Origin of the sequence: Rhizobium sp. 'Codium 1' (assembly GCF_020889605.1) — a bacterium.
Taxonomy (GTDB): Bacteria; Pseudomonadota; Alphaproteobacteria; order Rhizobiales; family Rhizobiaceae; genus Allorhizobium; species Allorhizobium algae.
Genome location: NZ_JAJGPW010000002.1, coordinates 796,018 through 910,798, shown reverse-complemented (window position 1 = coordinate 910,798; position 114,781 = coordinate 796,018). Strand labels below are relative to the sequence as shown.

At 60.7% G+C, this 114,781-nt stretch carries 104 protein-coding genes (2 of these 104 running past the window's edge); 39 read left to right on the top strand and 65 right to left on the bottom strand.

Features of this window, described 5'->3' with window-relative positions:
* The 10 genes from LJE98_RS09440 to LJE98_RS09395 form a co-directional block, all read right to left on the bottom strand.
* On the bottom strand, positions 1-376 hold the start of the coding sequence (locus tag LJE98_RS09440) for an HpcH/HpaI aldolase/citrate lyase family protein (RefSeq protein WP_229574927.1). 470 nt of this gene lie to the left of the window's left edge; 376 of the gene's 846 nt are visible here — the first part of the coding sequence; it begins with the start codon at positions 374-376; the stop codon falls past the left edge of the window.
* Entirely contained in the window at positions 373-825 is a 453-nt protein-coding gene (locus LJE98_RS09435) for a MaoC family dehydratase (RefSeq protein WP_229574925.1), read from the bottom strand. The genes LJE98_RS09440 and LJE98_RS09435 overlap by 4 nt, the downstream gene beginning before the upstream one ends.
* A complete protein-coding gene (locus LJE98_RS09430) occupies positions 825-2,681 on the bottom strand; it encodes an acetyl/propionyl/methylcrotonyl-CoA carboxylase subunit alpha (RefSeq protein ID WP_229574923.1) in 1,857 nt (618 codons plus the stop codon). Before LJE98_RS09430 ends, LJE98_RS09435 begins: the two co-directional genes overlap by 1 nt.
* A gap of 7 nt (positions 2,682-2,688) precedes the next feature.
* On the bottom strand, positions 2,689-4,284 hold the full coding sequence (locus LJE98_RS09425) for a carboxyl transferase domain-containing protein (RefSeq protein ID WP_229574921.1): 1,596 nt from the start codon (positions 4,282-4,284) through the stop codon (positions 2,689-2,691).
* Positions 4,284-5,447 carry an isovaleryl-CoA dehydrogenase gene (locus tag LJE98_RS09420; RefSeq protein WP_229574919.1) on the bottom strand — a complete coding sequence of 388 codons (1,164 nt, stop codon included), beginning with the start codon at positions 5,445-5,447 and terminating at the stop codon, positions 4,284-4,286. The genes LJE98_RS09425 and LJE98_RS09420 overlap by 1 nt, the downstream gene beginning before the upstream one ends.
* Positions 5,448-5,492: 45 nt before the next feature.
* The gene (gene lpdA, locus LJE98_RS09415; protein ID WP_229574917.1) at positions 5,493-6,887 is read right to left on the bottom strand and encodes a dihydrolipoyl dehydrogenase; all 1,395 of its coding nucleotides are present in this window, start codon (positions 6,885-6,887) and stop codon (positions 5,493-5,495) included.
* 3 nt (positions 6,888-6,890) lie between these two features.
* On the bottom strand, positions 6,891-8,147 hold the full coding sequence (locus LJE98_RS09410) for a dihydrolipoamide acetyltransferase family protein (RefSeq protein WP_229574915.1): 1,257 nt from the start codon (positions 8,145-8,147) through the stop codon (positions 6,891-6,893).
* A 3-nt stretch (positions 8,148-8,150) separates the two neighbouring features.
* Entirely contained in the window at positions 8,151-9,164 is a 1,014-nt protein-coding gene (locus tag LJE98_RS09405) for an alpha-ketoacid dehydrogenase subunit beta (protein WP_229574913.1), read from the bottom strand.
* 1 nt (position 9,165) lies between these two features.
* Positions 9,166-10,398 (bottom strand): 3-methyl-2-oxobutanoate dehydrogenase (2-methylpropanoyl-transferring) subunit alpha, encoded by a 1,233-nt coding sequence (locus LJE98_RS09400; protein ID WP_229574911.1) that lies wholly within the window; start codon positions 10,396-10,398, stop codon positions 9,166-9,168.
* A 150-nt stretch (positions 10,399-10,548) separates the two neighbouring features.
* Positions 10,549-11,559, bottom strand: coding sequence for an AraC family transcriptional regulator (locus LJE98_RS09395; RefSeq protein WP_229574909.1), 1,011 nt, complete (start codon positions 11,557-11,559; stop codon positions 10,549-10,551).
* Between the two features lie 141 nt (positions 11,560-11,700).
* Between LJE98_RS09395 and LJE98_RS09390 the strand changes: the two genes are divergently transcribed.
* From LJE98_RS09390 to LJE98_RS09370, 5 genes are all read left to right on the top strand, one after another.
* Positions 11,701-12,468 (top strand): 3-hydroxyacyl-CoA dehydrogenase, encoded by a 768-nt coding sequence (locus LJE98_RS09390; RefSeq protein ID WP_229574907.1) that lies wholly within the window; start codon positions 11,701-11,703, stop codon positions 12,466-12,468.
* Between the two features lie 20 nt (positions 12,469-12,488).
* Complete coding sequence (locus tag LJE98_RS09385) at positions 12,489-13,676, top strand: acetyl-CoA C-acyltransferase (RefSeq protein WP_229574905.1); 1,188 nt, start codon at positions 12,489-12,491, stop codon at positions 13,674-13,676.
* A 15-nt stretch (positions 13,677-13,691) separates the two neighbouring features.
* Entirely contained in the window at positions 13,692-14,819 is a 1,128-nt protein-coding gene (locus tag LJE98_RS09380; RefSeq protein WP_229574904.1) for an acyl-CoA dehydrogenase family protein, read from the top strand.
* Positions 14,820-14,872: 53 nt separating this feature from the next.
* Positions 14,873-15,760 carry a 3-hydroxyisobutyrate dehydrogenase gene (gene mmsB / locus LJE98_RS09375; protein ID WP_229574902.1) on the top strand — a complete coding sequence of 296 codons (888 nt, stop codon included), beginning with the start codon at positions 14,873-14,875 and terminating at the stop codon, positions 15,758-15,760.
* Between the two features lie 493 nt (positions 15,761-16,253).
* Positions 16,254-16,931, top strand: coding sequence for a class I SAM-dependent methyltransferase (locus LJE98_RS09370; RefSeq protein WP_229574900.1), 678 nt, complete (start codon positions 16,254-16,256; stop codon positions 16,929-16,931).
* 240 nt (positions 16,932-17,171) lie between these two features.
* Here LJE98_RS09370 and LJE98_RS09365 read toward each other — a convergent pair whose 3' ends face one another.
* Complete coding sequence (locus tag LJE98_RS09365) at positions 17,172-18,065, bottom strand: LysR family transcriptional regulator (protein ID WP_229574899.1); 894 nt, start codon at positions 18,063-18,065, stop codon at positions 17,172-17,174.
* A gap of 120 nt (positions 18,066-18,185) precedes the next feature.
* On the opposite strand from LJE98_RS09365, the gene LJE98_RS09360 reads away from it, so the two are divergent.
* From LJE98_RS09360 to LJE98_RS09345, 4 genes are all read left to right on the top strand, one after another.
* Positions 18,186-18,797 carry a glutathione S-transferase family protein gene (locus LJE98_RS09360; RefSeq protein WP_229574968.1) on the top strand — a complete coding sequence of 204 codons (612 nt, stop codon included), beginning with the start codon at positions 18,186-18,188 and terminating at the stop codon, positions 18,795-18,797.
* A gap of 54 nt (positions 18,798-18,851) precedes the next feature.
* Positions 18,852-20,906, top strand: coding sequence for a pyridoxamine 5'-phosphate oxidase family protein (locus tag LJE98_RS09355; RefSeq protein WP_229574897.1), 2,055 nt, complete (start codon positions 18,852-18,854; stop codon positions 20,904-20,906).
* A gap of 202 nt (positions 20,907-21,108) precedes the next feature.
* Positions 21,109-22,227 carry an HPP family protein gene (locus LJE98_RS09350; protein ID WP_420710125.1) on the top strand — a complete coding sequence of 373 codons (1,119 nt, stop codon included), beginning with the start codon at positions 21,109-21,111 and terminating at the stop codon, positions 22,225-22,227.
* Between the two features lie 692 nt (positions 22,228-22,919).
* On the top strand, positions 22,920-27,395 hold the full coding sequence (locus LJE98_RS09345; RefSeq protein ID WP_229574894.1) for a PAS domain-containing protein: 4,476 nt from the start codon (positions 22,920-22,922) through the stop codon (positions 27,393-27,395).
* A 104-nt stretch (positions 27,396-27,499) separates the two neighbouring features.
* Here the strand turns inward: LJE98_RS09345 and LJE98_RS09340 are convergent, their stop codons facing one another.
* From LJE98_RS09340 to LJE98_RS09285, 12 genes are all read right to left on the bottom strand, one after another.
* Positions 27,500-28,786: a mechanosensitive ion channel family protein gene (locus tag LJE98_RS09340; RefSeq protein ID WP_229574893.1), complete on the bottom strand. Its 1,287-nt coding sequence runs from the start codon at positions 28,784-28,786 to the stop codon at positions 27,500-27,502.
* Between the two features lie 21 nt (positions 28,787-28,807).
* The gene (locus LJE98_RS09335; protein ID WP_229574892.1) at positions 28,808-29,362 is read right to left on the bottom strand and encodes a PqiC family protein; all 555 of its coding nucleotides are present in this window, start codon (positions 29,360-29,362) and stop codon (positions 28,808-28,810) included.
* 3 nt (positions 29,363-29,365) lie between these two features.
* A complete protein-coding gene (locus tag LJE98_RS09330; RefSeq protein WP_229574891.1) occupies positions 29,366-31,120 on the bottom strand; it encodes an intermembrane transport protein PqiB in 1,755 nt (584 codons plus the stop codon).
* On the bottom strand, positions 31,110-31,727 hold the full coding sequence (locus LJE98_RS09325) for a paraquat-inducible protein A (RefSeq protein ID WP_229574890.1): 618 nt from the start codon (positions 31,725-31,727) through the stop codon (positions 31,110-31,112). The genes LJE98_RS09330 and LJE98_RS09325 overlap by 11 nt, the downstream gene beginning before the upstream one ends.
* Positions 31,724-32,341 carry a paraquat-inducible protein A gene (locus tag LJE98_RS09320; protein WP_229574888.1) on the bottom strand — a complete coding sequence of 206 codons (618 nt, stop codon included), beginning with the start codon at positions 32,339-32,341 and terminating at the stop codon, positions 31,724-31,726. Before LJE98_RS09320 ends, LJE98_RS09325 begins: the two co-directional genes overlap by 4 nt.
* Before the next feature lie 608 nt (positions 32,342-32,949).
* Positions 32,950-33,483, bottom strand: a complete 534-nt coding sequence (locus LJE98_RS09315; protein WP_229574886.1) for a ricin-type beta-trefoil lectin domain protein — start codon at positions 33,481-33,483, stop codon at positions 32,950-32,952.
* Between the two features lie 48 nt (positions 33,484-33,531).
* Positions 33,532-34,173 carry a PEBP family protein gene (locus LJE98_RS09310; protein WP_229574885.1) on the bottom strand — a complete coding sequence of 214 codons (642 nt, stop codon included), beginning with the start codon at positions 34,171-34,173 and terminating at the stop codon, positions 33,532-33,534.
* 58 nt (positions 34,174-34,231) lie between these two features.
* Positions 34,232-35,425 (bottom strand): DUF1566 domain-containing protein, encoded by a 1,194-nt coding sequence (locus LJE98_RS09305; RefSeq protein ID WP_229574884.1) that lies wholly within the window; start codon positions 35,423-35,425, stop codon positions 34,232-34,234.
* A gap of 26 nt (positions 35,426-35,451) precedes the next feature.
* The gene (locus tag LJE98_RS09300) at positions 35,452-36,618 is read right to left on the bottom strand and encodes a YHYH protein (protein ID WP_229574883.1); all 1,167 of its coding nucleotides are present in this window, start codon (positions 36,616-36,618) and stop codon (positions 35,452-35,454) included.
* A gap of 173 nt (positions 36,619-36,791) precedes the next feature.
* Positions 36,792-37,472 carry a response regulator gene (locus LJE98_RS20230; protein ID WP_229574881.1) on the bottom strand — a complete coding sequence of 227 codons (681 nt, stop codon included), beginning with the start codon at positions 37,470-37,472 and terminating at the stop codon, positions 36,792-36,794.
* Positions 37,469-38,866 (bottom strand): ATP-binding protein, encoded by a 1,398-nt coding sequence (locus LJE98_RS09290; protein ID WP_229574880.1) that lies wholly within the window; start codon positions 38,864-38,866, stop codon positions 37,469-37,471. Before LJE98_RS09290 ends, LJE98_RS20230 begins: the two co-directional genes overlap by 4 nt.
* A 218-nt stretch (positions 38,867-39,084) precedes the next feature.
* Positions 39,085-39,750: a TetR/AcrR family transcriptional regulator gene (locus LJE98_RS09285; RefSeq protein WP_229574878.1), complete on the bottom strand. Its 666-nt coding sequence runs from the start codon at positions 39,748-39,750 to the stop codon at positions 39,085-39,087.
* Positions 39,751-39,885: 135 nt separating this feature from the next.
* Between LJE98_RS09285 and LJE98_RS09280 the strand changes: the two genes are divergently transcribed.
* A complete protein-coding gene (locus LJE98_RS09280; protein ID WP_229574877.1) occupies positions 39,886-40,449 on the top strand; it encodes a carboxymuconolactone decarboxylase family protein in 564 nt (187 codons plus the stop codon).
* 378 nt (positions 40,450-40,827) lie between these two features.
* Here the strand turns inward: LJE98_RS09280 and LJE98_RS09275 are convergent, their stop codons facing one another.
* Both LJE98_RS09275 and LJE98_RS09270 read right to left on the bottom strand, forming a co-directional pair.
* Positions 40,828-41,835: a YHYH protein gene (locus LJE98_RS09275; RefSeq protein WP_229574876.1), complete on the bottom strand. Its 1,008-nt coding sequence runs from the start codon at positions 41,833-41,835 to the stop codon at positions 40,828-40,830.
* A 76-nt stretch (positions 41,836-41,911) separates the two neighbouring features.
* Positions 41,912-42,553, bottom strand: a complete 642-nt coding sequence (locus LJE98_RS09270) for a PEBP family protein (protein ID WP_229574874.1) — start codon at positions 42,551-42,553, stop codon at positions 41,912-41,914.
* A gap of 511 nt (positions 42,554-43,064) precedes the next feature.
* Between LJE98_RS09270 and LJE98_RS09265 the strand changes: the two genes are divergently transcribed.
* Positions 43,065-45,047 (top strand): putative bifunctional diguanylate cyclase/phosphodiesterase, encoded by a 1,983-nt coding sequence (locus LJE98_RS09265; protein WP_229574873.1) that lies wholly within the window; start codon positions 43,065-43,067, stop codon positions 45,045-45,047.
* A gap of 109 nt (positions 45,048-45,156) precedes the next feature.
* On the opposite strand, the gene LJE98_RS09260 is transcribed toward LJE98_RS09265, so the two are convergent.
* From LJE98_RS09260 to LJE98_RS09230, 7 genes are all read right to left on the bottom strand, one after another.
* Positions 45,157-46,041 (bottom strand): LysR family transcriptional regulator, encoded by an 885-nt coding sequence (locus LJE98_RS09260; RefSeq protein ID WP_229574871.1) that lies wholly within the window; start codon positions 46,039-46,041, stop codon positions 45,157-45,159.
* A 148-nt stretch (positions 46,042-46,189) separates the two neighbouring features.
* The gene (locus tag LJE98_RS09255) at positions 46,190-46,798 is read right to left on the bottom strand and encodes a sulfite oxidase heme-binding subunit YedZ (protein WP_229574870.1); all 609 of its coding nucleotides are present in this window, start codon (positions 46,796-46,798) and stop codon (positions 46,190-46,192) included.
* A gap of 87 nt (positions 46,799-46,885) precedes the next feature.
* On the bottom strand, positions 46,886-47,731 hold the full coding sequence (locus LJE98_RS09250; RefSeq protein WP_229574869.1) for an NAD(P)H-binding protein: 846 nt from the start codon (positions 47,729-47,731) through the stop codon (positions 46,886-46,888).
* Positions 47,732-47,762: 31 nt separating this feature from the next.
* Positions 47,763-48,152, bottom strand: a complete 390-nt coding sequence (locus tag LJE98_RS09245) for a hypothetical protein (RefSeq protein ID WP_229574868.1) — start codon at positions 48,150-48,152, stop codon at positions 47,763-47,765.
* Between the two features lie 58 nt (positions 48,153-48,210).
* Positions 48,211-48,708: a nuclear transport factor 2 family protein gene (locus LJE98_RS09240; RefSeq protein WP_229574866.1), complete on the bottom strand. Its 498-nt coding sequence runs from the start codon at positions 48,706-48,708 to the stop codon at positions 48,211-48,213.
* A gap of 228 nt (positions 48,709-48,936) precedes the next feature.
* The gene (locus LJE98_RS09235) at positions 48,937-49,230 is read right to left on the bottom strand and encodes a DUF2218 domain-containing protein (RefSeq protein WP_229574865.1); all 294 of its coding nucleotides are present in this window, start codon (positions 49,228-49,230) and stop codon (positions 48,937-48,939) included.
* A gap of 176 nt (positions 49,231-49,406) precedes the next feature.
* Positions 49,407-50,438, bottom strand: coding sequence for a LacI family DNA-binding transcriptional regulator (locus tag LJE98_RS09230; protein ID WP_267498973.1), 1,032 nt, complete (start codon positions 50,436-50,438; stop codon positions 49,407-49,409).
* A gap of 82 nt (positions 50,439-50,520) precedes the next feature.
* Here LJE98_RS09230 and LJE98_RS09225 point away from each other — a divergent pair, with 82 nt between their 5' ends.
* From LJE98_RS09225 to LJE98_RS09215, 3 genes are read left to right on the top strand one after another with little or no spacing between them, the layout of a single operon-like run.
* Positions 50,521-51,012 (top strand): TRAP transporter small permease, encoded by a 492-nt coding sequence (locus tag LJE98_RS09225; protein ID WP_229574862.1) that lies wholly within the window; start codon positions 50,521-50,523, stop codon positions 51,010-51,012.
* A complete protein-coding gene (locus tag LJE98_RS09220) occupies positions 51,009-52,289 on the top strand; it encodes a TRAP transporter large permease subunit (RefSeq protein ID WP_229574861.1) in 1,281 nt (426 codons plus the stop codon). The genes LJE98_RS09225 and LJE98_RS09220 overlap by 4 nt, the downstream gene beginning before the upstream one ends.
* Positions 52,290-52,315: 26 nt before the next feature.
* Positions 52,316-53,290 carry a DctP family TRAP transporter solute-binding subunit gene (locus tag LJE98_RS09215; RefSeq protein WP_229574860.1) on the top strand — a complete coding sequence of 325 codons (975 nt, stop codon included), beginning with the start codon at positions 52,316-52,318 and terminating at the stop codon, positions 53,288-53,290.
* Positions 53,291-53,345: 55 nt separating this feature from the next.
* Here the strand turns inward: LJE98_RS09215 and LJE98_RS09210 are convergent, their stop codons facing one another.
* From LJE98_RS09210 to LJE98_RS09190, 5 genes are read right to left on the bottom strand one after another with little or no spacing between them, the layout of a single operon-like run.
* Positions 53,346-54,362: a LacI family DNA-binding transcriptional regulator gene (locus tag LJE98_RS09210; protein ID WP_229574859.1), complete on the bottom strand. Its 1,017-nt coding sequence runs from the start codon at positions 54,360-54,362 to the stop codon at positions 53,346-53,348.
* Between the two features lie 52 nt (positions 54,363-54,414).
* The gene (locus LJE98_RS09205) at positions 54,415-54,750 is read right to left on the bottom strand and encodes a hypothetical protein (RefSeq protein WP_229574858.1); all 336 of its coding nucleotides are present in this window, start codon (positions 54,748-54,750) and stop codon (positions 54,415-54,417) included.
* A complete protein-coding gene (locus tag LJE98_RS09200; protein ID WP_229574857.1) occupies positions 54,747-55,634 on the bottom strand; it encodes an NAD(P)-dependent oxidoreductase in 888 nt (295 codons plus the stop codon). Before LJE98_RS09200 ends, LJE98_RS09205 begins: the two co-directional genes overlap by 4 nt.
* On the bottom strand, positions 55,627-56,127 hold the full coding sequence (locus LJE98_RS09195) for a gluconokinase (RefSeq protein ID WP_229574855.1): 501 nt from the start codon (positions 56,125-56,127) through the stop codon (positions 55,627-55,629). The genes LJE98_RS09200 and LJE98_RS09195 overlap by 8 nt, the downstream gene beginning before the upstream one ends.
* The gene (locus tag LJE98_RS09190; protein WP_229574854.1) at positions 56,124-56,879 is read right to left on the bottom strand and encodes an SDR family oxidoreductase; all 756 of its coding nucleotides are present in this window, start codon (positions 56,877-56,879) and stop codon (positions 56,124-56,126) included. Before LJE98_RS09190 ends, LJE98_RS09195 begins: the two co-directional genes overlap by 4 nt.
* A 95-nt stretch (positions 56,880-56,974) precedes the next feature.
* Here LJE98_RS09190 and LJE98_RS09185 point away from each other — a divergent pair, with 95 nt between their 5' ends.
* From LJE98_RS09185 to LJE98_RS09175, 3 genes are read left to right on the top strand one after another with little or no spacing between them, the layout of a single operon-like run.
* Positions 56,975-57,922, top strand: coding sequence for a 2-hydroxyacid dehydrogenase (locus tag LJE98_RS09185; protein ID WP_229574853.1), 948 nt, complete (start codon positions 56,975-56,977; stop codon positions 57,920-57,922).
* Positions 57,922-58,956: an L-idonate 5-dehydrogenase gene (locus tag LJE98_RS09180; protein WP_229574852.1), complete on the top strand. Its 1,035-nt coding sequence runs from the start codon at positions 57,922-57,924 to the stop codon at positions 58,954-58,956. Before LJE98_RS09185 ends, LJE98_RS09180 begins: the two co-directional genes overlap by 1 nt.
* Before the next feature lie 31 nt (positions 58,957-58,987).
* A complete protein-coding gene (locus LJE98_RS09175) occupies positions 58,988-59,878 on the top strand; it encodes an SMP-30/gluconolactonase/LRE family protein (RefSeq protein WP_229574851.1) in 891 nt (296 codons plus the stop codon).
* A 14-nt stretch (positions 59,879-59,892) separates the two neighbouring features.
* Here the strand turns inward: LJE98_RS09175 and LJE98_RS09170 are convergent, their stop codons facing one another.
* A complete protein-coding gene (locus LJE98_RS09170; protein WP_229574850.1) occupies positions 59,893-60,888 on the bottom strand; it encodes a LacI family DNA-binding transcriptional regulator in 996 nt (331 codons plus the stop codon).
* Positions 60,889-61,035: 147 nt separating this feature from the next.
* On the opposite strand from LJE98_RS09170, the gene LJE98_RS09165 reads away from it, so the two are divergent.
* From LJE98_RS09165 to LJE98_RS09150, 4 genes are all read left to right on the top strand, one after another.
* On the top strand, positions 61,036-62,529 hold the full coding sequence (locus tag LJE98_RS09165; RefSeq protein ID WP_229574848.1) for a sugar ABC transporter ATP-binding protein: 1,494 nt from the start codon (positions 61,036-61,038) through the stop codon (positions 62,527-62,529).
* 8 nt (positions 62,530-62,537) lie between these two features.
* Positions 62,538-63,560, top strand: coding sequence for an ABC transporter permease (locus LJE98_RS09160; protein ID WP_229574847.1), 1,023 nt, complete (start codon positions 62,538-62,540; stop codon positions 63,558-63,560).
* Positions 63,561-63,588: 28 nt separating this feature from the next.
* Positions 63,589-64,677, top strand: a complete 1,089-nt coding sequence (locus LJE98_RS09155) for a substrate-binding domain-containing protein (protein ID WP_229574846.1) — start codon at positions 63,589-63,591, stop codon at positions 64,675-64,677.
* Positions 64,678-64,756: 79 nt separating this feature from the next.
* The gene (locus tag LJE98_RS09150) at positions 64,757-65,188 is read left to right on the top strand and encodes a GlcG/HbpS family heme-binding protein (RefSeq protein WP_229574845.1); all 432 of its coding nucleotides are present in this window, start codon (positions 64,757-64,759) and stop codon (positions 65,186-65,188) included.
* 115 nt (positions 65,189-65,303) lie between these two features.
* Here LJE98_RS09150 and LJE98_RS09145 read toward each other — a convergent pair whose 3' ends face one another.
* From LJE98_RS09145 to LJE98_RS09125, 5 genes are read right to left on the bottom strand one after another with little or no spacing between them, the layout of a single operon-like run.
* Positions 65,304-66,365 (bottom strand): DUF2218 domain-containing protein, encoded by a 1,062-nt coding sequence (locus LJE98_RS09145; protein ID WP_229574844.1) that lies wholly within the window; start codon positions 66,363-66,365, stop codon positions 65,304-65,306.
* On the bottom strand, positions 66,362-67,192 hold the full coding sequence (locus tag LJE98_RS09140; protein WP_229574843.1) for an ABC transporter ATP-binding protein: 831 nt from the start codon (positions 67,190-67,192) through the stop codon (positions 66,362-66,364). Before LJE98_RS09140 ends, LJE98_RS09145 begins: the two co-directional genes overlap by 4 nt.
* Positions 67,189-68,202, bottom strand: a complete 1,014-nt coding sequence (locus LJE98_RS09135; protein WP_229574967.1) for a FecCD family ABC transporter permease — start codon at positions 68,200-68,202, stop codon at positions 67,189-67,191. Before LJE98_RS09135 ends, LJE98_RS09140 begins: the two co-directional genes overlap by 4 nt.
* Before the next feature lie 32 nt (positions 68,203-68,234).
* Positions 68,235-69,278 carry a FecCD family ABC transporter permease gene (locus tag LJE98_RS09130; protein WP_420710116.1) on the bottom strand — a complete coding sequence of 348 codons (1,044 nt, stop codon included), beginning with the start codon at positions 69,276-69,278 and terminating at the stop codon, positions 68,235-68,237.
* Positions 69,275-70,270, bottom strand: coding sequence for an iron-siderophore ABC transporter substrate-binding protein (locus LJE98_RS09125; protein WP_229574842.1), 996 nt, complete (start codon positions 70,268-70,270; stop codon positions 69,275-69,277). The genes LJE98_RS09130 and LJE98_RS09125 overlap by 4 nt, the downstream gene beginning before the upstream one ends.
* A 316-nt stretch (positions 70,271-70,586) precedes the next feature.
* Here LJE98_RS09125 and LJE98_RS09120 point away from each other — a divergent pair, with 316 nt between their 5' ends.
* Positions 70,587-72,719: a TonB-dependent siderophore receptor gene (locus tag LJE98_RS09120; protein ID WP_229574841.1), complete on the top strand. Its 2,133-nt coding sequence runs from the start codon at positions 70,587-70,589 to the stop codon at positions 72,717-72,719.
* A 43-nt stretch (positions 72,720-72,762) separates the two neighbouring features.
* On the opposite strand, the gene LJE98_RS09115 is transcribed toward LJE98_RS09120, so the two are convergent.
* The 8 genes from LJE98_RS09115 to LJE98_RS09080 all read right to left on the bottom strand — a co-directional run bounded on the left by LJE98_RS09115 (position 72,763) and on the right by LJE98_RS09080 (position 81,018).
* Complete coding sequence (locus tag LJE98_RS09115) at positions 72,763-73,662, bottom strand: helix-turn-helix domain-containing protein (protein WP_420710115.1); 900 nt, start codon at positions 73,660-73,662, stop codon at positions 72,763-72,765.
* Between the two features lie 186 nt (positions 73,663-73,848).
* On the bottom strand, positions 73,849-75,231 hold the full coding sequence (locus LJE98_RS09110) for an FGGY-family carbohydrate kinase (RefSeq protein ID WP_420710124.1): 1,383 nt from the start codon (positions 75,229-75,231) through the stop codon (positions 73,849-73,851).
* The gene (gene rhaM, locus LJE98_RS09105) at positions 75,228-75,551 is read right to left on the bottom strand and encodes an L-rhamnose mutarotase (RefSeq protein WP_229574839.1); all 324 of its coding nucleotides are present in this window, start codon (positions 75,549-75,551) and stop codon (positions 75,228-75,230) included. The genes LJE98_RS09110 and rhaM overlap by 4 nt, the downstream gene beginning before the upstream one ends.
* A complete protein-coding gene (locus LJE98_RS09100; protein WP_229574838.1) occupies positions 75,548-76,564 on the bottom strand; it encodes an ABC transporter permease in 1,017 nt (338 codons plus the stop codon). The genes rhaM and LJE98_RS09100 overlap by 4 nt, the downstream gene beginning before the upstream one ends.
* Entirely contained in the window at positions 76,561-77,553 is a 993-nt protein-coding gene (locus LJE98_RS09095; RefSeq protein ID WP_229574836.1) for an ABC transporter permease, read from the bottom strand. Before LJE98_RS09095 ends, LJE98_RS09100 begins: the two co-directional genes overlap by 4 nt.
* Positions 77,554-77,562: 9 nt before the next feature.
* The gene (locus LJE98_RS09090; protein WP_229574835.1) at positions 77,563-79,098 is read right to left on the bottom strand and encodes a sugar ABC transporter ATP-binding protein; all 1,536 of its coding nucleotides are present in this window, start codon (positions 79,096-79,098) and stop codon (positions 77,563-77,565) included.
* A 59-nt stretch (positions 79,099-79,157) separates the two neighbouring features.
* Positions 79,158-80,153 carry a rhamnose ABC transporter substrate-binding protein gene (gene rhaS, locus LJE98_RS09085; RefSeq protein WP_229574834.1) on the bottom strand — a complete coding sequence of 332 codons (996 nt, stop codon included), beginning with the start codon at positions 80,151-80,153 and terminating at the stop codon, positions 79,158-79,160.
* Positions 80,154-80,205: 52 nt separating this feature from the next.
* Positions 80,206-81,018 carry a DeoR/GlpR family DNA-binding transcription regulator gene (locus LJE98_RS09080; RefSeq protein ID WP_229574832.1) on the bottom strand — a complete coding sequence of 271 codons (813 nt, stop codon included), beginning with the start codon at positions 81,016-81,018 and terminating at the stop codon, positions 80,206-80,208.
* A 203-nt stretch (positions 81,019-81,221) separates the two neighbouring features.
* On the opposite strand from LJE98_RS09080, the gene LJE98_RS09075 reads away from it, so the two are divergent.
* Both LJE98_RS09075 and rhaI read left to right on the top strand, forming a co-directional pair.
* A complete protein-coding gene (locus LJE98_RS09075) occupies positions 81,222-83,318 on the top strand; it encodes a bifunctional rhamnulose-1-phosphate aldolase/short-chain dehydrogenase (protein ID WP_229574830.1) in 2,097 nt (698 codons plus the stop codon).
* Positions 83,319-83,444: 126 nt separating this feature from the next.
* Positions 83,445-84,737 (top strand): L-rhamnose catabolism isomerase, encoded by a 1,293-nt coding sequence (gene rhaI, locus LJE98_RS09070; RefSeq protein WP_229574829.1) that lies wholly within the window; start codon positions 83,445-83,447, stop codon positions 84,735-84,737.
* A gap of 63 nt (positions 84,738-84,800) precedes the next feature.
* Here rhaI and LJE98_RS09065 read toward each other — a convergent pair whose 3' ends face one another.
* Positions 84,801-85,457, bottom strand: a complete 657-nt coding sequence (locus LJE98_RS09065) for a TetR family transcriptional regulator (RefSeq protein WP_229574828.1) — start codon at positions 85,455-85,457, stop codon at positions 84,801-84,803.
* Between the two features lie 185 nt (positions 85,458-85,642).
* Here LJE98_RS09065 and LJE98_RS09060 point away from each other — a divergent pair, with 185 nt between their 5' ends.
* Together LJE98_RS09060 and LJE98_RS09055 are read left to right on the top strand one after the other, a co-directional pair.
* A complete protein-coding gene (locus LJE98_RS09060; RefSeq protein WP_229574826.1) occupies positions 85,643-86,512 on the top strand; it encodes a shikimate dehydrogenase in 870 nt (289 codons plus the stop codon).
* Positions 86,509-88,398, top strand: coding sequence for a bifunctional sugar phosphate isomerase/epimerase/4-hydroxyphenylpyruvate dioxygenase family protein (locus LJE98_RS09055; protein ID WP_229574825.1), 1,890 nt, complete (start codon positions 86,509-86,511; stop codon positions 88,396-88,398). The genes LJE98_RS09060 and LJE98_RS09055 overlap by 4 nt, the downstream gene beginning before the upstream one ends.
* 68 nt (positions 88,399-88,466) lie before the next feature.
* On the opposite strand, the gene LJE98_RS09050 is transcribed toward LJE98_RS09055, so the two are convergent.
* Positions 88,467-89,171, bottom strand: coding sequence for a GntR family transcriptional regulator (locus tag LJE98_RS09050; protein WP_229574824.1), 705 nt, complete (start codon positions 89,169-89,171; stop codon positions 88,467-88,469).
* Positions 89,172-89,347: 176 nt separating this feature from the next.
* Between LJE98_RS09050 and dctP (LJE98_RS09045) the strand changes: the two genes are divergently transcribed.
* The 7 genes from dctP (LJE98_RS09045) (at position 89,348) to LJE98_RS09015 (ending at position 96,509) form a co-directional block, all read left to right on the top strand.
* On the top strand, positions 89,348-90,364 hold the full coding sequence (gene dctP / locus LJE98_RS09045) for a TRAP transporter substrate-binding protein DctP (RefSeq protein WP_229574822.1): 1,017 nt from the start codon (positions 89,348-89,350) through the stop codon (positions 90,362-90,364).
* 145 nt (positions 90,365-90,509) lie between these two features.
* The gene (locus LJE98_RS09040) at positions 90,510-91,007 is read left to right on the top strand and encodes a TRAP transporter small permease (RefSeq protein WP_229574821.1); all 498 of its coding nucleotides are present in this window, start codon (positions 90,510-90,512) and stop codon (positions 91,005-91,007) included.
* Positions 91,004-92,299, top strand: coding sequence for a TRAP transporter large permease (locus LJE98_RS09035; protein WP_229574820.1), 1,296 nt, complete (start codon positions 91,004-91,006; stop codon positions 92,297-92,299). The genes LJE98_RS09040 and LJE98_RS09035 overlap by 4 nt, the downstream gene beginning before the upstream one ends.
* Positions 92,300-92,331: 32 nt before the next feature.
* Positions 92,332-93,261 carry a dihydrodipicolinate synthase family protein gene (locus LJE98_RS09030; protein ID WP_229574819.1) on the top strand — a complete coding sequence of 310 codons (930 nt, stop codon included), beginning with the start codon at positions 92,332-92,334 and terminating at the stop codon, positions 93,259-93,261.
* A gap of 420 nt (positions 93,262-93,681) precedes the next feature.
* Positions 93,682-94,743 (top strand): aromatic ring-hydroxylating dioxygenase subunit alpha, encoded by a 1,062-nt coding sequence (locus tag LJE98_RS09025; RefSeq protein WP_229574818.1) that lies wholly within the window; start codon positions 93,682-93,684, stop codon positions 94,741-94,743.
* 4 nt (positions 94,744-94,747) lie between these two features.
* Positions 94,748-95,491 carry a GntR family transcriptional regulator gene (locus LJE98_RS09020; RefSeq protein WP_229574817.1) on the top strand — a complete coding sequence of 248 codons (744 nt, stop codon included), beginning with the start codon at positions 94,748-94,750 and terminating at the stop codon, positions 95,489-95,491.
* A gap of 34 nt (positions 95,492-95,525) precedes the next feature.
* The gene (locus LJE98_RS09015; RefSeq protein ID WP_229574816.1) at positions 95,526-96,509 is read left to right on the top strand and encodes a PDR/VanB family oxidoreductase; all 984 of its coding nucleotides are present in this window, start codon (positions 95,526-95,528) and stop codon (positions 96,507-96,509) included.
* Between the two features lie 21 nt (positions 96,510-96,530).
* On the opposite strand, the gene LJE98_RS09010 is transcribed toward LJE98_RS09015, so the two are convergent.
* Positions 96,531-97,547: a LacI family DNA-binding transcriptional regulator gene (locus tag LJE98_RS09010; RefSeq protein WP_229574815.1), complete on the bottom strand. Its 1,017-nt coding sequence runs from the start codon at positions 97,545-97,547 to the stop codon at positions 96,531-96,533.
* A 136-nt stretch (positions 97,548-97,683) separates the two neighbouring features.
* Here LJE98_RS09010 and LJE98_RS09005 point away from each other — a divergent pair, with 136 nt between their 5' ends.
* The 6 genes from LJE98_RS09005 (at position 97,684) to LJE98_RS08980 (ending at position 103,869) form a co-directional block, all read left to right on the top strand.
* On the top strand, positions 97,684-98,724 hold the full coding sequence (locus LJE98_RS09005) for a Gfo/Idh/MocA family protein (protein ID WP_229574814.1): 1,041 nt from the start codon (positions 97,684-97,686) through the stop codon (positions 98,722-98,724).
* Between the two features lie 4 nt (positions 98,725-98,728).
* The gene (locus LJE98_RS09000; protein WP_229574813.1) at positions 98,729-99,631 is read left to right on the top strand and encodes a sugar phosphate isomerase/epimerase family protein; all 903 of its coding nucleotides are present in this window, start codon (positions 98,729-98,731) and stop codon (positions 99,629-99,631) included.
* A gap of 62 nt (positions 99,632-99,693) precedes the next feature.
* Entirely contained in the window at positions 99,694-100,929 is a 1,236-nt protein-coding gene (locus tag LJE98_RS08995) for an ABC transporter substrate-binding protein (RefSeq protein WP_229574812.1), read from the top strand.
* 137 nt (positions 100,930-101,066) lie between these two features.
* Complete coding sequence (locus LJE98_RS08990; protein ID WP_229574811.1) at positions 101,067-101,969, top strand: carbohydrate ABC transporter permease; 903 nt, start codon at positions 101,067-101,069, stop codon at positions 101,967-101,969.
* A complete protein-coding gene (locus tag LJE98_RS08985; RefSeq protein ID WP_229574810.1) occupies positions 101,966-102,793 on the top strand; it encodes a carbohydrate ABC transporter permease in 828 nt (275 codons plus the stop codon). The genes LJE98_RS08990 and LJE98_RS08985 overlap by 4 nt, the downstream gene beginning before the upstream one ends.
* Positions 102,790-103,869, top strand: coding sequence for an ABC transporter ATP-binding protein (locus tag LJE98_RS08980; protein ID WP_229574809.1), 1,080 nt, complete (start codon positions 102,790-102,792; stop codon positions 103,867-103,869). The genes LJE98_RS08985 and LJE98_RS08980 overlap by 4 nt, the downstream gene beginning before the upstream one ends.
* 15 nt (positions 103,870-103,884) lie before the next feature.
* Here LJE98_RS08980 and glnT read toward each other — a convergent pair whose 3' ends face one another.
* The 11 genes from glnT to LJE98_RS08925 form a co-directional block, all read right to left on the bottom strand.
* A complete protein-coding gene (gene glnT, locus LJE98_RS08975) occupies positions 103,885-105,192 on the bottom strand; it encodes a type III glutamate--ammonia ligase (protein WP_229574808.1) in 1,308 nt (435 codons plus the stop codon).
* A gap of 89 nt (positions 105,193-105,281) precedes the next feature.
* Entirely contained in the window at positions 105,282-106,610 is a 1,329-nt protein-coding gene (locus LJE98_RS08970; protein ID WP_229574807.1) for an FMN-binding glutamate synthase family protein, read from the bottom strand.
* Positions 106,611-106,625: 15 nt separating this feature from the next.
* Entirely contained in the window at positions 106,626-107,312 is a 687-nt protein-coding gene (locus LJE98_RS08965) for a GXGXG domain-containing protein (RefSeq protein WP_229574806.1), read from the bottom strand.
* Positions 107,313-107,340: 28 nt separating this feature from the next.
* Positions 107,341-108,246 (bottom strand): class II glutamine amidotransferase, encoded by a 906-nt coding sequence (locus LJE98_RS08960; protein WP_229574805.1) that lies wholly within the window; start codon positions 108,244-108,246, stop codon positions 107,341-107,343.
* Between the two features lie 87 nt (positions 108,247-108,333).
* On the bottom strand, positions 108,334-108,993 hold the full coding sequence (locus LJE98_RS08955) for a helix-turn-helix domain-containing protein (RefSeq protein WP_229574804.1): 660 nt from the start codon (positions 108,991-108,993) through the stop codon (positions 108,334-108,336).
* An 88-nt stretch (positions 108,994-109,081) separates the two neighbouring features.
* A complete protein-coding gene (locus LJE98_RS08950) occupies positions 109,082-110,128 on the bottom strand; it encodes a YeiH family protein (RefSeq protein ID WP_229574803.1) in 1,047 nt (348 codons plus the stop codon).
* A gap of 95 nt (positions 110,129-110,223) precedes the next feature.
* The gene (gene dctP / locus LJE98_RS08945; RefSeq protein WP_229574802.1) at positions 110,224-111,279 is read right to left on the bottom strand and encodes a TRAP transporter substrate-binding protein DctP; all 1,056 of its coding nucleotides are present in this window, start codon (positions 111,277-111,279) and stop codon (positions 110,224-110,226) included.
* A gap of 24 nt (positions 111,280-111,303) precedes the next feature.
* Positions 111,304-112,593, bottom strand: coding sequence for a TRAP transporter large permease (locus LJE98_RS08940; protein WP_229574964.1), 1,290 nt, complete (start codon positions 112,591-112,593; stop codon positions 111,304-111,306).
* Positions 112,593-113,183, bottom strand: a complete 591-nt coding sequence (locus LJE98_RS08935; protein WP_229574801.1) for a TRAP transporter small permease — start codon at positions 113,181-113,183, stop codon at positions 112,593-112,595. The genes LJE98_RS08940 and LJE98_RS08935 overlap by 1 nt, the downstream gene beginning before the upstream one ends.
* Before the next feature lie 191 nt (positions 113,184-113,374).
* Positions 113,375-113,893 carry a flavin reductase family protein gene (locus LJE98_RS08930; RefSeq protein WP_229574800.1) on the bottom strand — a complete coding sequence of 173 codons (519 nt, stop codon included), beginning with the start codon at positions 113,891-113,893 and terminating at the stop codon, positions 113,375-113,377.
* A protein-coding gene (locus LJE98_RS08925; RefSeq protein ID WP_229574799.1) for an aldo/keto reductase crosses the window boundary here: on the bottom strand, positions 113,893-114,781 show its 3' portion. Its footprint extends 5 nt past the window's final position; only the last 889 of its 894 coding nucleotides appear in the window; its start codon lies off the right edge, out of view; its stop codon occupies positions 113,893-113,895. The genes LJE98_RS08930 and LJE98_RS08925 overlap by 1 nt, the downstream gene beginning before the upstream one ends.

The window sequence follows — 114,781 nt, the reverse complement described above, 5'->3', positions numbered from 1 at the left end:
CCAACTGGAAGATCGCGGCCGGGGTCTCCGTCGCAATCGGCAGGACCGGAATGCCGGGTGCTTTTGCGATGAGGGCTTCAACGCTTGATGCTCCCTCTGCCTTCGGCAGCACGAGCCCCTCCGGCTTGGCGTCAAGGATCGCGGAGAGATCGGCGTCCAGGAGGTCGCCCTGAAGCGGATTGACGCGGACGAAGAGCCGGATCTTACCTTTGGCCTTTCTCAGAAAATCGGCCGTCGCCACCCGTGCCGCAGGCTTGGCGTCAAGTGTCACGGAGTCCTCGAGGTCAAGGATCAGGGCATCGGCGCCGTAGCCGAGTGCCTTCTCCATTCGGTCGGGCCTGTCACCGGGAACAAAGAGCAGCGAGCGCAGCCTCATTGCGGTCTCCGTGAGACGAGTGCGGAGCGCAGGCACTGGCAGATCACTTCGTTGCGCTGGTTGAAGAGCTCATGCCTGAACGTGACGATGCCGGCGGTCGGGCGCGATCGACTTTCTCTAAGGTCGGCAATCTCGGTTTCGGCCCGCATCGTGTCGCCGATGAAGACGGGTTTCGGCATGACGAGCTTGTCATAGCCGAGGTTGGCGACCAGCGTGCCGAGCGTTGTATCACCCACGGACAGGCCGACCATCAGCGAAAAGGTGAAGGTGCCATTGACGAGGATCTGGCCGAATTCGCTCGCCTTCGCCGCTTCGACATCGAGATGCAGCGGTTGCGGATTATGGGTCATCAGCGTGAACAGCAGGTTGTCCGTTTCGGTCACCGTACGCCGGATCTCGTGAGAGATCCTGTCACCGACTGTCCAGTCGTCAAAATAGCGTCCGGCCATCATCCCTCTCCCTCGATCCTGACGAGCAGGCTGCCCTCGACCACCTGACTGCCCAGGCAGGCTTTCAATTCAGCCACGGTGCCGTCGAAAGGCGCATGCAGCACCTGCTCCATTTTCATGGCCTCGATGGCGATCAGTGGCTGACCGCGTTTGACCACGTCTCCCTCGGCAACGGAAACGGCGATAATGATGCCCGGCATCGGCGCGACGATGGCACCGTCGCCTGAGCCGGATCCGTGACCACTATGCCCCGCGCGCGGTGCCGCGAACTCCCAGGCCTCGCCATCATGGAAGAGGACGCCGTTTTCCGTTCGGACGGTCGCCTGTGCCGGATTGACCTCAACCAGATAGGGCCTCTTTCCCACGTCGACGGCAACCCGTCGGTCAATTTCGGCATTGAGACGAAATCCAGCCCGCATGGCCCAGACATCCGGCGAGCGCTTCTGCAAAAGGGCCGTCGCTGCGGCCTGCAAAACCGCTTCAGCCGGCTTTTCCGGTGGCACGAGGTCTTTGGCATGTCGCTCGATAAAGCCTGTGTCGACGGCGCCAGCGAGGAAGTCGGGATGAGCGAGCGCGCGCACGAGGAAACCGGCATTGCTATGCACCGGCCAGATCTCGACCTTCCTCACGCCGTCGCAAAGCTTATGGACCGTCTCTTGCCGGCTTGCGCCGTGGCTGATGAGTTTGGCCAGCATCGGATCGTAATGCGGGGTCACTTCATCTCCCTCTTCGACGCCGCTGTCGATCCTCAACGTGTCCGGCAGGCGCAGATGGTCGAGCCGGCCGATCGACGGCAGGAAACCGGTTGCGGGATTTTCCGCATAGAGCCGCGCTTCCATGGCCCAGCCGGTGATGGAAAGTTGATCCTGAGCCAATGGCAGAGGCTCGCCTGACGCAATGCGCAATTGCCACTCGACCAGATCCTGTCCGGTGATCGCCTCGGTCACGGGATGCTCGACCTGGAGACGTGTGTTCATTTCCATGAACCAGATGCGGTCCGCGCGCAGGCCCTCAGAGGCATCGGCGATGAACTCGATCGTGCCAGCGCCGATATAGTTCACCGCGCGTGCTGCCTTCACGGCGGCCTGGCAAACCGCATCCCGGGTCAAGGCATCCATGCCGGGCGCCGGTGCTTCTTCGATCACCTTCTGGTGACGGCGTTGCAGAGAGCAATCGCGCTCAAAGAGATGTACGACTTGGCCCTTTCTGTCGCCGAAAACCTGTACCTCGATATGACGCGGCGAGAGGATATATTTCTCGATCAGCACGCGGTCATCGCCGAAGGAAGACGCCGCCTCGCGCCGGCAACTGGCAAGTGCCGCCGCAAAATCCTCCGCCCGCTCGACGCGGCGCATGCCCTTGCCGCCACCGCCGGCCACCGCCTTGACCAGCACCGGATAACCGATGGCATCGGCCTCGCGTTGCAGACGTTCCGGGCTCTGGTCGTCACCAAGATAACCCGGTGTCACCGGCACGCCCGCCGCGATCATCCGTTGTTTTGCAGCATGTTTCAGGCCCATGGCCCTGATGGCAGCGGGCGGCGCCCCGACCCAGACGAGACCTTCGGCCATCACGGCTTCGGCAAACTCGGCATTTTCCGACAGGAAGCCATAACCGGGATGGATTGCCCCGGCTGCGCTCCTCCTCGCGGCTTCGAGGATGCGGTCCTGCCGCAGGTAGCTGTCGCGTGCCGGCGCCGGACCGATCGGCAGAGCCTCATCGGCCTCGCGCACGAAGGCCATGCCGGCATCCGCATCCGAATGGACGGCGATCGTCCGGATGCCAAGCCGTTTGGCCGTGCGAATGATCCGCCGGGCGATTTCACCGCGATTGGCAATCAAGAGACTTTCGATCATCTTCGCCTCACATCCGGAAGATGCCGAACTGCGCCCGGTCGGGGATCGGGGCGTTCAGCGTTGCGGAAAAGGCGAGGCCGAGCACGTCGCGGGTCTGGGCCGGGTCGATGATGCCGTCATCCCACATCCGCGCCGTGGCGTAATAGGGGTTGCCTTCGTCCTCGTATTTCTGACGGATCGGCGCCTTGAAGGACTCGGCTTCCTCCGGCGTCCATCCTTCGGCGTCGCGATGGACGGTCGCCAGCACGGAAGCGGCCTGCTCGCCCCCCATCACGGAAATCCGCGCATTCGGCCATGAGAACAGGAAGCGCGGCTGAAAGGCGCGGCCGCACATGCCGTAATTGCCGGCCCCGAAACTGCCGCCGATCAGCACGGTGACCTTCGGCACTTGCGCGCCTGCGACCGCTGTCACCAGCTTGGCGCCATGTTTGGCAATGCCTTCCGCTTCGTATTTTCCGCCGACCATGAAGCCGGAAATGTTCTGCAGGAAGAGCAACGGAATGCGTCTCTGGCAGGCGAGTTCGATGAAATGGGCGCCCTTCAGCGCACTTTCGGAAAACAGGACGCCATTGTTGGCAAGGATGGCAATCGGAATGCCCCAGAGATGCGCGAAACCGCAGACAAGGCTCGCACCAAAAAGCGGCTTGAACTCCTGCAGTTCGGAACCATCGACGAGACGGGCGATCACCTCGCGCACATCATAGGGTCTACGCAGGTCCTGGGGGACCACGCCGTAGAGATCGTCTGCGTCGAACAGGGGCGGGCGCGGATTGGCAAGCTCGATGTCCACCGTCTTCGGCCGGTTCAATGTCGCAACAATGTCGCGCACGATCAGCAGCGCGTGTTCGTCGTTGTCGGCGACATGGTCGACAAGGCCGGACTTGCGACCATGGATCTCCGCGCCACCCAGATCCTCGGCGGAGATCACTTCGCCGGTTGCGGCTTTGACCAAAGGTGGGCCGGCGAGAAAGATCGTGCCCTGGTTGCGGACGATCACGGTTTCATCGGACATGGCAGGCACATAGGCGCCGCCTGCCGTACAGCTTCCCATGACGCAGGCGATCTGCGGAATGCCGGCGGCAGACATCTGCGCCTGATTGTAGAAGATCCGACCGAAATGATCGCGGTCGGGAAAGACCTCGGCCTGGTGCGGCAGGTTGGCGCCGCCGGAATCCACGAGATAGATGCAGGGCAGGCGATTTTCCCAAGCGATTTCCTGTGCTCTCAGGTGCTTCTTTACCGTCATCGGGAAATAGGCGCCGCCTTTCACCGTCGGATCATGGGCGATGATCATGCATTCGCGACCGGAGACACGGCCGATGCCGGTGATCATGCCGGCGCCAGGCGCCTCGTCGCCATACATGCCGCCGGCAGCCAGTTGGCCGATCTCGAGGAAGGGAGAACCGGCGTCAAGGAGCCGCAGGACGCGATCCCGGGGCAGAAGCTTGCCGCGCGCAACATGACGCTGGCGATGGTTTTCCGCCCCGCCCAAGGCGGCGATTGCCACCTTCGACCGCAGTTCTTCGGCAAGCGCGGCGTTGCGTGCCGCATTGGCCTTGAAACTTTCGCTGCCAGGATCGAGCAGAGTGGAGTGAACGGGCATCAGCTCATGGCCTCCGCACCAATCACCTCCCGGCCGATCAGCATGCGGCGCACCTCGTTGGTGCCGGCGCCGATATCGAGGAGCTTTGCATCACGCCAGTAGCGCTCGACGGGCCAATCCTTCGTGTAACCTGCACCGCCCAGGGCCTGGATCGCCTGTTCGGCCACCTTCACCGCGTTCTCAGAGGCATAAAGGATTGCGCCGGCGGCATCCTGACGCGTCGTCTGGCCGGCATCGCAGGCGCGCGCCACCGCATAGACATAGGCACGGGCGGAATTGAGCGCCACGACCATGTCGGCGATCTTGGCCTGCATCAGCTGGAAGCTGCCGATGGGCTGACCAAATTGCCGTCGCTCCCTGACATAGGGCAGGACGACGTCGAGGCAGGCCTGCATGATGCCGAGCTGGATTCCGGACAGCACGACCCGCTCGTAGTCGAGGCCGGACATCAGCACCTTCACCCCGCCGTTCAGCGGACCCATGACGTTTTCGTCCGGAACGAAGCAGTCCTGGAAAACAAGTTCGGCCGTGGGCGATCCGCGCATGCCGAGTTTGTCGATCTTCTGGCCGATCGAGAAGCCGGGGAAATCCTTCTCGAGGAGGAAGGCCGTGATGCCTTTCGATCCCGCTTCAGGCTGGGTCTTTGCGTAGACTACGAGCGTTTGGGCATAAGGGGCATTGGTGATCCAGAACTTGGTGCCGTTCAGGCGGAAACCGCCCTCGACCCTGTCGGCGCGCAGCCGCATGGAAACGACGTCGGATCCGGCGCCTGCCTCGGACATGGCAAGGCTGCCGACATGGTCTCCGGAAATCAGTCCGGGCAGGTATTTCGCCTTCTGCTCTGTCGAGCCCCAGCGCGCGATCTGGTTGATGCACAGATTGGAGTGTGCGCCGTAGGACAGGCCGACCGAGGCTGAGGCGCGACTGATTTCCTCGCAGGCAACAACGTGTTCGAGATAGCCAAGCCCGAGACCGCCATCCTCTTCTGCAACAGTCATGCCATGCAGGCCGAGAGCGCCCATGGCTGGCCAGAGTTCACGCGGAAAGCGATCCTGCGCGTCGATTTCGGCAGAGATCGGCGCGATGCGTTCGCGCGCGAAACGCGCTGTCGTCTCGCGGATCGCCTCCGCCATTTCGCCAAGCCCGAAGTCCATTTCAGTCATGTGGCTTCCTCACCGAGATCGTGTCATGTGGCCGGCCCAAGTCGGTCAGATGTGCAGCGCGTGTCCCAAGGCCCTCAGAGAGGCTTCCTGCAGGGCCTCGCCGCGCGTCGGGTGTGCGTGGATGGTCGCGGCTATGTCCTCCAGCCGTGCCCCCATTTCGATGGCCATGGCGAAGGTCGAGGCAAGTTCGGAAACGCCTGCTCCAACTGCCTGCAGCCCCAGTACGGCGTGAGTGTCGGACCGCGCGACGACGCGCACAAAGCCATCTTCATCCTCCACCGTCATCGCCCGCCCATTCGCCGTGAAGGGGAACTGGCCGATCTTCACATCGAAGCCGTGTCTGCGGGCTTCCTCCGGCAAGAGGCCGGCGCTGACGATTTCCGGATCGGTGAAGCAGATGGCGGGGATGCAGCGCTTGTCCCAGGCGCGCTTGCGCCCGGCGACGATCTCGGCGACCATTTCGCCCTGCGCCATGGCACGATGCGCCAGCATCGGCTCGCCGGTGACGTCGCCGATCGCATAGACCCCGCGCATGGATGTGTGGCAGCGGTCGTCAACCTGCAGGAAAGCTCCGATACGGTCGAGGTCGAGTTCTTCCAGTCCTGAGCCTGTGGTGCGTGGTCGCCGTCCGACGGCCACGAGAATGCGATCGGCCTGCAGTTCGCGCCGTCCCTCGGCGGTCTCGACGACCAGCGCCTCGCCCGTGTCAGAAAGTCCAACGGCCCTTGCTTCGGTCAGCACCTTGATGCCGCGTTCGCCAAGCCTGCGCAGAACCGGTTTGACCAGATCGGCGTCGTACAGCGGCAGGATCTGCGATGTTGCCTCGACCACAGTGACGGCGGACCCCATCCGGGCGAAGGCGGTTCCGAGTTCGAGCCCGATATAGCCGCCGCCCACGACGACGAGCCGTTTGGGCAGGTCCGTCAACGACAGGGCCTCGGTGGAGGAAATCACTCGCCCGCCAAATGGCAGGGCTGCAAGCTCGACGGAATCGGAGCCTGTCGCAATCACCACGGTCTCGGCGCGGATGACCTGCTGGCCGGTTTCAGTTGCCACTTCCACGGTCTTGCCGTCACGAAAGCGGGCGCGGCCATGAACGATCTTAACCCGTGCCTTCTGCAGGAGGCCGGAGACACCGCCGGTCAATCGGCCGACAATCGCGTCTTTCCAGGCCATGGTTTTGGACAGATCGATCGAAGGTGCCTCGACGCGAATGCCAAGGGCATTTTCGCCTGCGGAAAGGGCGCGGGTCTTGTCGAAGGTCTCTGCCGCATGGATGAGTGCCTTGGAGGGAATGCAGCCGACCGTCAGGCAGGTGCCACCGGGGCGGCCCTCCTCGACGATGACGGTATCGATCCCGAGCTGGCCGGCCTTGATGGCGCAGACATAGCCGCCGGGACCAGCGCCGATGATGAGAAGCTTGCAGGAAATCTCTTTCATGACTCAGCCTTCGATAAAGATCAGTGCCGGGGTCTCCATCAGCACCCGCAGGCGCTGGACGAAGGTCGCCGCATTCCAGCCGTCAACGATGCGGTGGTCGAAGCTGGAGGACAGGTTCATCATCTTGCGCGGCACGAATTGCGCTCCATCCCATACGGGCCGTGTGGCGATCTTGTTGACGCCGACAATCGCCACTTCCGGATGGTTGATGACAGGCGTCGAGACGATGCCGCCAAGCGCCCCGAGTGATGAGATGGTAATGGTCGATCCGGTCAGTTCGTCTCGGGTCGCAGTGCCGGCGCGCGTGGCGTCCGCAAGCCGGTTCATCTCGCTCGCACAATCCCAAATGCCGCGCGCCTCGGCGTGTTTGACCACCGGGACCGCGAGACCGGCTGCGGTCTGGGTGGCAATGCCGATATGAACCGCACCGAAACGGGTGAGCATGCCGGCGTCGTCGTCAAAGGTGGCGTTGACATCAGGTTGCTCGACGACCGCCTTGACCATGGCGCGCATGAGGAAGGGTAGGAGTGTGAGCTTCGGCTGGTCGGTCCGACGTTCGGCATTCATCTTGGCGCGCAGTTCTTCAAGCGCTGTTACGTCCACTTCCTCCACATAGGTGATGTGGGGAATGCGGGAGGTGGAGACGACCATCTTCTCGGCGATCCGGCGCCGGAGGCCGGTCAGCTTGATTTCCTCCCGCGCGGTCTTCTTGGCGAGGCCGGAGACCGCAGGTGCTGGATCGGTGCCACGGGCTAGAAACTGTTCTACATCTTCGCGCAGGATGCGTCCCGCCGGGCCGGTTCCCCGCAGAAGGCGCAGATCAATGCCGTTCTCGCGGGCCAGCAACCGCACCGAGGGTGCCGCGAGCGGTTTGTCGAATTCCGGCGAAGGTTGCCGGGCGGGGGCTGGCGGCGGCGCGAATCCTTGCTGCGTACGGGGTTGTTCGTCGGTCTCGGTCTGCTGAGGCTCGGGCGTCGGCAGAACAGCCGCCTCCGGTGGTGGCGAAGACTCGCCGACACTATCCGTTGCGATCCGGATGAGGGGCGCCTTGACTGCGATTGTGTCTCCGACCTCGCCGCCGAGCCAGACCACCGTGCCGCTGACGGGGGTGGGGATTTCCACGGTCGCCTTGTCGGTCATGACAGCGGCAACCATCATGTCCTCGCGGACGGGATCGCCGATCTTCACCATCCATTCGACCAGTTCAGCTTCGGCCACGCCTTCGCCGACATCGGGCATCTTGATCGTGAACTCACCCATCGCTCAGGCCTCCATCACGTCAATGAGCGCGCGGCCGACCCTGGTGGGGCCGGGGAAATAGTCCCATTCCTGCGCATGCGGATAGGGCGTGTCCCAACCGGCGACGCGCATGACCGGGGCTTCCAGATGGTAGAAGCAGTGCTCCTGCACCAGTGCCGCGATTTCGCCGCCGAAACCGGATGTCAGCGTTGCCTCATGCACCACGACGCATCGGCCGGTCTTGGCGGCGGATTTTACGATTGTGTCGAGATCGAGCGGCATCAGGCTTCTGAGGTCGATCACCTCGGCATCCACGCCGGTGTCTTCGGCTGCGGCAAGCGCCACATGCACCATGGTCCCGTAGGTGATCACGGTGACGGCGGAACCCGCGCGGCGGACATCCGCCTTGCCGATAGGGATCGTGTAGTAGCCTTCCGGCACCTCGCCCAGTTCGTGGCGGGACCAGGGCGTCACCGGCCGGTCGTGATGGCCGTCGAAGGGGCCGTTATAGAGACGCTTGGGTTCGAGAAAAATGACCGGATCCGGATCGGCAATCGCAGCGGTCAGCAGACCCTTGGCGTCGTAGGGATTAGACGGGACAACGACTTTCAGACCGCAGACATGGGTGAACAGCGCTTCCGGGCTCTGGCTGTGGGTCTGTCCGCCGAAAATGCCGCCGCCGGTTGGCATGCGCACGACGATCGGGCAGGTGAAGTCTCCGTTCGACCGATAGCGGATGCGGGCCGCCTCCTGGGTCAACTGGTCATAGGCGGGATACATGTAATCGGCGAACTGGATCTCGACGCAGGGTTTCAGGCCATAAGCCGCCATGCCGATCGCGGCTCCGACAATGCCGGATTCGTTGATCGGCGTGTCGAAACAGCGGGTCTTTCCATATTTTGCCTGCAGCCCCTGGGTGCAGCGGAAGACGCCGCCGAAATAACCGACGTCCTCGCCGAACACGACAACGTCGTCGTCACGCTCCATGGATACGTCCATGGCGCTGCGGACCGCTTCGATCATCGTCATTCTGGCCATATCAGTATCCTGCCTGCTGTCGCTGGCGGCGTAGATGCGGCGGCATTTCGGCATAGACACCTTCGAAGATATCACGCACAGAAGGCTTACCGCCGGCATGCAGCGTGCCGTGTTCTTCCGCCTGGCGCTGGGCCGTGATCACCTCGTCCATGATCTCGGCTTCGGCTTGCACATGCCGTTCCTCCGACCAGGCGCCCCTGACGATCAGATGTTTCTTCAAGCGCAGCACCGGATCGCCGAGAGGCCAGGCTTCCGATTCCGTCTTGGGCCGGTAAGCGCCCGGATCATCAGAGGTTGAATGCGCGCCGACACGGTAGGTCACATATTCAACGAGGGTCGGCCCGAGATTGCGGCGTGCCCGCTCGGCGGCCCAGCATGCGACCGCATAGACCGCCAGATAGTCGTTTCCGTCGACCCTGAGCGCCGGAATGCCGAACCCGAGGCCTCGTGCGGCAAAGGTGCCCGAACCGCCGCGGGCAATGCCCTGAAAGGTGGAGATCGCCCACTGATTGTTGACGACGTTGAGGACCACGGGCGCCCGATAGGTCGAGGCGAAAACCAGAGCCGAATGAAAATCCGACTCGGCCGTCGAACCGTCGCCGATCCAGGCGGCCGCAATACGACTGTCATTCTTGATCGCCGATGCCATGGCCCAGCCGACGGCCTGGACATACTGGGTGGCGAGATTGCCGGAAATGGTGAAAAACCCATGTTCCTTGGAGGAATACATGATCGGCAATTGCCGCCCGCGCAGAGGGTCGGCCTCGTTCGAGAAGATCTGGTTCATCATCTCGACCATGGGATAGTCGTCGGCGATCAAGAGTCCGGCCTGCCGATAGGTCGGGAAGTTCATGTCGCCCCTCTGGAGGGCCTTGCGGAAGGCGCAACTGACGGCTTCCTCGCCGAGATGCTGCATGTAGAAGGAGGTCTTGCCCTGCCGCTGTGCCATCAGCATCCGGGCGTCGAAGGCGCGCAACGTCATCATTTGGCGCAGGCCGGTTCTCAGGTCGTCATCGTTCAGAAGGCCCGCCCAGGGGCCGACTGCCTCACCGTCGCGGTTCAAAACCCGGATGATCGAATAGGCCAGATCGCGGATATCCTCTGCGGCCGCATCGACCGGAGGCCTCGGCACTGATCCCGCCTTGGCGATCTTGACGTTGGAAAAATCGGGCTGCCCCCCCGGCCGAACAGCAGGTTCGGGGACATGCAGGCTCAGATGCGCAGGTTGCACCATCAGTCTCCTCCCGTGAAAACCTGCTCCTCTCCCCAGGAGCAGTTCAATCGACGTGAATGGTAAGCCTGTTACGTGTGGCAAGCCATGACAAAACTGCATCCAATTCTTTGGCCAGTTTTGCCATATTCTGCGTGAGGGCTCTGCCGTCCGTTAGGAGGCCTGAATGGATCTGGCGCTCTTGCGGAAAGCCTCTGGGCTCTCCCCCATCCATTTCTTGAAGGCGCGGTAAAAGGCACTCGGCTCCGAATACCCCAGACGGGCGGCAATCTCGCTGATGGTGTCTGGCGTGTTGATCAGCATGTCGCGGGCAAGGTCACGGCGAATGTCGTCCTTGATGCCGGCATAGCTTTGTCCTTCGTCATGCAGACGGTGGCGAAGCGTCGATGACGACATGCGCATGTCGCTGGCCAGATCACCGAAGCTGCCCCAGTCGGCAGGTCCCTTCTGGGTCAATCGACGCCGGACGGCCGCAGCCGTGCCGGCGTCATAGCGATAGCGGATCAAGATGTTGGCGGGCGCTCCCCGGAGGAATTGCCGCAAGGCCTGTTCGTTGCGCGCGATCGGCAAGGCTAGCAGGGAGGCATCGAATCCGAGGCGGCTCACCGGTTGCGAGAAGCGAATGGGAGCGCCGAAGAAAAGCCGGTGCTCCGCGCTCAGTTTCGGTTCGCTGCAGCGAAAATCCACAAGGCGGATTGGAATGCGCCTGCCCACCAGCCAGCAGGTCAGTCCATGCAGGATAATCCAGTAGCTGCGATAGGCGAAGGCGGAGCGGGGCTTTCCGGTCTCGCAAAGCTCGATCACTGCCGTGCCGTCATGCACGTCAAGCCGACCCGTCGGCTCGCCCAGCACGATGTTGAGGAAACGCAGTGCCCGGCGTAGAGCCCGATCGAGCGTCGGTGCGTGGAGCACGCAGTGGCACAGAAGCGTGAAGCTGCCGCGTGGCATCGGTCGTTCACCAAGGCCGAAACATTCGTCATTGAGTTCTTCGGCAATTGCGAGCCAGAGGCGCCCGAAGGTCTGCGTCGAGACCGGCTGGTCGACGACAGGCGGAAGACCGAGACGGGACAGAAGCGGCTCTGTGGGGCGGTCGGCGCGTCTGAGACTGTCGAGAGCCTCTTCGACGAACCCCGTCGAGATCATATGTCGTTCGGTTTCAGCCATGGTTTTCGTTCGACCTCAAGCGCATCAGTGGCAAAAGTGGCCTCGAGAATGGATCGATTTCGTCATCGGTTGCAACTGTGAAACGCAGTAGAGTTTACGGCATCGGCAGCTTCAGACGAAAACTGGAGGGGAGGAGGGTCGATGCGCATCGACAATGCCTGTTTCATCGTGACCGGCGGTTGCTCCGGGCTCGGCGCGGCGACTGTGCGCATGATCACCGAGGCCGGCGGGCGCGTCTTGATTGCCGATCGTGATCGCGAGCGTGGGCAATCTCTTGCACGGGAGCTCGGCGATCAGGTTGCCTTTCTTGAAACAGACGTGACGCGTGCCGACGATGGCGCCGCGGCAATCGAGGCCGCGACAATCACCTTCGGCAATCTGCGGGGATTGATCAATTGCGCAGGTGTGGCTCCGGCGGAGAAGGTTGTCGGGCGCGACGGCCCACACGGGCTGGAGAGCTTCGAGCGGACCATCGCGATCAATCTCGTCGGCACCTTCAACATGATCCGGCTTGCTGCTGCCGCCATCCAGACGAACGAACCCGATGCCGAGGGTGAACGTGGCGTCATCATCAATACCGCCTCCGTTGCCGCCTTTGACGGACAGATCGGTCAGGCCGCCTACGCTGCGTCCAAAGGCGGGATCGCCGCCATGACCCTGCCGATTGCCCGCGAATTCGCACGGTTCGGCATACGGGTGATGTCGATTGCGCCGGGTGTCTTCGAGACGCCGATGATGGCTGGGATGCCGGCGGAGGTGCGCGAGACGCTGGCCTCCAGTGTTCCATTTCCCCCGCGCCTTGGCAGACCTGCGGAGTTCGCAGCCCTTGTCCGGCACATCATTGAAAACACGATGCTCAACGGGGAGGTCATCCGCCTCGATGGAGCAATCCGCATGGGCGCGCGCTGATCGCTGCCGGAGGAGGAAAGATGGGAACCCAGGATCCAATCGTCATCGTCGGTTCTGCCCGAACCCCGATCGGGAGCTTCCAGGGCGAGTTGAAGGCGATGACCGCAGCCGCGCTGGGTGCTGCTGCCATACGGGCGGCGCTCGACCGCAGCGGACTTCAAGCCGAGGCCGTCGACGAGATCCTGTTTGGCTGTGTTCTGCCGGCGGGGCAGGGCCAAGCGCCCGCACGCCAGGCTGCGATCGGTGCCGGTCTGCCTTTCTCGACGGGTGCAACAACTGTGAACAAGATGTGCGGCTCCGGCATGAAGGCGGCCATGCTCGCCCATGACCTTATTGCCGCCGGAAGTGCATCAATTGCGGTGGCTGGCGGCATGGAGAGCATGACCAATGCGCCCTATCTGCTCGACCGTGCCCGCGCTGGCTATCGGCTCGGACATGGTCGTGTGCTGGATCACATGTTTCTCGACGGGCTTGAGGATGCCTATGACAAGGGCCGGCTGATGGGCACCTTCGCGGAAGATTGCGCGGAGGCCTATCAGTTTACCCGAGACGCGCAGGATGCTTATGCAATTGCATCGCTCACCCGCGCAACAAAGGCTATCGCCGATGGCACCTTCGACCACGAGGTCGTGCCGGTTGTCGTCAAAGCCGGCAAGGCGGAGCAGGTCGTCGGTCGCGACGAGCAGCCGGGCAAGGCAAAGCCAGAAAAGATCCCGACCTTGAAGCCCGCCTTCCGCGACGGCGGCACGGTGACGGCGGCCAATGCCAGCTCGATCTCCGACGGTGCCGCGGCGCTGGTCCTGATGCGACGCTCGGAAGCGGCGCGGCGCGGTCTAGCCCCGCTTGCCACAATCCTCGGACACGCCACGCATTCGCAGGCGCCCAGCCTCTTCGCCACGGCGCCGATCGGTGCCCTGCAGAAGCTCTCCGATCGCATAGGCCTGCCACTTTCAGAGGTCGACCTGTTCGAGATCAACGAAGCCTTCGCCGTCGTCGCCATGGCCGCGATGCGCGATCTCGATCTGCCGCATGACAAGGTCAATGTTCATGGCGGTGCCTGCGCACTCGGCCATCCGATCGGAGCATCCGGAGCGCGGATCCTGGTGACGTTGATTGCAGCACTTGAACGATACGATCTGAAACGCGGCATGGCAGCCTTGTGCATCGGCGGCGGCGAGGCAACGGCTATCGCCATCGAGCGGCCCTGATTGGAGGAAGACAGGATGGTTCTTTCGGAGCTTCAACAGCAGATCCTCGAGATGACGCGCAGCTTCGCCCGCGAGCGGCTTGCCCCAGGTGCCGCCGAACGCGACCGGGATCACCGCTTCCCACGCGAGGAACTGACCGAAATGGGTGAGCTTGGGCTGCTTGGCATGCTGGTTCCGGAAGCCTATGGCGGATCGGACACCGGTGTGCTCGCCTATGCGATTGCGGTCGAGGAAATAGCCGCAGGCGATGGCGCCTGCTCGACGATCATGAGCGTGCACAGTTCGGTGGGCTGCGTGCCGATCCTGAAATTCGGGACGGAAGAGCAGCGGCAGCGCTTCCTGCCGAAACTGGCCTCGGGCGAATGGATCGGCGGTTTCGCCCTGACGGAGCCACAGGCCGGATCGGATGCCTCGAACCTGAAAACCCGCGCCCGCCGCGACAGCGATCACTACATCATCGACGGCGCCAAGCAGTTCATCACATCGGGCAAGAACGGCCATGTCATTATCGTCTTTGCCGTAACCGATCCAAGCGCGGCTAAGAACGGGATTACGGCCTTCATCGTGCCGACGGATACACCGGGCTACGAGGTCCTGCGTGTCGAGGAGAAGCTCGGTCTCAACGCGTCAGACACCTGCCAGATTGTCTTCAATGGACTGAAAATTCCCGCCGAGAACAGGCTCGGCGAGGAGGGGGAAGGCTATCGCATCGCACTTTCCAACCTGGAAGGTGGACGCATCGGGATTGCGGCCCAGTCGGTCGGCATGGCGCAGGCGGCCTTCGAGGCGGCACGCGACTATGCCGGTGAGCGAAAGGCGTTTGGCAAAGCAATTGCCGAGCATCAGGCTGTCGCCTTTCGCCTGGCCGATATGGCGACACAGATCGAGGCCGCCCGGCAGCTCGTATGGCATGCAGCTTCGCTGCGCGAGGCCGGCATTGCCTGCATTTCTCAGGCTTCCATGGCAAAGCTCTTCGCTTCCGAGATGGTCGAGCGCGTGTGCTCGGATGCGATCCAGATCCATGGCGGCTATGGCTATATGCGAGATTATCCGGTTGAGCGGATCTACCGGGATGCCCGTATCTGCCAGATATACGAGGGCACGAGCGACGTGCAGCGCATGGTGATCGCCAGAAATCTGTAGGATGCCACATTGGCAGCGCTCGGGGACGGACGTGAAAACAGGGAGGAAACGCAATGCTTGAGACGATCGCCTTCATTGGTCTTGGCAATATGGGTGGGCCGATGGCTGCCAATCTCGTCAAGGCGGGATATCCGGTGCGCGGATTTGATCTTTCTGAAGCGGCGAAGCTCGCCGCGAGAGAAAGCGGCATCACGCTCTGCGATACGGCGGCACACACCCTGACCGGCGCCGCGATCGTCATCACCATGCTGCCTGCCGGTCATCATGTCCTGTCGGTCTGGAGCGAGCTCGTCGGGGTTGTCGATGAGGGGACACTGATGATCGACTGCTCGACGATCGATGTCGACAGCGCCCGGAAATGTCATGCGCTTGCGGCTGGGGCCGGCTGCCTGTCGCTCGATGCGCCGGTCTCCGGAGGAACGGCTGGGGCAAGTGCCGGCACGCTGACCTTCATGGCCGGCGGGGAGGCGGATGCTTTGAGCCGGGGGCGCCCGGTGCTGGAAGCCATGGGACGACGGGTCGTCCATTGCGGTTCGGCCGGAGCCGGCCAGGCTGCGAAAATCTGCAACAACATGATCCTCGGCATCACCATGGCGGGCGTCTGCGAGGCCTTCGTGCTGGGCGAGAAGCTCGGGCTTTCGCATCAGGCCCTGTTTGACGTCGCCTCGACATCATCTGGCCAATGCTGGGCGATCAGCACAAACTGCCCGGTTCCGGGACCGGTGCCGACTTCCCCGGCCAATCGAGACTATGCGCCCGGATTTGCAGCGGCCCTGATGCTGAAGGACATGCGCCTGTCGCAGGAGGCTGCCAACTCGACCGGTACGGTGACTGCCCTTGGTGCGCATGCGACCGAGCTATACGATCTCTTCGACCAACTTGGGCATGGAGGCGAAGATTTTTCGGCGATCATCAACTATGTGCGCAGCAAGTCTGCATAATCCCGGCGACTTTGCGGTTTGCAAAGAGCCTTACGCTGCATTCACGTTTTCAGTGGCTTACGTTTGATCAAACAGCCCGGTCGTTCGACCGACGGCAGTGCCCGACACCCTTGCGTTCTCATTCCGGCTTGCCCAACATTTGTGGCAGGCCCGTGAGCGACGCCATGCGGGAGCGGGACTAGTCTGCCCCCGTGTAGCTCGGCGTGATCGGCACAGCGCTTCCGCAAGTCTGCGACAAGGCTTTCACCTGCGACGGCCTCAATCGACCGAGCGTCACCTGCCCAAACCGCGGCCAGAAACCGCCGATGTCAGCGGCTCCTTCACCTGCGCCATGTGCAAGAGCACATGCTGCACGTCAGACAGTCTCGTATCCTTGTTCATTGCCCGCCCCGATCCATGCGGATCAGATGCCCTCCGAATTCATGTATCTTCATTTGATACAAGATGAGGGATCATGTTACGAAACTTCAACTGATACATAAGGATGTTGTTCATGAGCGGCGATCCCAATCCATTCCTCAAGCCGGCGGCCGTGAGCGACTATGTCCGCGAGACTCCGCTCAAGGTGCCAGGCTTCGCAGACCTGCACAAAATGGCGACGCTGCTTCTGGCCGAACATGCGTCGGGCGCCGCGGAAGTGCTGGTCGTGGGTGCCGGCGGCGGCCTGGAGATCAGGGCCATGGCAGAGTTGCGCCCGGACTGGCGATTTACCGGCGTCGATCCTTCGCCCGCCATGCTGGATATCGCCCGCCAAACCACCGCGCTTTGGGCCGAGCGAACGCATCTTCTTCATGGCACGGCGGTCGATGCACCTGCTGGTCCTTTCGACGGGGCGGTGTGCCTCCTGACGCTGCACTTCCTCGAATGGCGCGAGCGGCTGGAGACGCTCAGGGAAATCCAAAAACGTCTCAAACCGGGCGGCGTTTTCGTTGCTGCCCATCACACCGCGATCGATGAACAAGCGGATCTCTGGCTGGAGAGATCTGCGACCTTCGCCAGGGGCTTGAACTTGGCGCCCGGTCAAGCGGCAGCCTCGGCCAAGGCGATGGCCGAGCGGCTGTCGCTGCTTTCGCCACACCGGGAAGAGGCGTGTTTTCGCGAAGCGGGTTTCCAGCAGCCAAGCATGTTCTATGGCGCTTTTTCGTTTCGCGGCTGGGTGATGACGGCCTGATCATCCCTGAACCACCACGAGATGAGGGTCGCCGAGCCGTGATCGAAACCTGCAATTTCGCTTTCGAGCCGCCCGTAAAGGGGCAATATCGATCTGGTCGAAAAAGCAGCCCCTGTGCTGACGTGGTGAGCCTACAAAGCTTGGGACACCTCGTCGGTCTCCCAATTAGGCGCGAGAGCCTACTGTCAGCGGCCGTCAATCGTGGGAATATGCGGCACGGGCGCGCAGTATAGCCATGCGCTATTTCAACAATTCCCTCAGTCGGGGCGTTGCAAAGTCGAGGAATGTTCTGAGTTTCAGCGGCATCAGGCCTTCCGATAAGTGGAGGAGGTGAACCGATGAGGCCTTGGGTTCAAAATCCTCCAGCAATGGCACCAGCAAACCGGCATCGACGGCCCGTTTTGCCTGGTAGGCCATGACGCGGGTTATCCCGAGACCGGCCGCTGCAGCATCGACCGCCGCTTCTGCCGTGTTGACGGACAGGCGCGTCCGGATTGGCACTTCGATATGTTTTGCCCCGTCTCGGAACGTCCACAACCGTGTTGAAAGTACCCCTTTGAACGCAATGCAATCGTGGTCCTTGAGTTCGTCAGGGTTTGAAGGACGGGAGTGCCGCTTCAGATAGTCGGGATTGGCATAGGTCGTCGTGCGGATCGACCCCAGACGGATCGCAATCAGGCTGCTGTCCGGGAGCTCGCTGATGCGCAGCGCGATATCGATATGTTCGTCAGCTAGACTGATCGTTCGATCGCTCATCGTCAGGTGAATGTTGATCTCCGGAAAAGCCTTCAGGAAATCCGCGACGATTGGCAGCAAATGCAGGCGACCGAAGACAAGCGGCGCCGTCATGGTCAGGTCTCCCTTCAGCGCAACATATTCTCCGGATGCGCGCCGTTCCGCTTCTTCTACTCGCTCGAGAATTTCGCGCGTCGCAGCGACGTAGCTCTCCCCTGCCTCAGTGAGCAGGATCCGGCGGCTGGTGCGGGTCATCAGGCGAACGCCGAGATGCGCCTCCAGCTCGGCGATCTTGCGGCTGACCGTCGGTAGGGGCGTGTGCAATGCGCGCGACGCAGCGGAAAGGCTGCCATGTTCCACCACAGCCAGCAGAACCGCCATGGCATCAAGCCGATCCATAGTTGCCTTCCATAAAACGAGAGGTTGGTTTCAGAAATAACGCCCTACTACAAAAAATTGGATGTCGCTAGATTTCTCCCATCGCCGGATGATTGTGTCCGGATCTCAAGGGAGCCAGCGATGAAACTCTATCACTTTCCACTTTCGGGCCATGCGCACCGCGCTCGCCTCTTCCTTTCTCTGCTCAATGTGAAAGCTGAGATTATCGACCTTGATCTGGCGCACGGCGAGCACAAGACGCCGGAATTCCTGAAGCTTAACCCGTTCGGCCAGGTGCCGGTGCTGGAAGATGGCGATGTCGTTGTCAATGATTCCAATGCTATCCTTGTCTATGTCGCCAGGAAGCTTGGCCGCACAGATTGGCTGCCGGATGATCTGGCTTCTATCGCGAAGATCCAGAAGTGGCTTTCCGTGGCGGCCGGAGAAATTGCATATGGCCCGTGCGCGGCACGACTGATTACAGTCTTCGGCGCAGATTTCCGCGCCGATGAGGTGATTGCACGCGCTCAGCGGGTTCTTGCCCTCATCAATGCCGAACTTGAAAATCACCCCTTCATCATCGGCAACACGCCGACGATCGCAGATGTCGCGCTCTACAGCTATATCGCCGGCGCTCCGGAAGGCAATGTCGACCTGGCACCGCACCCGCATGTTCGCCATTGGTTGGCGCGGATCGAAGCCTTGCCCGGTTTCATCGCTCTGCCAAAAACGGCAGTCGGCCTCGCAGCCTGAGATAATCTCGCGGTCGCGGCTTTGGTCACGGCCGCCGTCTCACAGGACATTCAAATGTCTGCTGAAAAAGCCTTACCACCGTCACCATGGCATGCGGGCGAATTGCAGTTGCAACAGCACGCCGGTGTGATCGAGCAGATGGACCCAGTCGGGCGCAGGGTCTTGCGAACCTTCCTGATCGATCAGCACCGGGATTTCTATCCGCTGTTGCCGTTCATCGTCATCGGCTCTGTCGATGGCGATGGCAGGCCATGGGCTACGATCCGCAGCGGAAGGCCAGGCTTTCTGCATTCGCCCGACCCTCTCACACTGGACATCGAGGCCGCCAGCGATCCTGATGATCCCGCCGAAGCCGGGCTCATCGACGGGGAACCGATCGGTCTGGTGGGCGTCGATCTCATCACGCGCCGGCGCAATCGGTTGAACGGTACCGTTGTCCGCAGCGGCAATGACCGGTTTTCCGTTTCCGTCGGGCAGAGCTTTGGCAATTGTCCGCGCTACATCCAAAATCGGCAATTCAGCTTTGTGCGCGATCCGGCGACCCCGGCGCGCTCCGACGTGATGGTTTCAGATCGTCTGGGCGCAGATGAACGGGCTATCATCGAAGCTTCCGACACCTTTTTTGTTGCGTCTTATGTGGAGCGCAACGGGGAAGGACGGCAGGTGGATGTCTCCCATCGGGGTGGCAGACCCGGTTTCGTTCGCGTCGATGCCGATGGTGGCCTGACCGTGCCGGATTTCAATGGAAACCTGTTCTTCAACACGCTCGGCAATTTCGTCATCAATCCGCGCGCCGGACTTCTGTTTGTTGATCATGCGACGGGGGACATGCTGCAGATTGCCGGCACTGTCGAAATCATACTGGATTCACCCGAAATTGCCGCCTTCGAGGGCGCCGAACGTCTCTGGCGCGTGATGCCGGAGAAGGTCGTTCTGCGCAGAGATGCATTGCCGCTGCGATGGAGCCTTCTCGAAGACGGCATGTCACCGAGCAGCCTGATGACGGGAGGATGGAGGGAGGCAGCAAGGCGCCTCGAGATCGTGGCCAAGCCAAAGACATGGAGGCGCTTCCGCCTGCAGAGGGCGATCCAGGAAAGCTCAACCATCCGTTCGCTTCACCTTGCACCGGTCGATGAAGAGGCGCTCATTCCGCACCTTGCAGGCCAGCATTTGCCGATCAGGATCAAGGATGGGGAGGGCTCGCTCCGCCGCAGCTATACGATATCCAGCGGTCCGGCGGATGGCTTCTACAGACTGAGCGTGAAGCGTGAGGGGCGGGCATCCACGCTCCTGCACACACTGCAGGAAGGCGACGAGATCGAGGCACTCGCACCGGCCGGAGCATTCACCATCGACGCATTGGAACGCAACCGACCGGCCGTTCTCCTCGCGGCAGGCATCGGCATTACGCCGTTGCTGTCCATGCTGCGCCATATCGTCCAGACGGGCGACAGGACGCGCTATCGCCGGCCGGTCTGGCTGTTCCGGTCGTCGCGCATCTCTGCCGAAAGAGCGTTTGATCGCGAAATCGTCGAACTGGTCGCGCGCAGCGAAGGAACGGTTCGGGATATCAGGGTGCTCGGAGCGCCTGATGAAGACGACGAGGGCCTTTTTGATACAGCCGGTCGGATCGACATGACGCTGTTGAAGGCTCAACTGCCATCTGGCGACTATGATTTCTACATCTGCGGACCGGCATTCTTCATGCAGTCAATGTATGACGGATTGCGCCACCTGAACGTTGCTGACGACCATATTCATGCGGAGGCGTTCGGCCCTTCCGGCCTGAAGCGCGATCCCGGCATTTGCCTGTCCTCGCAGCCGCCTAGGCCCGCAGCTCAGGCGCCGACCCGCGTCGTCTTCACACGATCGCGAAAAGAGGCGCTCTGGAAGCCAGGCGGCGGATCCTTGCTGGACCTCGCCGAGCAGTGTGGCCTCACTCCGCATCATGGCTGCCGGGCCGGCAGTTGCGGCGATTGCCGAACCAGGATTGTCAAGGGCGACGTCAGTTATCGATCAGCGCCTGGCCATGCCGTAGCAGACGGCGAGGCACTTATCTGCTGTTCGGTCCCGGCACAAACGGAGGAGGATTTGGAGCTCGAATTGTGAGGGCTGGCCAGCCAGATCGCTGCTCGCGTTTGCCCGTTACGGATCGTCCGCTGAAAGAGTGCGACGGTGGCGTTTCGGTGTCCTCGGCTCCGGTCTTTGGCGCTCAGTACGACGGTTGATATTTTGATCATTTGCTGAAATTTTGTGCTCTCAATTCATCGGGGGCGCCATCTTGCAGTTCTTACGTTCACTTGGGCCGGCAGTGCCAGGCACTGCTCCGGTGGAGGCGTTTCGCGCAGGTTTCGGCGCTTTTATCGGTCTGGGGATCACTGGTCTTTGCTTGCTTTCCACCGGCGTTGATCTCGAATATGGCCTGTATCTTGTTGCTCCCCTGGGTGCGAGCGCTGTGCTCCTGTTTGCAGTTCCCAACAGTCCTCTCGCTCAGCCCTGGTCTGCGGTCGTCGGCAATACGGCGGCGGCTCTCGTCAGTGTCGCAGTCTCGCTGGTCATTCACGAACCAACCTTGAGGATTGCCCTCGCTGTTGCGCTGGCGATTGTCGTGACATTCATGTTGAGGGCGGTCCACCCTCCGGCGGGTGCCGTTGCGATGACGGCGGCAATGAGCCCGGACGCGGTGGAGCATCTCGGCTTCTGGTTTGCTCTTGCGCCGATTGCAACGGGGACTGCCAGTCTTGTCCTGATTGCCGTCGCCTATGCCAGACTGACGGGGCGTCGCTATCCGTTTCGTCAATTCGAACAACAGAACAGATATGGCACCGGTGATCGCGTTCCGGCCGAGCGGCTCGGGCTTTCCGAGACCGAGTTGAGCGATATCCTTCAGCGCTACCGGCAGTCATTCAATCTTGGCGTCGAGGACCTGGCACGCCTGATCGGCGCGGCCGAGCTCCAGGCAGCCGCACACCAGACCGGCGCTCCGACGGCGGGCGCGATCATGTCGACCAACTTGATAACGGTAAGAGCGGACACTGCGCTTGGCGAGGTTGCCGATCTCTTCAGGCGCCATCGTTTCACATCGCTTCCCGTGGTCGATGAAAAGCAGCGGTTTCTTGGTGTCATTTTCCAGATACATCTGATCAGTCGTGCAAGAGACGATGCGCTGCGCCTCGATCGGGGCCTGATGCCGGCTCTGCGTCGGCTGATCGATCCTGAAAGGGACAAGCCGGTCCTGGCAATCGACGTCATGAGCGTCACGGTGCCTCGCGCCATAGCCACGACACCACTGGGCGCATTGCTGCCGTTGATGGGGGATACGGATGTCGATGCGGTGCCGGTTCTGGAATACGGAAAGCTCATCGGGATCGTCACCAGAACCGACCTCATTGCAGCAATGGCGCGGGAAATTGCCAGAGCAGCAGATTGATCGCATCTGCAGTGTCTGGAGCAAGCCGACTGGTTTCCACGTCTCCGCGCAGATCTTGATTATTCAGCATGATCACCCCGAGCTGATCGCCTTGCTTCAACCGGTGCCGGCGGCGAAGCGTGGAAGGAGGACTTCGTTTTTTCCGAGTGCATGTGCCGCACGAGATCGTCGGCGAATTTCTTGGCGCCTGTCCAAAGCGCGCGCCATGAATTGCAGGCGTCATCCGGAAGGTGCTGCCGAAGAAGGCCCGTGAGCGGATAGATGCAGCCGTTGCGGCTGCACGGTAAAATCATCCGCTGGTGCATGTTTCTCGGCCGCCGCCGGGGTGTTGATCCCCGGCGGCGTCGCCATTCGTGAACCGTTTCGATGGTCGGTCGTCACGCCTGTCATATCCTGCCATCCGCCCGATCTATTGCGTCGCTTTACTCGTCGAGCGGAGATGCGCTGGGCACCTCTCAGCCAACTTGTCCGGTACCTTCCGGCCAGGATGATCCCGTGCCTGTCGGGTATTTCGTGCGCGATGCTCATGTGTCGGTTAATACAGGTTGCCTTGCCGCGCAGGAAATCGCGTGTGTGGGCCCAGCTCGACTCGGGGCCCCAAAAACCGGCAGCAGGCCAATCATGCACTATCGAAACATCGGAAATCGACCTAGATTAAGTAGGGGATTCAAAATTAGCCTAGGAAAATGAAGTTGACCAACATACCTCCCTCCCTCAACGAGGAGACGCGCCTACAGGCTCTGCACGACCTTGAGGTGCTGGATAGCGCGTCAGAACGGGAGTTTGATGCCCTGGTCAAGGCGGCCGGGCTGGTGTGCGGTACACCTGTCTCCCTGATCAGCTTGGTCGATCAAGACCGGCAGTGGTTCAAGGCCAATGTAGGTCTCCCGGGCGTCACGGAAACCTCTCGAGACCTGTCGTTCTGTGCGCATGCCATGCAGCAAAATGCGCTGATGGAAGTCGAGGACGCTACACAGGATACGAGATTTTCTGACAATCCGCTCGTTACCGGTGACCCCAAGATCCGATTTTATGCGGGTGTACCACTTGCGCTGACAAACGGACAAAGCGTCGGCGCATTATGCGTTATCGATCATAAGCCCCGGAAGCTGACGCAGCATCAGCGCGATGTGCTGAACCAACTCGGCTACACGGCAGCGCGGGCACTTGAAGCCCGTGTCGCTGTCAAGAACGAGAATTACCTGCGTCTCGTTGAGTCGAGAGCGGCGTCGATACTCCAGAGCAGCCCCGACGCGATCGTGGCGATCGGTCTGGACGGCTTGATACAGCATGCCAATGAGGCAGCGGAACTGCTGTTTGCGTGCTCTCGTGACAGTCTGATCGGCCAGCCTATTGCTCGATTTGTGCCCGCCGGGTTCGAGGATGGAGGGATGCTCGACGCGACGGCCTGGTTGCAGCGGGAGGCCGGGAAATTGGCGGAATGCACCGGCTTGCGTGCGGATGGGACCGCGTTTCCCGCTTCGATCGCAATCGGTCCAATTCTGTCGAAGCTTGGCGAAATCGTTGGCCTGACTGCGATCATTCGAGACATCGGCGATCTGGTGATGGCCCGGAAAAAGGCGTCCGACAACGAGGAACGCGTTCGGCGACTGTATGAGACTACTCCGGCGATGATGCATTCCATAGATGCCAGCGGGCGGTTGCTGAGTGTCAGTGATCGGTGGCTGGAGGTTCTGGGCTATCGCCGTGACGATGTGATCGGTCGTCTATCGTCGGAATTCCTGACCGCGCAGTCGCGCATCAAGGCGCGCACGGTACTTCCCGAGTTCTTTCGAACCGGCCATTGCGAACAAGTCGAATATCAAATGGTCAGCAGCCGGGGAGAGGTCATAGACGTGCTGGTGTCGGCGACCCTTGAACGAGACGTTGAAGGTCGGCCACTTCGTTCCATGGCGATCATTGAAGACGTTACCCTTCGCCTTCGGGCGGAGCGAAGCCTCGCCGATGAAAGGGAACGTCTCGCCAACATTATTGCAGGCACGCGGGCCGGAACCTGGGAATGGAATGTTCAGACAGGAGAAGCGCGCTTCAACGAACGGTGGGCCGAAATCATCGGTTACACGCTCGATGAGCTCCAGCCCGTGTCCATCGACACGTGGATGAAGCACGGCCATCCCGACGATCTCTTGTCCTCGGGCGAACACCTGCAAGAGCACTTCGATGGCAAATCGCCCGCTTACGAATTTGAAGCACGGCTACGCCACAAGGATGGACATTGGGTCTGGGTTCTTGACCGCGGAAAGGTGATCACCTGGACAGATGACGGTAAGCCGGAGTGGATGTTCGGCACGCATCAGGACATCACGCTTCGAAAAACCCAGGAAGATATGCTTCGCAAGAATCAGATTTTCCTCGACCGAACCGGCAAGGTGGCCGGAGTCGGTGGCTGGGAGGTCAATCTTCAAACCTGCGACATCGTCTGGTCCGACGAGACCTGCCGTATCCACGGTGTTGAGCCGGGATATGTGCCGACGATGGATGAGGCAATTGCCTTTTATGCCCCTGAGGCCAGGCCCCTGGTCCAGGAGGCGGTCAGCAAGAGCATGGCCACGGGCGAGGGCTGGGATCTTGAATTGCCATTTATCAAACTTGGCGGGGAGCGAATTTGGGTTCGCGCCGTGGGCTCGGTCGAATTCCAGGGAGACAAGCCGATCCGCATCAGCGGTGCCTTCCAGGATATCTCGGAAAGAGTTCACCAGCGTATGGCTTTGGAACGCCTCAACGAGCAAATGGCTGCCGCCACGGAGAACGGCCGTATCGGCATATGGGATGCCGATCTTGCAAGTGGGCGGACCTATTACTCCGATATGTGGTGCGAGTTGTTGGGTTACTCGCGTGAGGAGTTCGGGGATGCCATCGACAACTGGTTGGAACTGGTTCATCCCGATGATCGGGAAAGAGCAAAAACTGCCGATCGCGACCACATCGCGGGAAAGACAGCGTTTTTCGAGGAGGAATTCCGCATGCGCCGCAAGGATGGCGGCTGGGTGTGGATACTTGACCGTGGTAGGGTCGTTGCACGGGACGACGACGGTAATCCAGTCAGGATGATCGGAACTCACGTCGACATAACGCGGCGAAAGATGGAAGAAGAGGAGCGACGCCTTCTTGCCGATCGCATGGCAATCGCAACCGACAGCGGCGGCATCGGAATCTGGGACTACGACCTTGTCGGCGATACCGTCACGTGGGATCCATGGATGTACCGTCTGTTTGGTCTGCCGGAAAGGACGGGCGAGCGGGTTCCGGACCTATGGCGTCGTCACATCCACGAAGATGATTACGAGCGTATCGAAGGCGCTGTCTACAGAGCGATCAGAGACAAGTCGCCACTCAACGAAGAATACCGGATTATCCGGCCGGATCATTCGACCCACTATATCCGTATATCGGCAAAGATCATTGTCGACACATTGGGCAAGCCAATACGGTTGATCGGTGCTGCCTGGGATGTGACCAGTCAGCGAAAGCTGGCGATCGAGTTGTCGGAGCAACACGAGCTGATGCGCGTCACCCTCCATTCGATTGGTGATGCTGTCATAACGACTGACGCGCTCGGCATTGTGCAGTGGCTCAACCCCGTAGCTGAACGTATGACCGGCTGGTCGGCTGCCGAAGCAAAGGGGCAACCAAGCAGTCTCGTGTTCAATGTGATCAATGAAGAAACGCGGCAAAGAGCTCCGGATCCCATTACAGCTTGTCTGCGTACTTTCGGCATCGTCGGTCTCGACGAGAATACGGTTCTCGTCGCCCGTGATGGAAGGGAATTCGGCATTGAAGATTCTGCTGCTCCCATCAGAAGGGCAGAGGGGGATGTGCTGGGTGCCGTACTCGTCTTCCACGACGTCAGCGAACAGCGGCGTCTTTCGCGTGAGATGCGCTACAGAGCAAGCCACGACCCCCTCACCGGCCTGATCAACCGCTCGGAGTTTGACAGACGGCTACAGACCGTTTTTGAAAAATCGCATTCTGACGGGTCTTCCAATTCGCTGCTCTATATCGATTTGGATCAATTCAAGATCGTCAACGATTCATGCGGTCATGCCGTCGGTGACGACTTGTTGAAACAGGTCAGCAAGCTTCTGGCCGGCGCCATCCGGTCGGGCGACACGCTCGCTCGCCTGGGCGGTGACGAATTCGGCGTGATACTTGAATCGTGCTCGGTAGAAATGGCACAAAAAATCGCACAGTCGATGTGCGATCGGATGCGAGACTTCCGTTTTGTGCATGATGACAAAAGGTTTCGCGTCGGCACAAGCATCGGTCTTGTTCCAATCGACGGAACGATGCCTACTCTCGCCTCCATCCTGCAGGCCGCGGACAATACCTGTTATGCGGCCAAAGAGGCGGGGCGCAACCGTGTCCATGTCTGGATCGATACCGATCAGGCCATCGCGGCTCGATCCGGCGAGATGCGGTGGGCTTCGCGTATCGAGCGTGCGCTGGATGACAATCAATTCGTGCTGTTCGCACAGAATATCAGGCCCATTCAGGGCAAGCTCGCCGGCCGACATGTTGAGCTCTTGATACGCATGAAGGATGAAGATGGCAGCTTGATTTCGCCATCTGCCTTTCTGCCATCTGCAGAACGGTTCAATCTTGCGACACGCTTGGATCAATGGGTGCTCAAACATGCGATCGATTGGATCAGGAGCCTGCCGCCGGCAACGGAGCTGGAGACAATCAGCGTCAATCTATCGGGGCATTCCATTGGTGATCGTTCGTTTCATCGGCAGGCCATTGCCATTCTCAAGGATGCCGGCGAGTCCGTTTGCCAACGACTTTGCTTTGAAATAACCGAGACCGCCGCCGTCACGAATATGGCGGATGCGACGACGTTCATAGATCAGGTTCGGAGGAGGGGCGTTCGGGTCGCTCTTGATGATTTCGGTGCAGGAGCGTCATCGTTCGGCTATCTGAAGCGCTTCCCCGTCGATTATCTTAAAATCGATGGACAGTTCATTCGCGATATTACGGAAGATCCGCTTAATGATGCAACGGTTCGCTGCTTCGTTGAAGTCGCACGTGTTTTGGGTATCAAGACGGTGGCCGAGTATGTTGAAAGCGCCGAAATCCTCTCCAAGCTCGCCTCGATCGGTGTCGATTATGCCCAAGGCTTTCATATCCACAAGCCAGAGGCGATCTAGCGGAAGCTTTGAGCGCTTCTGGCGATGCTAATCACCTGCAATCCTGTCCTGTAATGGGATAGGCGGACCTTCTTGTTCCGTTTAAAAAGTGAATGCTGGCTCAGTCATTCGTGTCGCAGATGCACAACGCGCTGCGGGAACGGGATCTCGATGTTGTTCTGTTTCAGGATGTCCCAGATCGCAAACAGCACGTCGCTCTTGATATTGGCGACGCCCTCGGCAGGATCGCGGATCCAGAAGCGGAAGATGAAATCAAGCGAGGACTCGCCCATCGCGGAAAAATGCACGATGGGCGCCGGTTTGGCGAGGATGCGGCGATGCTTCACCAGTCCGGCTTCGATCAGCGACTTCACTTGATGCGGATCGGCATCATAACTCACGCCAAATGGCACCTCGATCCGCACATTCTGATCACTGTAGGACCAGTTCACGACCTCCTGACTGATCAATTGTTCGTTCGGGATCAGGTGTTCACGCCCGTCACGGGTGACCACGGACGTGTACCGGGTGTTCAACTGGTTGATCCAGCCGAACGTGTCGCCGAGCGAAATCACGTCTCCGGGCTTTATGGATTTGTCCATCAGCAGTGAAATTCCCGAGACAAAGTTCGAAACGCTTTTCTGCAAGCCAAATCCGATGCCGACACCGATAGCGCCCGAGAATACGGCGAAGGTCGTCAGATCGAGGCCAACGGCCCGCAATGCGATCATCACCGCAATGAAGAAGAAGACGATCCGCACCAGTTTGCCGATCAAAACCTTCATCGAGGGCGACAGTTCGGTCGATCGCCTCAGGGCCGTGTCCAGCAGATGGGCAGCAAATCCGACCGCCCAAAGAAGAAGGCCGAGCAGGATCACGGCCTTGATCAGTCGCAGCGCCGATAGGCGTGTGTCGCCAACCGAGATCGCCATGGTGTCGAGATAGACGGTCACGGCAGGCATCAACCGGAGGATCGACAATGCGGCAATGAACCAAAGCGAAACGGAAACGATCCGGAACACGAAGCGATTGCGGATAACACTTGCGAGGATATTGATCAGGATCCAGGCCGTCGCGAGTTTGGTAACGCTGCCCAGAAGAAGCGTGTTGCTGGTCCAGGTGATCTGGCGGAACGTTGTCCAGAACAACCAGACGACAACAAGGAAAATCAGTGGCGCGATACGCTCAACGATCTCCCGCTTGTAGGTCCTCAGCCAATGACCGTCGTCACCGTCCAGAAAAGCCTCGATACGGCGTGACACTGCCCGCGTGAAGGTGAACGAACAGATGACCGCAAAGACGATCGCAAGACCCTGGTACACGACCCAGGTTGCGGTCGCACGTGCAAAGAAGGCCCGCAACTGCTCGACCTGATCCGGAAACATGTCGATGTATGGCGCGAGAATCTCCATCTGGTCATCCTTCGCAAGAGTTCAGAGCGATTTCGCGATGGCGTCGGCGAGTTGCTGCCAGGCCTTGCCATGCGCATCGACGATGGCCGAGGGTGTCTGGGCCGCTGCCCGTGTCTCTATGTCGAACTGCCGGATTCGGTTGCGGCTCTCGGCGCGATCACGACGGATCGAGAATTGGCCTGAAAGTCGCATGATGCCGGATTTGTCGACATACATCTGCTCGACATCGACACGGACTTCGGCTTCGGGAACTCCACCGAGCGGCCAGGGATCAGAGGCGACATCCGCGCCGGTCATGTCGGCGAGGCTGCGCACCAGATGGAGGCGCATGGCACGCTCGGTGTCATCGGCCCAATCGGCCTTGGGGATCGCGACAATTGCGCCCGTCTGGTTCTGGACATAGATCCCGGTCTCTTTCGCATAGCTCGGCAGGTTGACGGTCATGACCGAGATCGTGCCTGCGCTGGTTTTGACCGTCTGTCCGGTTGAAACTGGTTCGATCAGAAAGCGGTCAGGCGCGGCTGCGCTGCATGCTGCGAGGGACAGTGCTAGAAAAGCTGATATGACAATACGCATGGGTTACCGTCCTCGAATGAGCGAGCTGGGATTGCGTTCGATGCTGCGGGCCAGCGAACGGAAAGATTCGGCCATTCTGGCAAAGTCACCCAAAACTCCGCGCAGATCGCCGTATAGCCGTGACTGATCGCCGTAGCCCGCAATCACCGCCTCAAGATTTCCGGCAGCCGTGTTGAGGCGCGCGGAGAGTGCAGGAAGGCTGGCGGCTGCGCTGTCGACAGATTTCAGCGCGCTGTCTGCGCTTTGCAGCGTGGCATTCAGATTGTCGATGGCGCCGCCGTTGCGGATCGCTTCAACAAGCGTGCGCATTTCGCCCAATGTCTTGTCGAGGGTGAGCGGGATGCGGTCCAGTCCTTCGGACTGCAGCAGTCCGTCTGCCGTGGTCGTCAGGCGTGACACGTTGCCCAGTGCATCCGTGGCCGCCGCCATCAATTCCTCTATCGGAAGACCTGAAAGCCGGGCAACCAAACCGTTGACGCCGGAATTTGGATCAACCTCTGCGGTTGGTGCCGTCGGCAGATACAGTCGTCCGTCTTCGCCCTGGGTGATCTCGGCGGTCGGCTGCTCCGGCAACCGTACCAGTTCCAGAATGACGGTTTGCCCGAACAGGCCTTCCTGTCCGACACGTGCGCGGAGACCGTTGGCAACCCGTGTCTTGAGCTGTGCAATGGCTTCATCTGCCGTTTGATCGCGCGAAAGGCCGAGCCGTGTTGGCGATAGCCGCAGATCGACACGCAGCCGAACCGGATTATCGCTGCCATCCTCGACCGCCACACCGACGAGATCGGCCACCTCGCCAGCCTTGATGCCACGAAAACGGACAAGCGTATCGAGGTTCAGGCCGTTGATGTCGCCGTCAAGGAGAACGGAAACATTGATGCTCGGCAGGACGTTGGCTTCGAACGCATTCTCGCGCGCGGCGGCTTCGGTCGGAAAGACGTCAAAGACATGGCCATCCGAAACCAGTTGGCCGCCGGTCACCGGCTCACCGAAGGTGACGCCACCCTCGATGAGCGCTGCCAAGCTATCGACCTTCAAAGCCAAGCCCTGAGCACCCAGATTGAGTGACAGACCCGAGGCATCCCAAAAGCGCGTGTTGCTTGTCAGGCGGGCGTCATACGGTTTGAAGATGAAGGCCTCCATGGTGACCGTGTTGCCGGTTTTGGACAGTTCTGGTTGACCGATCCGTCCGACCTCGAGGCCGCTGGTCAGAACAGGCGCACCCGCTGCCAATTGCCCGCCGGCCCGCGCGCGCAGGACGATCCGCGTGCCTTCTTCGCCGATGGAGGCGAGCGGTGGCACGGTCAGTGCTGTGAAGCGGTCCTTGAATTTGCCTTCCACGCCGTCCCAGTTCGCGGCGATATAGACGCCGGAAAGAAGTGTCCCAATCCCCGTCACACCGCGCGCGGTGACTTGCGGTTCCACAAGCCAGAATTGCGCGTCTTCATCGACGTAGCCGACGATATCCTTGTCCAGCCGAACCTTCACTTCGACCGCCGCCATGCCGTCGGAGAAGCCGATATCCTCGACCACGCCGACTTTCAGGTCGCGGATACGCACTTCCGTCGCGCCGGCACTGATGCCTGCACCCGACTGGAGGACAATGGTGATCAGCGGACCGCGTTGATTGTAGTTGTTCCATACGACATAGGCGGAGATGGCAATGGCCAGAACCGGCATCAGCCAGACGAGCGAAAACCTCCGCTTCCTGGTCTCCACCTTCGGTCGGGTGACTGTCGTGTTGTCCTCAGGCGTCATGTGGCGCTCCTTCATCGGTTGCGTCCCAGATCATCCTTGGATCGAAAGCTTGGGCCGAAAGCATGGTGAAAACCACGGAAAGCGCGAAGCAGGCCGCGGCAAAGCCGGGTTGAATGGACGCCAGCACATCGAACTGAACAAGGGCGACCAGAATGGCGACGACGAACACGTCGATCATGGACCAACGTCCGATGAATTCGACCGCCTCATGCAAGATGTGCAGGCGATGGGCGTTCTTTGGCCCAGGTCGTGACAGGAGTATGGCGAGGTAGGCGATGACAATGAACTTCCCGACCGGGATAACGACGCTCGCGACAAAGACGATGGCTGCAATGGCAATGGCACCGTGATGTACGAGATCGACCACGCCGCCGACGATCGTGCTCTCCTGCGATCGGAAGGCCTGGGTTGTCCGCAGCATCGGATAGAGATTGGCGGGAACATAGATGATCAGCCCCGCCACCAGCCAGGCCCAGACATGCTGCAGGCTTGCCGTATCGCGGCTGGCAAGGGGGCTGTCGCACCGCTTGCAAGATGATGCCTGCGGCTCCGCGAGCAGCCCGCAGGATCGGCAGGTGAGAAGGCCATGATCGCGCGCAGTCATCATGATGGTGGTGTCCCGACGGTTGTCCAGAGCGTGTTGCGGCACATGAACGCGTCTTGTGCCGCGTTCACGAGCACCAAAAGAACAAATGCCCAGAACGCCGCACCGGTGTCGACCGTTGCCATGCCGGCCAGCTTGACGAGTGCGACTGCCACTCCAACCATGAATATTTCCACCATTGCCCAGGGCTTCAGCTTGAAAGCAAGGCGCAGGGCAGGTCTGGCCAGCGGCGCATGTGCCACTCCGGCGAGGTTCGGGGCGAGCGCATAGATCAGCAGCCCGGATCGCATTGCCGGAATGATCACGATGAAGAACAGCACCGCAAACGACAACGGCACCATGATGCCTTCCGCAAATCCGAAGATGACATCAATCACGGAGGCTCGCGATTCAAACGGTCCGGCATTGAGCGTCAGAAAGGGTGCAAACAGCGCCAGCCCCATCAGCACAAGCGAGGTCAGCGCCAGCATGGTTACGCGCAAAACGGCATCCTTCCGACCGAGTGTCAGCCTGTAGCCGCAGCGGGCGCAGCGTGTGGGGACAGTCAGTTCCTGCGCCGAGAACCGATGCACGGTGTCACAGTTCGGGCAGCCGATGTGGTGTGGATCGTTGACCATGGTTCTGCTGGTGGGTCCTGCATCGCTGGGTGTTCGCATGATCCCGAAGCCAAGCGACAACGGATGAGATCGGTGCGGCATGACGGCTCTTCGGGGAGCAGGCACTGTCGCCCGTTGCGCATATGCTAAAAAACTTATGTCATAAAGAATTTTTTCTTCACTTTCCTTCTTCTGCAGACGTTGCTGTCATTCGAATAAGGTGGATGCCAATGCCGCCTAAGTGAAAAAAATTCATGTAAAACAATAAGATAGCGCAGGCCATGGGCCATGCACGAGGGCTGCGGCTCGCATGGAGGTGGCGCGATTGGTCTGAACAGCTTCTGGAAAATTTATTAAGTGGATTTTGGCTCGACCCTGGCGTCACCATCATCGGTGACACCGCGTATAGGCAGGCCGATCCGGGGACTGCCGGTGAGGCGTAAGTGTGGGCGGGGCCCTTGCCGCAGATCAGATAGCGGCCGCGCCAGCGCGGGTGCCGGATACGGTCCTATCGGCGTAGAGGTCGACCTCCCCGGATTTGGTCAACCGTCAGAGCCGCGCGGCGGACACGGGGGCCCGCCGCGCGTCCTGCTGGATTGAGACTTCAACCTGTCAACAGAACTCACCTGTCAATTCGCGCCTCGATTGCCCCAAGTCTGAGATGCTGCGTTGTCCGTGCTGCAGGCTTCCAGCGAAAGGGCTTTGATCTGATTGGTGTCGCTGCGGCCAGAGCGGGTATCTTCCCCAAGTGTCAGGCACATGTCCGTCGCAGAGGCGGGCACGATCGTCCCTTCGCCGGAGAAGACGAAGCTCTGCGCCTCGCTGCCGTCGCAACTTGCGAGCCCAACGGAACTGCCGGGCTCGGTCGCAGCCACGGTTGCGCAGACATCGAATTCCGGCATGTAGAGAACACCGTTTGCAAACTTTTCGGAATCAAAGCCTTGGTCGACGAAGATCTGTCCGGAGGGTGAGTAGCAGGTGTGACCTTGCAGACCGTTTGAGGGATCGGCATCCGCGCCCTGTCCGCCGGAAATATCTAGGCAATATCCGTTCTGCTTGTTGTCGAGCCTGTCAAGCAGATAGATCTCGACTGTCCCGGCATAGGCAATTCCGGTGGAGAGCAGGAGAGAAATGGCGGTCGCACTTATCAATCGATTTGTCATGCTGGAGGTTTCCCTGTGTTGGCGTGATATGGAAGTCTGATCGGGTGCCTATTCGATGGTTATGCGGCACAGGATCGTGTTGCTTTGCTCAAGGTCGGGTCCCCAGATGAATTGCGCGTCCTCAGACCAGTCGATCTCGTTGTAGCCGAGTTTGGGGTCGACCTGTTCGGATGTGTAAACGCTGGCCCGAGGCCAGTCCGAGGCATCGAATGCGGCCTGATCCCAGCTGTCGGGCTCATCGGATATGTCAAAGGCACAAACGCCCTCGCCGGCGACCGGGTCGCTTTCATTCTCGCAGGCCTTGTCCAGCGGGGCGGTGTGAATGACATGGCACTGCCAGTCGGCATTGGTGACTGCAACGATGCTGCCTGACGCATCCTTGATCTGCGCGATCACTCCTCCGTCACCCATCTGCTGCCGTCTGGTCCCAATATATTCCAGGCCGGTGTCGTTCTCGATGAAATCCTTTGCGACAAGCCCGATGGTGAAAGGTCGCTCGGCCTCGAAGGTAAAGCTTTCGGCATTGAAAGACCGTTCGGTTGTGATCGCCACGCTGTCTTCGGCAACCTGAGTGCCGTCGATGCGCACTTCGAACCAGTTATCGGCCCAGACATCGGCAGAGAAAGTCTCGGTGCTGGCGATCGATGGAGTGATGACAGCCAGAACAGAGCTGATGATAAAGCGCTTCATGTCGGTATCCTTTCAGCCTGCGAAACAGCGGGCCATCGAGTGGCCCGCAAGCTTTGGTTCAGCGCACACAGCGCACGAGATTGTCAGATCGGTTATAGTCGCAGGCGTTCACCGAGCAGGTTGTATCCTCGGTCGTCTCCTGACCAACAATCGTCTTGATCGAAGAGCGTTGCGCACCTGCGCCGTGCCAATCGCTATATTCGGTCTGATCGCCGGCTTTGCTCAGGGCCTTGCCGAAGGCGATGACGTTGGCGTAGTTCTTCCAATCGCCAAATGTGGTGCTCGTCCAGAAGTCCAGAGTCTCATTATCTTCGGTGATCGTGAACACGGAGGTGTCGATGGCCGGGAAGCTAGTGCGCTTGTAGTCGACGATGCTTTGCAAGGCCTTGGAGGTCGGCAGTCGCCAGTCGTCGTAGCCGCCCAGATCAAGCGCCTCACAATAGGCAAGTGCATCTTTCCATTCCCGGCGGGTGCCGTCGTCGGCCTTTTGCCACATCAGGCCCGTGGCCCTGTCGCTAACGGTGCCGTCGCCATTGTCTGAAAAGGCATTCATGCCGTAGACGTCTTCCTGGCCCGAGACGCAGCGCACGTAATTGCCGGGCGCTTTTCCGTCTTCCCCGGTCAATCCGCCGGTGGCTGCGGCGCCAGTATAAAAGTCCAGTCCCGTGCCGTAGGCCTTGATATGTCCATCGGCGAAATTGAAGCCGAACGCGGCTTGGTTGCGACCGTTCTGAACGGGCCCCTTCACGTAGAGGGTGCTGCTCCAGTATTGGCCAGCGAATGCCATATGCCCCTTGGGATAGGAAAAGTCGAAGTATTCGGTGTCAATGTAAGGCGTCGGTTCGCCCTGCTCAGGCTTCAGCAACTCGCCACGGTTATCGGCGAGCGAGTAGAGTTCCTTGATGGAGGGTACGCGCCAGTTGTCGCGTCCGCCCAGCTCGAGAGCGCTGCAGTAGCTCAGGGCCTCGCTATACTGAAGGCGGTCGTCTTGCGGCGTTTTTTCCCAGACAAGACCCGTATTGTTATCAAGAACGGTGCCGTCGCCTTGGGCCGTGTACGACGCTTCAACACGGGAATACTGCGCATCCTGGCCAAAAAGATCTTCACCCTTCGCGGGGCAGGCAACCTCGTCGCCCAGTAGGTCGAAGCACTTATCCTGCATTGTGTCGACCACCGGATAGGTGATGTCCTGAGCGTGAGCATTGACGGCCGACACGGCGAAAAATAGAGCGATGTGTGAGAGGCGTAGCATGTCCTGTCCTTCCAATTTCAGCGCTTTTATGGGCGGGGTGGCCGTGGCAGGGCGTTGCGCAAGGTGGCCTCATCTATCCCCAGAGCCGCCGCTGCGGCGGCAAGGTCGGCACGCGGGCCGCCTGCTTCATTCATTGCATGGAGAAGTGCCTCGGGCGTGACGCCCAGGGTTTTGGCGGCATCTTCAAAGCCCGGGGCCATTCCACCAGGTCCGCCATTCGGACGCGGGGGCTCGTTGCGTCTGTCTTCGCCTGCGCGCTGTGCGCCGATGCCGGCGGTTGCCGTTGTCGTGAAATTGTGTTCGGCCACGACACCCACCAGACAGGCAGGCAGGTTCGGGAAGTCCTTCGAAGAATGGTAATGATAGGTTTTGCCATTTGCGGTGGTGCCAACATGACCACCGCAAGCATCCAGTCCCACAGGGGTTGATCCGTCAGCCTCAAGCGAGCCGTACATCGGGAAGCCGTCGAAGGCGTATCCGAAATGTGCGCTGGCGTCCTGCTTGATTGCGCAATCGGCAGATATGTTTTCCTCTTTGAAGACAGTTGCCACATCTGTCGAAGTTCCGTGCCAATGATACCATCCGCCGGGATCGACATGGCCGCCGCAGGTGTCCAGAGCAGGCATGTGGCCCGTCACCTGAATTGGCGGCGCATCAGAAAAGATTGGCACGCCATCCAGCGCGACGCCGACCTTTGAAACGACCCCTAGGGCCGTTGGTGTGTCAGCCATGACGGGCTGGACCGGCAGCAGCATCGTGATCTCGACGCTTTCATCCAGCGAGACATTGATGCAGGCGTGATCGACCGTGGGGCGCTCCGTGGCATTGTCGACCGAGTAAACATGGCCTTCGTCGTCGAAGAAGCGATATCCAAGACCGTCGAGCATGCGCAGGAAGTTTCCATCGATCCTGTAAAGCCCCGCATTTTCGCCAGTCCACTCCCAAAGGCCACCCGCATCATTGACCGTTGCCGGGCAGAATGGTCCGATTTCCAATCCGTCGGGCAAATATCCCAATGTAAGTTTCTGGCACTTGGTTCTGGCGCCGTTTTCCAGAGTGCAATCGACAATTTCCGGCGCGCGAAGGAGGGCCGTTTCTTGGAAGGCACCTGTTTGGGTATGGGCGGAAACCTTTGCTGGAAATCCCATGGCTACCAGAATGGGTAGCCAGATGAACCTGAAGGCATTGGGCATGATGCGGCTTCTCTTTTGAGTATTTTATGTACCGGAAACGCCTCTTTCCGGAACGCCAATTGCAGTAGTCATTGGCGGAGTGATGCCAGCTTATCAGGGACGGGGCATGGAAGGAGTATGCAGGGAATATGCAGACACAATTCCTGTGTGCTGCGGAGCGCTCGTCTGTCGCTTCAGTCCTCGTAGGCATAGCCGACACCATAGACAGAGCGGATCGGATCCCAGTCTGTCTTTGAATGGAATTTTCGACGGATGTTGCGAATATGACTATCGATTGTCCGGTCAATGACGTCGGTGTCGTCGGGAAATGCCAGTGAGAGAAGCTGATCGCGCGAAAACACGCGACCCGGGCGTGCAGCCAGGGCGGCGATAAGCGAAAACTCGCGGCGGGTCAGGTCCAGATCGGAGCCGTCAAGGGTGACGCGCCATTTCTCAGAATCGATCTGCAGCCGCGACTTTGGGTCTTCGGATGCCACCTGCTCACCGGTGGGGCGTCGACGCAACACCGCCCGCACACGCGCCAGGAGCTCGCGCGGAGAGTACGGTTTGCAGACATAATCGTCGGCTCCCAGTTCGAGCCCGAGGAGGCGGTCGATCTCTTCGACCCTGGCGGTCGTCATGATGATGGGGACATCAGAGGTTTGGCGCAGTTCGCGACAGATCGTCAAGCCATCCACGCCGGGCAGCATTAAATCGAGGATGATGAGGTTGGGCGCCCCGTCGAGAGCAGTCTTCACGGCATGGGTGCCTGTAGACAGGATGTCCACTGACATGCCGTCAGAAAGCAGATAATCCCGCATTACCTCGGCAAGTGCGGTCTCATCCTCGACAATGAGGATATGTGGCTTGGTCACGATCGTCTCTCCGGCAGGGTGAAGGTCACATTCAGGCCACCCAGTTCTGATGTCGCAACAGAGATCTTGCCCCCGTGTGCCTCAACGATGGCCTCGCAGACCGAAAGGCCGAGGCCCGAACCGCCAAGCGCGCGTGAACGGGAGCCTTCGGCTCTGAAGAAGCGGTCAAACAGCCGCGGCAGCACGTCATCCGGTACCGTTGGTGGGGTGTCTTCAATTGATACATGGGCGAACCCCTTGGCGTGCCAGATCCGCAAACGTATCCTGCCCGGCGGATCGGTGTATCTCGCGGCGTTCTGCAAAAGATTGTCGATCACCTGCGAGATGCGCGTTCGGTCACATTTGAGTGTCAGCGCTTCGGGAAATGCGCAGTCGATTTCAAGTCCGGCCGTTTCGAGCATCGGGCGCGCGACCCGCACGGCGTCGGTTACGACGTCGACCAGATCCTCTTGATTGAAACTGGCCACATGCTCGGGCTCGCGGGAATGAGTGAGGATCTTGAGGTCCTGGACCAGTCGCGATAGCCGCATTTGTGCAGCGTGCATCTCGGCCAGCGTTTCCTGGTTGGGCTGACGCACACCATCCTGCAATGCCTCAATCTGCGCACGCAACACCGCAAGCGGCGTCTGCAGCTCATGTGACGTATTGGACATCCATTCACGTTCAGCCTGGGACGCCTTGGCCAGCGTCTCGGCAAGTGCATTGTGATAGGCGATAAGATCGCCCAGTTCATCTGTCCGGTCTTTTTCGATCCGTTGGCTGTAGTCGCCGGATGCCAGGGTCTTTGCTCCGACTTCCAAGCGTTTGATCGGAATAAGAATTTGGCGAGCGATCAAGAATGCCGCAGCGGCTGAAAGCAGCAGGGCGATCAAGGCGGAGAACGCAAGCGACGTGTATTGCCCTCGAATGAAGAAGCCATCCGAAGTGCTGTCGGAGAATTCGGGAGCATTCAGATGGAGATAGCCAAGCGGCGCGCCATCTTTGCAATCGGCGGCGACGCAAATCGGACGTTGCTCGTAAATCGCGCTGCGTGCGGTCGCACCGGCAATGCGGTCGCCTTGGGCATCCAGCAGCGTTAACCGGTCGCCGATCATCAGGGGATCCGCCTTCACGTCATCTCCGTCTGGATTGCCGGGCGGTCTGAAATGTTTGATGACGAAGGCGTTCCAAGCCTCGCCCTCTGCCTTAAGTTCTGGCCAGCCCGGTGCGGCCGGGTCGTGCGCCAGTGCCAATTCCTGCGCCAATGTGTTGAAGCGAGCGATCTCACCTCTCAGCAGATATTGGGAAAAGCCATCGCGCATGGACAGCGCCACCAGCATGGCCATTGTGCCTATTACCAGAACCGAAGTGGACGCGATGGCCAGGAAGATCTTGGTTGTCAGTGATGTACGCAAGCAGTCCATACTCCCTCATCGCGCGCGATCGTGCAGCGAGTATGCACATAACTGACTGGCTGTTCAGTGCACCAGTAGCGGTCTCCACGCGGAGCTGGACTTAAGGGGCGCGTGGTGACGTGGTCTTCGGACACAAGACGTCTCGAACTGTGAGGCCTTATGCGCCGAGCCTTTTTGTTTTCGTCCTGTCCGGGAGCTGAATGAGGGCGCGGCCTGGCTCACCGCTCCGTGACGACCATCTTCCCGGCGGAAACCGGCGTTTCGCCTGTTCTCAGAGGTGTTATGGCGGCACAATCGGGCGACAGGGCGTGCAATTCCTCGGCAAGATCGAGGCAAAGCAGCCGCATTTTTTGGGGATCGATCTGGCGCTGCGCCTGTATCTTCAAGCCAAAAATATAAGTCTGAATGCGTATCGCCAGCCGATCCAGATCGGCGTCTACAGGTAGCTCGCGCGCCAGTTGAGCCTTCTGTAAAACCTTCGAAATTACGCCCTCTATTTGGTCCAGGTGGCCTAGAATGAGGTCCCGCAGTTTGCCGTCACCTGGTACCTCGAGCAGCGATTTCACGAGCATGCAGGCGCTCGACGGGCGATCTGCTGGCCTGAGATCCGACAATGAAATCAGATGCATCCGCAAGGCGATGAGCGGGGAGGGGCTGTCATTCACCAATGCAAGCAAGTTGGCCTCCATTTGCGCGGAGTAGCGCTCCAGCGCTTCGCGGAAAAGTGCTTCCTTGCTCTGGAAGGCGGCATAGATCGAACCGGGCCGGAGAGACAGCGCCCGTTCGAGATCTTTCATCGACGTGTCGTGGTAGCCCTTGGCCCAGAAAAGTTCCATCGCGGCCTGCAGCGCGTCGGCGCGATCATATGAAGCAGTGCGTGACATGAGCGCAAACTATCCCAACTCCATGACCTTGTCAGCACTATCACAAATATTTGTTGAGCGAACGCTCAAAAATAACTTGAGCGATCACTCAAAATGAGCAGATTGACGACGGACTTGAAACGGAAGGAAAATCAGATGAGCAGATTCGAACGCCTCAATGAAACCAACGCGCCGGCTGCATCCATCCCGCTGATCGAGAAATCGAAGAAAGCATTTGGACGTTTGCCAGGTTTGCACGCTGTCATGGCGGGTGCGCCGGCGCTGTTGGACGGCTATCAGGTCCTGCATCGCCTGTTTGCGGAAGAGACCTCGTTCGATGCCGAGGAGAAGACCGTCGTGTGGCAAACCATCAATGTTGCCCATGAATGCCACTACTGTGTTCCAGCGCATACAGGCATCGCAAAAGCAATGCAGGTCAGCGACGAAGTGACCAACGCGCTGCGCGATGAAACGCCTCTGCCGACATCCAAGCTGGAGGCCTTGCGCACCTTCACGCTGGCAATGTTGGAGAGCCGTGGCAACCCGACCGAAGAGCAGATGGATGCATTCTATGCCGAGGGATACGGGGATCAGCAAGTCCTGGAGGTTATTCTCGGTCTGGCGCAGAAACTGATGAGCAACTACACCAACCATATCGCAAAAACGCCGGTCGATGCGCCCTTCGAAAAGTACAGCTGGACCCCCGTCTCAAAGCGTTGAGTCGATCCTTGCCAGACGAACACCTGATTGGTGTGCCTTTGGAGCCGAGATTGCGAACGGCAGCTCCAATTTTGTGCCACTCGGCGACAGGCGGTGCGCGTGCCACGGGTTGACCGGAACACGCGCCGCCGGGCAGTTTGAGCTTATGCAGTCCGCGACCCCATCGTCGTGGACTGCTGCCTTCTCTGGGCGCGCGCGCCACGGTTGTGGGGAGCTGCCATCGCTTCCATCCTGCACGTATTCCATGCGGGCAGGGAGACGGTCCCCATTCTGGGAGGCCGTACTCGTGAGCTTGAAAGGTGGCTCTGCTGTGGGTGGTCCCGCGATGTCGCCTTGCCTCGAGAGAATCCTTGATCGCCAAGACAGGGAGTGGCGACCTTATCGGCAGAACTCGCCGGTTTGGATCTCGCCGTCATTGGTGACGGTTTTGGTCTCGAAATTGTAGCAGTTCTCGGTGCCAGAAGGGCTGTAGCGGATGTAATAGTCTTCACCGTGGTAACTGTAATCCATGCTGCGGCTACCGTTCTTGTCTTGGGTGAAGATCAGGTTCTCGACGCCCCCGGCCGGAGGCTGCCCCGGCTCGACCGTCTGTCCTGTGGCAGCGCTGGTCAGCGGAGCGGTGCGTGGCAGTTCGCGCAGGTCACCAACCTCCCCCATCAGGCATTGGATGATATATGGGGCATGTTTGGAGGTGTGGTAGCGATAGCCATATGTCTGGTCCGTTTGACCATTGCAGACATCCAGCATGCCCTCGACAACAGGTGTTCCGTCGGGGTTGTTGTCACCATAGATCGGGAAACCATCGAAGGCCCAGCCGATGATGGCATCATTGCCCGCGTTTTCCATCTGCGCGATCATGCAGACGGGTTTCATGTGGTAGTGATAGTCATCCCCGCGACCCGCATGGCCACCGCAGATGTCGAGCTGCTGGGTCAGATAGGTGTCGTGCTCGGTCTGGTGATGATGAAGGTCTTTCTCTGTCATCTCGCCGCCGCCGGTATAGTCGAAAATCGGAACGCCATTGACAGCCACTCCAAGTGCCGCGTCGCGCGTTTGCGGCGTGTCGCCCAGCACTGGTTTCAACGGGATTGGCGCATCATATTTTTTGGCGGGGAGCGGCACCTGTTCGTTCGTGCCGACAATTCCGGTCATCAACTCATGAGCAGGATAGGTGTCGGAGGAGATGATCGCGCGGTCGTCCTCACAGGTCACCGTTACCGTATCTGCAAAACCGGCTTTTTCGACCGAGGTCATAACTGCTTCGCAATGCGCCTTTGCATCATGGGACTTGTCTTCGTGGGCCTGCGCAGGGATTGCAGAGAACGCGGCAGACTGAAGAAAAACAGCAAGTGGGCCAAGGCTTTTGACGGAAGAGAGATGTTTCACACGATATCCTTTCGGATAGGTCGCCGGCGGTATGCCGGCACCCGGAGGAGCCCAAGGTCGTCACGAGGGACGGGGATTACTCGACAGTCAGACGGCAAAGGACTGTGTTGTCCGTCTTCAGGTCCGGTCCCCAAATCAGCTTGGCGGACGGCGCCCAGTCGATTTTGTCATAGCCGTCCTTTGGGCTAACTTCACGGGCGCTATGCTCGGTTGCAGCACTCCAGCCCGTGGCGTCGAATTCTGCGGTATCCCAGTTTTCGGGTTCTTCGCTGATCTCGAATTTACAGGCCCCTTCGCCGGCCACAGGGTCGCTTTCCTCGGCGCAAGTCGCATCAAGCGGCGCCCTGTGAACGACGAGGCATTGCCAGTCCGAATTCGATACCGATACGAGTTCGCCATCGGCATCGTGAACCTGCATGATAGCTCCGCCATCGCCCATCTGCTGACGACGGCTGCCGATATATTCAAGGCCCGTATCGTTTTCCTTGAAGTCCTTCAGCGTCAGGCCGATGACGAAGGGCCGCTCGGCCTCGAAGACAAAGCTCTCGGCGTTGAAGGACCGTTCGGTTGTGATCGGTACGCTGTCTTCAGCGACCTGCTGCCCATTGACGCTCATGGAGAACCAGTTGTCCGCCCAGATGTCGACCGAGAAGGTTTCGGCTTGGGCCGCGCTGGTGAGGGCCAGGCAAGACGTCAGTACTACGAGGCTGAAGCGCATTATCGTTTTCCTTGTTTTTCTGGGCGCGAGGCCGCGTCTTGCATTCTCTATAGAAGTGCAGGGGGGCAAGCTGAACTTACAAATTGGTAAGGTTCTTGCGCTCTTTCCTCCTGGATATTCTCGACCACGACTGAGTTGCCAAACGGCGGCGCGTGTCCGGTGTCCGGCCGGTCGCCACTGAGAATTCCCGAACCGCCGATCGCGTGAGGCCAGTGCCTCTGCGAGGTGAAGACGATTTCAGATCTCCATGAGGCGGGGTTGTTGCTCTCGGAACATCCTCAGTTGCCGATGAAAGCAGGGCTCCCCGTACAGATGGAAATGCCTTGGCCCGTCGCGTGACAATCGCCTCGGGAGTTACAGTAAGCCAACTGAAGCATAGAGCGCCGCCCCCAACGGGGTTTGCCGTAAACCTGTTTTAAATCCCGCTGATATATACCCCAACTTCTGACGAGAAGCTGGGCCGCATCGCTGTGGCACGCCATACTGGCAAATGAAGAGATGAGAATAATCTGTGCGTTCGTCCCGAGTAGAGCACCGAGGATATGGATTGGGAGGGGCTAAAAAAGCTCTCTCCATGAAAATCGCCACACTGCTCGACCAGTTCAGGCTGTCGAGCGACCCTGTGCGGCAGCAGGCAATGGTTGATGCCTATATCCCGATCCTGCGGCCTATCCTGATCCCTGCCTGCGGTTACTACCTATTCGTCACCTGGGAGCACTCGCAGACGCAGACCGGCTTCATGCTGGCCGTTTTCTCCTTCATCAGCATGACGACGGCTTTCAGCTTCTACCTGTTTCACAAACTTCTGACGAAAAACCGGACACTATCTCTGGCCAGGCTCGAAATGCATAACCTGGCCATGCACCTTTTCATGTACCTCAACCTGTTGAGTTACCTTCTCGTCTACAACGTACAGCCGCGTTACATATACTTCGTGCTGCTGGCATTCATTTTCGCGATCACCGGCGCAACGACGCGCACGGTGATGATCAGCGTTCCACTGACATTGGGGACTCTCTACCTGTTCTCCACGTCTCTTCCGAGCGACCTCCACGCAGAGTACGCCTCCATCGTCGTTGCGACAGCTTTCGCTTCCGTCAGCATGACGGGGTTGCTCCGGCACGCGATCATTCGTCAAATCGATGCGCGATTGTTTGCCGATGAACTGACAGTCAAGGCGCAGGCGCTTGCCGATGCCGACATGCTGACCGGCATACCCAACAGGCGCGCCGTTTTCGAAAAGATCGACCATCTCATCGAGCAAGATACGCCGTTCTGGCTGGGAATATTCGATCTCGACGGCTTCAAGGGTATCAACGATGTGTACGGCCATTCGATGGGCGACCGTCTGTTGCGCGCATCGGTCGCGCGGGCCATGGAGGAACTCTCTTGCGAAGGCGGCATGATTGGCCGGATCGGTGGTGACGAATTTGCCGCCATTCTTCCCGGCGGCGTCACAGAACTGCAGGTCAGGGAGCTTGCCGGCAGGTGGATCAAAGCGATCACGGCCCCCTATGTGATCGACAATCAGTCACTCTCAGTGGGCGCTACGGCGGGTTTCTCTCATTTTCCAGACATGGGAACGAACAGTACGCAGATCTACGAACAGGCCGACTTTGCTCTCTACAAGGGCAAGGCCCGGTTCCGCGGACAATGCATCTTTTTCGATGCCACCGACAGCGAGGAGATGAAGAACACCATCGCCATCGAACGGGAGTTGCGTGAGGGCAACCTCGAACAGGAGCTCGTCCTTCTGTTTCAGCCACAATATTCGCCGAGCAAGAAGCGCGTCATCAGTTTCGAAGCGCTGGCCCGCTGGCACAACCCAAGGCTTGGGCTCGTCAGTCCCAACGACTTCATTCGCGTGGCCGAACGCTCCGGCTTTATCCAGAAAGTAACAGCCATCCTGTTCCGCAAGGGATTGGCGGAGCTGAAAAAATGGCCCGACGACATCAGCTTGTCCTTCAATCTTTCGGCACGGGACATTTCGGACCAGGCCTTTGTCCTTTCTCTTCTCGCTCAGATCATGAAGGAGGAGGTTTCGCCAAGCCGTCTGGAATTCGAGATCACGGAAACGGCTGTCATGTCTGACCTGGCAACAGCCAGCACCGTTCTTGACAGGCTGAGAAGCAGCGGCTGCAGGGTCGCACTCGATGATTTTGGCTCTGGCTATTCGAGCTTCGAGTATCTCGACCAGCTTCCGCTCGACAAGGTCAAGATCGACAGGAGTTTCGTTCGCAAGGTTCCCCACAGCATCATATCGCGTGAAATTGTGGCCGCCATCATTGCCCTATGCTCCAAGCTCAACTTGCGGTGTGTGCTTGAAGGCGTCGAGACCCAAGAGGAGATGGCTGTTCTTGCAGGCCTCGAGCCTGACCTGATCCAGGGGTTCCTGTTCGGCCGGCCCATGAGCGGTGAGGATGCAGGCCAGCTCATCCGGGATCAGCAGCAGTCAAACGCAAATCAAACGGGATTGCCGATCCAGTCTGCCTGAAGGATGACGATTTGAAATCGTCACGGATTGCGGGCGTCACGCCTACCGCTACGGGATTGGGGATGGCTCTCCAGTTTGCCGCCGGACATCTTCATCGCGGCCCGTTCGCTTAGTAGATGTCCTGCTCGGCCAGATATCTGACAAACAACAGCGTCAGGCTCTCGCGTCGGGATTTATCAGGCCAGACGGCGTAAATCCCAAGTGGGCGCAATGTCCAATCGGGCAGAAGACGTACCAGTGCGCCTGTCGCTTCGCCCCGTTCAGCCAGGAATGACGGCAAGATCGTTACGCCGACATCCTGGATCGCGAGATGATACAGCGCATCGATGCTGTCGACCTCGATCTGAGAATGTCCGGTGACGCTCTCTTCCTTGCCCTTGGGGCTGGTGAGGGTCGTTGTGTCGGACCTGTTCTTGTAGCGGATCCAGTCCCAGTCTTCGAGATCCCCTGGCCGCTGAGGTGCTGCTCTGCTGGCTGCATAGCCAGCGCCGGCGACGAGCACGCGTTGGCCGTCTCCCAGCTTACGCGACATCATAGAACTATCGTCGAGCCAGCCGACGCGCACGTTCATGTCAAAGCCGTCGTCGACCAGACCGAGCCGACTGTCGCTGTAGACAACCGAAAAGGCGACGTTGGGGTGTAGCTTGGTGAATGAGGCGATTGCGGAGGTCAGGGGGCCACCGGACAGGAAGGCGGGCAGCGAAATGCGCAATGCGCCCACGGGCTCGAGCGAGAGCGCGTTCAATTCGTTCAAGCCGGCTTCGGCGCTGCGCAACATCTCCACGACGCGGCTATGGAACATACGGCCCTCGTTGGTCAGGGCAATCTTGCGGGTCGTGCGGTTTAGCAGCGTTACACCAAGATAGTGCTCCAGATCCGAGACCGTTTCGCTGACCCGCGACGGGGACAAGCCGATGTCTTTCGCTGCGGCCCGAAACGAGCCTTCGTCGACGACCCGCGCAAAAATTGCCATTTGCCTCAGCTGATCAATCATTGTTCTGCCTGGCCAACCATTGCATCCTGAAACCCGTCAATATCCGAATTATTTGCCTTCGGCCAGAGTGAAGCTCGGGACACTTCCATCCGAGGCCCCATGCGGGCCCGGAGTGAGTACGCCCCTACTGCGGTCACTGGTGAAGCGCTCAGGCGGTTTGCGGCCTTGGGCGCAGGTACCAGTACCAGATACGGTAAGCCTCCAGCAGTCCGAGCGGTACGAAGTGGACCAGCGCCGGACCAAGACCGCCCCAGTCGTGCAGTGCGCCCCAGTGCAACAGGGTCAGCACCGCCGCGGCATAGGTCGTGCGTTGAAGCGTCTTCCAGGTCCGGCCCATCCTGCGAACGAAATAATCCGACGAGGTAATGGCCAAGGGCACAAAGATCAGGAAGGCGATCCAGCCGGTCCAGATGTAGAGCTTGGGCAGATCGGCCACGATCTTCGGTACGGCGCCAAGGTCGATCAGATAGAGGACCGTGTGCGCCAGCGCATAGGCAAAGGCCGCGACGCCGAAGTAACGGCGGTTCTTCCTGAGCCAGTTGGGGCCGCGCCAGCCCTTGAAGACCAGGGCCAGCGGCGAGGCCAGCATGGCGATGATCATGAAGCGTGCCGCAAATTCACCGGTGGGATGCAGCCCCTCATGAATGGCCGTCCGCGTGGTCTCGGCGTCTGTTGCGCCAAGAATGCTTGCGAGGATCGCGACGCCCGGCAGCGCCATCAGCGCCCAGAGCCAGTAAGGAGAGAATCGTGACAGCATGTCTGTCGCCTTTCGAATAAGGGTCGGCCGGGCGGCCGGATCGTTGTTTCTGCCGCTACACGCCGCGGTGCAGCGTGTGCGTCTTGGTCAGGCGCGCAAGGTTGCGAAATAGTCCTCCCAGGCCTGGTGCGGACGTCCTGCTGCGGCCTCGAAGTCGCTCGGACGGTCCATTGCCCCGCACCGTATGCCTTCGTATATGCCGGCGATGATCGTTCCCATCATGTCGCCAAGCTCGGCAACCCTGTCCGCGTGGTATTCTTCCACCGAGAGGGACCGATAGGTCAGATGGGTGTCGAAGGCCGTGTTCAAATGGGTCGCCAGTTCTGCCTGGGTCAGCAACGGGCCATGCAGATTGTAGGTTTGGCCATTGTGCCGATCATCCAGCAGCATACTGGCGTAGGCTTCGGCCAATTCCGGGCGGGTTGTGTATCCGCAGCGGCCCTCGGCCGCCGAGTTTTCGATGCAGCCGGAGCGAACATAATTGTCGACATAGGCGACATCCGGCTCAATGTAGATGCCGTTGCGGCCGAGCGTCCATTCCATGCCACTGGCCCTGAGATCAGCCTCGGTCTGACGGTTGCTCTGGATCACCGGCGAAAAGGCCGTGCCCGTTTCGGCGCCTTGCATACTCGTGTACACGACGCGCCTGACACCTGCCTCCTTGGCCGCCGCAATCGCGGATTGGTGTTGGCCTGTGCGGATGCTGGGCGGTGTGTTCAACGACACCATCATAAGCGTGTCGACGCCTGACAGGGCCCGAACCATCGCCTCCCTGTCGGTATAGTCCCCTTGCCTGACTTCGATCCCCTCAATCCGAACCTTGTCGGGAGACCGGGCAAGGCCGATGATTGGAGTTCCGGTCTGGCGGGCCATCAGGCTGCGCGCGATGGTGGACCCTAGTTGGCCCGATACTGCCGCAACGGCGATTGTCATGTCGGGATCCTCCGGTGGGGTGAACTTGCCGTCACGCCGGTTTGCGCCAGACGAGCACAATGGAAATCGCGCCCAAGACAGCGAAGAGCAGTCCCGCGATTGCCGCGATACGCACATCTGCGCCGCCCACCAGACCCATCAGGATGGCGTCGTGGCCGTTCATGAACATCATGCCAAAACCGCCGATCATCACCAAGTGGCGAACCCCCGTAAATGCGCCAATCAGCGCGATGATGATGACCGTCATCTGGCGACCCAGGAAGGCGCCCGCCGTCTGCCCAAGCGACAGAGCTGGACCGGCCAGATTGATCAACCCGGGGTTCGAGGTCGGGTTGCCATAGGCCATCAGGGTGGCCCCCAGCATGATCAAGGCCATCAGGCCGATCAGAACCCGGGATATGAGGTAGGGTTTTTTGAGCATTGTTGAGTGCCTCAAGATCGAGAGGGCCGGCGTTTTCCCCGGTGCCTCTGATTGTCGATTACGCGGTGTGATAGGCTTTGCTGAGTGCGAAGCTGTCCTCGAACCAGTGCCAGAGCACCACTTGCCCGTCGCGGACCTTGGCACGCAAAGCGAAGCTGAAGTCCCCGATTGCCTTGCCGGAATGGGTGGTGATGCCGTTCATGGCGCCGAAGACCGCGACAGTGTCACCCGAGGCAAAGGCATCGGTGTTTTCCCACTTGGTTGTCTGAAGCCCTGCGCCGAAGACGCCGAGGAAATCAAAGATTGCCTCTTTGCCTTGAATGCCACCGTGGACCCATGGGATGGTCGTGTCGCCCTCATTGTGCCAGACCATGTCATCGGCCATCAGCGCATTCATCTTCTCCATGTCGCCCGATCCCATCGCGCCCATGAAGCCCATGACGGTGTCAAAGCTTGTCTTTGTCTGTTGGTCCATGTCCTGTGCTCCAGCATGTTGTCCAAGGATGATCGCGAGCGATGCGCCCAGCGAAGTGGTCAAAAGAGTTCTGCGATTCATTGTCTGCTCCTGTGGCGCGCGCTGCGGCGTTGGCCCGCAACGGCTGTTTCGGTCGAAATGTCCCGGCTTCGGTGCGGCGGGTCGTGACAGTCGCAGCTGATCCCGGGATGTGGTTGCGTTTCAAATCGTCTCCAATTTGTTGGCCATGGGCATGCTCCCTCTGACACGGTCCAGGGAGGACGCGCGCTGGGGCATGGCTTGGGGCGATCAGGGGACAGATGGCCGGGTTCAGGCCTCCGCGCCCTCGAACGTCCATGTCAGTTCCGGGTTCTCGCGAAAGGCAAACCGGTCCAGATGGCCGGACATAACCTCAATGGTCTTGTCGAGCTGCGGTCGGTCGCTAGCGGTGGCGATCAGCATCAGTCCCGCCTCATCTGTGCGCAGGTCGCACTGTCCGAATGGCAGTTCGATCCGGCCGGAAGCCGTTTCATGGGTTACCGGCACCTTGTGACCGAAATGCTTGCAAAGCGTGCCCAGATAGCGCTGGGCATTTTCCGTGGTGAAGTAAGTGCTCGCCTTCATGGTCGTGTTCTCTCGTGTCGCCAGGAATATCTATCCGTGCCGCACTGTTCCGGGTATCCATCTTTTTCGGAAATAACAGTTCGGCTAGGCAGAACAATCTGCGTGCGTACGCGCGCATGGTTTCTGTCTCCCGAGGGTGACGGAGACTAAAGTGTGACCGGCGCGGGCCTGTGCGATCAGGGACGGGATACTGTCGTATTCCCAATGGTCAGTGAAATGTCGATCAGGTCGACCGTTGCCTCGGCATCCGTCGGCGGGCGGGTGAGGGCCGCGGTGGCGGCCCTGCGGCCGACCTCCATGAGCGGTACTTCGATGGTCGTCAGTCTGGTCGAGAGAGAATGGGGCAGCGCTGTGCCGTTGAAACCATTGACCGAGACGGCTTGGGGAACGGTAATCGACGCCTCGCTCAGGAAGCGCAGGCCGCCAATCGCCATGGCGTCATTGAGGTAGTGGATGGCTTGCGGGGGCTCGCCTTGCTCAAGCAGTCTTTTGGTTAGTTCGTATCCGCTTTCCGCCGTCCGCGACAGGTGAGCGTCCGTCAGGCACTGCAAGGTCGCATTGGCTGTCGACAGCGCGTCCGAATATCCATCCAGCCGGCAGGCCGCACAGAGATCCCGGTTGAGTTGCGCTCCGATATAGGCGCAACGGGTGAGGCCTGCCTGGAGGAAGACCCGGGCCGCCAACTGGCCTGCTGTCCGATGGGACAGGCCGACCGTCGCGTCGAGATCCGGATGGTCGCCGTCCCAGAGATGCACGGCGCGGATGCCGGAGCGGCGCAGTAGACGTATTGTGCGCTCGTCACGCGCCAGCCCTCCCGTGAGGATCAACGCGGCCGGTTTCATCGTCAGCATCATGTGCACGATACGCAACTCGATCTCGGGATCGAAAAAGCTCTCACCGATGAAGGCCGTATAGCCCCGACCGTTCAGAACCTCGTTTATTCCGGCCAGCACGCCGGTATACACCTGGTCACCAATGGAGGGGATGACGATGCCGATCAGGGAACTCGTCTGTGACGAGAGCGAGCCTGCCAGCCGGTTGGGTACATAACCCAGTTCTTCGGCGATCTGCGTGACGCGGGCACGCGTCTCTGTCGCAATGCGCCCCGTTCCACGCAGGACCTTCGAGACTGTCATGCTGCTGACGCCTGCGGCTTTGGCCACATCGGCGATTGTGATCGTGCGAGGGAAATGTGGGGCTTGACTCATGGCAATGTTATCGATACCAAATTGGGTTAACGATAACCCAATGATGGGTTCAACGCAACGAGTCTTCGGGGAGGAGGATTTCATGCGACGTCTGATCCGGGCAATCTGGTCGATGATCGACATCCTGATGGCTGTCATCCTCGCGGCCATGATCGCTCTCGTCTTTGCCAATGTGGTCCTGCGCTACGGCTTTTCGTCGGGCATACGTCAATCCGTCGAGTTGGCCCGACTGTGGTTCGTCTGGGTCGTCATGCTGGGAGCCGCGGTGGTCTTGCGCCGTGGCGAGCATCTCGCCGTCGCCGAATTCTCCGAATCCCTGATGCCAAGGGCGGTGCCGATCTTGCGCCGCATTTGCTGGGTCGTGGTGCTCGTCGCTGTCGGAATGCTGTTCATCGGTGCGCTCAATCAGACGATCGCGAACTGGAACAACCTGTCTCCGCTCACGGGCCTTCCGTCCGGCCTCTTTTATCTCGCTGGCGTCGTTTCGGCCGTTCTGATGGCCTCGATCGCCGTTGTTCGTTTCATCGATCCGATGAGCGTTGATGCCCGCCTTCCGGAGGATACCAAGGAATGACACTCATCCTGTTCCTCGGCGTTTTGTTTGTCGCAATCCTTGCCGGTCTTCCCGTCGCCTTTGCCCTCCTGCTTTCTGCCATGGCACTCATGCTGCATCTGGGCACGTTCAGCCCGGATATCCTGGCGCAGGGGCTGATCAACGGCGTGGACAGCTTTCCGCTGCTTGCCATCCCCTTCTTCCTCGTGGCTGGCGAAGTCATGTCCAAGGGTGGGCTTTCGGAGCGGATCGTCCGGCTCGCCATGACGCTTGTCGGCCACAAGCGCGGCGGCCTCGGCTACGTCGCCATCCTGACCGCGATCGTTCTGGCCGGGCTATCCGGCTCGGCCGTCGCGGATGCCGCGGCCCTGGTTGCGATCCTCTATCCCATGATGCGCAAGGCCGGCTATCCGGAAGGCCGCAGTCTGGGATTGCTGGCCTCGGGCGGGATCATCGCGCCGATCATTCCACCATCCTTGCCGCTGATCCTCATCGGCGTTGCCGGCAATATCTCCATTGCCAAGCTGTTCATGGCCGGCATCGCGCCAGGGATGATGATGGGCGTAACGCTCATGGCGGTCTGGTCCTTCATCATGCGCAAGGAGCAGATCGAGACACTGCCGAAGGCGAGTGGCAAGGAACGGCTTGCAGCCCTGAAAGATGGTATCTGGGCGCTGCTCCTGCCGGTCATCATCATCGGTGGCATACGCTCCGGCGCCTTCACGCCGACCGAAGCCGCAGTGGTGGCCGCTGTCTATGCGATTGTTGTTTCAACAGTTGTCTATCGTGCGCTCACCTGGAAGATCCTGCTCGAAGTGCTGGTCACGGCCGGGCGTTCGACCGCCATGGTCATGTTCCTCGTGGGTGCGGCCATGGTCGCCGCCTGGCTGATCACGGTTGCCCAACTGCCGCAACAGCTGGCTGTAATGCTCCAGCCCCTCATCGACAGTCCGCGCCTTCTGATGCTGGTCATCATGCTGATCGTGCTCGCGGTCGGCATGGTGATGGACCTGTCTCCAACCGTTCTGATCCTCGTGCCGCTGTTTATGCCGGTGGTGAAGATGGCGGGCATCGATCCGGTCTATTTCGGACTGATGTTCATCCTCAACTGCTCGATCGGACTGCTGACACCCCCGGTCGGTACGGTGCTCAATGTCATCTGCGGGGTCGGACGCGTGCCAATGAGCGTGGCGGTGCGCGGCGTGATGCCATTTCTCTTCGCCTATGCCACGCTGCTCGGCCTATTCATCATCTTTCCACAACTCATCACCGTTCCCGCCAAATTCCTTGGCGGGTGAGACTTCACAACAGGGAGGAGCCTGACATGAAAATCTTGAAAATGCTTGGACTGGCAACCGCAATCGCCTTCACCGGCGTTTCGGCTCATGCCGAGACAGAACTGAAACTTGCCCATGCCGCCCCCGATACCGATCTGCAACAGACCCTTTCCGTCTTCTTCAAGGAGCAGGTCGAGGCCCGCACGAACGGATCGGTCAAGGTGACGATCTTCCCGCAGGGGCAGCTCGGCAACGACCAGGCAATGATCGACGGTGCCCGTTCCGGCATCATCGACATCGTCATGACCGGTCTCAACAACCTGACCGGCCTGGTGCCGGATGCCGGCGCCTTCGAACTGCCCTTCATGTTCCCCAGCCGTGAGCTTGCCTACAAGGTTCTCGACGGCGAGGTCGGGCAGGGAGTATCCGCCCAGTTCACCCAGCACGGTCTGAAGATGCTCGGCTATCCGGAAAACGGCTACCGCAACATGACCAACAATCGGGGTCCGATCCGCGTGCCGGCCGATGTTTCCGGGCTCAACATGCGCGTCAACAACTCCAAGGCCCTGAACGACATGTTCTCGGCCCTCGGCGCCAATCCGACACAGCTGCCGGTCGCCGAACTCTACACCGCACTCGAGACCGGTGTGGTCGATGCACAGGATCATCCGATCGGCATCGTCCTGTCGTTCAAGTTCAATGAAGTGCAGAAGTATCTGAGCATGACGCAGCATGCTTACTCCGCGCTCGCGCTCGCCATCAACGACGCCAAGTTCAACGGCCTGACTGCCGACGAGCAGAAGGTGGTCCTCGATGTGGCTGCCGAGGCTGTCGCCATGCAGCGCAAGCTGGCGCAGGAGAAAGAGGCGTCGATGATCGCTGAGCTGCAGGCCGCCGGCATGGAGGTCAACACGGATGTCGACGCTGCCGCCTTCCAGGCCGCGGTCAAGTCGGTCTGGGATGGCTATACCGCTGCGAATGGCGACACTGTCGTCAACGCGGTGCTTGCCACCCAGAAGTGAAGCCTTGAATGCAAATGAAAGGGGCGCGGTCAACGCGCCCCTTTTTTGTATGGGATCAAGGGCTCGACAGGCGACGCATCAGAATGGGTTCAAGGGCGATGGTCGCGGGATCTGTCTGCCTGCCATCGAGCACTTCGAGGATGAGATCGGCGGCGCGTTTGCCGATCTCGCGCGGCTGGGGGTTGATCGTGGTCAGCGACGGCACGCAGATCCCGGCGATCTCGTAGTCGCCAAAACCGGCGACGGCCATCTGCCCGGGCACATCGATGCCGCGCCTCTGGCATTCCGTCAGGGCGCCAAAGGCGGATAGGTCGGATACGCAGATGACGGCCTGTGTGTCCGGAAGCGTGTCGTGCAATCGGCCCATGGCATCGGCGCCCTCTCTCATGGAGATCGGCGGTGTTCCCGCTGCGATCAGCCGGTCGGCGTCCAGGCCGTGGGCCTGCATGGCCGCGATGAAGCCGGCGCGGCGATCGGTGCCGCGGGTGTCGCGATCGGCATCGCCGCCGATGAAGGCAATCCTTGTGATCTTGGCTGACACGAAGTGGTCGACCATGGTGCGAACTGCGGCTGCGTTGGAGAAGCCGACGACATGGCCGACAGGATCGTCGGGCAGATCCCAGGTCTCGATGACAGGGATGCCTGCATTTTCCAGCAGACGCCGGGTGCGCGGCGTGTGGCGGCCGCCGGTGACGACGATCGCTTCCGGGCGGCGGCGGAGCAACTGCTCGACCAGCCGTTCTTCTTCCTGAATGTCGTAATCGGTGTAGCCGAGCAGGATCTGCAGGCCGCGTTCCTTCAGCCCGTCCGACAAACCCCTTACGGTATCGGCGAAGTTCGCATTGTTGATCGACGGGATCGTGACGGCGACAAAATCCGTGCGCTGTGAACGCAGGTTCGAGGCGGTGCTGTCGAAGACATAGCCAAGGTTATCGGCTGCTTCCAGGATCGCGCTGCGTGTCGCATCGCTTACCGAGGAGTCACGCTTGAACGCTCGGCTGACCGTCATGGGCGAGACGCCCGCGAGGCGGGCGACATCGGCCATGGTCGGTGCTTTGCGGGGCGTGCTCATACCACTTTGTTATCGTTATCTCTGGTGAAAATCCAGTCTCGCCGACAAGGCCTCACACGGGTTCGTATTCGTGCGCCGTTGTGACGTGATGATGGATCTTTCCGGTAAAAAATCGTGCCAGTACGGACTCGGTCGCGGCTCTTGCCTCGCTGCGAATGGGACTTGCAAGGGCAGCGTCAACGCTCGGCAGATCGGGATAGCTGATGGCGAGGATCATGGGATATTCCGGTGCGCCTTCATCGCGGCTTTCCGCAAAGGTGACGCGGACAGAAAGAGCGCCGGGGAAGGCCCGCCATTTCGGCAGGATCTCGGCGAGCACGGCGGCGCGAAACGCCTCGGACTGACCTTCGTTAATCTGGCCATCGAAAAGTGCGTAGCGGGTGATCATGGGGCAAGCTCCTTGTTGGGTCCCTTGAAATATTCCATCAGTGCGGCCTGGTCTTCGCCGCCGAGGCCGGCGGCCGTCAGCATGCGGTGGACTTCGGCGCAGATCGCGGTGAGCGGCATCGAGGTGTTGCTCAGTCTTGCCAGGTCCTGGGCGGCATTCAGGTCCTTGACCATGTTATCGATGCGGCCGGTGCGGCGATAATCCCTGGTGGCGAAACGCGGCATGTATTCCTGCAGCAGCGCGCTGTCGGCCCGGCCACCTTTCAGCGCCTGCGGGATCTTCTCGACATCGACACCAGCTGCTTCGGCGAGGGCGGTTGCCTCCGCGACTGCAAGGAAGCCAAGGCCGCAGAGGACCTGGTTGATCATCTTGGTGGTCTGCCCGGCACCCGGGCCACCCATGTGGGTCTGGTTGCCAGCAAGCTTCGACAGGATGCCCTGCGTTTGCTCCACATCGCCTTGCGCGCCGCCCTGCATCAGGGTGAGCTGGCCGATCGCTGCCTTAGGGATTCCGCCGGAGAGCGGGCTGTCCACCCAGCGCAAGCCATGGGTCGCGCCTTCCGTTGCGAGCGCCTTGGTGGTCTCGGGGTCTATCGACGACATGTCGATGATCAGCGTGCCCGGCTTGGCGCCGTCCGCAACGCCCTGTGGCCCGAAGACGGCGGCGCGGACGATGGCCGCGGAATTGAGCGAGAGGATCACGGCCTTGGCCTGGCTTGCGGCCTCAGCAGCGGACGAGGCCGCCACAGCCCCTTTTGCAACGAGCGCGGCAATCTTTTCCGGATCGCGATCGTAGACAATCAGATCCGTTCCTGTTTCGGCGAGGCGTGCGCCGATTGCGCCGCCCATGGCGCCGGCACCGATCAGGGCGATTTTGTCAGTCATTGCGGCTTCCTCCGAGCGTGGACAGGACCTGTCCGACGATGGCTTCCATTGGTTGTTCAATCGCCACTTCGATTGCCTCGTCGGACCCCGGTCGTTCCAAGGTGGCGAACTGGCTGTCGAGCAGTGACAAGGGCATGTAGTGGCCGGCGCGTGATGCCATGCGGGATGCGATGAGGTCGCGGTCTCCTGCGAGATGGACGAATGTGACGTCTCCCCCGGCGCCCGCACGGATCCGGTCACGATAGGCCCGTCGAAGCGCCGAGCATCCGATGATAAGCGGCGCCTCGTTCCTCAAGGTTTCGGCAATCCGGTCGAGCCAGGGCCAGCGATCGTCATCGGCAAGCGGTGTTCCCGAGCTCATCTTTCGAACCGCTTCGGCGCTGTGGAGGTCGTCGCCGTCCTGGTAGGGAATGTCGAGTTGTTCGGACAAGGCCGCGCCAACGGTCGACTTGCCGCAACCCGCGACACCCATGATGACGAGGCGCAAGCTCATAGCGATGCCGTGATCCCGCCGTCGACATAGAGGATATGTCCGTTGACGAAGCTGGACGCGTCGGAGGCGAGGAAGACGCAGGCGCCCTGCAATTCCTCGACCTTGCCCCAGCGGCCGGCCGGTGTGCGTTTTTCCAGCCAGGCCGAGAATGTCGGGTCTGCAACCAGGGCCGCATTCAGCGGCGTGTCGAAATAACCGGGCGCAATCGCGTTGCAGTTCAGGCCGTATTTTGCCCAATCGGTGGCCATGCCCTTGGTCAGGTTGCCGACCGCACCCTTGGTGGCGGTGTAGGGGGCAATGGAGGGGCGGGCGAGGGCAGTCTGGACGCTTGCGATGTTGATGATCTTGCCGCGTCCGCGGGCGATCATGTGGCGGGCGACAGCCTGTCCGACATGAAAGACGCTGGCGATGTTGGTCTGCAGCAGGCGCTCGAAAGCATCTGCGGGGAAGTCTTCAAGCGGCGCACGATGCTGCATGCCGGCATTGTTGACCAGGATGTCGATCGCCTTGCCGGACGTCTCGTAGACATCAACGGCAGCGCGCACGGCCTCATGGTCGGTCGCGTCGAATGCCAGCGTGTCAGCGCCCTCGATCCGGGCGGCCGCATCTTTCAGTTTCGCCGCGTCACGCCCGTTCAGGATGATGTCGGCGCCAGCCGCCCGCAGGCCTTCTGCCAGCGCAAAGCCGATCCCTTGCGAAGATCCCGTGATCAGGGCGCGTTTGCCCTTCAGGTCGAACAGGTTCAGTGCCACGCCTTACTCCTTCTGTTTTCGCTCTCGACAAGCGGTGTTTGATTTGTATATGTTATCGATAACAATCGAAAGTCAAGCATTCTTGGGGAGACACCATGACCAAGCCCGACATTCTTCAGATGGGACCCTATCCGGACTGGGACCAGGTTCCGCTGGAGCAAAACTTCCACATGCACCGCTATTTCGAGGCCACAGACAAAGCAGGCTTTCTGGCCGAAGTCGGTCCGAAAATCCGCGGTATTGCAACCCGCGGCGAACTCGGTGCGAATGCTGCCATCATTGCGGCCTGCCCCAATCTCGAAGTCATTTCGGTCTATGGCGTCGGCTTTGATGCTGTCGATCTGACTGTCTGCCGCGAGCGCGGGATCCGGGTGACGAACACGCCCGACGTGTTGACCAACGACGTCGCCGATCTCGGGGTCGCAATGATGCTCGTCCAGTCGCGCGGGATGATCGGCGCCGAGACCTGGGTCAAGGACGGGTCCTGGGCGGCGAAGGGCCTCTATCCGCTGAAGCGCAGGGTCTGGGGACGCAGGGCAGGGGTGCTCGGTCTCGGGCGGATCGGCTATGAGGTTGCCAAACGTCTCGCCGGTTTCGACATGGAGATCGCCTATAGCGATGTTTCAGCCAAGGATTTTGCCGGGGATTGGGAATTTATCGCCGACCCCGTGGCACTGGCTGCCCGCTCCGACTTCCTCTTTGTCACACTGGCGGCCTCCGCTGTGACCCGGCACATCGTCGGGCGAGACGTGATCGAGGCGCTGGGGCCAGAGGGTATGCTGATCAATATCAGCCGCGCCTCCAACATCGATGAGGACGCTCTGCTCGATGCTCTCGAGGCGGGTAAACTCGGGTCTGCTGCGCTCGATGTCTTCGAGGGCGAGCCCAACCTCAATCCACGCTTTCTCACCTTGCCGAACGTACTGCTTCAGCCGCATCATGCCAGCGGTACGTTGGAAACGCGCCAGGCCATGGGCAAGCTCGTCCGTGACAATCTCACCGCGCATTTCGCCGGTGAAACCCTCCTTACTCCGGTGCTCTGATGAAAGCCATTGTCATTCATGCCGCCCGTGATCTGCGGATTGAAGATCGTCCGGTTGAAGAAGCCCAGGCAGGCCAGTTGCGACTGAGCCTGGCGACGGGCGGAATCTGCGGCTCCGACCTGCACTACTTCAATCACGGCGGTTTCGGGGCTGTGCGTCTGCGCGAGCCCATGATCCTCGGACACGAGGTTTCGGCCAGGGTCGAGGCGATCGGTCCCGGCGTTTCGGGTTTTAAAATCGGACAGCTCGTCGCCGTTTCTCCCTCGCGGCCCTGCGGTCACTGCCGGTTTTGTGCAGAAGGCCTGCAGAACCAGTGCCTGAACATGCGCTTTTATGGCAGTGCCATGCCGTTCCCCCACATCCAGGGCGCTTTCCGAGAAAGCCTGGTGGCAGACGCCTATCAATGCGTCGATGCCACGGGCCTTTCCTCGGGCGAAGCTGCCATGGCCGAGCCGCTGGCCGTCACCCTGCATGCCACAACACGGGCGGGCAGTCTCTTCGGCAAGCGGGTTCTCGTCACCGGTTGCGGACCGATTGGCGTGCTCTCGATCCTTTCGGCGCGTCGGGCCGGTGCGGCAGAGATTGTCGCGACCGATCTTTCCGATTTCACTCTGGCGCTGGCGGCCAAGGTCGGGGCTGACAGGGTGATCAACACGGCGAAGGAGCCGGACGCTCTGTCTTCCTATGCGGAGGACAAGGGCACCTTCGATGTGCTCTACGAATGCACGGGTGTAGCAGCAGCCCTTGCCGGCGCCATTCCTGCCCTGAGGCCGCGTGGGATTATCCTCCAGCTTGGCCTGGGTGGCGACATGACACTGCCGATGATGGCGATCACGGCCAAGGAACTCGAACTGCGTGGCTCCTTTCGCTTTCATCAGGAGTTTGCGACCGGTGTGGAACTGATGCGCAAGGGGCTCATCGACGTGAAGCCGCTGATCACACATACTGTATCGCTGGCCGAGGCCGAGAAGGGCTTCCTGCTCGCCTCGGACCGGAGCCAGGCGATGAAGGCGCAGATCGACTTTTCGGCCTGAGTGCCCGGATCGTCCAGGGAGGATTTCATCCATGTCGTTTTTCGAAGTCATCGATCCGGTGTTTGCGACCTATGTGCTCGGCAATGCACCGCTAAAGCGGCTGGCGACGGGGTTCGACTGGACGGAAGGGCCGGTGTGGTTCGGCGATGCCGGCTGCCTCCTGTTCTCCGACATTCCCAACAACCGGGTCGTTCGCTGGAGCGAGGATGGCGTGACCACCTATCGCCAGCCTTCGAACTACGCCAACGGTCACACCCGGGATCTACAGGGGCGGCTCGTCAGTTGCGAACATGGAACGCGCCGGGTGACCCGCACGGAATGGGACGGGTCGCTTACCGTTATCGCCGACAGCTTTAAGGGCAAGCGACTCAACAGTCCGAACGACGTCATTGTTGCGCCTGACGGATCGATCTGGTTCAGCGATCCGCACTACGGGATCATGACGGATTACGAGGGGGCCAAGGCGGAGCAGGAACTGCCCTGCTCGGTCTACCGGGTCTCGCCGAACGGCAGGATCGAGGCCGTCATTACCGACATGCAGGGGCCGAACGGTCTCGCCTTCAGTCCGGACGGCAGCCTTCTCTATGTTGCGGATACAGGCCGGATGTTCTCCTCCGATCCACAACATATCCGGGTCTTCGACATGGTCGATGGCCGGCCGGTGAATGGCCGGCACTTTCACGCAGTCACGCCCGGCTGCGCCGATGGCATGCGGGTCGACAGCGACGGTAACCTGTGGTCGTCTGCAGCCGACGGCGTTCACTGCATCGCGCCTGACGGGCATCTCATGGGCAAGATCCTGGTTCCGGAAGTGGTGTCGAATATCTGCTTTGGCGGGCGCTCCAAGCATCGCCTGTTCATTACGGCGACCACGAGCCTCTACTCGGTCGTGCTCAATCGACGCGGCATCCAGACACCGTAAAGCCTGCTATTGCCTCAAACTGTTTCGCCCGGGACGAGCCGCGTCGGAACGAAGGTGATGGTCTGCACCGGCTCGCCCTTCAGCTTCGCCACCAGCGCCTCTGCCGCGGCCTTGCCGATGCCGGTCGTCGGCACGACGGTTGTGGTCAGGCGCTTCTGAAGGATCGAGGCCGCTTCCATGCCGCCCCAGCCGGCAATGCCGATGTGCTCGGGTACGCTCAGACCACGCGACTGGCAGAAGGCGAGCCCGCCGATCGCCATTTCGTCATTGTGGAAATAGACCACGTCGAAGTCGTTCTTTCGGCTGAGCAGGGTCTCAAGGCCGTAGTAGCCGGCATAAAAGCCCGGCGCGTCGTGCAGCATTTCAGCATCCACCAGCGGATGGCCGGCACGAGCGAGGGCGTCACGAAACCCTTCGAACCGTGCCTGTCCCATCACATCGGAGCGGGCGAGTGCGCCGACATAGCCGGCCTTGCGACGGCCACGCGCCAAGAGATGCCTGGCCATTTCGGCGCCACAGTCGGCGTGTGAGAAGCCGACAGCCATGTCGATCGGGCTCGTGGTCAGATCCCAGATTTCGACGACAGGCATGGCCGCGCTGCGCAAGAGTTCGATCGTCCCCGGCGTGTGGTGGCGACCCGAGAGAATGAGACCTGCCGGGCGCCAGCTGACGACCTGCCGGATCCAGGCTTCTTCTTCCGACATCGAGTGATCGTTGGCACCAATGATCAACTGGTAGCCGAGGCGGCCCAGGGCCCTGTCCACACCATCGAGCACATGGCCGAACAGGCCGGATGTCAGGCGCGGGACGCACATGCCGACGAGCGTTTCGGCCTGATCCGAGCCGAAAGCGGCGGCCAATCGGTTAGGCACGTAACCCAGCCGCTCGGCGATCTCCATGACCTTTTGCCGTGTCTGATCGGAAAAGCCGGATCCATCGCGGAGCACGCGGCTGACCGTCATCTTCGAGACGCCCGCGGCGCGGGCGATATCCTCGAGATTGGCCTTCACGTGAGCTTCTCCGCCGGAAAATGATGAGCGGCGCAATTCATGTTATCGATAACTTTCTTCTTGACTCGGCATTTGATGGCGATAGGTTAGTTACGTTACCGGTAAACCTGACGCAAGATCTGGATCCGGCTCGGGAGGAGATACATCATGCAACCGTCCGCAGACGGCCTGCTCTTCGATCGCATCGTGAAATCCTTTGGTGGCACACAGGCCCTAAAGGGTGTTTCACTGAAGGTCGAGCGCGGCGAAATCGTCGCCCTGCTCGGTGAGAACGGAGCCGGCAAATCGACGCTGATCAAAGTCCTTGGCGGCATTCACCGCCCCGACGAGGGCGGCGTGTTTATCGACGGTACGCCGTATGCGCACGAGGCCGGCAAGGCCGGTGGCCAGAGAGTGGCCTTCATCCACCAGGACCTTGGTCTGATCGAGTGGATGAGCGTTGCCGAGAACATCGCGCTTTCGCTCGGCTACGTGAAGAAAGGCCGTCGGATCGACTGGACTGCGACGGAAGCTTTGGCTGACAAGGCGCTTTCGCTTGTCGAGGCCGACTTTTCGGCGACCGCGCGCGTCTCCGGTCTGACCCGAACACAGAAGTCTCTGGTCGCCATCGCCCGGGCATTGGCTGCCGATTGCGATTACCTCGTTCTTGACGAACCGACCGCCAGCCTTCCGGCAGACGAAGTGGAACGGCTGTTCGCGGCCCTGCGTCCGCTGAAGGCGCGCGGCGTCGGCATGATCTATGTCAGTCACAGACTGGACGAGATCTTTCGGATCGCCGACCGGGTCGCCGTTCTGCGCGATGGCCAGATGGTCGGAATGCGCGACATTGAACATACGACACCAGAGGAGCTGGTTGGGCTCATCGTCGGCAGAAAGGCCCGCGAAATTGCCCGGCCCGCCATTCTCGAGGGGCCGTCCATCCTGAAAGTCTCTGGTCTGGCGACGAATGCCGTCGGTCCTGTCAGCTTCGAGATAAGGCGTGGGGAACTTCTCGGTCTTGCGGGACTTCGCGGCGCCGGTCACGAGGACGTTGGTCGGGCCCTCTTCGGCCTCATCCCGCATGCGGGAAAGATCACGCTGAACGGTGTCGCACCTGACCTGAAAGACGCGGGCGCTGCCATGCGCTCCGGGATCGGTCTCGTCGCGCGCGATCGCGTCGCCGAGAGTGTCGCGCCGGGGCTCACCATCCGGGAGAATGCGTTTCTCAACCCGTCCGCCACCGGCCGGCGGCTGCTGAGCCTCTTGTCACCCAAGGCAGAAGACGCTCTCGCTGAAGAGCTCGGTCGTCGCGTGGGACTGTCGCCGAATGACCCGACACTTGCGATCGAGGCGCTTTCGGGCGGCAATCAGCAAAAGGTCGTGGTGGGGCGCTGGCTCGATTCCGAGCGTCGCCTGCTGATCGCGGAAGACCCGACCGCCGGCGTCGACGTGGGAGCCAAGGCTGAAATCTACCACCTTCTCTACCAGGCTCTCGCAAGCGGCATGGGCGTCCTCGTGGTGTCCACCGATTTCGAGGAGACCGCCAATATCTGCCATCGCGCGATCGTCTTCAGTCGTGGCCTGCCCGTGGCCGAACTGAGTGGCGTCGAATTGTCAACCGAATCCCTGATCCAGGCCGCATCGGCCGGTGAAGCCGCCTGAGGACCGCCATGCCCGGTATCCAATCCAACGCCGTCGAACCCACAAAGGACGAATTGCGGGGCCTTTCGCCCGGCCGCAAGCTCGTGCGCCTCGCGCCCACCTATGGGCTCGTTATTCTGATGTTCGGCCTGATCCTGCTGTTCTCGATCCTGTTGCCGACAACCTTCCCGACCATGCTGAATGTCAGGGCCATCCTTTCCGACAAGGCGATCATCGCGCTTCTGTCGCTCGCGGCCATGATCCCCATGGTCGCCGGACGCATCGATCTCACAGTCGGATACGGCATCGTTCTCTGGCATATCCTGGCGATCAGCCTGCAGACGCTGTACGGATTTCCGTGGCCGGTCGCGGTGGCCATCGTGCTCGTGCTCGGCGTGCTGATCGGCGCACTCAATGGCTTGCTGGTGGAAGTCGCACGGATCGACAGCTTCATCGCGACGCTCGGGACCGGGACGGTTCTTTATGCCGTCGCGCTCTGGCATACTGGTGGCCGCCAGATGGTCGGCGCCCTGCCGGATGCCTTTTACGCGATCAACGGCACCTTCGTGTTCGGCCTACCGATCACCGCAATCTACGTCCTGATCATCACCTTCGTGCTCTGGATCGCGCTCGAATACACGCCGGTCGGCCGCTATCTCTATGCAATCGGTGCCAACCAGCGGGCGGCCGAGCTCAACGGCATTCCGACGCGCAAATTCGTCATCGGCGCCTTTGTCATATCAGGTCTGATGACCGCTCTCGCAGGGGTGTTGCTCGCCTCGAAGCTCAGAATAGGACAGGCCTCGGTCGGTCTTGAATTCCTGCTGCCGGCACTTGTCGGCGCCTTCCTCGGCTCCACCACCATTAAACCCGGACGGGTCAATGTCTGGGGCACCATCGTCGGCGTCATGATCCTCGCCGTCGGTATTTCCGGCATCCAGCAGTTTGGCGGGAGCTTCTGGGTGGAGCCGCTGTTCAACGGCACAACCCTTTTGATCGCCATCGGGATCGCCGGTTACGCGCAAAGAAAGAAAGGCGCGAAGTCGAAATAACTGCATTCAGCTACTTTGGGAGGAAACCATGCTGAAGAGTGCCCTAGCCGTTTCAATTCTGGCGCTGACGGCCGCCATGCCTGCCCATGCCGACGCGATTTCGGACGCGATGGCAGAGGTCCAGAAATATGCCGGCGAAAAGACCGCCTGGGATGGTCCGACCAGCGGCCCGACCGCTGCCTCGGCCAAGAAGGTCGTCGTGCTCGCTGCCGACATGAAGAATGGCGGCATTCTCGGCGTTACCAATGGCATCGAGGAGGCTGCTGCCAAGATCGGTTGGGATGTGACCGTTCTCGATGGCGCAGGATCCGTCCAGAGCCGTGCCGGGGCCTTCGGCCAGGCGCTTGCCCTGAAACCCGATGGTATCATCATCAACGGCTTTGACGCGGTCGAACAGCAGGCAGCCCTCAAGCAGGCCTGCGATGCGGGCATCCCGATGGTGAGCTGGCATGCCGGTCCGGTCATCGGCCCGGATCCGGCCAACTGCCTCTTCGCCAATGTCTCCACCGACGCCATGGAAGTCTCGGCCGCCGCCGGAAAATGGGCCTTTGCGGATGCGGGCGGCAAGCCGGGTGTCGTGATCTTCACCGACTCGACCTATGCGATCGCCATCGCCAAGGCCGACAAGATCAAGGAGACAATCGAGAAGCTCGGCGGCACCGTGCTCGAATATGTCGATACGCCGATTGCCGACACGTCCAACCGCATGCCGACGCTGACCACTTCGCTTCTGCAGAAGTATGGTGCCGGCTGGACGCATGCGCTCGCGATCAACGACATCTACTTCGACTTCATGGGGCCGAGCCTGGCTGCGGCCGGCATTCCCGGTGATGGCGCGCCGAAGGCTGTCGCTGCCGGTGACGGGTCGGAGTCCGCCTATCAGCGTATCCGGTCCGACCAATATCAGGCCGTGACGGTCGCCGAGCCTCTCAACCTGCAGGGCTGGCAGTTGATCGACGAGTTGAACCGCGCCGTCAGCAAGGTAGAGTGGTCGGGTTACACCTCGCCGCTGCATGTCGTCACCAAGGCGAACATCAGCTCCGACGGTGGTGACAAGAACATCTTCGATCCCGGTAACGGTTACCGTGATCAGTATGCCAAGATCTGGGGCAAATAAGAATTTGCTCTTCGCGGCCGGCACAAGCTCCTCCGTGCCGGCCGCGACCAGTTGAAAATCTGATCAGGGAAACAGATGCATGAGCAGCTTCTTCGAGCCTTCGGCGCTACTCACGGACAAGGGCGTGCTCGTCATGCTGCAGGCCGCGATCGACACGGCCTCCAGGATAGGGCAGCCGCAATGCATCGTCATTGTCGATCAGAGCGGTGTCGTGCTCGGGTCCTTCCGCATGAAGGGTGCCCGTTTTCTGTCGCTGAAAAGTGCGCTGGCCAAGGCCCGAACGGCCGCGTCCATCAATGCGCCGTCGACCGCCATTCCTGAACATGCGCGCGTGCTCATTTCAGGTGCAACCCAAGGCGAAGTGACAGGGCTCAAGGGCGGCCTGCCGATCCGCTTTGGCGGAGTTCTTGTCGGTGGTGTCGGGATCGGTTCCGGCAGCGGCGACCAGGATGAGGAGGTCGCGCGCGCAGCCCTCGATGCCATCGGCGCGGATCCCGTTTCCAGCAACTGAAGACAATTTTTGGCGAACCTGTTGATCAGGACTTGGCCACATGGGGGATGCGCCTTAGCGAGCATCAGGATGCCGGAAGTTGGTCGTTTGACGTGCGGTGGGCGCACTTCTGCCGTCAGGCATCCCTTTCCCAGTACCAGGCAACGTATTGCCGCCGTCGATCTCGCTTTCGGTCAGCCAGGTGACGCTTGATCGTGCGAGTGTCCGCTTTCTCAGCCGCGAACCAGACAAAGGTGTTTTCGTCTACGGTATCGATCGCGGCCTTCACCCGGTCCACCAGACGGTTGCTGCCATGAGGGGCATAGGATGATCGGTGGAGCCACACGACCTCCACGAGACCCGGACCAAACATTGGTTGCTCCTCGCCGGCATTCTCGACTTCGATGATCGCTTTCATCGTCACCCCTGGCGGCGCTTCCTCGACCATGCGCAGGATGGCGGGAAGCGCGCTTTCGTCCCCGGCGAAGATGATGTCCTGCGCTTCCGGCAAACCGCCGCCGCCAGGGCCCATGATCGCTATCTGCTCGCCGGGCATTGCATCGCGTGCAAAGTCCGCGCCGGGCGTGGTTATGCCTTCGGCCGGATGCTGCAGGATGTCGATGCAGACATGGTTTGCTTGCGGGTCGACGGAGCGGATCGTGTAGAGCCTGACGACCAATTCGTCCTCGCCCTCGGGCCAGCCTATCCGGCCATTCTCCTGGAGGTTCGGCCAGACCGGCGCACGGCCCCTTGGCGGCACCAGCAACCGGACATGCATATTGCCGCCGATGAAAGGCGACACATCCGCAAGAGACAGGGTGACGCGTCGCATGCGAGGGGTCACGTCATGCGCTGACACGACCGTTGCCTCGACGAAACCGGGTGGCCTCACCTTCGGCGCGGGCTTGGACCATTCGAGCGAGAAAGGATCCTCGCCCGCGAAATAGAAGAGGTGCTCGGCGAACATGGTGCGGGTCGTCGCCAGCGCTTCGTCGGAACTGGTGCTGATCTCGATTGCCAGATGGTGGTCCACGGTTGCGATGTCGATCGTCCAGTCCTTCGATTTGAGGGTGGCGATGCCGTTTTTCTGAACGACGTCCGAGTGCTCGACGAAATGTTCGCAGATCTCGTCGAGCATGACGCTGACATCGGCGGGGCGTGCGATGCCTGAAAGACGGGAGGGCTGAAAATCGGTCATGATCGTACCTGACGATTGGAAACGGGGGGCTGTTGCATGTGGTGGCGTCCGATGGGAAGCATCATCGGTCTGTCCGAGGTCGGGTCGGTGAGGATTTTGCTTTCGAGACCAAAGACGTGGCGCACCATGTCCTCGGTCAGCACGAACAGAGGGTCCCCCGTCCGGAACGGCTTGCCGTCGAGCATGGCGACGAGATGGTCCGCGTACCGGGCCGCAAGGTTCAGGTCGTGCAGGACCATGACGATGGTCGTGCCGCGGGAGCGATTGAGATCCGTCAGCAGGTCGAGCACGTCAATCTGATGGCTGATGTCGAGGAAGGTCGTGGGTTCATCGAGCAGCAGGATTTCGGTTTCCTGCGCCAGTGCCATGGCGATCCATGCCCGCTGCCGCTGGCCGCCGGACAGTTCGTCCACCGGACGCTCTGCAAGGTCTGTGGTCTGGGTGGCCTCCAGCGCGTCTGCAATGGCTTTGTCGTCAACCTTGGTCCATGAGGCAAAAAGACCGTGATGCGGGTGTCGGCCCCGACTCACCAGATCCATGACCGTGATGCCTTCCGGCGCAATGGGGGACTGCGGAAGCAGGCCGAGCCGCCGGGCCAGTTCACGGGTCGGGAGCCGGTGGATCGCCCGGCCATCGAGCAGGACTTCGCCGCTCTGGGGCTTGATCAGCCGCGACAGGGCCTTGAGCAGAGTGGACTTGCCACAGGCATTGGCGCCGACGATCGCGGAGATCCGGCCTGAGGGAATGACGAGGTCCAGGTCCTGCAGCACCCGGTTTTCACCATAGCCGGCCGAAATCGATTGCGCCTCGAGGCGGGAACCGGTCATTGCGTGCCTCCACGGCGGTTGTTCCGGATTATCAGGGTGATGAGATAGGGCGCGCCGAGCGCGCCGGTGACGACACCGACCGGGTAGCGGCCAGGAAGCAGAAACTGGCCGACGAAGTCTCCGATCAGAACCAGCAAGGCGCCGACCAGGCCGGCCGGCAGGAGGATGGAACTGCGCCGCCCGAACATGCCGGTGGCGATCGGGCCCGCGAGAAACGCAACGAAGGCGATCGGCCCGGTGACCGCGGTGGCCATGGCGATCACTCCCACCGCTGATATCATCACGATCAGACGCGTGGCTGGAACATCCACCCCGAGAGCCGTCGCCGTCTCGTCACCCGTTCGCATGGCTTCGAGGTCACGCGCCTTTGAGAGGATGAGCGCACCGAAGACAATAAGGGATGCCATCACCGGGACGCTCTGCTCGAGCTTTGCCCCATTGAGGCTACCGGTCAGCCAGCGCATGGCTTCCTGGAGGGTGAAGGCGGGTGCGCGGGAAAGCGTATAGGCAATCATGCTTTCCAGCATGGCTGAAACGCCAATCCCGACGAGGATGAGGCGCGCGCCGGCCACGCCGTTTTTGGCCGAGAGTCCATAGACCACAAGCGCGACCGCCAGGCCGGCGCCCACCGCGAGCACGGAGACGGCCGGGCCGCTCAGCGATAGTGTCACGATGGCGAAGACTGCCGCGGCACTGGCTCCCGACGTAATGCCGATAATGTCGGGGCTGGCGAGCGGGTTGCGCAGCATGGTCTGGAAGGCTGCGCCGCCCAGCCCAAAGCTGATGCCAGCGCCGATCGCGAGGACAGCCCGTGGCAGACGCAACTGGCCGACAGTGAAATCGGCTCCGGGAACACTCTCACCTGTCAGCACGCGAATGACCTCGTCGAGGGGCGTGAAGGTCTGGCCTGCCATCAACGTCAGCAGAAATCCGAGCGCCAGCAGAACGAGCATGAGTGCCAGCAGTGTATGGCAACGTCGGGATTGACGGCCTCGGCTCGATGCAATCATCGCAGCCGTCAGCGGAGGGATCCGGAGGTCGTTCACAGGTCTCTTACCTTCTGTCGGCGAACGATGAAGATGAAGAAGGGCGCGCCGATCAGGGCGGTGACGACGCCGACTTCCAGCTCGGACGGACGTGCCGCGAGGCGTCCCAGAATATCGCTCGTGGTCAGCAGAATGGCGCCCCCAAGGGCCGAAAACGGCAACAGCCAGCGGTGATCCACGCCGACCAGAAGCCGGCAGGCGTGGGGAACGACGAGGCCGACAAAGCTGATGGGACCGCAGACGGCTGTCGTCGCGCCGCAGAGCATTACGGCACCAAGCGTCGCCAATCCCCTTGCAAGCGCTATGCGTTCCCCGAGGCCGGCTGCGAGTTCGTCGCCGAGGGCCAGCGCATTGAGCCGTCTTGCGGAGAGGAGGCAGAGGATGAAACCGATCAGGAGGAAGGCATAGACGGGTTCCATGCGCTCGAACGTGGCGCCGCCAACGCCCCCGATCTGCCAGGACCGAATGCCGCCGGCAATGTCTGCCCGGGGAAGGACGACGGCGATGACCAGCGATGAAAAGGCAATCGACGTCGCGGTGCCCGACAGTGCGAGTTTCAGCGGCGTCGCACCACCGCGCCCCATCGAGCCGATGACATAGACGAATATCGCAGTGGCCGCAGCGCCTGTGATCGCGACCCAGATGAAGGTGAGGGCGGAACTCATGCCGAACCATGCGACGCCGACCACAATAGCAAGCGAGGCGCCAATATTGATGCCGAGAATGCCGGGATCGGCAAGTGGATTGCGCGTGACGCCCTGCATGACCGCTCCCGCGAGGCCAAGGGCCGCGCCGGCCATCACGGCGAGGATGGTCCGTGGAATTCGGGTCGCCACTGCCGCGCGATCAAGTGTCGAGATGTCGCCCGCGATTGCGGCCAGAACATCGGCCACCGGGACATCGCGCGTGCCGATCATAAGCGACAGGATCGCGACCACGATGCCCATCGCGACGACTGCACCGAGCCAGATCAACCGGCCGGTGTCTGCCACGCGACCGGGCGATTGCCGGGGCGCCTGATGTCTCGCAGGTGCCGTCATTCCGTCTTTCTGGCCGCTTCCGCCAGCATGGCGACATACGCGGGCAGTACCCAGGTGATCGAGAGGGGCGTGGGATTGGCGGCGGTGCCGACAGGGTCGCGGCCCAGCATGACGATGGCATCGTGCTTGACGGCCGGCATGTGGGCGAGCAGGGGATTGGCTTTCATGGCCTCGATCAATCCACGATCGCCATAGGTCACGAGGATGTCGACGTCGTCGAAGAGGTCGATCTGTTCGGCACTGATCGAGCCGGCAAAGCTGCCGGTGGAGGATGCCTGGACCACGCTTTTCGGCGGAGAGAGACCGAGATCCCCAAAGAAGCGGACGCGCGTGTCCTGCGTCGTGTAGAAATTCACGATGCTCAGATCACTGGCGTCGAGATGGGTGACGAACATGGCCGTCTTGCCCCTCAGTTCCGGATATTTCGCCACCTCCATGGCAATCTTCCGCTCGATGTCTGCAATCAGCATATCGCCTTCTTTGGCGAGGCCGAGACCGGCGCTGTCGAAGCGGATCATCTCGCGCCAGTCCGTCGACCAGGGCGCCTGTGGATAGGCAATGACGGGGGCGATCTGGCTCAATGTGTCGTAGTCGGATTGGCTGAGCCCCGAATAAGCGGCCAGAATGACGTCAGGCCGGGTGCCGGCGACAGCTTCGAAATCGATGCCATCGCCCTCATCGAAGAGCTGCGGGGCTTGGGCATCAAGTTCCTTCAGACGCTCAGCCACCCAGGGCAGCAAGCCATCGCCATCGTCATCGCCGAAATTTGCAGCGGCCATGCCGACGGGGACAATGCCCAGAGCGAGAGGCACTTCATGATTGGCCCAGGCGATTGTCGCCACGCGGTTCGGCCTTGTGGCAATGGTGGTATTTCCGAGCGCATGCGAGATCTCGAGCGGAAAGCCTGCCTGGTCGGCAGCTCGCACCGAGATGGTCCAGGGCAGGCAGAGCAGGGCGGTGATGAGCGCCAGATGATGCAAGTTGATCCGCATGGGTCACAATCATCCCTTGTTTAAGTTGAGTGTCCCTCTCAGCTTCACGATGTGGGGTCAAGCTTTTTGGACCCTGGAGGTGAGGCGCCTCTTGATTTTCCGGAGGAATTTACAAAAAAGGGGATTCTACAATACTGGATTAAAATTATCCAGTTAATGGCCATTGGACCGAATGAGGGTTCAATCTGCGTCTAGCCGGGCTTGCGGACATGGCCAAAGGAGACTGCAAATTGACACTGCATGTCGGTTGGCTCCCGACGATGATCCCTGGGGTTCGTCGAGACGGAATGTCTGAACGTCAAATTCTGGAAACATCATGATCAGAGTCATTTCTTCCCGAGGCACGAGCCGAGCTTCCATCCGCCAGCGCACTGCCGTTCTTCTCGGTTGCACAGCTTTCATTGCCTTGATGCCAGCAATTGCCGGGGCGCAAGATGCTGAAGCCGATGGCGATTCCACCGTGCTGCAGACCATCACGGTAGAGGGCGCCGGCCAGGGCGACGCGGATTCGAAGACGGTGGTTGCCAATCGATCGAGTGCCGTCGGCAAAATGCCGGGTGACATCCTGACGACACCGGCGACCGTTTCGGTCATTACGTCGAAGGAAATCGAGCAGCGCGCCGCAGATTCGGTCGAGAAAGTGGTGCAGTACACGGCGGGCGTGACGACCGACTATTACGGCTCGGACGACCGTTTCGACTACGTCAAGATCCGCGGTTTCACACCCTTCACCTATCGCGATGGCCTCATGGTCGGAAGAACCTGGACCGGTGTCAGGGAAGAACCCTACGCATTCGAGCGACTGGATGTCCTCAAGGGCGCGAATTCTACCGGGTACGGCGTTTCCGATCCGGGTGGAGCGATCAACTATGTCACGAAGACCCCGCGTAGCGAGCGTTTCGGGGAAGTTTATGGCACTACCGGCTCCTTCGCGCATAAGGAAGCGGGCTTTGACTTTGGTGATAATGTCACCGAGGAAGATACGCTCTCCTATCGTCTGACAGGCAAGGTCCAGCGTGCCGACGGCGAGTTCGACTTTTCAGAGAATGACGAGAACTTCATTCAGGCCGGGGTGACCTGGCGTCCGACGGACATGACTGCCTTGACATTCGTCTTCGATCACCTGGGCCGCGATGGCACGCCCAGTGGCGGCGGTCACCCGCTATACACCGATTTCGACCGAGATCGCTTCTTCGGCGAACCGGACTACAACTACAATTCAACCAATCGCAACACCTATAACTTCCTGTTTGAGCACGATTTCGGCAATGGCCTGTCTCTCGGCTCGAATGCTCGCTACAGCAAGTCCAAAACCGGTTTCGGCTATGCCTATATCTGGGATGCATCGGGGGCTGGCAGTCTCGCCGATACCCTGGCGAACCGCAATTACTTCGGCAGCGAGCGCTCCACCGAGCAGTTTGTCGCCGATGCTCATCTTCTCTACGAGGCGCAATTCGATCAGGTCGAAAGCCGCACGCTCGTCGGCATCGACTATAGCAATCTCGATTCGACCGGGGCCAACTACTATACCGCCGCTCCGCAGATCGATTGGGCAAATCCCGTCTATTCGGGCGGCCCGGGAGCCTTGTCACCCTATAGCAATTCGCAGCAGGATCAGGCGACCCGAGCCGTATACCTGCAGCAGGACCTCATCTTCTTCGACCGTGTGACCGCCAGTGTCGGTTTGCGCAATGACTGGCTCAAGCTCGACGACAGAAATCTCCTGACGAACACGACATCCAGTGGTGACTACAGCGAGTTGAGCAAGCGTGTCGGGCTCAGCTACAAGATCACCGAGGAGCTCGCAACCTATGTCAGCTATGCCGAATCCGTTGCGCCACCGAGCACCGGAAATGAGCCGACATACGGGAAGCAGTACGAGGCCGGGATCAAGTATCGTCCGGATGCATTCCCTGCGATAATCACCGCGTCGATCTACGACCTGACGCTGGAGAACATCACCACTTACGAGGCGCCCGTCTATCTGCCCAACACGGTCGAGGAAATTCACCATCGCGGGCTCGACCTCGAAGCGAAGGTCGAGTTGACTTCGAACGTCAGCCTGATCGCAGCCTATTCCTATATCGATTCACAGATTGTCGATGCAGGCGGCACATATGATGGAAAGCGATTTGCCCAGGTGCCGGAGCATATGGCGTCGCTCTGGGGGACCTATACCCTTGCAGGAGAGGGTGATCGAGGTGACATGACGTTCGGGGCCGGCGCCCGGTTCACCGGATCCTACTATTTCGACAACGCGAACACGCGGAAGTCGGAAGGTGCGGTCATCTTCGATGCATCCTTCTCCTACGCGATCAAGGAGAACACGAACTTCCAGCTGAACGTCAGCAACGTGTTCGACGAGAAGCATGTCGCCAACAATGATGGTGGAGCACTCTACTACAATCCGGGACGCACCATCTACGCGACCATCCGCCAGACCTGGTAAGTTGAACGGGCCTCGTCATTTTCGCAGGTGACGGGGCCTGTTTTCAATTGGCCTGATGTGTGCGCCGCCAGGCGGCGGGGGTGTCGCCGGTCACTGCCCGGAAGACCTTGGTCATGTGCGCCTGGTCGGTGAAGCCGAGCTGGCCGCTGATTTCGGCGATGCTCATCGTTGTGTCGCCAAGCAGCTTTCGGGCGAGGTCGATGCGGCGCGCCAGTTGCCACTGGAGCGGGGTCATGTCCGTGGTCTGCCGGAATACGGTCGCGAACCAGCTTTCCGACAGGCCAACCACATCCGCCATTTCCTTCACGGCGAGGCGCCGCCCGCCGCAATGGGCGAAGTAGGTCGAAAGCCGATTCAGTTGTGCCTGGGTCAGCCGCCCACCGGCGGCCGCGCCACTTGTGTCACCCGCCTGCAGATCCAGGAACCCGGTGACGATGCTGCCGATCAGGTTCTCGGCAAAGGCCGGGTGCCGGACGTGGGTCGAGAGCTCCTCGACAACGAGGTCCGCGAGACTGGTCAATGGTCCAGGGTCGTGCAGTTCAGCCGGCTGTTTCAGTGTTGCGCGAGCAGCCGACGCGCCGATGACAGGCGAGATGTAGCGCATCAGGCGGTCGTGGTGCAGATGCAGGTCGAGGTGGGAGAAGCGGTGACGCCGCGTGAACCTTGTCCACATCGGAACACCCGCCGGCACGTAGATTGCCCGTGCCATTCCCCGCTCACCTTGGTCGGTAGCTCCGCGTTGATCGGCCACCTGAATGTGGCTGCTCACATCGTTGAAGAAGAACATGATGCGTGGATCGGGCGACACGTAGTAGCCACTGGCACCTGCATGGCCCTCCGCATCCCAATGGACGCCGACAATGCCGTCGAGGCAACGCCATTTGGCTGGCATGAGTGCACGAATTCCGTCCAGCTCGGCCTGCATCTGGTGTAGATAGGTCAACTCTCTTGCCTCTCGCCCATCGTCGCTCGCCTGCCCCGCTTTCAAAAACAGCGGTAGCATTTGCCGGAAAAACGTCGCGGGTCAAGAAATATGACTAAACTTATCATATTTATGATCGCCGGCATTTGCCGTGCTTCCGGCAGGACGAGCTCGAGCAGCGTGGAACGTCCAAACGGATTGGACAGTTCACCGACTGATTTCAGATTCGATCATTTCCCGCCATGTTGCGCTGTAGTTGTCGAGCCCGGGAATGGTTTCGTTGACAAGACGGAGTGGTGATGATGGCCGGATCCCGGCGAGGAGGGCCGCACCCGAGGATGTGCCCGTCTGGGAGGGTGATGCGTAGACAGGTCTTCCTGTCAGGCTGTGCAGGGCCGCAACAAAGACGCGGTTCGATGTGAAGGGTCCTTCGACGATTATTGGCCCCTGGGAACTGATCATGTCGAGGCAGGTCACGGTCATCAAGGACTGGTAAAGACTGGCTGCGGCCCGGCGCTCTGCCGCATTCTCCGGCTCCAGATGCCATCGGCCTTTCATCTGCGGAAACGGTCCGGTGCCGCTCACGCTGCTCGGCAACAGCATGCGCTTGTGCGAGACCACGTCTGCGACGGCCGCCCATTCCGCTTCCGCCGTGACTGCTGCCAGGTCCTTCGTCACGATTTCCCATTCGCGGCCGCCCATGTAACGCGCGGAGGGTACGGCCGTGCCATAGGCATCGACATTGGCGAGTGTGTCCCGTTTGCTGTCCAGCGCGTCAGGCTTTGCGCCGGGCGCAAAGCAGATGACCCATGTGCCTGTCGAAACGACCGTGCAGGGAAGGCCGAAGTCAACGAGGTGGGGCAGGAGCGATGCATTCGAATCGTGAATGCCGCAATAGACCGGCACCGATTTCGACAGGCCGATCTTTTGAGCGATTTCCGGGCGGATATCGCTCAGGATATCGAATGCGGAACGGATGGGCGCCATCTTGTCAGCAATATCCAGGCGGTCGACGAGAGCCGAGTAGCTGTCTGCGAAGGGACGCCAGAGATCGGTATGGCATCCAAGTGACGTCTTCTCATTCGCGGCTACACCCGTCAGGCGAAATGCCCAGTATTGCGGAAGGGTGAGGATGGTCGATACGCGTGCGAACTCTTGCGGAAAGCGGTCGCGCTGGAAGTGGAACTGTGCACCGAGATTGAGCCCTCCGGTGAGGCGGGGTGAAAAACTTTCGTCGAAATTCGGTCGGATCAGGTCATAGGCCCGGTTCACCTCGTCCGGGTAGACATATTCGTAGTCGAGCACCGGGAGCGCCAGCGCGCCCTTGTCGTCGAGCAGGGCTGCGGTCGCGCCATGAGTGGTGATGGATAGGGCGTCGAATCCGGGATGGCCTGCAAATTCGAACAGGGTCTCCAGGATGAAGGTCCATAGCCGCTCCGTATCGAAATGCGGGTAGGGTGGGCCGGCGAGCACGATATTGGCAGTCTTGCGGACTGCCACTTCCGCGCCCGTCCGGGCATCGACGATAACCACCTTGGCGTTGGTCTTGCCGATGTCGATGATGGCTATGCGCTCGAAGGATACAGTCATGGCATATGGAAGACGGGCTTCAGGTCGATCGTCCATGGGGAGTTGTCCGGGTTGGTCTGCATGATGTCTGCCATGTGGGCCCACCAACGTTGCATCACGGGATGGGAGGGCAGGTCTGCCATGTCGTGGGTCTTCGTGCGCGTCAGGACGCCGATCAGCAGGCTGGTCTCCGGATCGAGATGGATGGTGTAGTCGCTGATTCCGGCTTCATGCAGAAGATTGACCAGATCCGGCCAGATCTCGTCATGGCGCTTGCGGTATTCCGCTTCCATGCCGGGATTGAGCTTCATCTTGAAGACGTGCCGCTCGGTTTCGCTCATCCGGCGTTCCTCGCATTCTTGATCCGACGCGCGATGATCGGCAGCGCGATGGTGATGATCAGCAGCAGGCCAATGAAGATGGACATGACGATGCCGGGCACGTTGAGGAGGCCGAGCCCGAAGGTGACGAGGCCCATGACGAAGGCGGCGATCATGACGCCGGCAATCGTTCCGGAACCGCCAAGGATCGAGACCCCGCCAAGAACGACCATGGTGACGACTTCGAGCTCCCAGCCTTGCGCGATCGAAGGGCGGGTGGAGCCGAGGCGGGATGTCAGGCAGACGGCGGCGATGCCGCTCATCAGTCCGGTCAGCAGGAAGAGGATGAACTTCACCCGTTCGACCGGGATACCGGAAAAGCGCGCGGCCAGGGGGTTCATGCCGATCACATAGACATGGCGGCCGAAGTTCGTCCGATGCAGCAGGATGGCGAAGAGACAGGCCACGATCAGGAAAAGGACGAATTCGAAGGAGATGACCCAGAAGATATAGCCTTGTCCGAAGAAGGCGAAGTCTGTCGGATACTTGCCGAAAGCCTGATCGCCCAGCACGAGATAGGAAATGCCCCGGAAGAGGCTCATCGTGCCGATGGTGACGACGATCGACGGCAGTTTCAGGCCGGCAACGAGCAGGCCGTTGAACGCGCCGCATGCAAGACCGGTGGCAATTCCGATCGCAACTAGGCCGGGGGCGCCGATCCCGAACTGCGCGGCATATCCCATGGCGGTCGAGGCGAGCGCAATGATCGCGGCGACAGAGAGATCGATTTCGCCTGCAATGATCAGGAGCGCCATGGCGAAGGCAATCAGTGCCTTTTCGGTGAAGTTGAACGTCGCGTCTGACAGGTTCCAGGCATTGAGGAAGTAGGGCGAGGCCAGCGAATTCGCAACAAAGATCAGTATGGCGACAGCAAAGAGGAGAACCTCCCAGCTGCCCAGCAGGCGGCGGAACGGTGTCTGGAGACGATCGGGAATGACCCTTGTCTCATGGGTTTGGCTGGTCGACGCGCTCATGCTGCCCCCTCTGTTCTGGCCGCGCGATCACGCAGGATGATACGTCCCTTCTTGCGTTCGGCTCGCGCGTTGAACACTACGGCAAGAACGATGACGATGCCGGAGATCGCCATCTGGGCAAAGGGAGAAATCCCGATGACGGGCAAGGCATTCTTGATCACGCCGAGGAAAAGGGCGCCCAGCACCGTGCCGATCACGGTGCCGATCCCGCCGGCGATCGAGATGCCGCCGATGACGCAGGCAGCAACACTGTCGAGCTCGAAACCTGCAGCGATATCGACATAGGCGACGGCGTAGCGCGAGACCCAGAGATAGCCGGAGAGACCAGCAAGAGCGCCTGACAGCACGAAGGCGAGGAAGCGGGCGCGACCGACATCGATGCCGGCATAGATGGCAGCGACCGGATTGCCGCCAGCGGCATAGGCTGAGCGACCGAATGGGGTGCGGGCCAGGATGAACCAAATCAGCAGGATGACTGCGATGGCGACCCAGGAGAGGATCGGCAGGCCCAGCACAGGCAGGCGCGGCACGCCAAGAAAGTCGGGCTGCATCTGGTGGGCATTGACCCAGGCGCCGCTCGACAGGACGAAGCTCATGCCGCGGTAAATGGTGAGCGTTCCCAGTGTGACGACGATCGGGGGGATCTGCAAAGCCCAGACGAGGAAGCCGTTGATCGCGCCAAGCGCTGCGCCAATCGCGATCGCCATGACAACGAGGAGGGCAAGCGGCATGCCGGGATAGGTGCTGTCCAGCATCGCGACAGCCATGCCGGTGAAGGCGAGATTGGCCGCCACCGAGAGATCGATCGACTTGGTCAGGATGACCACCATCTGGCCGAGCGCCAGGATGATCAGGATCGAGGTATCGTTGAAGATGTTGGCCAGGCTGGCGGGCGAGGCAAAGTTCGGCGCGCGCGTGGTGAAGCTCAGGATCATGCCGATGATGATCAGGGCCAGCAATATTTCCCGGTTCTTGAGCAGGTTTTGCATTGTCATTCCTTACGCATTGCCGGTCGCTGCGCGCACAAGCGTCTCGGCCGTCAGGCTTTCACGCTCGAAGATGCCAGCCTGCAGGCCTTCGCGCATCACCAGGACGCGGTCGGACATGCCGAGGATTTCAGGAAGCTCGGAGGATATCATGATGATCGAGAGGCCTTCCGAGGCAAGCTCGGAGATAAAGCCGTGAACAGCCGCCTTGGAGCCGATGTCGATGCCCTTGGTTGGCTCATCAAGAATGATGACCTTGGGCGAGGTGGCAAGCCACTTGCCGATCACGACCTTCTGCTGATTGCCGCCCGAGAGCGTGCCGACCGGAACAGAAAGCGCGGCGGCCCGCAGGTCGAGCCGTTCGGCGAAGCGGCGCGCCAGCTTCAATTCATTGGCCGCCTTCAGGAAGCCTGAGACCGAGGTCCGGATCAGGGAGGGCAGGGACATGTTCTGGTAGATTGGCAGTTCGAGCGCCAAGCCGTGACGGCCACGCTCCTCGGGCACGTAGACGATGCCGGCTGCGATCGCGTCCGAGGTGTCTCGAATGGTGATCTCCCGGCTTTCGAGTTGCAGCGTTCCGGATTTCGGGCGGGTGATGCCGAAGATCGATTGGCAGAGTTCGGAGCGGCCCGCACCGATCAGGCCGTAGACTCCGAGGATTTCGCCCTTGCGCAGGTCGAAACTGATATCGCGGAATTCGGTCTCGTGACTGTAACCGCGGACGCTCAGGACCGGCGCGCCGATCACGGCCTCGGTCTTGGGAAAGACGTCGTGTACGTCGCGACCGACCATCTGCCGCACAATCTCGTCCTGGGGCGTGTCCTTGAGAACGCCGGAGCCGACCATGCGGCCATCCCGAAAGACGGCGTAGTTGTCGGCGATCTCGTAGAGTTCGTCGAACTTGTGACTGATGAAGAGGATCGCCTTGCCCTGGCGTTTCAGGCCTTCGACAATACGGAAGAGATCGTCGATTTCCTTGCGGGAAAGTGCCGCCGTCGGCTCGTCCATGATGACAATGCGGGCGTCGACCGAAAGGGCGCGGGCGATTGCTACCAGATGACGCTGGGCGATCGAGAAGTCCTTGAGTTTCGTCGTGGGATCCATGTCGCTTTCCAGCGCCTTCATCAGGACGCGGGAGCGCTCATTGATCGTGCGCCAGTCGATCAGCCCGAAGCGGGTCCGCGGTGCGTGGCCGAGAAAGATGTTCTCGCCGACGGTCAGCTCATCGAACAGCACCGTCTCCTGGTGAATGGCGGTGACGCCCGCATCGATCGCATCCTGAGCGTTGGCGAAAGTGGCCGGCTTGCCGTCGATCAGGATCTCGCCTTCGTTCGGGCGATAGATGCCGGTCAGGATCTTGACGAGCGTCGACTTGCCGGCGCCGTTCTCGCCGATGAGTGCCGTCACCTTGCCCGGATAGAGGGCGATGTCGACCCGATCCAGGGCCTTCACGCCCGGGAAGATCTGCGAGATGCCCCGCATTTCGAGTACGGGCTCGCCAGCCGGGATCGCGCCCGCCGCGAGCTTGGCAGATTGAACGGTCATCATGTGCTTACCAAATGAGTGAAATCCCGGCGGCTCGGGCCGCCGGGTCTGGTCCGCCGAGATCAGAAGATCTTGGAGAATTCCTCTATGTTCGAGGCGTTGTAGACGAAGGGATCAGCCATGGCGGCTTCGCCACCGTCACCGATCTTGATCTTGCCCATGCGGCCGGCTTCGATTTCCGAACCCGGAGCAGCATCGGTCTCACCCTTGGCAAGGCGATAGGCGATCTGGGTTGCGGAATAACCGAGGTCGATCGGGTTCCAGATGGCGAATTCCTTCGTTGCACCCGACTGGATGGCACCCGCCATTTCGGAGGGGAGGCCAAGGCCGGTGACATAGACGTCGCCGATTTTGCCTGCATCCTTGACGGCCTGCGAGGCCGCGAGAACGCCGACCGTCGTCGGGGCGACGATGACCTTGACGTTGGACTGCGAGGTCAGGAGGCCATTGGCTTCCCGGTAGCTCTTGTCGGCCAGGTCGTCACCATAGACTGTCGTGACGAGGTTCAGGCCGGGGAAGTCCTTCAGCTGCGCCTTCATTTCCTCGATCCAGATGTTCTGGTTCGTGGAGGTCGTCGTGGCCGACAGGATGGCGAAGTCACCCTTGCCGTCTGGCAGGTGGTTTGCCGCGAGCTGCAGGCACATCTTGCCGATCAGCGCGTTGGAGGACGGGTTCAGGTGCATGATGCGGCCTTCGGCTGCGACGCCGCTATCCCAGGAGATGACCTTGATGCCGCGGTCCATGGCCTTCTTGAGAGCCGGGACAACTGCATCCGGATCATTGGCGGAGATCGCGATGGCATCGACGCCCTGGGCGATCAGCGAGTTGATGACTTCGATCTGGCCTTCAGCCGTCGTCGAGGTCGGGCCGGTGTAGATGACTTCGACGCCACCCAGCTCCTGGGCGGCTTCCTGAGCGCCCTTGTTGGCAGCTTCGAAGAAGCCGATGCCGAGCGATTTGACCACGAGTGCGATCTTCATGTCGGCAGCCTGCGCAGCCGAGCCCATGGTCGCGAGTGCAATGGCCGCACTGGCCAGCAAGATTTTCGTCAGTTTCATGTTTTCCTCCCAGGTTGATGAACTGCTTTTCCCTTCCTCCCGGCCGCCTCCTCTATGCGACCGACGAGGTATCCTCCCTTGCCGATGAAGCCATCGGCTTCACGGTCATGAGCCTTACGCCGGCGTCGGTGACCATGGCGGCCGCCTCGTCGGAAATTCCGTCGTCAGTGATGATCGTGGAGACCTTGTCGAGCGCACACAGGATCAGGCTTGATCGCTTGGCGAACTTGCTCGAGTCCACCATGACGATGAGCTCTTCGGCCTGGCGGACAAGTTTCTGCTCGCTCTGGATGACGAGCGCATCCGATTCCATCACCCCCAGCGCATTGATCCCCTGCGCCCCAATGAAGATGCGGCGGGCGTAGAAATTGCGGATCGCGTCGTTTTCGAAGGGGGACAGGATCAGGCTCTGATCCCGATAGATCGCGCCGCCGGGAACCGAGACCGTGCATTTCGAGTGCTTCACCAGATGTTCGGCGATTGCGAAAGAATTGGTCATGACCTGCAGGCGGCGGGCCGACATGAAATGCACCATCTGGAAGGTGGTGGTGCCCCCATTGATGATGATCGAATCGCCTTCTTCGCACAGATCGACGGCAGCGCGCGCTATTGCGCGCTTCTTGTCGATGTTGACCGATTCGGAGACGCGAAAAGGGCGGGCGGCGAGATTTCCGAGCTGCGGCGGATGGACGGCTTCCGCGCCACCCCGTACGCGTCTCAGTTTTCCCTGTACGTGAAGCGACGCGATATCGCGGCGGATCGTGGCCTCCGAAGCCTCGGTCAGCTCGGCAATATCCTGCACCGTGATCACAGGCTTTTCCTGGATCGCGCTCAGAATAATGCGATGGCGTTCACGTTCGTGCATGGGGTCCTCCTGATGGTGATTTATTCGCAATGTTTTTACGCTGTCAATCAGAAACGATCAAAAATAATAATATTGCAACGCACAATGAAAAGAAATGATCGAAATTGATTGACAATTGGCCGAGCCCTGCGCGATACCTTCGGACACAAGGAAGATGGTCTGCCAATGGCGGTCCGTGAGGCATATTTGCAGGGAGGAAGAACATGACGGCTCAAACCCGCCTTCTCGAAAGCCGTTGGGATGATGAGCATGCTGCAACGCTCGATGAGCCCGGCAAGCTTCTCTATCGCTCCAATCTGCTCGGTGCCGACAAGCGCATCACCAATTACGGGGGCGGCAACACATCCGCGAAGGTGATGGAAATCGATCCGCTGTCGGGGGAGACGGTCAAGGTTCTCTGGGTCAAGGGATCGGGCGGCGATGTTGGCACGATCAAGATCGATGGTTTCGCGACGCTCTATCAGGACAAGCTGGAAGCGTTGAAGGGCATCTACCAAGGCGTCGCGGACGAAGACCGCATGGTCGGCTTCCTCCCGCACTGCACCTTCAACCTCAATCCGCGCGCGGCCTCGATCGATACGCCGCTGCATGGCTTCGTGCCCTTCACACATGTCGATCACATGCATCCTGATGCGATCATCGCGATCGCGGCTTCGAAGAATTCCAGGGAACTGACCGCAAAGATCTTCGGATCCGAGATCGGCTGGCTGCCCTGGCGCCGGCCCGGCTTCCAGCTCGGTCTCGATCTCGAAGCCTTCGTGAAGGCAAACCCTGCTGCCAAGGGCGTGGTTCTCGAAAGCCACGGCCTGTTCACCTGGGCCGATGATGCCAAGGACTGCTATCTGCTGACGCTTGAGATCATCAACAAGGCGATCGCATGGTTTGCGAAAGAAACCCAGGGCAAGACCATCTTCGGCGGCGCAGTGTCGAAGGCCTTGCCCGCCGAGGAACGTCGCGCGATTGCTGCGCGCCTGATGCCGGAAATACGGGGGCGCATTGGCACGGGTGAGCGCAAGCTGGGTCATTTCGACGATCAGGATGCGGTGCTCGAATTCGTCAATTCGAAGAACCTGCAGCCGCTCGGGGCGCTCGGGACGTCCTGCCCGGACCACTTCCTGCGCACAAAGATCCGGCCGCTCATCGTCGATTTCGATCCGGCAAAGCCTGATGTGGACGCCGTTCTTGTTGGCCTCGACAAGGCGCTCGAGGCCTATCGCGCCGATTATACGCGTTATTACGAGGCTTGCCGTCATGACAATTCGCCCGCCATCCGCGATCCGAACCCGGTGATTTTCCTGGTTCCCGGCGTCGGCATGTTTTCCTTTGCCAAGGACAAGGCGACAGCCCGGATCGCCGGCGAGTTTTACGTCAATGCGATCAATGTCATGCGTGGTGCCTCGACCGTTTCCGAGTATCAGGGGCTGCCGGAGCAGGAAGCCTTTGACATCGAATACTGGCTCCTCGAAGAGGCGAAGCTGCAGCGCATGCCGAAGCCGAAGAGCCTTGCTGGGCGGGTTGCCATCGTCACGGGCGGTGCCGGCGGGATTGGTCGGGCAACGGCGGACCGGTTGATGGCCGAAGGGGCCTGCGTGGTGCTGGCTGATATCGATGCCGATGCGCTCGACCGGACGGTGGCGGATTTCCGGAAGCGTCACGGTGCGGACGCCGTGCGCTCTGCGCAACTCGACGTGACGCGCGAAGATGCGGTCATCAAGGCCTTCGCGGAGACCTGCGTGGAATTCGGTGGCGCCGACATTCTCGTCTCGAATGCCGGGATTGCCTCGTCGGCACCGGTGGAAGACACCACGCTTGCGATGTGGGACAAGAATATCAGCATCCTGGCAACCGGTTACTTCCTGGTTTCGCGGGAAGCCTTCCGCCTGTTCCGGCGTCAGGGGCTCGGCGGAAATATCGTCTTTGTTGCGTCGAAGAACGGCCTTGCCTCGTCACCAAATGCGTCGGCATACTGCACGGCCAAGGCGGCCGAGATTCATCTCGCCCGTTGCCTGGCGCTCGAAGGCGCCGATGCCGGCATCCGGGTGAACACGGTCAATCCGGATGCCGTGTTGCGCGGCTCGAAGATATGGACCGGTGAGTGGCGCGAACAGCGCGCTGCCTCTTCGAAGATCGAGGTGGACGATCTCGAAGAGCATTACCGCAAGCGGTCGATGCTGAAGCTCAACGTCTTCCCGGAAGACATTGCCGAAGCCATCTACTTCCTTGCGTCCGATCTTTCGGCGAAATCGACCGGCAACATCATCAATGTCGATGCCGGCAATGCACAGAGCTTCCCGCGCTGACATTTCGCGCGGGCGCCGCGGCGGAAGGCGGTTTGCCAAGACTGAACCTGATGGCGAGGGTGGCGCCATCGGCGCTGTAGACAGGCGCGCATTGATCACAGTCGATCGCGCGAGGTGGAGGAAAGAATGAGCGAGACACGAATTGCCGTCGAGGTTGTCGCGGCCGACAATGATCGGCGCGAGGCCGGACATCGCAGCGACTATCAGAGGCTGGGTGAAAAGCTTGCCCGCAGCTCGATCGACATCGAGGCGGTCACGGCAAAGGTCGCCGAGTTCTTTGTCGCTGTCCCTTCCTGGGGCGTCGGCACCGGGGGGACGCGGTTTGCCCGATTCCCGGGGCAGGGCGAGCCGCGTCACATCTTCGACAAGCTGGACGATTGCGGGGTGATCCAGCAGTTAACCCGCGCGACACCGACTGTGTCGTTGCATATCCCCTGGGACAAGGCGGACCCCAAGTCCTTGAAGGACAGGGCGGATGCGCTCGGGCTTGGTTTCGATGCGATGAATTCGAACACCTTCTCGGACGCCCCGGATCAGGCGCATTCCTACAAGTATGGCTCCCTAAGCCATGTGGACGCTGCGACGCGCCGCCAGGCCGTCGAGCATAATCTGGAATGCATCGAGATCGGCCGTGCGCTCGGCTCCAAGGCGTTGACCGTTTGGATCGGAGACGGGTCCAACTTCCCGGGACAGGCCAGTTTCACCCGTCAGTTCGAGCGCTACCTGGCTGCCATGGCGGATATCTACAAGGCATTGCCGGACGACTGGCGCCTGTTCTCCGAGCACAAGATGTACGAGCCGGCCTTCTACTCGACGGTCGTGCAGGACTGGGGCACGAATTATCTGATCGCACAGACCCTCGGCGAAAAGGCCTATTGCCTCGTCGATCTCGGCCACCACGCGCCGAACACGAACATCGAAATGATCGTCGCCCGGCTCATTCAGTTCGGCAAGCTCGGCGGATTCCATTTCAACGACAGCAAATATGGTGACGACGATCTCGATGCCGGTTCGGTCGAGCCCTATCGCCTGTTCCTGGTGTTCAACGAGCTGGTGGATGCGGAATATCGCGGAGTGAAGGGTTTCCATCCGGCCCACATGATCGACCAGAGCCACAACGTCACCGATCCGATCGAGAGCCTCATTTCCAGCGCCAACGAAATCCGCCGCGCCTATGCACAGGCCCTGCTGGTGGATCGGGTCGCCCTGGAAGGCTATCAGGGCGACAATGACGCTCTCATGGCGTCCGAGACGTTGAAGAAGGCCTATCGGACCGATGTCGAACCGATCCTGGCCGAAGCTCGGCGTCGTTCGGGCGGCGCCATCGATCCTGTGGCCGCCTATCGGGCGAGCGGTTATCGTGCGCAGGTGGCCAGCGAACGGCCGGCCGTCAAGGGTGGTTCCGGCGGCATCGTCTAGTCAGGGGGGCGGTCTGGTGTCGGCGCGGCGAGCGCCGGCCCAACAGTTCTCCGTCGGCGCCAATCACGATGCAGCAGTCTCGCTCGTGCGCAGATATCCCAGGACAGCATCCGCAATCATCGACTTGTGGCGGCCGTAAAGTTCCGGTTCGGACAGGTCACGCTTGAAGATCGTCCCGAAGGTGTAGCGGTTGGAAACGCGGAAGAAGCAGAAGGCACTGATCAGCATATGCACATCGATCGCGTCGGCGCGGCGTTTGAAGATCCCGCTTGCCAGACCCCGGTCGATAATGTCCTGCAGGGTGCGAATGACGGAAATGTTGAGCTCGGCGATTTCGCTTGATCGCTTCATGTGCATGGCGTGGTGGATGTTCTCGATGCTGACCAGACGGACGAAGTCGGGGTTGTGCTCGTCGTGATCGAAGGTGCTGCTGATCAATCGGCGAAGCGCTTCATCCGGCGGTAGTTCTTTGAGCTGCAGGTCCGCTTCCAGCGTACGGATCTTGCGATAGGCCTTTTCCAGAACGGCGAGATAGAGGCCTTCCTTGCTGCCATAGTAATAATAGATCATCCGCTTGGATGTGCGCGTCTTTTCCGCAATCGAATCGACCCGTGCGCCGGACAGGCCGAATTCGGCGAATTCCTCCGTCGCGACATCGAGAATGTCCTCCCGCGTCCGTTCGGGATCATTCCTGCGCGTTTCCCTCGCCGTCTTCGTCATATTGCTCCATCCAGGTCGGCGCTCCCGGCATTCATGCTGCGCACCGATCTTCTCGTTCATAGAGCCACCGCACCAACGCATCAAGCCGCCCGCCATTGACACTAACTAGTTAGTACATTATCGTCAGACGCAGGTTGGGAGGCCTGAGGCTATGGCATCGTCTTGCTTCGGAAATGGGAGCCGTCATGACAAGACAGCGTGACACATTGCGGGCCGGTCTGATCGGATATGGCATCCAGCGGTCACTGACGCCTGCCATGCATGTGCGGGAGGGGCGGGCTCATGGGCTCGACTATTCTTACGAACTTCTCGATCTCAACGAGCGCAAGCGCAGTGCCGATGACCTCGAAAGCCTGGTTGTCGAGGCGGAGGAGCGGGGTTTCTGTGGGCTGAACATCACATATCCCTGCAAGCAGAAGATTTTGCCGCTGCTTACCGAGATCACCGACGATGCGCGCAAGCTGGGTGCGGTGAACACCGTGGTGCTGCGGGACGGGAAGCGGATCGGTCACAACACAGACTGGTGGGGATTTTCCCAGGGTCTGCGACGGCAGCTGCCTGAGGCGGACCTGTCCTTCGTGGTCCAGATCGGTGCCGGGGGTGCTGGTGCGGCTACGGCCTTTGCCGCGCTGGAGATGGGGGCGAAGGCGCTTGCGATTTTCGATATCGACGAGATGAAATCTGCCGAGCTGGCGTCGCTGATGGCCGGTCTTTTCCCCGGCGCGCGCGTAGAGCCGGTTCGTGATCTCTCGGCCGGGATCGAAAAGGCGACGGGGCTGGTGCATGCTACGCCGATGGGTATGGACAAGTATCCGGGCATGCCGTTGCCAGCGGAGTTGCTCAGCCCGTCGCTCTGGGTTGCCGAGATCGTGTACTTTCCACTGGAGACGGCGCTTTTGCAGGCGGCACGTCGGTGTGGATGTCGGGTGGCGAACGGCGGCGGCATGGCCGTCTTCCAGGCGGTCGGGGCATTCTCCCTGTTTACCGGTATCGAGCCCGATGCGCACCGGATGCTTGATCATTTCCAGGCTCTGACCCAGGGAGAGCCGGCGTGAAGACCTCGATTGCAACCGTCTCCATCAGTGGTGAATTCGAAGAAAAGCTCGCAGCGATCGCGCGGGCCGGTTTCGATGCGGTCGAGATCTTCGAGAACGACTTCCTCGCCTTCGATCGGTCGCCAGCGGAAGTGGGTCAGATGGTCCGCGATCACGGCCTCGCCGTTTCGCTGTTTCAGCCGTTCCGCGATTTCGAGGGCATGCCCGAACCGTTCCGCTCACGCAATTTCGATCGTGCCGAGCGCAAGTTCGATCTGATGGCTGAGCTCGGCACGGACATGATGCTGATCTGCTCCAACACGTCACCTGTCTCTCTCGGTGGGGTCGATCGCGCTGCGGAGGACTTTCATGCGCTGGGCGAGCGGGCGGCCCACCGTGGCCTGAAAGTGGGCTTTGAAGCCCTCGCCTGGGGGCGGCATATCCATGATCACCGCGACGCCTGGGAGATCGTACGTCGTGCGGATCATCCCAATATCGGCCTGATCCTGGACAGCTTCCATACCTTGTCGCGCAAGATAGACCTGAACTCGATCCGCACGATCCCTGGCGATCGTATCTTCATCGTGCAGCTTGCCGACGCGCCGCTGATCGAGATGGATCTGCTCTACTGGTCGCGCCATTTCCGCAACATGCCGGGCGAGGGGGACCTGCCGGTTGTGGCCTTTATGGCGGCTGTCGCGGCAACCGGCTACAACGGCTATCTTTCGCTGGAGATCTTCAACGACCAGTTTCGTGGCGGATCGCCCGATGCCATTTCAAAGGATGGTCGACGCTCGCTCGTCAATCTCATGGACCAGGTGGCGCGAGCGGAGCCGGGGATCCGCATTCCGGTCCCGGCCATGCCGGATCGTGCGAAGGTCTCGGGTGTCTCCTTCATCGAATTTGCAGCTGGCGACGCCGAGGAGCGGGAGCTGGAGGCGCTGTTCGGCGTGCTGGGCTTTGATGCCGTCGCCAGGCACCGCAGCAAGGCCGTCACACTCTACCGTCAGGGCGAAATCAATCTCATCCTCAACAGGGAGGAGAAGGGCTTCGCCAACGCCTCCTATCTCGTTCATGGTGCCAATGCCTATGCGTTCGGCCTCATGGTCGACGATGCGGCTCTGGCGCATGCGCGTGCCCTGAAACTCGGAGCCGAGGATTTCAGGCAGTCGGTTGGGCCGGGCGAGTTGCAGGTGCCGGCAATCCGCGGTGTGGGTGGGGGTATCGTCTATTTCCTTGACCAGAAGAGCGATCTCGCTCGCATCTTCGACGTGGAATTCGTCAAGATCGAAGGGCGGCCTGGAGTAGATGCGGATGTCGGCCTGACCCGGATCGACCATCTCGCCCAGACGACGCGTTACGATGAAATGCTGACCTGGCTTCTCTTCTACACGTCACAGCTCGACGCCGACAAGACGCCGGTGGTGGACATTGTCGACCCGGCGGGCCTCGTCCGGAGCCAGGTGGTCGAGACACGGGATGGGCGGCTACGGATTACCCTCAACGGGGCCGAAAATCGCAACACGCTTGCCGGCCGCTTCATCGCCGAGACCTTCGGTTCCGGCATCCAGCATATCGCCTTCGAAACGAATGATATCTTTGCGACGGCTGCGGCTCTCGCCGCCAGGGGTTTCAACGCCCTCACCATCTCTCCCAACTATTACGACGACATCGAGGCGCGGTTCGGTCTCGATCCGCAGGTGGTCGAGCGGATGAAGCTTGCCAACATTCTCTATGATCGTGACGATGCAGGCGAGTATTTCCAGCTCTACTCGCCGACCTATGGGGAGGGCTTCTTCTTCGAAATCGTCGAGCGGCGCGGCTATCGGGGCTATGGCGCGCCGAACGCAATCTTCCGGATCGCAGCCCTCAAGCGTCACCTTCGTCCGAAGGGGATGCCAAGATGACAGCCCGTATGCTCCGATCCGTAGGGTCGCATCGCTTGTCTGCTTCCTTGCCGGGCCTGTGCGCAGCTTCAGTTTGCCACCGTCCCTCCGAGCGCAATCGTCAGGGATTGATCGATATGGCGGGAAAGCGCCAAGGCGGCGGCATCGGCCGAGCCTTCGAGCATGGGCGTGAGGAAGGCGATATGCTCCGCGATCACTCTTTTTGCATTGTCCCGGGTTACTCGAACCCTGGCCTGCGCCGTCATCCGGATCTTGATGGCCGTCACCCGATAGACGTTCGAGATCAGGCTGTTCTCCATGGAGTCGACCATGGCCGCATGCATTTGCCAGTCATAGACCTGAAGGTCGCGCAGGAACGTCTGGAGATCGACCGTGTCGTCCGTGGTCAGCCGGACGCTTGCCGCTCTGTGCCAGTCCACCCAGTCCCGGATGATGACCCGGTCGAGCCGCTGGATCAGATCTGGAATCGCACTGAGCTCGATCACGCGCCGCATCTGGTAGGCTTCCCGAATGAAGGTGACGTCGAGGCTCGGCACCATCAGTCCTCGTTGGGGCAGGGTCTGCAGAAGGCCCTCGGCCTCGAGGCGCGGGACGGCCTCGCGTATGGCGCTCAGCGTCATTCCGGTCGTCTCGACCAGTTCGCGCTGGGAAATGACCTGGCTCGGCCTGAGTTGGCCCCAGTTGAGAAGTTCTTCGATCCGGCTGTAGGCCAGTTGCCGGAGGGAGCTCTCGCTTCCGGCCGAGGCTTGCCGTGCCGTCGATCTGTCTTTCATGGCTTCACACTGTTCGCGTTCGGGGTTGATAGCAGCACACTAACATGTTAGTTCGATATCAGTAAGGCAAGATCGCTGTCCAGAGCGCGTTTCAGAACGTTTGGAGGAACGGGAGCGCGGAAAGGCAACGAAGAAATCCGGCATTTTCTATAGTCAAAACGGGAGGAGACTACGATATGAAACTTACAATGACACGCCGCTTCCTGATGGCATCGGCCATCACTTTCACGGCTCTGGCGGCAGGCGGCCCGCTTTCGTCCGTGCTGGCGCAGGACAAGCCGGTCATCCGGATGTCCACACCGGCATCCGAGACCGATCAACGTTCAGTCGCGCTTGCGACCGTCTTCGGTCCTGCGATCGACGAATTTGCTACCTATCAGCCGCACTACAACGCCTCGCTCGTGCCGCAGGGGTCCGAACTCGAAGCAATCGCTGCGGGTGACCTGGAAATGTCGATCACATCGGCGCAGGAGCTTGCGAACTTTCTGCCGGAATTCTCCATCTTCGCCACCGGCTACGTTCACCGCAGTGCACAGCATCAGGTCAACGTGTTCAACGACCCCCTGATGGATCCTCTCAAGCAGAAGGTGGAAAGCGATCTCGGCGTGAAGTTGCTCGCCGTCATGTATCTCGGAAAGCGCCATGTAAACTTGCGCTTCCCGCGTTCGGAAAAGAATGTGATGACTCCGGCTGATCTGGCTGGTGTCAATCTGCGCATGCCCGGCAGTGACGCCTGGCAGTTCCTCGGTCGTGCCATCGGTGCGAACCCGACGCCCATGGCTTTCACCGAAATCTACACCGGTCTGCAGACCGGCTCCGTCGATGGCCAGGACAATCCGCTGCCCACCGTCGTCGATGCGAAATTCTACGAAGTGACCAAGCAGGTCAGTTTGACGGCCCATCTCGTCGACTTGAACTACATCGCCTTCTCCAAGGCGGTCTGGGACAAGTTGAGCGCAGAACAGCAGGCGGCGGTTCAGAAGGCTGCCGAAGACGCGGCCCAGTCCGGCCGTGAAGGTCAGTTGAAGAAGGAAGACGAGCTGGTCGCTTTCCTGACGCAGCAGGGTCTGGAAGTCTACGAGCCCGATCTCAATGCCTTCCGCACGCATGTGCAGGCACAGTATGTCGGGTCGGAGTTCGCCAAGGCCTGGCCGGAAGGCATGCTCGACAAGATCAATGCTCTCGCCGACTGAGCGACATAACCAGTGAAGCGGGCTGGAGAGACATCTCCAGCCCGCTCGTCCAACGCTGCGTCCTGGCAAAGGTGACGATGTGTCCTCTTTATCCAAACTGTTTCGTACATCTGCAGAGGCGGTCGCTGCAGTCCTGATGGCCTCCATGTTCGCGACGTTCATCCTGCAGGTGCTCGTGCGCTACACGGCGCGCATGCCCTGGGTGGCCGAAAACATCCCGTTCCTGGAGCCGGCCAATTTCGGATGGACGCTCGAGTTTTGCCTTGCCGTATGGGTCTGGCTGATTTTCTGGGGGAACAGTTTTGTCGTTCGAGTGGAGGACCACGTCACGTTCGATGTGCTCTTTGTGTCCGTGTCCCCCAGGGTCCAGCGCATCTTCACAGTCATTACCGGGCTTGCTGTCGCGGTAGCGCTTCTGATCTCCATCGCCCCGACCTGGGATCGGCTCTACATTCTTCGGCTGAAGAAGACCGCTACCCTGGGAGATCTGTTCGGCGACTGGATCCGGATGCGGGACGTCTACATGATTTACATTGTCTTCCTCGTCGCCGTTGCGGTTCGCTACTTCTGGCAGGTCTGGAGGGCGCTTCGCGAAAGCCTCAACGATCCTGCCAATCCGGGCCAGACGGGAGGCCAGGCATGAGCGTCGCCTTTCTTCTCTGCATCGTCATTCTTCTGGGCCTGGCCGTCATGGGGACGCCGATCGCCTATGCGATCCTGGTTGCATCCTTTGCCTATCTGGCGGCCACCGGCCAGAGCGTCGGCATCAGTGGCAAGATCCTGATCGACGGGCTTTATCAGAGCTTCATCCTGCTTGCGGTGCCGCTCTTCATCATCGCGGCCAACATCATGAATGCCGGGTCTGTATCCGATCGCCTGCTGCAGTTCTGCGTGGCGCTGGTCGGACGTTTCCGGGGTGGCCTCGGCCATGTGAACATCCTCTCCTCGCTCGTCTTCTCCGGCATGTCGGGTTCGGCCATTGCCGATGCCGCCGGTATCGGCAAGATGATCATCGACATGATGGTGAAGTCTGGCCACTACACGCGCGGCTATGCCGCGGCGATCACGGCAGCTTCTGCCACCATCGGGCCGATCATTCCCCCGTCAATCCCGATGGTCCTCTATGCGCTGGTCTCGAACACCTCAATCGGCTTCCTCTTTCTTGGCGGGATTGTGCCGGGCCTGCTGATGGGGGGCGTGCTGATGGTCATGAATGCCTGGATTTCCCGGAAGCGGGGCTTTGCCAAGCATGAACCCGTTCCGCTCAAGGATTTCCCGGCGCTCACGATCAATGCAGGTCCGGCGCTGATGATGCCTGCGATCCTGCTCTATGGGATCTATGGCGGCGTCACGACGCCGACGGAGGCTGCGGCCGTTGCGGCTTTCTATGCGCTGATCCTCGCCACGATCTTCTACCGGTCTCTCAGCTTCAAGCATTTCTACGAGATCCTGGTCAGCAGTGCGCGCTCGTCGGCGGCTGTCGGCCTGATCATCGGCGGTGCACTCATCCTCAACTACATCGTTGCGTCCGAGAACATCCCGACAGTGGTCGCCAATGCGCTTGTCGGGCTGGATGTGCATCCTCTCGTCTTCATGCTTGGTATCAACCTTCTGCTCCTGGTTCTCGGCTGCTTCCTCGATGCGTCGACGATCATCCTCGTCATCATTCCGCTGTTCATCCCGACATGCCGTGCGCTTGGTATCGACCTCGTGCATTTCGGCGTGGTCGCTGTGGTGAATTGCATGATCGGATTGATCACCCCGCCCTACGGTATCCTGCTCTTCGTCATCAACGCCGTGACCCGGATACCGCTTGCGGAAATCATCCGTGAAATCTGGCTGTTCCTCGCCGCACTTCTCGTGGCGCTCCTGCTGCTGATCCTCATACCCGACATCACCCTGATGCTGCCGCGAGCCCTCGGCTATGCCGGCTGATCAATATTACTTCCCATTTCGAGGTGCCTCCCATGCCGCATAATTTTCACGGGATCTTCCCTGTGGTGATCACGCCCTTCGACGAAGGCAATACGATCGACTGGGATGGATATTCCCGGCTGATCGAATGGTACATCGACCACGGCTCGCATGGATTGTTTGCGGTCTGCCAATCTTCGGAGATGATGTTTCTCTCGCTGGAAGAGCGGTGCGCCCTGGCGGACTTCACGGTCCGGCAGGTGAAGGGGCGCGTGCCGGTCGTTGCCTCCGGGCATATCTCGCAGAGCATGGACGACCAGAAGGCGGAATTGCGGGCCATGGCGCAGACGGGCGTCGATGCGGTCGTGCTGGTCACAAACCGGCTCGCGGCCGCCGACGAAGATGCGTCCGTCTTCATGGCGCGCATGCAGGACCTGCTTGGGTCGCTGCCCACCGAGATGATGCTGGGTCTCTACGAGTGCCCGGCGCCGTATCGCCGCCTGCTGACGGACGACGAGGTGAGATGGTGTGCCGAGAGCGGCCGCTTCGCCTTCCTGAAGGATGTCTCCTGCAATCTCGACCACATCAAGCGCCGTCTTGCCATTGTCGACAACACGCCGCTGGCGATCAACAATGCCAATGCGGCAATTGCCTGGCCCTTCCTGCAGTCTGGCGGTCACGGTTTCTCGGGCGTCATGAACAATTTTCATCCCGACCTTTATCGCTGGCTGTATGATCACGGTGCCGCTCATCCGGAGCTGGCGGCGGAACTCGACACATTCCTCGTCCTGTCCGCAATGTCGGAGAGTTTCGGTTACCCGAAGCTCGCCAAGCACTATCACCAGCGCATGGGCACCTTCGCCCATGTCCACAGCCGCGCCGTTCCCCACGATATCACGGAGCGTCACTGGGCCGTGGAAACGATCCTCGACCATATCGCGACGGGCGCCGAGCGCTTTCGATCCAGAATTGCGAACGCTTGATGCGCACCTGAGGAACCGGGCGCCTTGCGCCTCCCGGTCGGCAAGGACAGTCCGATCGGATGCGCGATCAGGGCCCGATTGGGTCAATTTGACGGGCATGGGCGAAGGCTAATCGCTTAACACTTCACGCCCCTTGGGGCGCCGGCTCGTGATGACGGTCGACCTCGCTGGGGTGATCGCGCCCGCCCGGTTCGACGCTCATCGGTTCTGTTGCCATCAACCGGCAGTAAAGCGCCGTTCATGGAGATGGCGACCTGACCGGCAGACGCGGCGCGCTGCGTATGTCGGAGCGTAGTCCGGGGTGTATACAGCATGGCCAATCCTGAGTGTGTTTTGGCAGGTTATATGCATTGAGGCAGGCTGGGGTTGACTCATTGTATACATTATGGCTTCCTGTTTGGCGATTGAGGAGGAGCTGTGATGTCCAAACCCACCTTTCCGCTGAATGCCTGGTATGCTGCGGCATACGACGTCGAACTGAAGCGTCAGCTTCTGCCGCGCACCATCTGCAACAAGCCTGTCGTCCTGTATCGCAAGGAAAATGGAACGCCCGTCGCGCTTGCCGATGCCTGCTGGCACAGGCTGGTGCCGCTGTCGCTGGGGCGGCTGGAGGGCGACAATGTGGTCTGCGGCTATCACGGCCTCGAATTCGACGATACTGGCCGTTGTGTATACATGCCCTCGCAGGACACGATCAATCCGTCGGCCTGTGTGAAGTCCTATCCGATCGCCGAGAGGCATCGCTTCATCTGGATCTGGCCGGGCGATCCCGCTCTCGCCGATCCCGCGCTCGTGCCCGACATGCATTGGAACAATGATCCCGCTTGGGCGGCCGACGGCAAAATGATCGAGGTGAAGTGCGATTATCGCCTCGTCGTCGACAACCTGATGGACCTCACCCACGAAACCTTCGTGCACGGGTCCTCCATCGGCAATCGTGCTGTCGCCGAGGCGCCGTTCGAGGCGAGCCATTCGGATCGCTTCGCCTATATCACCCGTTGGATGGATGACATCGAGCCGCCGCCCTTCTGGCGCAAGCAGTATGGCCGACCGGGCAAGGTCGACCGCTGGCAGATCATCCGCTTCGAGGCCCCTTGCACGGTCACCATCGACGTCGGTGTTGCAGAGGCCGGCACCGGAGCCAAACACGGCGACCGGTCCCAGGGTGTGAACGGTTATGTGCTCAACACGATCACGCCGTCGACGGACAAGACCTGTCTCTACTTCTGGGCCTTTGCCCGTAACTATGATCTCGGCAATCAGGCACGTACCCATGAGCTTCGGGAAGGGGTCGCTGGTGTTTTTCGTGAGGATGAGGTTGTGCTCGAGGCGCAGCAGCGGGCGATCGAGGCCAATCCCGATCATCAGTTCTACAACCTCAACATCGATGCCGGGTCGATGTGGGCCCGTAAGCTCATCGACCGGATGATCGATGCGGAGCTTACACCGCAGCGTGGCCCCCATTCCGTTGCGACGGAGTAACGGCATGGGTCCCGATACAGAAAAAGCCCCCAAGCAGCAGACTGCCAAGGCACTTCTGGGGCTCCGGGATCTCATCCTGACCGGCGAGATCGAACCGGGCGAACGCTTGTCGGAGGTCGCACTCGCGGAGCGCCTCTCTGTGTCCCGCACACCGCTGCGTGCCGCCCTGCAGCGGCTGGAGCAGGAGGGGCTGGTCGCGCTCATCCCCTCCGGCGGCTATGCCGTGCGCTCGTTCAGTCGGCAAGAGGTGATCGATGCCATCGAGTTGCGCGGTGTTCTGGAGGGCACTGCTGCAAGATTGGCGGCCGAGCGGGGTGTGACGCCTGCGCGGATGAAGGCCATTCGCGAGGTTGTGGCCCAGCTGGACGAGGTCCTGCAAGCCGAGGCCCACGCGATGGATTTCGAGCGTTACGAGGCGCTTAACGGCAAGTTCCATCGGTTGCTCTGGGATCTCGCCGGCAGTGAGGTTTTGCGGCGGGAAGTCGAGCGCATGACGAGCCTGCCCTTTGCGAGCCCCAATGCCTTCGTGAACACGGAGTCAAATGCGCCGGCCTTCCATAGAACGCTGATCGTGGCGCAGGCGCAGCACAAGGCGATCGTGGCGGCGATAGAATTGCGGGAGGGGGCACGCGCCGAGGCCTTGGCGCGTGAACATGCGCGCCTGGCGCGGCAGAACCTGGATTTCGTGCTGGAGGAGCAACCCGATCTGCGCCGTAAGGTGCTGGCGCTTGTCTTGATGGCGGGCTGATCGGTTTGGCAAAGTAAAGTTGAGGGAGGACTTCATGCGTTCCAAGCTGGAATGGCGCCCGGCGCGTGTCATTCAGATCGAGACCCCTGCCGAGGATGTGCGGGCAGTGACCTTTGCGGTCGAGGGGCTGCGGTCCGCCTTCGATCCCGGCTCGCATACCAATATCAAGGTCGTCATTCGAGGCGAGCCGGCCATCCGGACCTATACGGTGCTGCCGAGTGCGCCAGGCACCCTGAAGATTGCGGTGAAACTGCACCCCAACAGCCGCGGCGGATCTGCCTTCGTCTGGGCTATGGCAATTGGCGACCAAACCGAGATGACCGAACCGGAGAACCGTTTCGAGCTGTCCTGGCGGGCCTCGCGCTACCTGCTGATCGCCGGCGGTATCGGCATCACGCCAATCTACGGGATGGCGAAGGCGCTTGTCGGGCGCGGGCAATCCGTTCGGCTGATCTATGGCGCCAAGAGCCGGGGGCAGATGGCTTTTGCCGACGAACTGGGCGAATTGCTCGGGGACGGGCTGGAGGCCTACATCCAGGATGAAGGGCGGACCTTCGATCTCGCAACCGAGTTCGCAGCGCTGCCGGCCGATGGCGAGGCCTATATCTGCGGTCCGCATGGTCTGCTCGAGGCTGCGCGATATGCTTGGCGGGAAAGTGGGCGGTCCATGAGCCGTCTGCGCTTCGAGGTCTTCGGGGACAGTGGGCGTTTCGCCGAGCAGCCTTTCTCGGTCACCATTCCGCAATATGGCCGGACGGTCGAGGTGCGTGCCGACCAGACCATGCTGGATGCGCTGACGGAGGCAGGCATCGACATGGTCTATGACTGTCGGCGCGGCGAATGTGGGCTCTGCGCTGTCAACATCGTCGACGCCTCGGCGCCGCTCGATCATCGCGATGTGTTCTTCTCTCCCGAAGAGCGGCACGAAGGCGAGAAGATGTGCGCCTGTGTCTCGCGGGCCGTGGGCGGCAACGTCACGATCGACACGGGCTATCGTCTGGAAGCGCGTCGCGTCTAAGCACAAGGCGTGCGCGGCGCGTCAGCCGCTTTCACCCTCGATCAGCGTCATCGGCCAAAGGCGGCGGCGGACAGCGTCTGGGTAGTGATGAGCGAAGTCCGGCATGGTGGCCAGCAGGCTTTCGGCCAGTGCCACGCCGAGCGCCCTCAAATCCGGACGGAAGCAGGTGAGAACCGGGTTCAGAAACTGTGCCTGGGGGCTGTACTGGCCAATGACGGCGATGTCCTTTCCAGGCTTCAATCCGACTTCCTGCAGGCCGCGGTAGAAACCGACCACGGTTGCCTCGTTGAGGAGGATGATCGCGGATGGCCGATCGCGCGATTTCATCACCTGCTGGGCAACGTTGTAGCCGCCCGGCTCGTTCGGGCCCGAGCGATAGACATTGGCCGGGTCGAGTTCGAGCCCGTGGCGGGCAAGCACGACGCGGCAGTGGTTTTCGAAGACGTGGCCAAGGTTGATGTCGCCATGCGGTCGGCTCATCGCGATCCGCCTGTGACCCTTGGCGACAAGACGTTCGACTGCATCTTCCGCCATGCCCTCGAAATCCAGATCGTACCAGGGCTGTCCGACATCGGTCTGGCTTCGCCCCAGCGTGATGAAGGGAATCTTCGTTTTCTGCAGGAGCTCGAAGCGCGGATCCTGAAATCGGGTCGCCGACAGGATAATGCCATCGGCAAATCCGCGCGCAACGATACGTTTCAGATAGTCATCGGGATCTTCTTCCGACGAGCAGAGCAGGGCGACCAGATCAAGCTTGTGGCGGGTGAGCACCGTCTGCATGCCGTCGAAGACGCGCAAGAAGAACGTATCGCCCTGGCCGTTGATGTCGTGGCCGGTCTGCATCATGAAGCCGATGATGCCGGTCGCGCCCTTGCGCAGAGAGCGTCCTGCCTGGTTCGCGACATAGCCCAGTTGTTCGGCCGCTTCCAGTACGCGCCGCCGCGTCTCCTCATTGACATCGGGCTTGCCGTTCAGGGCGCGGGACACGGTGCCAATCGATATGTCGAGGTGTTCGGCCAGTTGCCGGATGCCCTTCATCTGTCCCTCCGCTGAAACGCCGTCCGTAATCGTTTACGAAATCTCTATTGACACATCGATCGTCTGCTTCATAGTGTCGTAAACGTTTACGAGATGTGCGGAGAGGGAGTTCCGCTCATCCTTTGGGAGGATAGCCGTGACGTTAAGGGCCGTTTTGTGCGGATGCGGAGCTATGGCCAAGGGCTGGCTCCGGGCGCTTCAGTCTTCCGAGCTTCGGAATGAGGTCGAGATCGTCGGCCTCGTGGATCTCGACCTTTCGGTGGCAAGAACACTTGCAGCCGAGTTCGGTCTTGATCGTGCCGATATCGGAACAGATCTCGCCACCGTTATCGACACGACGCAGGCGGACATGGTTTTCGACGTGGTCGTGCCGTCTGCCCGCTCTACCGTCGTCTCGACGGCACTCCGGCGCGGCTGCCACGTTCTCTCGGAGAAACCGCTTGCGGCTTCCATGGAGGAGGCAAAGGCTCTGCTCGCGCTTGCTGCGGAAACTGGCCGGGTGCATGCCGTTGTGCAGAACCGCCGCTTCATCTCCGGTGTCCGGCGCCTACGCCGCGCCGTGGAGGACGGGCTCGTCGGAGAAGTGAGCGGCATACACTGCGACTTTTTCATCGGGCCTCATTTCGGCGGTTTCCGCGAGGCGATGGACAATGTCCTCCTGCTGGACATGGCCATCCACACCTTCGATGCGGCCCGTTTCATCTCGGGTAGGCAGCCGCTCTCGGTCTATTGTGTCGAAAGCAATCCTTCGGGGTCCTGGTACGCGCACGGCGCATCGGCCAATGCCATTTTCAAGCTTTCCGGCGGCGCCGTCTTCACCTATCGCGGCTCATGGTGCGCCGAGGGTCGACGTACGAGCTGGGAGAGCGCCTGGAGGTTGGTCGGCTCCAAGGGCATGATCACCTGGGACGGGGAGGAGGCCTTCGAGGCGACAATCGCCGGCGGCGAGCCAGGTTTGCTGCGCGGCCATCAGGTTCTGCCCATGCCCTCGGCACCCGACGAGAACCAAACACATGGGCACGCAAGCGTGCTCGTTGATTTCATCCGCGCGGTCAAATCCGGACGTCGACCGGAGACCGCGAGCGACGACAATATCAAGAGCCTTTCCATGGTGTTCGGCGCGATCGAGAGCGCCCGGACCGGACTTCCCGTCAGCATTTCAGTCGAAGGACATTGAGCCCGTGAGCACTCCTGCAAAATCCATCCGCATCGGAACCATGGTCAGCGCCAGCGGCGGCAAGGCGGCCGAGCGGATCGGTCAGATCGCCGATATGGGGTTCGAGAGCTTCGAGCCATTTTTCTGGCAGACGACGAATGGCCAGGATCTCGCCGAGCTCGGCAAGCGTTGTGTCGAGGCGATCGGCGATCGCGACATCACGATCTCGACGCTCGGCATGTTCGGAAACCCCCTCGAGGAAACCGACATGGACCTTCAGACGCTGCAGGGATGGAAGGACTGCATCGACAATGCGCATCATTTCGGCGCGACCTGCGTCGCCGGATTTACGGGACGCATTCGTAACCGTCCACTGACGGATAGCCTTCCGCGTTACCGCCAGATCTGGAGCGAGCTTGCGAAGCGCGCAGCCGACAAGGGCGTGAAGATCGCGTTTGAAAATTGCGCCATGGACGGTAACTGGCAGACCGGCGACTGGAATATTGCCCATAATCCGGATGCCTGGGAGCTGATCTTCAACGAGATACCGGATGATCATATCGGGCTCGAATGGGAGCCCTGCCATCAGATGGTCTATCTGATCGACCCGATCCCGCAGATCCGCAAATGGGCGCACAAGTTCTTTCACGTCCATGGCAAGGACGCGACGATCCGCTGGGACGTCATTCGCGAACACGGTGTCTTCGGCAAGCATCCCTTCGTCTTCATGCGCACGCCGGGCTTCGGCGACACCAACTGGACGGATGTGATCTCGGAGCTTCGGCTCGCCGGCTGGTCCGGCTCGATCGATATCGAGGGCTGGCATGATCCCGTTTATCGCGACGCGCTGGAGATGACCGGTCAGGTGCATGGCCTGAACTATCTGAAGAATTGCCGGGGCGGAGACTTCGTCGCCGATCCGCAATGAGACTGCCAGCCGGCTTGGAGGAAGCCGGCGAAACGACAAGGTCAAACCCCAAGGAGGAGAGCATGTCTATCAAGAATTGCCTGATGGCTGGCGCGCTGGCGCTGGCTTCCGTGTCCGGGCTCGCTATGGCGGCCCATGCACAGGAAGAAGTCACCATCACCATCTGGAGCCTCGACAAGCCGGAGCAGCCGGCCTGGAACCTCGCCCGCGAATTCGACGAGAAGGAGCCGGGCATCAAGGTCGAATATCGCCTCGTGCAGTTTGACGATGTGGTGAGCGAAGCCATGCGCGCCTATTCGACAGGCCAGGCGCCCGACATCATTGCCGTCGACAATCCGGAGCATGCGCTCTTTGCCTCGCGTGGCGCCTTCCTCGACCTGACGGACCGCATTGCCAAATCCGAAGTCATCAGTCCGGCCAATTATTTTCCTGGCCCGCTGAATTCCGTCACCTGGGACGGCAAGATCTTTGGCGTGCCGAAGGCGACGAACACGATTGCGCTCTACTACAATGCGGACATGTTCAAGGAGAAGGGGCTTGATCCCGACAAGCCGCCGCAGACCTGGGCAGAACTCATCGATGCCGCGCGCAAACTGACTGATCCCGCAAAGAACGTTTACGGCCTCGCCTTCTCTGCAAAGGCCAGCGAAGAGGGCACCTTCCAGTTCCTGCCCTGGGCGCAGATGGGCGGCGGTGGCTACGAGAAGATCAATGCTGATGGTGCCGTGAAGGCACTTGAAGCCTGGAAGACAATCATGGACGAGAAGCTTGCCTCGCCTGATAGTTTGACCCGTGGACAGTGGGACTCAACCGGTACCTTCAATTCCGGCAATGCAGCGATGGCCGTCTCCGGCCCGTGGGAGCTGAACCGCATGTCGGACGAAGCCAAGTTCGACTGGCGTGTGACGCTTCTGCCGGTGCCGGAACCCGGCGCCGAGCGCTCCTCGGCCATGGGTGACTTCAACTACGCGATCTTTTCGAACAGCAAGCATCCTGAGGAAGCCTTCAAGGCGCTCGAGTACTTTGCTTCGCAGGACAATGTGATGTTCGAGAAATACGGTCAGCTCCCGGCCCGCTCCGACATCACGCTGCCGGCCACCGGCAACGAAAAGAAGGACGCAGCGCTGAAGGTTTTCCAGGAGCAGCTGCAGTTCGCCAAGGCTCGTGGTCCGCATCCGGAATGGCCGAAGATCTCCAAGGCGATCCAGGATGCCATTCAGGCGGCACTGACCGGCCAGATGACACCGAAGGAAGCGCTCGACCAGGCGGCTGAAACCATCGCTGCCGTGACCGGGTAACAAAACGGTACGGACCCTTTCCCTGTCCATGTGGGAAAAGGCTGCCCGTACCTCATCAACCTCCCGGAGGGCCGTCCTCGTTCCCAAATCGCGGGGGCGGCCCGACCGGAGATTTCCATCGCGATGCGGAGACCCTCATGCGCAAGATCCTGTCCAGCCTGACTGATGGCCGTGGCTTCGACATCGGCCTCGTCGGACTGCCGCTCGCCTTTCTCTTTGTCCTGTCCGGCCTGCCGCTTCTCTACAATGTGCTGATGAGTTTCCAGGAAGTCGACATGTTTTCGCTGGGCACGTTCTTTCGCCCCTTTGTCGGCTTCAAGAACTATGTCTCGCTGTTTTCCCAGCGGGAGACCTGGCCGATCTTTACCAACACCGCCATCTTCGTCGGCGCTTCGATCGCCGGCCAGTTCCTCTTCGGCTTTGGGCTTGCCCTGTTCTTCTGGACGAATTTTCCCGGAGCATCCTGGCTGCGCGGGCTGTTTCTCGTCTCCTGGGTCATGCCCGGCCTTGTCGTCGGCGCGGTCTGGAACTGGATCCTGTCCGGTGACTTCGGTGTCCTCAATTTCTTTCTTCGGGAAGCAGGCTTCATCTCGGAAAACATCTTCTGGCGCTCTGACCCGAACTATTCGCTCTGGGCCGTGGTCATCGCCAATATCTGGCTCGGGACTTCCTTCAACATGATCCTGCTCTCCGTCGGCCTGTCCGGCATCCCGAAAGACCTCTACGAGGCGGCCGAACTCGACGGCGCCAATGTCTGGCAGCGGTTCTGGACGATCACCCTGCCGATGATGCGCTCCACGATCGGTGCAATCATCTCGCTCGGGCTGATCTTCACGCTTCAGCAGTTCGACCTCTTCGCCGCCATTACCTCCGGCGGGCCCAACAACGCCTCGAATGTCGCGCAGTACTGGGCCTGGGACCAATCCTTCCGGCAATATGATTTTGCCCGCGGTGCGACGATATCCGTCATCATGATCATCTTCGTGATGCTGGCTTCCGTCGTTTATGTACGTTCGACCCGGCAGGAGGTGCGCGGATGAGCGAGATCTGGCGCAACCGACTGATGCTGACGATCGCGATCCTGCTTGCGGCGATCTATCTGTTCCCGCTCTACTGGATGTACCTCACCACGCTGAAGACGGGTTCAGCGATGTTTGCGACTCCGCCCAGCTTCTGGCCGAGCGATCCGCAGTGGGGCGCCTACGTGTATGTCTGGGAGAGCCGAAACCTCGCCCGGTACATGTGGAATTCGCTCGTCATCGCATTCGGCGCGGTGGCGCTGATCACCTTGCTCGGGACGGGCTGTGCCTATGTGCTTGCCCGCTACCGCAACGGCTGGATCGATGTCGGGCTTTTCCTGATCCTCATGCTGCAGGTTCTGCCGGCTTCCCTGATGATCACGCCGATCTTTGTCGGCTTCTCGCAGGTCGGGATGCTGGAATATCCCAGGACTGCCGTCATCATCGCAATTGCCGCGAAAAGCATGCCCTTCTTCGTCGTGCTCGTGCGCGCTACGTTCATGAGCGTGCCGATCGAACTTGAGGAGGCTGCACTTGTCGATGGCAATTCGCGCATCGGCGCCTTCTTCCACATCGCGCTGCCGCTTGCTCGCAACGGCATCCTGGTCGCCGCCATCCTGATCTTCATGCAGGCTTTTGGCGAGTTCGTCTATTCGAAGTCGATCATTCAGGATGCGGAATTCCAGCCAGCGAGCGTGGGCCTCAATTCCTTCATGGGGCCAAACACCAACGAGTGGAACAACATCATGGCCTTTGCCTCGATCTATGTGACGCCGATCCTCGCAGCCTTCGTCCTTCTGCAGCGCCGGATTGTCTCCGGGCTCACGTCTGGAGCTCTCAAATGACCCATCAGATCGAACTATCCGGCGTCAACAAATACTATGGCGCCTATCACGCCCTGCGCGACATCGACCTGAAGATCCGCAAAGGCTCTTTCGTCGCGCTTGTCGGCCCGTCTGGCTGCGGCAAGTCCACGCTTCTGCGGTCGTTGGCCGGTCTTGAGAGCATTTCTGCCGGCGACCTGGTGATCGCCGGCAAGCGGATGAACGGGGTCCCGCCGCGCAAGCGCGACCTTGCCATGGTCTTCCAGTCCTATGCGCTCTATCCGCATATGACCGTCGAGGAGAACCTTACCTATTCGCTGCGCATTCGCGGCGTGAAGAAGGCCGAAGCCAGGAAGGCCGCGGAGGAGGTGGCGGCAACCACGGGGCTTTCAAACCTGCTGCATCGCTACCCGCGCGAACTCTCCGGCGGCCAGCGCCAGCGTGTCGCCATGAGCCGGGCGATCATCCGTCATCCCAAGGCGTTTCTCTTCGACGAACCGCTTTCCAATCTCGACGCGGCGCTGCGCGTTCACATGCGAAAGGAGATCCGTTCGCTGCATGACCGGCTCGGCGCGACTTCCGTCTATGTCACCCATGACCAGATCGAGGCCATGACAATGGCGGATCATGTCGTCGTCATGCGCCAGGGTGTGATCGAACAGCAGGGGCCGCCGCTTGAGCTCTACGATCGGCCGGTCAACAAGTTCGTCGCTGGTTTCATCGGCTCGCCGGCCATGAATTTCATTCCGGCGACGATCGGTGCAGATGGCAAGTCGCTCGTGCTCGATCTCGAAAGCCCCCAGACCATCGCTCTCGATCGACCCATCCCGACGGCTTCAAACCTGATCGTCGGATTGCGGCCAGAGCACTTGCGACTGGTGCCCGATCACGAGGCCAAAATCCGGCTCCCTGTCGGCGTCGTCGAGAGCACGGGCTCGATGACCTACATTACGTCGGCCAGTCAATCGGAAATCAATGTGGTCGTCTCGGAGCGGCAGTCTCTCCGGCATGGCGAGACAATGTCGCTCGGCTTCGATCCGGCGCATCTGCATCTGTTCGATGCCGTCACCGAAACGCGGATCGATCTCACGGAATGATCCACAGCCAGACCGTCAGATGTCCAGCGTCGTCTGGCGCTCCCAGACGGTGAAATGCGTGCAGTAGCCGTTCCACTCGTCATGCTTGAGCTTGAGATAGGCCTCTGAAAACTCCGTGCCGAGCGCAGCTTTCAACTCGTCGTCCTTTTCGAAGGCGCGGAGCGCGTCGAGGAGGTTCAGCGGCAGCCGGGGCGCATCCTTCACCATGTGTCCTTCGCGGTACATGTCGATGTCATAATGCGGTCCGGGATCGGCATTGCTCTTCAGCCCGCTCAAGCCCGCCGCAATGATGATCGACTGCAAAAGATAGGGGTTCACGGCGCCGTCAGGCAGTCGCAGTTCAAAGCGGCCAGGACCGGGCACGCGGACCATGTGGGTGCGGTTGTTTCCGGTCCATGTCACCGTGTTCGGTGCCCATGTGGCACCGGAAACCGTCCGTGGCGCATTGATGCGCTTGTAGGAGTTGACCGTCGGATTGGTAATCGCGGCCAGGGCGGAAGCATGTTTCATGATGCCGCCAAGGAAGGTCTTGCCCTTGGCGGAGAGGCCGAAGGGCATGTCCTTGTCGGCGAAGGCATTGACCTTCCCATCGCGGTCCCAGACCGAGATATGGGCATGGCAGCCGTTACCCGTCAGGCCCTTGAAGGGTTTGGGCATGAACGTGGCGCGCAGCCCATGTTTTTCCGCCACGGACTTGACCATGAACTTGAAGAAGGAATGCTTGTCGGCGGTCTTCAGCGCGTCGTCATATTCCCAATTCATCTCGAACTGGCCGTTCGCGTCCTCGTGGTCGTTCTGATAGGGCTTCCAGCCGAGTGACAGCATGTGGTCGCAGATTTCGGCGATCACATCGTAGCGACGCATGAGCGCCTGCTGGTCATAGCAGGGCTTCTCGGCGGTGTCGTACGGGTCCGAAATCGCCTCGCCATCGGGCGAAATCAGGAAGAATTCCGGTTCCACGCCGGTCTTGACGCGAAGCCCGAGCTCCGCTGCCTCGGCGACCAGCTTCTTCAGCATCACGCGTGGCGCCTGGGCCACCGGCTGATCGTCCATCATGCAATCGGCGGCGACCCAGGCGACATCCTGCTTCCACGGCAGCTGGATGACCGATGATGCATCGGGAATGGCAAAGAGGTCGGGATGGGCCGGTGTCAGATCGAGCCAGGTGGCAAAGCCCGCAAAGCCAGCGCCGTCCCTCTGCATCTCGGCGATTGCCTGTGAGGGGACCAGCTTGGCGCGCTGGGCGCCGAAGAGGTCCGTATAGCTGATCATGAAATATTTGATGCCCCGCTCCGCAGCGAAGCCTGCCAGATCCTGTGTCACGTCGTTCCCCTGTTTTTATGGATTGAGACACATGTTCAGATAAGAAGAATGGCCGCATCCGTGGGAGTCGGATGCGGCCATCAGGATTTCTAGAAAGCTCCCTTGCCGGGAAACCAGCTGGTGCCGGCGAGTGGCACCTGGGCCATGGCGGCGGCCTCCATCGTGAGCGCGCAGAGGTCCTCCGGCTCCAGATTGTGCAGCTTGTTCTTGCCGCAGGCGCGGGCGATGGTCTGCGCCTCCAGCGTCATCACCTTCAGATAGTTGGCGAGCCTGCGTCCGGCAGCGACCGGATCGAGGCGGGCGGCAAGCTCGGGATCCTGGGTGGTGATGCCGGCCGGGTCCTTGCCCTCGTGCCAGTCGTCATAGGCGCCAGCGGTGGTGCCAAGTTGTCTGTATTCCTCTTCCCATTGCGGATCGTTGTCCCCGATCGCAACGAGTGCTGCCGTGCCGATTGCCACGGCGTCTGCGCCGAGGGCCAGAGCCTTGGCGACATCTGCGCCAGAGCGGATGCCTCCCGAAATCACCAGCTGGACCTTGCGATGCATGCCGAGATCCTGCAGCGCTTGAACGGCGGGGCGGATACAGGCAAGCGTCGGCATGCCGACATTCTCGATGAAGACGTCCTGCGTTGCAGCCGTTCCGCCCTGCATGCCATCCAGCACCACGACATCCGCGCCGGCCTTCACGGCAAGGGCTGTGTCATAATAGGGGCGGGCGCCGCCGACTTTCACATAGATCGGCTTTTCCCAGTCTGTGATCTCGCGCAGTTCGAGGATCTTGATCTCCAGATCATCGGGGCCGGTCCAGTCCGGGTGGCGGCAGGCGGAGCGCTGGTCGATGCCCATCGGAAGGTTGCGCATCTGCGCGACGCGATCGGAAATCTTCTGGCCGAGCAACATGCCGCCGCCGCCGGGCTTGGCACCCTGGCCGACCACGATCTCGATCGCATCGGCGCGACGCAGGTCTTTCGGGTTCATGCCGTAGCGGGACGGAAGATACTGATAGACCAGCTTTTCGGAATGGCCGCGCTCCTCGTCGGTCATGCCGCCGTCGCCCGTCGTCGTCGATGTGCCTCCGAGCGTCGCGCCGCGCCCGAGCGCTTCCTTGGCATTGCCCGAGAGCGCGCCGAAGCTCATGCCAGCGATGGTGATCGGGATCTTCAGCTCGATCGGCTTTTTCGCAAAGCGGGTGCCGAGGACAACCGAGGTGTCGCACTTCTCGCGATAACCCTCGAGCGGATAGCGGGAGATCGAGGCGCCGAGGAAGAGCAGGTCGTCGAAGTGTGGCACCTTCCGCTTCGTGCCGCCGCCGCGGATGTCGTAGATGCCGGTTGCGGCCGCACGGCGGATCTCGGCGAGCGTATGGTCATCGAAGGTGGCGGACTTGCGCGGCGGGGTGAAGGGGTTGTGGTAGCTCATGAGCTTTTCCTCGCCTCAATACGCGTCGGCATTGTCAATGTTGAAATTGTAGAGCTTGCGGGCCGATCCGTAGCGCTTGAACTCATCGGGCTTGGCCTGCGTCACACCGGCTTTGCCCAAGAGTTCGGCGAGCTTTTCAAGATGTTCCGGGCGCATCTCTTTCTCGATGCAATCGGCGCCGAGGCTCTTCACCGAGCCTCGAACGAAGAGCTTTGCTTCGTAGATGCTGTCGCCCAGCGCTTCGCCTGCGTCGCCGCAGACAATGAGGTGACCCGATTGACCCATGAAAGCGGACATATGGCCGATCGAGCCGTGCACGACGATGTCGATGCCCTTCATGGAGATGCCGCATCGGGAGGCTGCATTGCCCTTGATGACGAGCAGGCCGCCGCGACCTGTGGCACCGGCATACTGGCTGGCGTCGCCCTCGATCACGACAGTGCCGGACATCATGTTTTCGGCCACGCCCGGACCGGCGGAGCCATCAACGGTGACCGTCCCGCCATCATTCATGCCGGCGCAGTAGTAGCCCACGGAACCCTTGACCTCGACCGTCACAGGACCATCGATGCCGACGGCAACCGCATGGTGACCGCGCGGGTTTACCACTTCGAACAGGGTGTCGTTCGAGCCTGCGCCGAGATTGTGGAGCGCGCTGTTCAATTCTCGAAGCGGGGTTTGGGAGAGGTCGAAGACTGGCATTCGGCAAGCTTTCTCGAAGGGGAGCGGATCAGGCGGCCTTGTCGTGGTCCCAGAAATAGACGGTAGCCGGTTCCGGCTCCCAGACTCGGGCGGTCTCGATGCCCGGCAGGTTGACGAGGGCGCGATACTCGGAACCGAAGGCGACATACTGGTCGGTCTCGGCCATGACGGCGGGCTTGCAGGCGATAGGGTCGCGCACGACACCGAAACCTGTCTTGGTCCCGACGACAAAGGTGAAGAAGCCGTCGAGATCGTCCAACGCGCCGGTCAGGGCCTGGCCGAGGTCCTTGCCCTTTGCCATTTGTGCCGTGAGATAGGCGGCGGCCACTTCAGAGTCGTTCTGCGTCTCGAAACGCATGCCTTCACGGATCAGCTCGCGGCGCAGGTTGTTGTGGTTCGACAGAGAGCCGTTGTGCACCAGGCATTGGTCTGCCCCCGTTGAAAAGGGGTGTGCGCCAAGGGTGGTTACGGCGCTCTCCGTTGCCATGCGGGTATGGCCGATGCCGTGCGTGCCGCCCATGGACCGGACGCCGAAGCGCTGAACGACATCCTTCGGCAGACCGACTTCCTTGAAGATTTCGACGCTCTCGCCGGAGCCCATGATGCGGACGTTCGGCCGGATTTCGGCAAGGACCGGACGAATTGCCGCCAGTTGTCCCATGTCGATCGCGATGACCGCATGGGTGCTCTTGAGGCAGACTTCGGCGTCGATGCCGGCCTGGGCGAGATCATCGACCAGCCCGGCGAAATCGCCTTCGGGAGTTGCCGACTGGATGGTGATCTTGGCGGTCTTTCCATCCACGCCGCCGTAAATGGCGATGCCGGCCGAGTCCGGCCCACGGTCGGTCATGGTGATCAGCATGTCAGAGAGCAATTCGCCCAGCCGAGGCTCCAGCGACTTGTCTTTCAAAAACAGACCCACGATTCCGCACATGCTGCGACCTCCGTACTTGATGAGGTAGGGCTAGCAGTCACACAGGTGAAAATCAATCGTAAGGAATAAAGTTTTCTTCGTGGGCAACTAGCGCCGTTGGGGATAGGAAATGATCGAAAGGTAGCGTGCAGGCAGGGTGACGAGTTCTTCCGGGCCGTGCGGTGCATCGGCGTCGAAGAAGAGGCTATCGCCCATCCGCATGCGGTAGAGGCTGTCCCCGTGACGATAGACGACTTCGCCTTCCAGCATGTAGAGGAACTCCATGCCTTCGTGCTGGAAGGTCGGGAAGACGTCGGATTCAGCATTCAGGCTGATGAGATACGGCTCGACGACCACGCCTGAGCTATTGTTCTCGATATGCCCGAGCAGGCTGTAGTGGTGACCGGCACGGGTTCCCCGGCGCTCAAGATTCACACCTTCGCCCGCCTTGACGAAACTTGCCGACTTCGGCTCCTCAAATCCCTTGAAGAAGGCCGTGATCGGCATGCCCAGCGCCTTCGACAGCGCCTGAAGCGTTGTCAGCGAAGGCGATATGTTGCCGTTCTCGATCTTCGAGAGCATGCCGACCGACATGCCGGTGGATGCGGCGAGATCGGCGACCGTGATCCCGAGTTTCTTGCGATATGTGCGGACCTCGTGGCCGATTGCCATTTCCAGATTGTTGGCGCGGGGCTCGCGCACGGCATGGGGATCCTGCGTCAGCGCAGGCTTACGTTCTTTCGGCGCTGCCTTCGGGGTCTTGGCCATCGGTCCTCCACATGCTTCGCCAGTAATGCCGGCTTCAGCTCATGCTCTAGCGGATTTTGACCCTGTACCCAATGGGCAACGTGCCCGATCAAACCCCGACGAAAAGCAGAACTGCGAGCACGAGTGCGGCCAGGAACACGGTATCTGCGACGAGAAGGCCAATGGCTCGACCACCGATCTTGAAGACTTCGGGCAGGGAGGTTTTCACGCCAACGGCAGCAATGGCGACGAGAAGGGCCCAACGGGAAAGTGTGCCTGCCCAATCCGCGACGATTGGCGGAATGGCGATCATCGAGTTCACAGCGGCAAGCAGCAGAAAGGCCACCACGAAGCCCGGCAACAGCGGCGGGCGCTTGAGATCGCCGGAGACAGTGCTTCGGAAGGCGAGTGCTGCCACCAGAACCACAGGTGCAAGCATGGTGACGCGGATGAGCTTGACGAATACGGCAGTCTCACCTGCTGGCACGGATACGGAGAAGCCGGCGCCGGCAACCTGCGCGACATCATGGATTGTCGCACCGAGGAATATGCCGGTCTGGTGATCATCCAGTCCCGCCAGACTTGCGAGGATCGGGTAGAAGATCATCGCGAGCGTCGACAGCATCGTGACGCCGATGACCGTGAAGACCATCTGCTGGTCGGCTTCCTTGCTGCGGTTGCCGAGGGCCGCCGAAATCGCGAGGGCGGCAGAAGCGCCACAAATGGCGACCGCGCCACCGGTCAGGACGCCGAAGGGCGTGCCTTGTCCAGAGAGGCGTGAGGCGAGGATGCCGAATGCGATGGTGAGAAGGACGGCGCTGACGATCATCACGATCACTGCGGCACCCAGTTCGGCGAACATTGCAACGCTCACCCTCAGGCCGAGCAGGGCGATGCCAAGGCGAAGAACGGTACGCGAAGCGAAGTCGAGACCGGCTGTAGTCTTCGGGTCTTCGGCCAGGAAATGCAGGGCAAGCCCGATGAGGATCGCAAGCAGCATGGCCGGTGCGCCATAGTGTTCCGACAGGAAGGCCGATGCCAATGCGATGAGAACGGTCACCGAAAGTCCGGGGAACAGCATCTGCCAGCGCGCGCTCATGGTCGGAGACTGGCGCTCCCGCTCCGGATCGGGCGAGACGTTTGACGGTTCTGGCATGGATCACCTCTGGAATTTCGCCCGGGGGGTTGTCGGCATCACCAGATGCCGGGGGCGGGGGTGGGATGCGCGGGTATACCGCGCATCCCTGGTTGTCAGTTGAGATCAGCCGCGCGGTCGGCGTCGACCTTCGCCTGAGCATCGGCGACCGCTGCCGTAAACTGGTCGAACACTTCAGCTCCGCCAGTGACGTTTGTCTTAAACCAGTCGAAGACAGGCGAGACGGAGGTCTTGAAGGCTTCCTTCTCGGCAGGTGTCGGCACGTAGATCTCACCGCCGGCCTTGAGGAAGTCCTGATAGGCGGCGATTTCCTTGCGCTTCGGTGACGCAAAGGTCGCCTGCTGAAGCGCGGCGAAGCCGTCAACGACGATCTGCTTCTGCTCGGGTGTCAGGCCCTGGAAACGGTCGTTGGACATCCACCAGAAGGCACCCATGTAGCTGTGGCCGTCGAGCGTCAGGTATTTCAGGCCCGCATCCGGGAACTTCATCGACATGATGTCCGTGATGCCGTTGGCGGTTCCTTCAACTACACCCGTCTGCAGCGAGGTGAAAAGCTCCGGCCACGGGATCGGGGTGGGTGCTGCACCCACGGCGGTCGCAACCTGCTGCGGCAGGTCTGCCGGGACCGTGCGCATCTTCAGACCCTTGAGGTCTTCCGGCGACTTTACCGGCTGTTTCGTGTTGGCGTAGTTGCGCCAGCCGCCGGTGTTACCGATCGTCATCAGGCGGATCTTGTTGTCGCTGTCGGCCAGTGCCTTCTCGCGCAGCTTGCGAGTGAAGTCACCGGTCAGCACTTCCTCTGCAATACGGTCATCGCTCATCAGGTAGGGCAGGTCGAGCACCTGGATATAGGGGAAGAGGCCGGCAGCCCCGCCCGAGGTCGAGATGTAGACGTCGAGCGAGCCGTCGGCGACGCCTTGCAGGCATTCCTCGCCGGTGGCGCACAGCTGCGTTCCCATGAAGAGCTCGACGGCCATCGTGCCATTCGAGGCGTTCTCGATATAGTTCTTGAACACGACGAGACCGTCATAGTCCTCGTCGTTCTCGTTGGAATTGGCGGTGGCGCGCAGCGTGATGTCTGCTGCCTGCGCCACTCCCGTGATTGTCAATGCGCTGGCGAGCAGCAGGGTCTTAAACATGGACTTGAGCATTCTGGTTCCTCCCGTTTTCTCAAGTTAGTCAACGAAGCCCGCAAGGCGCGGGACCGTCAGGGTCAAGGCGGGGAAGTAGGTGATCAGGAAGATCACCACGATTTCCGCCGCCAGGAATGGCAAGGTGGCTTTTGCAATCGTCTCGACGCGAAGCCCCGAAACCGACGAGGACACGAAGAGCACCAGACCCATGGGTGGGGTCAGGAGGCCGACTGTCAGGTTCACCGCCATGATGATGGCGAAGTGAACGGAGTCCACACCCATTTGGGTGAAGATCGGGCCGAGGATCGGTCCGAGGATGATGATCGCGGGGCCTGCATCGAGGAACATGCCGACGACAAACAGCAGCAGGTTTATCAGCAGAAGCAGGACGAGCGGATTGTCGCTCAGGCTCAGGATAATCGAAGCGAGCAGTTCCGGCGTGTGCGACAGGCTGGCGACAGTCTTGAACGCCATTGCCGCTCCCACGAGCAACAGGACGACGGCCGACGTCATTGCTGCGCGCATGAGGATTTTCGGCATGTCGGCGACATTGAGGGTGCGCAGCACGAACAGGCCAATGAAGATGGCATAACCGACGGCAACCGCAGACGCTTCCGTCGGGGTGAAGATGCCGCCGAGAATGCCGCCCATGATGATGACGGGGGTCATCAGCGGCCAGAATGCGTTGAGGCTTGCGCGCCCGCGCTCCGACCAGGAGGCACGCTTCGTCGCGGCCGGGAGGTTTTCGCGGTCCGCCAGAAGATAAACGATCACCATCAGGCTGATGCCGATGAGGACACCGGGCACGATGCCGGCGAGAAACAGGGCCGCGACGCTCTCACCCATGACATAGGCATAGATGATCATGATGCCGGATGGCGGGATGATCGGACCGATGATGGACGATGCTGCCGTGACGGCCGTTGCAAATCGACGGCTGTAGCCCTGCTTTTCCATGGCGGGGATCAGCATGGAGCCCAGCGCCGAAACATCCGCAACGGCCGAGCCGGAGAGACCGGCGAACAGCATTGACGACAGGATGTTGACGTGGGCAAGCCCGCCGCGCAGGTGCCCTATGACGGCCTGGGCGAATTCGACCAGGCGCATGGTAATGCCGGCCCGGTTCATCAACTCTCCGGCCAGCATGAAGAAGGGGATCGCCATCAGCGGGAAGCTATCCATCCCGTTATAGACGTTTCGGTAAAGCAGCACGATGTCGCGCTCCTGGCCATTCAGCCAGAGCAGGATGGCGGGTGCTGCGATCAGGCCGAAGACGATCGGGAAACCGAGCAGCAGAAGAACCATGAAGAGCGGAAGGAACAGACTGAGCATCATTCAGCTCCCAGGCCGCCGAAAGTGGTGATGGGCTGCAGCCTCTCACCACGTCCAAACAATTCCAGCAGGCCGCGCAGGATCAGTTCGATGTTGACCACGAACATCATGGTTACGCCTGCCGCGAGCGACGCCATCATCCAGCTACGAGGCACCTTCATCCACGTGCTCAGATCAAGCGACGTGGGCACGGCAATCGCGGGCATGGCGAAACGCCCGCCCAAGCCTGTCGCTTCGGCCCAGCCGATACGCATGCCGACAAAGAGCAGCACGGCCGAGAGGCCGAGAAAGAGCAAGGCAATGATGGTGCCGATCACGCGCGGAAAGATGTCGAGGATCATCGTGATCGCGACGAAGCCGCCCTGACGGAAGGCCGTCGGGACCATCAATCCGGTCATCCAGAGCATGAGGAAACGTGATGCTTCTTCGCTCCATGCCAGGGCGTCGCCGAGAATGTAGCGAAAGAAAACCTGCACCAATATGAAGACGAGCATAATGCCGAGAGCTCCGGCTCCCAGCCAGAGACCAAGGGTCAGGACGGCGGCATTCAGCCGTCCGAGCAGATTGGTCAGATTCGAAAGTGCCGTCATGACTCCACCCATTTCTTGTCATCGGTCAAATCGGCAAAACGATCGAAGACAACTCCAGCCCGTGCAAGCACGGTCGTTCCGGTTCCAGATTCCGCGGGAGCAAAATCTCCCGCGTTCACTTGTTCCTGTGTTCCTCGATCGTCTCGCCGCAGCATGCACGGCATGCGCCGACGACGTCCTCCCATTTTAACTCAGACGGCGAAGCGTCCGAACCGTCCACCCGAGAAACACAGCGGTTCTCCCTGCCGATGCGCAACTCTCAACACCCTGCCTATGACGAGCGTATGATCCCCTGCGTCGTGCTGTGCCTGCTGGATGCATTCGAAACGCGCGAGCGTGCCCGGCAGGACTGGTACCTCCTCGTCGTTGAGGCAAACCTCGATGCCATCGAAACCGCTGCCCCCGCGTGTGAACGCGGCGCTCAGATGATCCTGATCCGCGCCCAGAACATGGATCGCGAAATGGCCGGCGCCGGTGAAGGCGCGATATCTCGACGAGCTCTTGGCCGGCGACCACAGCACCAGCGGTGGATCTAGCGAGACGGAGGCGAAGCTGTTGACGGTCATGCCAATCGGACCGTCGTCGGTCATGGCGGTCACCACGGTTACGCCCGTGGTGAAGCTGCCGAGCGCGTTGCGAAAGGCGCGATGATTGTCGCCTCCTGGAACGAAGACGGCTTCCAGTGCATGAATGTCATTGGCAGCCATCATCAGGCAACCTCCCGTCCGATCGCGAGTGTGTAAAGTTCGAACCAAGTCTGGCGATCCATATCCACCTTGGTCGCGTCTGCGATCCTGGCGATGCGATCGAGCGAATTGGTGCCCATGACCGGCAGGATGGTCGCCGGATGGCGCAGCAGCCAGGCGACGGCGACCGCCGTTTCATCGACGCCGTGTTCGACGCCGATCCGCTTGAGGGCGGCCAACAGCTCCGGCTTTGATCCATCCATGAGGCGCCCGCCGCCGAGCGGAGACCAGGCCATGGGCGGGACCATGCGCTCCTGCAGATAGGCGAGATCACCGTTTACGAAGGTGTCTGTTGCCAGCAGGCTCATCTCGATCTGGTTGGTGACGAGATTGTTCTCCATCGAAGACTGCAGGAGCGAGATGTCCCAAGGGCGGAAGTTGGAAACGCCGACCGCGAGCACCTTGCCGGAGGCGACCAGCGCATCGAGAGCCGGACCCGTCTCGTCGGGATCGATCAGCGGATCGGGACGATGGATCAGGAGCAGGTCGACGTGATCCGTGCCCATGTCAGAAAGCGAGGCTTCGACGGACGCGGTGATATGGGCAGCCGACGTGTCGTAGTGCTTAACGCGTGCTGCCTGATGGCGGCCGGCAGGTGCCACGATATCGCATTTGGTCACGATTTCGAGCTTGTCGCGCAGTCCAGGCGCGGCCTTCAAGGCGTTGCCGAGCACGGCTTCCGCCGTATAGCCGCCATAAATGTCAGCCTGGTCCATCGTGGTGATGCCCTGGGCGAGGCAGGCCTCGATCTTGGCCTGGACATGTTTCGCCGACGTGTCGGCATCGTCGCCGATGCGCCACATGCCGTAGACAAGGCGACTGAAGGTAAGGTCTGGGGTGAGATTGACGCGC

Excerpts from the sequence above, each read along its gene's own strand:
- LJE98_RS09435 (WP_229574925.1), bottom strand. The coding sequence starts at position 825 with ATGGCCGGACGCTATTTTGACGACTGGACAGTCGGTGACAGGATCTCT.
- LJE98_RS09430 (WP_229574923.1), bottom strand. The coding sequence starts at position 2,681 with ATGATCGAAAGTCTCTTGATTGCCAATCGCGGTGAAATCGCCCGGCGG.
- LJE98_RS09425 (WP_229574921.1), bottom strand. The coding sequence starts at position 4,284 with ATGCCCGTTCACTCCACTCTGCTCGATCCTGGCAGCGAAAGTTTCAAG.
- LJE98_RS09420 (WP_229574919.1), bottom strand. The coding sequence starts at position 5,447 with ATGACTGAAATGGACTTCGGGCTTGGCGAAATGGCGGAGGCGATCCGC.
- lpdA (WP_229574917.1), bottom strand. The coding sequence starts at position 6,887 with ATGAAAGAGATTTCCTGCAAGCTTCTCATCATCGGCGCTGGTCCCGGC.
- LJE98_RS09410 (WP_229574915.1), bottom strand. The coding sequence starts at position 8,147 with ATGGGTGAGTTCACGATCAAGATGCCCGATGTCGGCGAAGGCGTGGCC.
- LJE98_RS09405 (WP_229574913.1), bottom strand. The coding sequence starts at position 9,164 with ATGGCCAGAATGACGATGATCGAAGCGGTCCGCAGCGCCATGGACGTA.
- LJE98_RS09400 (WP_229574911.1), bottom strand. The coding sequence starts at position 10,398 with ATGGTGCAACCTGCGCATCTGAGCCTGCATGTCCCCGAACCTGCTGTT.
- LJE98_RS09395 (WP_229574909.1), bottom strand. The coding sequence starts at position 11,559 with ATGGCTGAAACCGAACGACATATGATCTCGACGGGGTTCGTCGAAGAG.
- LJE98_RS09390 (WP_229574907.1), top strand. The coding sequence starts at position 11,701 with ATGCGCATCGACAATGCCTGTTTCATCGTGACCGGCGGTTGCTCCGGG.
- LJE98_RS09385 (WP_229574905.1), top strand. The coding sequence starts at position 12,489 with ATGGGAACCCAGGATCCAATCGTCATCGTCGGTTCTGCCCGAACCCCG.
- LJE98_RS09380 (WP_229574904.1), top strand. The coding sequence starts at position 13,692 with ATGGTTCTTTCGGAGCTTCAACAGCAGATCCTCGAGATGACGCGCAGC.
- mmsB (WP_229574902.1), top strand. The coding sequence starts at position 14,873 with ATGCTTGAGACGATCGCCTTCATTGGTCTTGGCAATATGGGTGGGCCG.
- LJE98_RS09370 (WP_229574900.1), top strand. The coding sequence starts at position 16,254 with ATGAGCGGCGATCCCAATCCATTCCTCAAGCCGGCGGCCGTGAGCGAC.
- LJE98_RS09365 (WP_229574899.1), bottom strand. The coding sequence starts at position 18,065 with ATGGATCGGCTTGATGCCATGGCGGTTCTGCTGGCTGTGGTGGAACAT.
- LJE98_RS09360 (WP_229574968.1), top strand. The coding sequence starts at position 18,186 with ATGAAACTCTATCACTTTCCACTTTCGGGCCATGCGCACCGCGCTCGC.
- LJE98_RS09355 (WP_229574897.1), top strand. The coding sequence starts at position 18,852 with ATGTCTGCTGAAAAAGCCTTACCACCGTCACCATGGCATGCGGGCGAA.
- LJE98_RS09340 (WP_229574893.1), bottom strand. The coding sequence starts at position 28,786 with ATGGAGATTCTCGCGCCATACATCGACATGTTTCCGGATCAGGTCGAG.
- LJE98_RS09335 (WP_229574892.1), bottom strand. The coding sequence starts at position 29,362 with ATGCGTATTGTCATATCAGCTTTTCTAGCACTGTCCCTCGCAGCATGC.
- LJE98_RS09330 (WP_229574891.1), bottom strand. The coding sequence starts at position 31,120 with ATGACGCCTGAGGACAACACGACAGTCACCCGACCGAAGGTGGAGACC.
- LJE98_RS09325 (WP_229574890.1), bottom strand. The coding sequence starts at position 31,727 with ATGATGACTGCGCGCGATCATGGCCTTCTCACCTGCCGATCCTGCGGG.
- LJE98_RS09320 (WP_229574888.1), bottom strand. The coding sequence starts at position 32,341 with ATGGTCAACGATCCACACCACATCGGCTGCCCGAACTGTGACACCGTG.
- LJE98_RS09315 (WP_229574886.1), bottom strand. The coding sequence starts at position 33,483 with ATGACAAATCGATTGATAAGTGCGACCGCCATTTCTCTCCTGCTCTCC.
- LJE98_RS09310 (WP_229574885.1), bottom strand. The coding sequence starts at position 34,173 with ATGAAGCGCTTTATCATCAGCTCTGTTCTGGCTGTCATCACTCCATCG.
- LJE98_RS09305 (WP_229574884.1), bottom strand. The coding sequence starts at position 35,425 with ATGCTACGCCTCTCACACATCGCTCTATTTTTCGCCGTGTCGGCCGTC.
- LJE98_RS09300 (WP_229574883.1), bottom strand. The coding sequence starts at position 36,618 with ATGCCCAATGCCTTCAGGTTCATCTGGCTACCCATTCTGGTAGCCATG.
- LJE98_RS09285 (WP_229574878.1), bottom strand. The coding sequence starts at position 39,750 with ATGTCACGCACTGCTTCATATGATCGCGCCGACGCGCTGCAGGCCGCG.
- LJE98_RS09280 (WP_229574877.1), top strand. The coding sequence starts at position 39,886 with ATGAGCAGATTCGAACGCCTCAATGAAACCAACGCGCCGGCTGCATCC.
- LJE98_RS09270 (WP_229574874.1), bottom strand. The coding sequence starts at position 42,553 with ATGCGCTTCAGCCTCGTAGTACTGACGTCTTGCCTGGCCCTCACCAGC.
- LJE98_RS09260 (WP_229574871.1), bottom strand. The coding sequence starts at position 46,041 with ATGATTGATCAGCTGAGGCAAATGGCAATTTTTGCGCGGGTCGTCGAC.
- LJE98_RS09255 (WP_229574870.1), bottom strand. The coding sequence starts at position 46,798 with ATGCTGTCACGATTCTCTCCTTACTGGCTCTGGGCGCTGATGGCGCTG.
- LJE98_RS09250 (WP_229574869.1), bottom strand. The coding sequence starts at position 47,731 with ATGACAATCGCCGTTGCGGCAGTATCGGGCCAACTAGGGTCCACCATC.
- LJE98_RS09245 (WP_229574868.1), bottom strand. The coding sequence starts at position 48,152 with ATGCTCAAAAAACCCTACCTCATATCCCGGGTTCTGATCGGCCTGATG.
- LJE98_RS09240 (WP_229574866.1), bottom strand. The coding sequence starts at position 48,708 with ATGAATCGCAGAACTCTTTTGACCACTTCGCTGGGCGCATCGCTCGCG.
- LJE98_RS09235 (WP_229574865.1), bottom strand. The coding sequence starts at position 49,230 with ATGAAGGCGAGCACTTACTTCACCACGGAAAATGCCCAGCGCTATCTG.
- LJE98_RS09230 (WP_267498973.1), bottom strand. The coding sequence starts at position 50,438 with ATGAGTCAAGCCCCACATTTCCCTCGCACGATCACAATCGCCGATGTG.
- LJE98_RS09225 (WP_229574862.1), top strand. The coding sequence starts at position 50,521 with ATGCGACGTCTGATCCGGGCAATCTGGTCGATGATCGACATCCTGATG.
- LJE98_RS09220 (WP_229574861.1), top strand. The coding sequence starts at position 51,009 with ATGACACTCATCCTGTTCCTCGGCGTTTTGTTTGTCGCAATCCTTGCC.
- LJE98_RS09215 (WP_229574860.1), top strand. The coding sequence starts at position 52,316 with ATGAAAATCTTGAAAATGCTTGGACTGGCAACCGCAATCGCCTTCACC.
- LJE98_RS09210 (WP_229574859.1), bottom strand. The coding sequence starts at position 54,362 with ATGAGCACGCCCCGCAAAGCACCGACCATGGCCGATGTCGCCCGCCTC.
- LJE98_RS09205 (WP_229574858.1), bottom strand. The coding sequence starts at position 54,750 with ATGATCACCCGCTACGCACTTTTCGATGGCCAGATTAACGAAGGTCAG.
- LJE98_RS09200 (WP_229574857.1), bottom strand. The coding sequence starts at position 55,634 with ATGACTGACAAAATCGCCCTGATCGGTGCCGGCGCCATGGGCGGCGCA.
- LJE98_RS09195 (WP_229574855.1), bottom strand. The coding sequence starts at position 56,127 with ATGAGCTTGCGCCTCGTCATCATGGGTGTCGCGGGTTGCGGCAAGTCG.
- LJE98_RS09185 (WP_229574853.1), top strand. The coding sequence starts at position 56,975 with ATGACCAAGCCCGACATTCTTCAGATGGGACCCTATCCGGACTGGGAC.
- LJE98_RS09180 (WP_229574852.1), top strand. The coding sequence starts at position 57,922 with ATGAAAGCCATTGTCATTCATGCCGCCCGTGATCTGCGGATTGAAGAT.
- LJE98_RS09175 (WP_229574851.1), top strand. The coding sequence starts at position 58,988 with ATGTCGTTTTTCGAAGTCATCGATCCGGTGTTTGCGACCTATGTGCTC.
- LJE98_RS09165 (WP_229574848.1), top strand. The coding sequence starts at position 61,036 with ATGCAACCGTCCGCAGACGGCCTGCTCTTCGATCGCATCGTGAAATCC.
- LJE98_RS09160 (WP_229574847.1), top strand. The coding sequence starts at position 62,538 with ATGCCCGGTATCCAATCCAACGCCGTCGAACCCACAAAGGACGAATTG.
- LJE98_RS09155 (WP_229574846.1), top strand. The coding sequence starts at position 63,589 with ATGCTGAAGAGTGCCCTAGCCGTTTCAATTCTGGCGCTGACGGCCGCC.
- LJE98_RS09150 (WP_229574845.1), top strand. The coding sequence starts at position 64,757 with ATGAGCAGCTTCTTCGAGCCTTCGGCGCTACTCACGGACAAGGGCGTG.
- LJE98_RS09145 (WP_229574844.1), bottom strand. The coding sequence starts at position 66,365 with ATGACCGATTTTCAGCCCTCCCGTCTTTCAGGCATCGCACGCCCCGCC.
- LJE98_RS09140 (WP_229574843.1), bottom strand. The coding sequence starts at position 67,192 with ATGACCGGTTCCCGCCTCGAGGCGCAATCGATTTCGGCCGGCTATGGT.
- LJE98_RS09135 (WP_229574967.1), bottom strand. The coding sequence starts at position 68,202 with ATGATTGCATCGAGCCGAGGCCGTCAATCCCGACGTTGCCATACACTG.
- LJE98_RS09130 (WP_420710116.1), bottom strand. The coding sequence starts at position 69,278 with ATGACGGCACCTGCGAGACATCAGGCGCCCCGGCAATCGCCCGGTCGC.
- LJE98_RS09125 (WP_229574842.1), bottom strand. The coding sequence starts at position 70,270 with ATGCGGATCAACTTGCATCATCTGGCGCTCATCACCGCCCTGCTCTGC.
- LJE98_RS09120 (WP_229574841.1), top strand. The coding sequence starts at position 70,587 with ATGATCAGAGTCATTTCTTCCCGAGGCACGAGCCGAGCTTCCATCCGC.
- LJE98_RS09110 (WP_420710124.1), bottom strand. The coding sequence starts at position 75,231 with ATGACTGTATCCTTCGAGCGCATAGCCATCATCGACATCGGCAAGACC.
- rhaM (WP_229574839.1), bottom strand. The coding sequence starts at position 75,551 with ATGAGCGAAACCGAGCGGCACGTCTTCAAGATGAAGCTCAATCCCGGC.
- LJE98_RS09100 (WP_229574838.1), bottom strand. The coding sequence starts at position 76,564 with ATGAGCGCGTCGACCAGCCAAACCCATGAGACAAGGGTCATTCCCGAT.
- LJE98_RS09095 (WP_229574836.1), bottom strand. The coding sequence starts at position 77,553 with ATGCAAAACCTGCTCAAGAACCGGGAAATATTGCTGGCCCTGATCATC.
- LJE98_RS09090 (WP_229574835.1), bottom strand. The coding sequence starts at position 79,098 with ATGATGACCGTTCAATCTGCCAAGCTCGCGGCGGGCGCGATCCCGGCT.
- rhaS (WP_229574834.1), bottom strand. The coding sequence starts at position 80,153 with ATGAAACTGACGAAAATCTTGCTGGCCAGTGCGGCCATTGCACTCGCG.
- LJE98_RS09080 (WP_229574832.1), bottom strand. The coding sequence starts at position 81,018 with ATGCACGAACGTGAACGCCATCGCATTATTCTGAGCGCGATCCAGGAA.
- LJE98_RS09075 (WP_229574830.1), top strand. The coding sequence starts at position 81,222 with ATGACGGCTCAAACCCGCCTTCTCGAAAGCCGTTGGGATGATGAGCAT.
- rhaI (WP_229574829.1), top strand. The coding sequence starts at position 83,445 with ATGAGCGAGACACGAATTGCCGTCGAGGTTGTCGCGGCCGACAATGAT.
- LJE98_RS09065 (WP_229574828.1), bottom strand. The coding sequence starts at position 85,457 with ATGACGAAGACGGCGAGGGAAACGCGCAGGAATGATCCCGAACGGACG.
- LJE98_RS09060 (WP_229574826.1), top strand. The coding sequence starts at position 85,643 with ATGACAAGACAGCGTGACACATTGCGGGCCGGTCTGATCGGATATGGC.
- LJE98_RS09050 (WP_229574824.1), bottom strand. The coding sequence starts at position 89,171 with ATGAAAGACAGATCGACGGCACGGCAAGCCTCGGCCGGAAGCGAGAGC.
- dctP (WP_229574822.1), top strand. The coding sequence starts at position 89,348 with ATGAAACTTACAATGACACGCCGCTTCCTGATGGCATCGGCCATCACT.
- LJE98_RS09040 (WP_229574821.1), top strand. The coding sequence starts at position 90,510 with ATGTTCGCGACGTTCATCCTGCAGGTGCTCGTGCGCTACACGGCGCGC.
- LJE98_RS09035 (WP_229574820.1), top strand. The coding sequence starts at position 91,004 with ATGAGCGTCGCCTTTCTTCTCTGCATCGTCATTCTTCTGGGCCTGGCC.
- LJE98_RS09030 (WP_229574819.1), top strand. The coding sequence starts at position 92,332 with ATGCCGCATAATTTTCACGGGATCTTCCCTGTGGTGATCACGCCCTTC.
- LJE98_RS09025 (WP_229574818.1), top strand. The coding sequence starts at position 93,682 with ATGTCCAAACCCACCTTTCCGCTGAATGCCTGGTATGCTGCGGCATAC.
- LJE98_RS09020 (WP_229574817.1), top strand. The coding sequence starts at position 94,748 with ATGGGTCCCGATACAGAAAAAGCCCCCAAGCAGCAGACTGCCAAGGCA.
- LJE98_RS09015 (WP_229574816.1), top strand. The coding sequence starts at position 95,526 with ATGCGTTCCAAGCTGGAATGGCGCCCGGCGCGTGTCATTCAGATCGAG.
- LJE98_RS09010 (WP_229574815.1), bottom strand. The coding sequence starts at position 97,547 with ATGAAGGGCATCCGGCAACTGGCCGAACACCTCGACATATCGATTGGC.
- LJE98_RS08995 (WP_229574812.1), top strand. The coding sequence starts at position 99,694 with ATGTCTATCAAGAATTGCCTGATGGCTGGCGCGCTGGCGCTGGCTTCC.
- LJE98_RS08990 (WP_229574811.1), top strand. The coding sequence starts at position 101,067 with ATGCGCAAGATCCTGTCCAGCCTGACTGATGGCCGTGGCTTCGACATC.
- LJE98_RS08985 (WP_229574810.1), top strand. The coding sequence starts at position 101,966 with ATGAGCGAGATCTGGCGCAACCGACTGATGCTGACGATCGCGATCCTG.
- LJE98_RS08980 (WP_229574809.1), top strand. The coding sequence starts at position 102,790 with ATGACCCATCAGATCGAACTATCCGGCGTCAACAAATACTATGGCGCC.
- LJE98_RS08970 (WP_229574807.1), bottom strand. The coding sequence starts at position 106,610 with ATGAGCTACCACAACCCCTTCACCCCGCCGCGCAAGTCCGCCACCTTC.
- LJE98_RS08965 (WP_229574806.1), bottom strand. The coding sequence starts at position 107,312 with ATGCCAGTCTTCGACCTCTCCCAAACCCCGCTTCGAGAATTGAACAGC.
- LJE98_RS08960 (WP_229574805.1), bottom strand. The coding sequence starts at position 108,246 with ATGTGCGGAATCGTGGGTCTGTTTTTGAAAGACAAGTCGCTGGAGCCT.
- LJE98_RS08955 (WP_229574804.1), bottom strand. The coding sequence starts at position 108,993 with ATGGCCAAGACCCCGAAGGCAGCGCCGAAAGAACGTAAGCCTGCGCTG.
- LJE98_RS08950 (WP_229574803.1), bottom strand. The coding sequence starts at position 110,128 with ATGCCAGAACCGTCAAACGTCTCGCCCGATCCGGAGCGGGAGCGCCAG.
- dctP (WP_229574802.1), bottom strand. The coding sequence starts at position 111,279 with ATGCTCAAGTCCATGTTTAAGACCCTGCTGCTCGCCAGCGCATTGACA.
- LJE98_RS08940 (WP_229574964.1), bottom strand. The coding sequence starts at position 112,593 with ATGCTCAGTCTGTTCCTTCCGCTCTTCATGGTTCTTCTGCTGCTCGGT.
- LJE98_RS08935 (WP_229574801.1), bottom strand. The coding sequence starts at position 113,183 with ATGACGGCACTTTCGAATCTGACCAATCTGCTCGGACGGCTGAATGCC.
- LJE98_RS08930 (WP_229574800.1), bottom strand. The coding sequence starts at position 113,893 with ATGATGGCTGCCAATGACATTCATGCACTGGAAGCCGTCTTCGTTCCA.